At 69.5% G+C, this 113,345-nt stretch carries 103 protein-coding genes and 1 tRNA gene (2 of these 104 running past the window's edge); 54 read left to right on the top strand and 50 right to left on the bottom strand.

Annotation, left to right across the window (positions count from 1 at the left end):
- Together E9232_RS27565 and E9232_RS27560 are read right to left on the bottom strand one after the other, a co-directional pair.
- Positions 1–1,071, bottom strand: partial view of a bifunctional 2-C-methyl-D-erythritol 4-phosphate cytidylyltransferase/2-C-methyl-D-erythritol 2,4-cyclodiphosphate synthase gene (locus tag E9232_RS27565; RefSeq protein ID WP_309799602.1) — the 5' portion only. The gene continues 75 nt to the left of window position 1, outside the view; 1,071 of the gene's 1,146 nt are visible here — the first part of the coding sequence; it begins with the start codon at positions 1,069–1,071; its stop codon lies off the left edge, out of view.
- A 115-nt stretch (positions 1,072–1,186) separates the two neighbouring features.
- Positions 1,187–2,182, bottom strand: coding sequence for an OmpA family protein (locus tag E9232_RS27560; protein ID WP_309799600.1), 996 nt, complete (start codon positions 2,180–2,182; stop codon positions 1,187–1,189).
- A gap of 245 nt (positions 2,183–2,427) precedes the next feature.
- Here E9232_RS27560 and E9232_RS27555 point away from each other — a divergent pair, with 245 nt between their 5' ends.
- The 9 genes from E9232_RS27555 to E9232_RS27515 all read left to right on the top strand — a co-directional run bounded on the left by E9232_RS27555 (position 2,428) and on the right by E9232_RS27515 (position 12,573).
- Positions 2,428–3,561, top strand: a complete 1,134-nt coding sequence (locus E9232_RS27555; RefSeq protein WP_309799598.1) for a two-component system sensor histidine kinase NtrB — start codon at positions 2,428–2,430, stop codon at positions 3,559–3,561.
- Positions 3,561–5,015, top strand: a complete 1,455-nt coding sequence (gene ntrC / locus E9232_RS27550) for a nitrogen regulation protein NR(I) (RefSeq protein ID WP_309799596.1) — start codon at positions 3,561–3,563, stop codon at positions 5,013–5,015. The genes E9232_RS27555 and ntrC overlap by 1 nt, the downstream gene beginning before the upstream one ends.
- Before the next feature lie 37 nt (positions 5,016–5,052).
- Positions 5,053–7,380 carry a sensor histidine kinase NtrY-like gene (locus tag E9232_RS27545; protein WP_309799594.1) on the top strand — a complete coding sequence of 776 codons (2,328 nt, stop codon included), beginning with the start codon at positions 5,053–5,055 and terminating at the stop codon, positions 7,378–7,380.
- On the top strand, positions 7,370–8,779 hold the full coding sequence (gene ntrX / locus E9232_RS27540; RefSeq protein ID WP_309799592.1) for a nitrogen assimilation response regulator NtrX: 1,410 nt from the start codon (positions 7,370–7,372) through the stop codon (positions 8,777–8,779). Before E9232_RS27545 ends, ntrX begins: the two co-directional genes overlap by 11 nt.
- A 31-nt stretch (positions 8,780–8,810) precedes the next feature.
- On the top strand, positions 8,811–9,665 hold the full coding sequence (locus E9232_RS27535; RefSeq protein ID WP_309799590.1) for a D-amino-acid transaminase: 855 nt from the start codon (positions 8,811–8,813) through the stop codon (positions 9,663–9,665).
- Positions 9,666–9,782: 117 nt separating this feature from the next.
- Positions 9,783–10,025: an RNA chaperone Hfq gene (gene hfq / locus E9232_RS27530; protein WP_026870608.1), complete on the top strand. Its 243-nt coding sequence runs from the start codon at positions 9,783–9,785 to the stop codon at positions 10,023–10,025.
- A 65-nt stretch (positions 10,026–10,090) separates the two neighbouring features.
- The gene (gene hflX / locus E9232_RS27525; RefSeq protein WP_309799583.1) at positions 10,091–11,347 is read left to right on the top strand and encodes a GTPase HflX; all 1,257 of its coding nucleotides are present in this window, start codon (positions 10,091–10,093) and stop codon (positions 11,345–11,347) included.
- A 13-nt stretch (positions 11,348–11,360) separates the two neighbouring features.
- Positions 11,361–12,176 (top strand): inositol monophosphatase family protein, encoded by an 816-nt coding sequence (locus E9232_RS27520; RefSeq protein WP_309799581.1) that lies wholly within the window; start codon positions 11,361–11,363, stop codon positions 12,174–12,176.
- 40 nt (positions 12,177–12,216) lie between these two features.
- Positions 12,217–12,573, top strand: a complete 357-nt coding sequence (locus tag E9232_RS27515; RefSeq protein WP_309799580.1) for an FKBP-type peptidyl-prolyl cis-trans isomerase — start codon at positions 12,217–12,219, stop codon at positions 12,571–12,573.
- Between the two features lie 46 nt (positions 12,574–12,619).
- Here E9232_RS27515 and E9232_RS27510 read toward each other — a convergent pair whose 3' ends face one another.
- Together E9232_RS27510 and mazG are read right to left on the bottom strand one after the other, a co-directional pair.
- Complete coding sequence (locus E9232_RS27510) at positions 12,620–13,111, bottom strand: hypothetical protein (protein WP_309799577.1); 492 nt, start codon at positions 13,109–13,111, stop codon at positions 12,620–12,622.
- A gap of 2 nt (positions 13,112–13,113) precedes the next feature.
- On the bottom strand, positions 13,114–13,947 hold the full coding sequence (mazG, locus tag E9232_RS27505) for a nucleoside triphosphate pyrophosphohydrolase (RefSeq protein ID WP_309799575.1): 834 nt from the start codon (positions 13,945–13,947) through the stop codon (positions 13,114–13,116).
- Between the two features lie 145 nt (positions 13,948–14,092).
- Here mazG and E9232_RS27500 point away from each other — a divergent pair, with 145 nt between their 5' ends.
- The gene (locus tag E9232_RS27500; protein ID WP_309799574.1) at positions 14,093–14,950 is read left to right on the top strand and encodes a hypothetical protein; all 858 of its coding nucleotides are present in this window, start codon (positions 14,093–14,095) and stop codon (positions 14,948–14,950) included.
- A gap of 49 nt (positions 14,951–14,999) precedes the next feature.
- On the opposite strand, the gene E9232_RS27495 is transcribed toward E9232_RS27500, so the two are convergent.
- Positions 15,000–15,941, bottom strand: coding sequence for a DMT family transporter (locus E9232_RS27495; RefSeq protein ID WP_309799572.1), 942 nt, complete (start codon positions 15,939–15,941; stop codon positions 15,000–15,002).
- A 71-nt stretch (positions 15,942–16,012) separates the two neighbouring features.
- On the opposite strand from E9232_RS27495, the gene E9232_RS27490 reads away from it, so the two are divergent.
- A complete protein-coding gene (locus tag E9232_RS27490) occupies positions 16,013–16,822 on the top strand; it encodes an AraC family transcriptional regulator (protein WP_309799571.1) in 810 nt (269 codons plus the stop codon).
- A 60-nt stretch (positions 16,823–16,882) separates the two neighbouring features.
- Here E9232_RS27490 and E9232_RS27485 read toward each other — a convergent pair whose 3' ends face one another.
- The 5 genes from E9232_RS27485 to E9232_RS27465 all read right to left on the bottom strand — a co-directional run bounded on the left by E9232_RS27485 (position 16,883) and on the right by E9232_RS27465 (position 23,095).
- On the bottom strand, positions 16,883–17,293 hold the full coding sequence (locus E9232_RS27485; protein WP_309799570.1) for a hypothetical protein: 411 nt from the start codon (positions 17,291–17,293) through the stop codon (positions 16,883–16,885).
- 8 nt (positions 17,294–17,301) lie between these two features.
- Positions 17,302–18,168 (bottom strand): alpha/beta fold hydrolase, encoded by an 867-nt coding sequence (locus E9232_RS27480; protein ID WP_309799568.1) that lies wholly within the window; start codon positions 18,166–18,168, stop codon positions 17,302–17,304.
- Between the two features lie 216 nt (positions 18,169–18,384).
- Positions 18,385–20,055 (bottom strand): ABC transporter substrate-binding protein, encoded by a 1,671-nt coding sequence (locus E9232_RS27475; protein ID WP_309799566.1) that lies wholly within the window; start codon positions 20,053–20,055, stop codon positions 18,385–18,387.
- Between the two features lie 59 nt (positions 20,056–20,114).
- Entirely contained in the window at positions 20,115–21,053 is a 939-nt protein-coding gene (locus E9232_RS27470; protein WP_309799564.1) for an ornithine cyclodeaminase family protein, read from the bottom strand.
- A 2-nt stretch (positions 21,054–21,055) separates the two neighbouring features.
- A complete protein-coding gene (locus tag E9232_RS27465) occupies positions 21,056–23,095 on the bottom strand; it encodes an oxidoreductase (protein ID WP_309799562.1) in 2,040 nt (679 codons plus the stop codon).
- A 91-nt stretch (positions 23,096–23,186) separates the two neighbouring features.
- On the opposite strand from E9232_RS27465, the gene E9232_RS27460 reads away from it, so the two are divergent.
- The 4 genes from E9232_RS27460 (at position 23,187) to E9232_RS27445 (ending at position 27,080) form a co-directional block, all read left to right on the top strand.
- Positions 23,187–24,119: a LysR substrate-binding domain-containing protein gene (locus E9232_RS27460; RefSeq protein WP_309799560.1), complete on the top strand. Its 933-nt coding sequence runs from the start codon at positions 23,187–23,189 to the stop codon at positions 24,117–24,119.
- A 52-nt stretch (positions 24,120–24,171) separates the two neighbouring features.
- Positions 24,172–25,665, top strand: coding sequence for an AlkA N-terminal domain-containing protein (locus tag E9232_RS27455; RefSeq protein ID WP_309799558.1), 1,494 nt, complete (start codon positions 24,172–24,174; stop codon positions 25,663–25,665).
- Entirely contained in the window at positions 25,658–26,197 is a 540-nt protein-coding gene (locus E9232_RS27450; RefSeq protein WP_309799555.1) for a methylated-DNA--[protein]-cysteine S-methyltransferase, read from the top strand. Before E9232_RS27455 ends, E9232_RS27450 begins: the two co-directional genes overlap by 8 nt.
- 64 nt (positions 26,198–26,261) lie before the next feature.
- Positions 26,262–27,080 (top strand): isocitrate lyase/PEP mutase family protein, encoded by an 819-nt coding sequence (locus tag E9232_RS27445; protein ID WP_309799553.1) that lies wholly within the window; start codon positions 26,262–26,264, stop codon positions 27,078–27,080.
- 123 nt (positions 27,081–27,203) lie between these two features.
- On the opposite strand, the gene E9232_RS27440 is transcribed toward E9232_RS27445, so the two are convergent.
- From E9232_RS27440 to E9232_RS27420, 5 genes are all read right to left on the bottom strand, one after another.
- Positions 27,204–27,569 (bottom strand): DUF4180 domain-containing protein, encoded by a 366-nt coding sequence (locus E9232_RS27440; protein WP_309799551.1) that lies wholly within the window; start codon positions 27,567–27,569, stop codon positions 27,204–27,206.
- Positions 27,570–27,593: 24 nt separating this feature from the next.
- Complete coding sequence (locus E9232_RS27435; RefSeq protein ID WP_309799550.1) at positions 27,594–28,661, bottom strand: hypothetical protein; 1,068 nt, start codon at positions 28,659–28,661, stop codon at positions 27,594–27,596.
- Positions 28,662–28,802: 141 nt separating this feature from the next.
- Positions 28,803–29,885, bottom strand: coding sequence for a type I restriction endonuclease (locus tag E9232_RS27430; RefSeq protein ID WP_309799548.1), 1,083 nt, complete (start codon positions 29,883–29,885; stop codon positions 28,803–28,805).
- Positions 29,886–30,216: 331 nt separating this feature from the next.
- Positions 30,217–30,306 (bottom strand) — tRNA-Ser (locus E9232_RS27425).
- A 108-nt stretch (positions 30,307–30,414) separates the two neighbouring features.
- Positions 30,415–31,368, bottom strand: coding sequence for a D-2-hydroxyacid dehydrogenase family protein (locus E9232_RS27420; RefSeq protein ID WP_309799547.1), 954 nt, complete (start codon positions 31,366–31,368; stop codon positions 30,415–30,417).
- A gap of 550 nt (positions 31,369–31,918) precedes the next feature.
- Between E9232_RS27420 and E9232_RS27415 the strand changes: the two genes are divergently transcribed.
- The gene (locus tag E9232_RS27415; RefSeq protein ID WP_309799545.1) at positions 31,919–32,380 is read left to right on the top strand and encodes a DUF4126 domain-containing protein; all 462 of its coding nucleotides are present in this window, start codon (positions 31,919–31,921) and stop codon (positions 32,378–32,380) included.
- A gap of 392 nt (positions 32,381–32,772) precedes the next feature.
- On the opposite strand, the gene E9232_RS27410 is transcribed toward E9232_RS27415, so the two are convergent.
- The 10 genes from E9232_RS27410 to E9232_RS27365 form a co-directional block, all read right to left on the bottom strand.
- Entirely contained in the window at positions 32,773–33,132 is a 360-nt protein-coding gene (locus tag E9232_RS27410) for a hypothetical protein (RefSeq protein ID WP_309799544.1), read from the bottom strand.
- Between the two features lie 223 nt (positions 33,133–33,355).
- Positions 33,356–34,852 carry a sugar ABC transporter ATP-binding protein gene (locus E9232_RS27405; protein WP_309799542.1) on the bottom strand — a complete coding sequence of 499 codons (1,497 nt, stop codon included), beginning with the start codon at positions 34,850–34,852 and terminating at the stop codon, positions 33,356–33,358.
- Between the two features lies 1 nt (position 34,853).
- A complete protein-coding gene (locus E9232_RS27400) occupies positions 34,854–35,918 on the bottom strand; it encodes an SMP-30/gluconolactonase/LRE family protein (RefSeq protein ID WP_309799539.1) in 1,065 nt (354 codons plus the stop codon).
- Positions 35,915–38,038, bottom strand: coding sequence for an ABC transporter permease (locus E9232_RS27395; protein WP_309799538.1), 2,124 nt, complete (start codon positions 38,036–38,038; stop codon positions 35,915–35,917). The genes E9232_RS27400 and E9232_RS27395 overlap by 4 nt, the downstream gene beginning before the upstream one ends.
- Positions 38,039–38,125: 87 nt before the next feature.
- Positions 38,126–39,160 (bottom strand): sugar ABC transporter substrate-binding protein, encoded by a 1,035-nt coding sequence (locus E9232_RS27390; protein WP_309799536.1) that lies wholly within the window; start codon positions 39,158–39,160, stop codon positions 38,126–38,128.
- A gap of 49 nt (positions 39,161–39,209) precedes the next feature.
- On the bottom strand, positions 39,210–40,208 hold the full coding sequence (locus E9232_RS27385; RefSeq protein ID WP_309799534.1) for an ABC transporter permease: 999 nt from the start codon (positions 40,206–40,208) through the stop codon (positions 39,210–39,212).
- 296 nt (positions 40,209–40,504) lie between these two features.
- Entirely contained in the window at positions 40,505–40,711 is a 207-nt protein-coding gene (locus E9232_RS27380; RefSeq protein WP_309799532.1) for a hypothetical protein, read from the bottom strand.
- Positions 40,708–41,463, bottom strand: a complete 756-nt coding sequence (locus E9232_RS27375) for a COG4280 domain-containing protein (protein ID WP_309799530.1) — start codon at positions 41,461–41,463, stop codon at positions 40,708–40,710. The genes E9232_RS27380 and E9232_RS27375 overlap by 4 nt, the downstream gene beginning before the upstream one ends.
- Positions 41,460–42,359 (bottom strand): MurR/RpiR family transcriptional regulator, encoded by a 900-nt coding sequence (locus tag E9232_RS27370; protein WP_309799529.1) that lies wholly within the window; start codon positions 42,357–42,359, stop codon positions 41,460–41,462. The genes E9232_RS27375 and E9232_RS27370 overlap by 4 nt, the downstream gene beginning before the upstream one ends.
- 120 nt (positions 42,360–42,479) lie before the next feature.
- Positions 42,480–43,502, bottom strand: coding sequence for a GntR family transcriptional regulator (locus E9232_RS27365; RefSeq protein ID WP_309799527.1), 1,023 nt, complete (start codon positions 43,500–43,502; stop codon positions 42,480–42,482).
- Between the two features lie 381 nt (positions 43,503–43,883).
- On the opposite strand from E9232_RS27365, the gene E9232_RS27360 reads away from it, so the two are divergent.
- From E9232_RS27360 to E9232_RS27310, 11 genes are all read left to right on the top strand, one after another.
- Complete coding sequence (locus E9232_RS27360) at positions 43,884–44,957, top strand: ABC transporter ATP-binding protein (RefSeq protein ID WP_309799525.1); 1,074 nt, start codon at positions 43,884–43,886, stop codon at positions 44,955–44,957.
- A gap of 11 nt (positions 44,958–44,968) precedes the next feature.
- Positions 44,969–45,877, top strand: coding sequence for an ABC transporter permease (locus tag E9232_RS27355; protein ID WP_309799523.1), 909 nt, complete (start codon positions 44,969–44,971; stop codon positions 45,875–45,877).
- A gap of 3 nt (positions 45,878–45,880) precedes the next feature.
- Complete coding sequence (locus E9232_RS27350) at positions 45,881–46,732, top strand: ABC transporter permease (protein ID WP_309799522.1); 852 nt, start codon at positions 45,881–45,883, stop codon at positions 46,730–46,732.
- The gene (locus E9232_RS27345) at positions 46,729–47,475 is read left to right on the top strand and encodes an SDR family NAD(P)-dependent oxidoreductase (protein ID WP_309799521.1); all 747 of its coding nucleotides are present in this window, start codon (positions 46,729–46,731) and stop codon (positions 47,473–47,475) included. The genes E9232_RS27350 and E9232_RS27345 overlap by 4 nt, the downstream gene beginning before the upstream one ends.
- Positions 47,476–47,491: 16 nt before the next feature.
- Entirely contained in the window at positions 47,492–48,250 is a 759-nt protein-coding gene (locus E9232_RS27340) for an SDR family NAD(P)-dependent oxidoreductase (RefSeq protein ID WP_309799518.1), read from the top strand.
- A 69-nt stretch (positions 48,251–48,319) separates the two neighbouring features.
- Positions 48,320–49,555, top strand: a complete 1,236-nt coding sequence (locus E9232_RS27335; RefSeq protein WP_309799516.1) for an ABC transporter substrate-binding protein — start codon at positions 48,320–48,322, stop codon at positions 49,553–49,555.
- Between the two features lie 178 nt (positions 49,556–49,733).
- Positions 49,734–50,831 carry an ABC transporter ATP-binding protein gene (locus E9232_RS27330; protein WP_309799513.1) on the top strand — a complete coding sequence of 366 codons (1,098 nt, stop codon included), beginning with the start codon at positions 49,734–49,736 and terminating at the stop codon, positions 50,829–50,831.
- A gap of 31 nt (positions 50,832–50,862) precedes the next feature.
- Complete coding sequence (locus tag E9232_RS27325) at positions 50,863–51,744, top strand: polysaccharide deacetylase family protein (protein ID WP_309799511.1); 882 nt, start codon at positions 50,863–50,865, stop codon at positions 51,742–51,744.
- Between the two features lie 155 nt (positions 51,745–51,899).
- Entirely contained in the window at positions 51,900–52,220 is a 321-nt protein-coding gene (locus tag E9232_RS27320) for a hypothetical protein (protein WP_309799509.1), read from the top strand.
- The gene (locus E9232_RS27315) at positions 52,217–53,263 is read left to right on the top strand and encodes a CobW family GTP-binding protein (protein WP_309799508.1); all 1,047 of its coding nucleotides are present in this window, start codon (positions 52,217–52,219) and stop codon (positions 53,261–53,263) included. Before E9232_RS27320 ends, E9232_RS27315 begins: the two co-directional genes overlap by 4 nt.
- A gap of 89 nt (positions 53,264–53,352) precedes the next feature.
- Positions 53,353–54,576 carry an ABC transporter substrate-binding protein gene (locus E9232_RS27310; RefSeq protein ID WP_309799506.1) on the top strand — a complete coding sequence of 408 codons (1,224 nt, stop codon included), beginning with the start codon at positions 53,353–53,355 and terminating at the stop codon, positions 54,574–54,576.
- A gap of 18 nt (positions 54,577–54,594) precedes the next feature.
- On the opposite strand, the gene E9232_RS27305 is transcribed toward E9232_RS27310, so the two are convergent.
- A complete protein-coding gene (locus tag E9232_RS27305) occupies positions 54,595–55,512 on the bottom strand; it encodes a LysR family transcriptional regulator (protein WP_309799504.1) in 918 nt (305 codons plus the stop codon).
- Between the two features lie 265 nt (positions 55,513–55,777).
- Between E9232_RS27305 and E9232_RS27300 the strand changes: the two genes are divergently transcribed.
- The 5 genes from E9232_RS27300 (at position 55,778) to E9232_RS27280 (ending at position 60,172) form a co-directional block, all read left to right on the top strand.
- On the top strand, positions 55,778–56,506 hold the full coding sequence (locus E9232_RS27300) for a LamB/YcsF family protein (RefSeq protein WP_309799502.1): 729 nt from the start codon (positions 55,778–55,780) through the stop codon (positions 56,504–56,506).
- A 27-nt stretch (positions 56,507–56,533) separates the two neighbouring features.
- Positions 56,534–57,892 (top strand): acetyl-CoA carboxylase biotin carboxylase subunit, encoded by a 1,359-nt coding sequence (locus E9232_RS27295; protein WP_309799500.1) that lies wholly within the window; start codon positions 56,534–56,536, stop codon positions 57,890–57,892.
- Positions 57,893–57,917: 25 nt separating this feature from the next.
- Positions 57,918–58,787, top strand: coding sequence for a 5-oxoprolinase subunit B family protein (locus E9232_RS27290; RefSeq protein WP_309799498.1), 870 nt, complete (start codon positions 57,918–57,920; stop codon positions 58,785–58,787).
- Positions 58,788–58,797: 10 nt separating this feature from the next.
- Complete coding sequence (locus E9232_RS27285) at positions 58,798–59,772, top strand: 5-oxoprolinase subunit C family protein (RefSeq protein ID WP_309799496.1); 975 nt, start codon at positions 58,798–58,800, stop codon at positions 59,770–59,772.
- Between the two features lie 181 nt (positions 59,773–59,953).
- On the top strand, positions 59,954–60,172 hold the full coding sequence (locus E9232_RS27280; RefSeq protein ID WP_309799494.1) for an acyl-CoA carboxylase biotin carboxyl carrier protein subunit: 219 nt from the start codon (positions 59,954–59,956) through the stop codon (positions 60,170–60,172).
- Positions 60,173–60,224: 52 nt separating this feature from the next.
- On the opposite strand, the gene E9232_RS27275 is transcribed toward E9232_RS27280, so the two are convergent.
- The 5 genes from E9232_RS27275 to E9232_RS27255 form a co-directional block, all read right to left on the bottom strand.
- Positions 60,225–60,911 (bottom strand): DUF3313 domain-containing protein, encoded by a 687-nt coding sequence (locus E9232_RS27275; protein WP_309799492.1) that lies wholly within the window; start codon positions 60,909–60,911, stop codon positions 60,225–60,227.
- Between the two features lie 35 nt (positions 60,912–60,946).
- Complete coding sequence (locus tag E9232_RS27270; protein ID WP_309799490.1) at positions 60,947–64,111, bottom strand: efflux RND transporter permease subunit; 3,165 nt, start codon at positions 64,109–64,111, stop codon at positions 60,947–60,949.
- 39 nt (positions 64,112–64,150) lie between these two features.
- Positions 64,151–65,350 carry an efflux RND transporter periplasmic adaptor subunit gene (locus E9232_RS27265; protein WP_309799489.1) on the bottom strand — a complete coding sequence of 400 codons (1,200 nt, stop codon included), beginning with the start codon at positions 65,348–65,350 and terminating at the stop codon, positions 64,151–64,153.
- An 88-nt stretch (positions 65,351–65,438) separates the two neighbouring features.
- Positions 65,439–67,784 carry a hypothetical protein gene (locus E9232_RS27260; RefSeq protein ID WP_309799487.1) on the bottom strand — a complete coding sequence of 782 codons (2,346 nt, stop codon included), beginning with the start codon at positions 67,782–67,784 and terminating at the stop codon, positions 65,439–65,441.
- Between the two features lie 43 nt (positions 67,785–67,827).
- A complete protein-coding gene (locus tag E9232_RS27255) occupies positions 67,828–74,499 on the bottom strand; it encodes an autotransporter outer membrane beta-barrel domain-containing protein (RefSeq protein ID WP_309799485.1) in 6,672 nt (2,223 codons plus the stop codon).
- 240 nt (positions 74,500–74,739) lie between these two features.
- Here E9232_RS27255 and E9232_RS27250 point away from each other — a divergent pair, with 240 nt between their 5' ends.
- Complete coding sequence (locus E9232_RS27250) at positions 74,740–75,849, top strand: sensor histidine kinase (protein WP_309799483.1); 1,110 nt, start codon at positions 74,740–74,742, stop codon at positions 75,847–75,849.
- Complete coding sequence (locus tag E9232_RS27245; protein WP_309799481.1) at positions 75,837–76,613, top strand: LytR/AlgR family response regulator transcription factor; 777 nt, start codon at positions 75,837–75,839, stop codon at positions 76,611–76,613. Before E9232_RS27250 ends, E9232_RS27245 begins: the two co-directional genes overlap by 13 nt.
- A gap of 23 nt (positions 76,614–76,636) precedes the next feature.
- Here the strand turns inward: E9232_RS27245 and E9232_RS27240 are convergent, their stop codons facing one another.
- The gene (locus E9232_RS27240; RefSeq protein ID WP_309799479.1) at positions 76,637–76,990 is read right to left on the bottom strand and encodes an aldo-keto reductase family protein; all 354 of its coding nucleotides are present in this window, start codon (positions 76,988–76,990) and stop codon (positions 76,637–76,639) included.
- Positions 76,991–77,095: 105 nt separating this feature from the next.
- Between E9232_RS27240 and E9232_RS27235 the strand changes: the two genes are divergently transcribed.
- The 3 genes from E9232_RS27235 to E9232_RS27225 all read left to right on the top strand — a co-directional run bounded on the left by E9232_RS27235 (position 77,096) and on the right by E9232_RS27225 (position 80,165).
- A complete protein-coding gene (locus tag E9232_RS27235) occupies positions 77,096–78,169 on the top strand; it encodes a sugar ABC transporter substrate-binding protein (protein ID WP_309799478.1) in 1,074 nt (357 codons plus the stop codon).
- Positions 78,170–78,252: 83 nt separating this feature from the next.
- Positions 78,253–79,329, top strand: coding sequence for an ABC transporter permease (locus tag E9232_RS27230; protein WP_309799477.1), 1,077 nt, complete (start codon positions 78,253–78,255; stop codon positions 79,327–79,329).
- Positions 79,326–80,165: an ATP-binding cassette domain-containing protein gene (locus E9232_RS27225; RefSeq protein ID WP_309799474.1), complete on the top strand. Its 840-nt coding sequence runs from the start codon at positions 79,326–79,328 to the stop codon at positions 80,163–80,165. Before E9232_RS27230 ends, E9232_RS27225 begins: the two co-directional genes overlap by 4 nt.
- 27 nt (positions 80,166–80,192) lie before the next feature.
- Here the strand turns inward: E9232_RS27225 and E9232_RS27220 are convergent, their stop codons facing one another.
- The 5 genes from E9232_RS27220 to E9232_RS27200 all read right to left on the bottom strand — a co-directional run bounded on the left by E9232_RS27220 (position 80,193) and on the right by E9232_RS27200 (position 85,910).
- The gene (locus E9232_RS27220) at positions 80,193–81,083 is read right to left on the bottom strand and encodes an ABC transporter ATP-binding protein (RefSeq protein WP_309799473.1); all 891 of its coding nucleotides are present in this window, start codon (positions 81,081–81,083) and stop codon (positions 80,193–80,195) included.
- Positions 81,080–82,069 carry an ABC transporter ATP-binding protein gene (locus E9232_RS27215; protein WP_309799471.1) on the bottom strand — a complete coding sequence of 330 codons (990 nt, stop codon included), beginning with the start codon at positions 82,067–82,069 and terminating at the stop codon, positions 81,080–81,082. The genes E9232_RS27220 and E9232_RS27215 overlap by 4 nt, the downstream gene beginning before the upstream one ends.
- Before the next feature lie 2 nt (positions 82,070–82,071).
- Positions 82,072–82,929: an ABC transporter permease gene (locus E9232_RS27210; protein WP_309799470.1), complete on the bottom strand. Its 858-nt coding sequence runs from the start codon at positions 82,927–82,929 to the stop codon at positions 82,072–82,074.
- A gap of 4 nt (positions 82,930–82,933) precedes the next feature.
- Positions 82,934–83,938 (bottom strand): ABC transporter permease, encoded by a 1,005-nt coding sequence (locus tag E9232_RS27205; RefSeq protein ID WP_309799469.1) that lies wholly within the window; start codon positions 83,936–83,938, stop codon positions 82,934–82,936.
- A gap of 73 nt (positions 83,939–84,011) precedes the next feature.
- Complete coding sequence (locus E9232_RS27200; protein WP_309799467.1) at positions 84,012–85,910, bottom strand: ABC transporter substrate-binding protein; 1,899 nt, start codon at positions 85,908–85,910, stop codon at positions 84,012–84,014.
- A gap of 319 nt (positions 85,911–86,229) precedes the next feature.
- Between E9232_RS27200 and E9232_RS27195 the strand changes: the two genes are divergently transcribed.
- On the top strand, positions 86,230–87,831 hold the full coding sequence (locus E9232_RS27195) for a GH39 family glycosyl hydrolase (RefSeq protein ID WP_309799465.1): 1,602 nt from the start codon (positions 86,230–86,232) through the stop codon (positions 87,829–87,831).
- 33 nt (positions 87,832–87,864) lie between these two features.
- Here the strand turns inward: E9232_RS27195 and E9232_RS27190 are convergent, their stop codons facing one another.
- The 8 genes from E9232_RS27190 to E9232_RS27155 form a co-directional block, all read right to left on the bottom strand.
- Positions 87,865–88,530 (bottom strand): GntR family transcriptional regulator, encoded by a 666-nt coding sequence (locus E9232_RS27190; protein ID WP_309799462.1) that lies wholly within the window; start codon positions 88,528–88,530, stop codon positions 87,865–87,867.
- 91 nt (positions 88,531–88,621) lie between these two features.
- Complete coding sequence (locus E9232_RS27185; protein ID WP_309799461.1) at positions 88,622–88,918, bottom strand: DUF2934 domain-containing protein; 297 nt, start codon at positions 88,916–88,918, stop codon at positions 88,622–88,624.
- Between the two features lie 57 nt (positions 88,919–88,975).
- Complete coding sequence (locus E9232_RS27180; RefSeq protein ID WP_309799459.1) at positions 88,976–89,182, bottom strand: hypothetical protein; 207 nt, start codon at positions 89,180–89,182, stop codon at positions 88,976–88,978.
- 69 nt (positions 89,183–89,251) lie between these two features.
- Positions 89,252–91,084, bottom strand: a complete 1,833-nt coding sequence (locus tag E9232_RS27175) for an AI-2E family transporter (protein WP_309799458.1) — start codon at positions 91,082–91,084, stop codon at positions 89,252–89,254.
- Between the two features lie 106 nt (positions 91,085–91,190).
- Complete coding sequence (locus E9232_RS27170; protein WP_309799456.1) at positions 91,191–91,460, bottom strand: hypothetical protein; 270 nt, start codon at positions 91,458–91,460, stop codon at positions 91,191–91,193.
- Between the two features lie 92 nt (positions 91,461–91,552).
- Positions 91,553–93,775 carry a cation:proton antiporter domain-containing protein gene (locus E9232_RS27165; RefSeq protein ID WP_309799455.1) on the bottom strand — a complete coding sequence of 741 codons (2,223 nt, stop codon included), beginning with the start codon at positions 93,773–93,775 and terminating at the stop codon, positions 91,553–91,555.
- A 146-nt stretch (positions 93,776–93,921) separates the two neighbouring features.
- Positions 93,922–94,287, bottom strand: coding sequence for a response regulator (locus E9232_RS27160; RefSeq protein WP_309799453.1), 366 nt, complete (start codon positions 94,285–94,287; stop codon positions 93,922–93,924).
- Positions 94,288–94,405: 118 nt separating this feature from the next.
- Entirely contained in the window at positions 94,406–95,803 is a 1,398-nt protein-coding gene (locus E9232_RS27155) for a PAS domain S-box protein (RefSeq protein WP_309799451.1), read from the bottom strand.
- Positions 95,804–96,243: 440 nt separating this feature from the next.
- On the opposite strand from E9232_RS27155, the gene E9232_RS27150 reads away from it, so the two are divergent.
- On the top strand, positions 96,244–97,239 hold the full coding sequence (locus E9232_RS27150; RefSeq protein ID WP_309799449.1) for an ABC transporter transmembrane domain-containing protein: 996 nt from the start codon (positions 96,244–96,246) through the stop codon (positions 97,237–97,239).
- On the opposite strand, the gene E9232_RS27145 is transcribed toward E9232_RS27150, so the two are convergent.
- Positions 97,236–97,541: a hypothetical protein gene (locus tag E9232_RS27145; RefSeq protein WP_309799447.1), complete on the bottom strand. Its 306-nt coding sequence runs from the start codon at positions 97,539–97,541 to the stop codon at positions 97,236–97,238. The genes E9232_RS27150 and E9232_RS27145 overlap by 4 nt on opposite strands.
- 324 nt (positions 97,542–97,865) lie before the next feature.
- Between E9232_RS27145 and E9232_RS27140 the strand changes: the two genes are divergently transcribed.
- The 10 genes from E9232_RS27140 to E9232_RS27095 all read left to right on the top strand — a co-directional run bounded on the left by E9232_RS27140 (position 97,866) and on the right by E9232_RS27095 (position 105,642).
- Entirely contained in the window at positions 97,866–98,075 is a 210-nt protein-coding gene (locus E9232_RS27140) for a cold-shock protein (protein ID WP_309799445.1), read from the top strand.
- 102 nt (positions 98,076–98,177) lie between these two features.
- Positions 98,178–98,357 (top strand): hypothetical protein, encoded by a 180-nt coding sequence (locus E9232_RS27135; protein WP_309799443.1) that lies wholly within the window; start codon positions 98,178–98,180, stop codon positions 98,355–98,357.
- Positions 98,358–98,382: 25 nt separating this feature from the next.
- The gene (locus tag E9232_RS27130) at positions 98,383–98,610 is read left to right on the top strand and encodes a hypothetical protein (protein ID WP_309799441.1); all 228 of its coding nucleotides are present in this window, start codon (positions 98,383–98,385) and stop codon (positions 98,608–98,610) included.
- 348 nt (positions 98,611–98,958) lie between these two features.
- Positions 98,959–101,109 carry an FAD-dependent oxidoreductase gene (locus tag E9232_RS27125; RefSeq protein WP_309799439.1) on the top strand — a complete coding sequence of 717 codons (2,151 nt, stop codon included), beginning with the start codon at positions 98,959–98,961 and terminating at the stop codon, positions 101,107–101,109.
- A 173-nt stretch (positions 101,110–101,282) separates the two neighbouring features.
- Positions 101,283–101,576, top strand: a complete 294-nt coding sequence (locus E9232_RS27120; protein ID WP_309799437.1) for a BufA1 family periplasmic bufferin-type metallophore — start codon at positions 101,283–101,285, stop codon at positions 101,574–101,576.
- Between the two features lie 32 nt (positions 101,577–101,608).
- Positions 101,609–102,487: an MNIO family bufferin maturase gene (gene bufB, locus E9232_RS27115; protein WP_309799435.1), complete on the top strand. Its 879-nt coding sequence runs from the start codon at positions 101,609–101,611 to the stop codon at positions 102,485–102,487.
- Positions 102,477–103,220 (top strand): HvfC/BufC family peptide modification chaperone, encoded by a 744-nt coding sequence (locus E9232_RS27110; RefSeq protein ID WP_309799434.1) that lies wholly within the window; start codon positions 102,477–102,479, stop codon positions 103,218–103,220. Before bufB ends, E9232_RS27110 begins: the two co-directional genes overlap by 11 nt.
- Positions 103,221–103,231: 11 nt before the next feature.
- Positions 103,232–103,729 carry a DoxX family protein gene (locus tag E9232_RS27105; RefSeq protein ID WP_309799432.1) on the top strand — a complete coding sequence of 166 codons (498 nt, stop codon included), beginning with the start codon at positions 103,232–103,234 and terminating at the stop codon, positions 103,727–103,729.
- A 32-nt stretch (positions 103,730–103,761) separates the two neighbouring features.
- Entirely contained in the window at positions 103,762–104,643 is an 882-nt protein-coding gene (locus E9232_RS27100) for a LysR family transcriptional regulator (RefSeq protein WP_309799430.1), read from the top strand.
- Between the two features lie 81 nt (positions 104,644–104,724).
- Complete coding sequence (locus E9232_RS27095) at positions 104,725–105,642, top strand: LysR family transcriptional regulator (RefSeq protein ID WP_309799429.1); 918 nt, start codon at positions 104,725–104,727, stop codon at positions 105,640–105,642.
- A gap of 4 nt (positions 105,643–105,646) precedes the next feature.
- On the opposite strand, the gene E9232_RS27090 is transcribed toward E9232_RS27095, so the two are convergent.
- The 3 genes from E9232_RS27090 to E9232_RS27080 form a co-directional block, all read right to left on the bottom strand.
- The gene (locus E9232_RS27090; RefSeq protein WP_309799426.1) at positions 105,647–106,381 is read right to left on the bottom strand and encodes a response regulator; all 735 of its coding nucleotides are present in this window, start codon (positions 106,379–106,381) and stop codon (positions 105,647–105,649) included.
- 228 nt (positions 106,382–106,609) lie between these two features.
- Positions 106,610–107,203, bottom strand: coding sequence for a DUF4865 family protein (locus E9232_RS27085; RefSeq protein WP_309799425.1), 594 nt, complete (start codon positions 107,201–107,203; stop codon positions 106,610–106,612).
- Positions 107,204–107,223: 20 nt separating this feature from the next.
- Positions 107,224–107,565: a cupin domain-containing protein gene (locus E9232_RS27080; protein WP_309799422.1), complete on the bottom strand. Its 342-nt coding sequence runs from the start codon at positions 107,563–107,565 to the stop codon at positions 107,224–107,226.
- A 159-nt stretch (positions 107,566–107,724) separates the two neighbouring features.
- On the opposite strand from E9232_RS27080, the gene E9232_RS27075 reads away from it, so the two are divergent.
- Positions 107,725–108,633 carry a LysR substrate-binding domain-containing protein gene (locus tag E9232_RS27075; protein ID WP_309799421.1) on the top strand — a complete coding sequence of 303 codons (909 nt, stop codon included), beginning with the start codon at positions 107,725–107,727 and terminating at the stop codon, positions 108,631–108,633.
- Between the two features lie 3 nt (positions 108,634–108,636).
- Here E9232_RS27075 and E9232_RS27070 read toward each other — a convergent pair whose 3' ends face one another.
- Positions 108,637–109,413 carry an SDR family oxidoreductase gene (locus E9232_RS27070; RefSeq protein WP_309799419.1) on the bottom strand — a complete coding sequence of 259 codons (777 nt, stop codon included), beginning with the start codon at positions 109,411–109,413 and terminating at the stop codon, positions 108,637–108,639.
- Between the two features lie 197 nt (positions 109,414–109,610).
- On the opposite strand from E9232_RS27070, the gene E9232_RS27065 reads away from it, so the two are divergent.
- From E9232_RS27065 to E9232_RS27050, 4 genes are all read left to right on the top strand, one after another.
- A complete protein-coding gene (locus E9232_RS27065; RefSeq protein ID WP_309799417.1) occupies positions 109,611–110,555 on the top strand; it encodes a 3-hydroxyacyl-CoA dehydrogenase in 945 nt (314 codons plus the stop codon).
- A gap of 17 nt (positions 110,556–110,572) precedes the next feature.
- On the top strand, positions 110,573–111,505 hold the full coding sequence (gene kce / locus E9232_RS27060) for a 3,5-dioxohexanoate:acetyl-CoA acetone transferase (RefSeq protein ID WP_309799416.1): 933 nt from the start codon (positions 110,573–110,575) through the stop codon (positions 111,503–111,505).
- Between the two features lie 72 nt (positions 111,506–111,577).
- Positions 111,578–111,976 carry a VOC family protein gene (locus E9232_RS27055; protein WP_309799414.1) on the top strand — a complete coding sequence of 133 codons (399 nt, stop codon included), beginning with the start codon at positions 111,578–111,580 and terminating at the stop codon, positions 111,974–111,976.
- A 597-nt stretch (positions 111,977–112,573) separates the two neighbouring features.
- Positions 112,574–113,345, top strand: the beginning of a protein-coding gene (locus tag E9232_RS27050) for an ABC transporter ATP-binding protein/permease (protein WP_374710652.1). Its footprint extends 980 nt past the window's final position; the window shows 772 of its 1,752 coding nt (coding positions 1–772); its start codon is at positions 112,574–112,576; its stop codon lies off the right edge, out of view.

The raw sequence follows: 113,345 nt of genomic DNA, 5'->3' as shown, positions 1-113,345 counted from the left end.
GGTGGTGGTGGCCTTGACGCTGACCCGCTCGGGGTCAAGCTGCAGGATCTCGGCGACCCGCGCCACCATCGCTGCCCGGTTCGGCCCGATCTTGGGCCGTTCGCACATCAGGGTGACGTCGACGTTGAGGATGGTGCCGCGGGCCCGCACCAGGCTGGCGGCATGAGCCAGGAAGGCGGCGGAATCGGCGCCGCGCCAGCGCTCGTCCGAGGGCGGGAAATGCTGGCCGATGTCGCCGGCGCCGATGGCCCCCAGCAGCGCGTCGGTCAAAGCGTGCAGCCCGACATCGGCATCGGAATGCCCGTCCAGCTTGAACGGGTGGGGGATGTGCACCCCGCACAGGATGACGCCGTCGCCCGGGACCAGGCGATGCACGTCGAAGCCCGTGCCGGTGCGGATGTCGGCGCCGCCGAGCAGTCGTTCCGCGCGGGTCAGGTCCGCCTCCGTGGTGATCTTGAAGTTGTCGACATGGCCTTCGACGATGCGCACGGCGATGCCCTGGCGCTCCGCCACCGCGGCGTCGTCGGTCAGGCTTTCGCCGGCAGCGGCGCGATGCGCGGCCAGCAGGGTCGCGAAGCGGAAGCCCTGCGGCGTCTGCGCCTGCCACAGGCCGCTGCGGTCGACCGTGCCGGACGCGATGCCGCCCTCGGCCCGCTTGATGGTGTCGACCACCGGCACCGCGGCGATCGCCGCCTCGGCCGTCTCCAGGGCGTCGAGCACCCGGGCGATGGTGTCCTGGTCGACCAGGGGGCGGGCCGCGTCATGCACCAGAACGCCGTCCGGCGCGTGGGACGCCAGCCATTCCAGAGCCGCCCGCACGCTGTCCTGCCGGGTGGCGCCGCCGATCACCGGGTCGGGCAGGCCCAGGTCGGATGCGGTGGCGTCGTACAGCGCCCGGTGCTCGTCGCGGATCACCACGACGATGTCGCCGAAGCGGCCGCTGGCGCGGAACGCCTCGACCGACCGGCGCAGCACCGAGCTGCCGGCCAGCGGGCGGTACTGCTTGGGCAAGGACCCGCCGAACCGCTCGCCGGTTCCGGCGGCGACGATGACGGCGGCGTGGCGTGGCATGATCCGCTGTGGCTCCCTCGGCAAAAAAGCGCCGCACGATAGGGCGGCGCCGGGGGAGAGACAAGCGCGACGGGGCCGGCCGGGCAGGCGGAGGGCCTGCCCGGCCGGCCCCAGGTCACTGCGGGATCAGTTCGACCCGGCGGTTCTTCGCCCGGCCGTCGTCGGTGGCGTTCGGCGCCACCGGCGCCAGCGGCCCGACGCCGGCCGCGTTCAGCCGGCTGGCCGGCACGCCGTACTGCTTGACCAGCGCGGCCACCACAGCTGTCGCCCGGGCCCGTGACAGGGCCATGTTGGAGTCCATGCCGCCGACATTGTCGGTGTGGCCGACGACATGGATCTTCATCGTCGGGTCGTCCTTGAGGAACTGGGCCACCTGGTCCAGCGCCGGCTGAGAGTCCGGCTTCAGGTCGGTCTTGGCCGTGTCAAAATAGATGCCGTAGATGGCGATGTGGCCCTGCGCCGCCAGGCCCTTCTCGATGTCGGCGGCCGAGACCGTGACCATCTTGTCCTGCAGCGCGCCGGATTCGACGACGTCGAGCTGGACGATGACCTGGCCCTTCTCGACCTCGACGCGCGGCGTGTAGCCATCCTCGTATTCGGTGACATAGAGGGCGATGTCGACCGTGGCGCCGTCCTTCGTCAACTCGGCGATCAGGAAATGCCCGGCCTCGGTGCTGTACTCGAACAGCTGGGTCTCGATCCCGGCGAAGATGTCGCCCTGGTTCGGACCGATCGCCGCGCCGTCGGCCTTGAACAGCACCTGATAGCCCTTGGCCGCCAGCTCGTTCTGGTAGTTCTCGAACACATCGGCGGAGGAGACGCCGGCCGGCGCGGTGTAGCTGAGGCGGGTCAGCGCGCCGCTGACCTCCTTCGCGGAGGCGAAGGTCGCCTTGCCGCCCGCGTCGACCCCGGTGGCGGGGCCCAGCGCCAGAGTGTAGTGCGTGAACTTCTGGGTGCTGTAGGACACGATCGACGCGCCTTCGAAGCGCTTGATCCCGGGATAGTCCTTGGCGCCCTTGATATCGGCCGCGAGGGCCGGCACCATCGCCGCGGCCAGCAGGCCGAGGGCCAGGGCGGCGACGCGGCCGATCTGCCCGATCATCGATGTCATAATGGGACTCTGCTCCATCCTTATCACCGTCCTGGGACGGCGATCTCATGATACCATCGGCCGCGGCTGGGTCCGCCGCTGGGGCGCTCCGATGGCCGCAGCTGATATAGACCCGGCCGCCGGCCAGTTCTTCCCCCGCGAAATAGGGGGTCGAACGGCGTTTCTGCTCATTGGTTAGGCAAAACTTTCATTGGACAAATTTTAGGCGATGGGCTGATCTGACGGTCCGCAGCCACCATGCCGCCATGCCCAGCCTGAAACAGATTCCGTCAATCGCCCCGCCGCCACCGGATCCCTTCGCCCTGCTGGCATCGCTGCCGGTGGCGGTGCTGGCGGTCGGCCGCGACCGGGTGATCCGCTATGTCAACCTGGCCGCCCAGCAGCTGCTCGACGCCAGCGAATCCGCCCTGGTGGGCCAGGATCTGACCGGCATCGTGCCGGCCGACAGCCCGCTGTTCACCCTGATCGACCAGGCCATCCAGCAGGACCGCAGCGTCGCCGATTACGGCATGCTGCTGGAAAGCCCGCGCATCGGCCGCCGCACGGTCACGGTGACCGTCGGAGCCCTGGTCGATCCGCCCGACCTCGCCGTGGTCAGCCTGTTCGAGGAATCGGTCGCCCGGCGCATCGACACCCAGCTGAACCGCCGCCACGCCGCCCGGTCGATGACCGCGATGGCCGCGATGCTGGCGCATGAGATCAAGAACCCGCTGTCGGGCATCCGCGGCGCCGCCCAGCTGCTGGAGCAGACCGTCGGCGACGAGGACCGGGCCCTGACCCGGCTGATCTGCGAGGAGACCGACCGCATCGTCCGGCTGGTCGACCGCATGGACGCCTTCTCCGACCCCAGCCCGCTGAACCGCGACGCCGTCAACATCCACGAGGTGCTGGAGCGGGCGCGCCAGGTCGCCCAGACCGGCTTCGGCCGCCATGTCCGCTTCGTCGAGCGCTACGACCCGTCGCTGCCCCCGGTGTCCGGGCAGTTCGACCAGCTGGTCCAGGTCTTCCTGAACCTGATCAAGAACGCGGTCGAGGCGGTGCCGGAGGATGGCGAAATCATCATCACCACCGCCTATCAGCGCGGCGTCGTCATCGCCGTGCCGGGCACCAGCCAGCGGCTGAACCTGCCGCTGGTGGTGGCGATCCAGGACAATGGCGACGGCATCCCCGATGACCTCAAGGAGCACCTGTTCGATCCCTTCGTGACCACCAAGGCGGAGGGCTCCGGCCTCGGCCTGGCGCTGGTCGCCAAGATCATCGGCGACCATGGCGGCCTGATCGGCTTCGAGAGCGAGCCGCGCCGCACGGTGTTCCGGATTTCCTTGCCGATCCATGCCGAACCGGCGGTGAACGGCGACAGCGACCACGGAAGCAAGTGATGACGACCGGAACCATCCTCATCGCGGATGACGATCGCGCCATCCGCATGGTGCTGACCCAGGCGCTGTCGCGGCTGGGCCTCGAGGTGCGCAGCACCGGCACCGCCTCGACCCTCTACAAATGGATCCAGGACGGCGTCGGCGACCTCGTCATCACCGATGTGATGATGCCGGACGAGAACGGGCTGGACCTGCTGCCGCGCATCAAGAAGCTGCGGCCGGAGCTGCGCGTCATCGTCATGAGCGCGCAGAACACGCTGCTGACTGCGGTCAAGGCGACCGAGCGGGGCGCGTTCGAGTATCTGCCCAAGCCGTTCGACCTGAAGGAGCTGGTCAGCGTGGTCGAACGCGGCCTGACCCTGCCGCGCCAGGATGCGGTGCCGGGGCCTGGCGCCGAGGACGGCGAGGAGGCGATGCCGCTGATCGGCCGGTCGCCCGCGATGCAGGAGATCTACCGGGTCATGGCCCGGCTGATGGCGACCGACCTGACCGTGATGATCGCCGGCGAGAGCGGCACCGGCAAGGAGCTGGTGGCCCGGGCGCTGCACGATTACGGCCGCCGCCGGTCCGGCCCCTTCGTCGCCATCAACATGGCGGCGATCCCCCGCGACCTGATCGAATCCGAGCTGTTCGGCCATGAGAAGGGCGCCTTCACCGGGGCGCTGTCGCGCTCCACCGGCCGCTTCGAACAGGCCCAGGGCGGCACCCTGTTCCTCGACGAGATCGGCGACATGCCGATGGAGGCCCAGACCCGGCTGCTGCGCGTGCTGCAGGAGGGCGAATACACCACGGTCGGCGGCCGCACGCCGATCCGCGCCGATGTCCGCATCGTCGCCGCCACCCATCGCGACCTGCGCACCATGGTGCGGCAGGGGCTGTTCCGCGAGGATCTGTTCTACCGCCTCAACGTCGTGCCGATCCGGCTGCCGCCGCTGCGCGAGCGGTCGGAGGACATCCCGGCCCTGGTCAGCCACTTCATGCGCCGCGCCGCCGCCGAGGGCATGAGCGAGAAGTCGCTGGACAAGCGGGCGATGGAGCGGCTGACGCGGCACCGCTGGCCCGGCAATGTCCGCGAACTGGAGAACCTGGCCCGGCGGCTCTGCGCCCTCTATTCGCAGGAGACCATCGGGGTCGACGTGATCGAGGCGGAGCTGAGCGACGCACTGCCGCAGCAGGGCCTGGTCGAGCCCGGCGCCGAACCGGCCGGCGAGGGGCTGTCCGCCGCGGTCGAGCGGCATCTGCGCGACTATTTCGCCGCCCATGCCGGCAGCCTGCCGTCCAGCGGACTCTACGACCGCGTGCTGCGCGAGGTCGAGCGGCCGCTGATCACGCTGAGCCTGGGGGCGACCCGCGGCAACCAGATCCGCGCGGCCGAGCTGCTCGGCCTCAACCGCAACACCTTGCGCAAGAAGATCCGCGAGTTAGACATCCCGGTGGTCCGTGGCCTAAGCTAGCCGCTTGACCTTTCCGTCGCCGGCAGACCCATCCCCTATGACGACCAACGCCGCGGGCACACCGACTCTCTGGCGGCAGCTCTACCAATGGGCAGCCCGCGTCGGGCTGGAGAACAAGCTGGCGGTGGTGCTGATCATCGCGGCTGTCGGCTCCGGCATCGCCACCTACACCGCGCTCAGCAGCAATTCGCTGTTCGGAAAGGATGCCGACCGGGTGTCGCTGCTGCTGGTGCTCGACCTCAGCATCCTCCTGATGCTCGGCGCGATCGTGGCGCGGAGGCTGGTCCGGATCTGGGCGGCGCGCCGCCGGGGCTCGGCCGGGTCGCGCCTGCATGTGCGGCTGGTGGCGCTGTTCGCCGTGGTCGCGGTGGCGCCGGCGATCCTGGTCGCGGTGTTCTCCGCCGTGATCTTCAACATCGGGGTGCAGACCTGGTTCTCCGAGCGGGTCTCGACCGCGATCAACGAATCGCTCTCGGTCGCCCAGGTCTATCTCGAGGAGAACCAGAACAGCATCCGCTACGCCGCGCAGAGCATCGCGTCGACGATCGAGCGGGCCTATTCGCAGTATCCGGAGCTGATCGACGGCAACAAATATGCCCTGGTCAGCATCCTCAGCAACATGACGCAGACCTATTCGCTGCCGGACATCCGGATCATCGACCGGCGTGGGCAGGTGATCGCGGAATCGGCCTTCGCCAAGGGGCTCAAGCTGGACATGGTCGACCAGGACCAGTACCGGCGGGCCTCGTCCGGCGATGCCGGGTACGGGCCGGTCGAACTGATCGTCGACAGCCAGACCGACCGGGTGCGCGCGCTGGTGCGGCTGAACGGCTTTCCCTTCGAGGCGTTCCTGCTGATCGCCAAGCAGGTCGACCCGGAGGCGCTGGCGTATGTCGAGCAGACCAAGGGCGCCGTGGCCGACTACCGCGCGCTGGAGGGCAGGCGGTCGCAGCTGCAGCTGATCTTCACCGCGATCTACGTCACGGTGGCGGTGCTTTTGCTGATGGCCGCGGTGTGGATCGGCCTGGTCTTCGCCGACACTTTGGTGCGGCCGCTGCGCGAGCTGATCATGGCGTCCGAGCGGGTGCGCGCCGGCGACCTGTCGATCCGGGTCCAGGGCAGCGACAGCACCGACGAGCTGGGCAGCCTGGCCCGGTCGTTCAACCGCATGACCAACCAGCTGGAAAGCCAGCGCCGCGAGCTGATCGAGGCCAACCGCCAGCTCGACCAGCGCCGGCAGTTCACCGAGACCGTGCTGTCCGGCGTCTCGGCCGGCGTCCTCGGCCTCGACCAGGACGGCCGGGTCAACCTGCCGAACCGGTCGGCCACCGAGCTGCTGGGCCGGTCGCTCGACGAGCTGGTGGGCGAGCCGCTTGAGACTGCGGTGCCTGAGATGGCCGAGCTGCTGGCCAGCGCCCGCAACCGCCAGGGGCGGGTGGTCGAGGGCCAGGTGAAGATCCGCCGCGACAGCGAGAACCGGGTGCTGCTGGCCCGCATCGCCGCCGAGCGGCTGGACGGCGAGGTCCGCGGCTTCGTCGTCACCTTCGACGACGTGACCGAGCTGCTGTCGGCCCAGCGCAAGGCGGCCTGGGCCGATGTCGCCCGGCGGATCGCGCATGAGATCAAGAATCCTCTGACCCCGATCCAGCTGTCGGCGGAACGCCTGAAGCGCAAATATCTCAAGCAGATCACGGACGACCCTCAGACCTTCATCACCTGCACCGAGACAATTGTGCGCCAGGTCGGCGACATCGGCCGGATGGTCGACGAGTTCTCGGCCTTCGCCCGCATGCCGACGCCGGTGATGAAGGCGATCGACCTGTCGGAGACCTGCCAGCAGGCGATGTTCCTGCAGCGCAATGCCCATGCGAAGATCGGCTTCGCCTTCAGCCAGCCCGACCAGCGCCCCCAGGTGCCCTGCGATTCCCGGCAGCTGTCGCAGGCCGTGACCAACCTGCTGCAGAATGCCGCGGACGCGATCGACGGCCGCATCGCCGAGGGCCGTGACCTGCCCAAGGGTGCGGTCCGCCTGATCCTGGACTATTTCGACGGCGAGGCCTGGATCACGGTGGAGGACAACGGCAAGGGACTGCCGACCGCCGACCGCGACCGGCTGACCGAACCCTATGTCACCACCCGCACCAAGGGCACCGGATTGGGCCTCGCCATCGTCAAGAAAATCATGGAGGATCACGGCGGCCGCCTGGTCCTGGAAGATCGTCTCGGCGGCGGTGCGAGGGTCAGCCTCGTATTTCCGCTGGAACAGGCGGGCATGCCGGTTGTTCCAACCGGTGACGAGCCAAGCGAATCGACCGAGCAGGTGACGACTGCGGGCTCCAAGGACGCGGTGGGCCATGGCGCATGACATTCTCGTCGTAGACGACGAGGCGGATATCCGAATGCTCATCTCGGGCATTCTCGACGACGAAGGCTATACGACGCGGGAAGCCGGCGACACGACGCAGGCGCAGCAGGAGCTTGCCGCGCGCCAGCCCAGCCTGGTGGTGCTCGACGTCTGGCTGCAGGGCAGCCCGATCGACGGGCTGGAGCTGCTGGACATCATCCGCCGCGACCATCCCGGCGTGCCGGTGCTGATGATCAGCGGCCACGGCAACATCGAGACCGCGGTCACCGCGATCAAGCACGGCGCCTACGACTTCATCGAGAAGCCGTTCAAGTCCGACCGGCTGCTGCTGATGGTGGACCGCGCCATCGAGGCGGCGCGGCTGCGGCGCGAGAACGCCGAGCTGCGGCTGCGCGCCGGCACCGAGGTTGAGCTGATCGGCCAGTCCGCGGTGATCGGCCAGCTAGCCCAGCAGATTGAACGCGCGGCGCCGACCGGCAGCCGGGTGCTGATCACCGGCCCGGCCGGGGTCGGCAAGGAGGTGGTGGCCCGCCAGATCCACGTCCTGTCCAAGCGCGCCGACGGCCCGTTCATCGCCCTGAACTGCGCCGCGATGCATCCCGACCGGCTGGAGGAGGAGCTGTTCGGGGTCGAGACCACAATCGACGGCGTCACCAGCACCCGCAAGGTCGGCACCTTCGAACAGGCCCATGGCGGCACCCTGCTGCTGGACGAGGTGGCGGACATGCCGCTGGTCACCCAGGGCAAGATCGTCCGGGTGCTGCAGGAGCAGACCTTCGTCCGGGTCGGCGGCGCCACCCGGGTCGAGGTCGATGTCCGCGTCATCGCCTCCTCGAACCGCGACCTGCCGGGCGAGATCGCCGAAGGGCGGTTCCGCGAGGACCTGTACTACCGCCTCAACGTCGTGCCGATCGCGGTGCCGCCGATGGCCGCCCGGCGCGAGGACATCCCGCTGCTGGCCCGCCACTTCATGCAGCGCGCCGCCGACACCCAGGGGCTGATGCCGCGCCAGATCGGCGAGGACGCCATGGCGGCGCTGCAGGCCTACAGCTGGCCCGGCAATGTCCGCCAGCTGCGCAACGTCGTGGAATGGCTGCTGATCATGGCGGCCGGCGACAATTCGATGCCGATCCATGCCGACATGCTGCCGCCCGAGATCGGCGCCATCGCCCCGGCGGTGCTGCGCGGCGACCGCGGCAGCGAGATCATGGGCCTGCCGCTGCGCGACGCGCGCGAGCTGTTCGAGCGGGAGTACCTGATCGCCCAGGTCACCCGCTTCGGCGGCAACATCAGCCGGACGGCGGAGTTCATCGGCATGGAGCGGTCGGCCCTGCATCGCAAGATGAAGAGCCTGGGCGTGCACGGCGCCGGCGACCGGCCCGGCAAGCTCGTCGACTGACACCCATCGGAAGAGCGGGAGACACCAGGGAATGGCGCGCGACGCCTATGTGAACGGGCGATATGTGCCGCATGCCCAGGCGGCGGTGCATGTCGAGGACCGGGGCTTCCAGTTCGCCGATGGCGTCTACGAGGTCGTGTGCATCCGCAATGGCCGGCTGATCGACGAGGACGGCCATCTCGACCGGCTCGACCGTTGTCTGGGCGAGCTGCGCATCGCCTGGCCCTGCGAGCGCCGGGTGATGCGGCTGATCATGCGCCGGCTGATCGGGCGCAACGGCGTGCGCAACGGGCTGATCTACCTGCAGGTGACGCGGGGCACGGCGGCGCGCGACTTCCGCTTCCCCGCGGCGGCGCGGCCGACCCTGGTGATGACCACGCGGCGCGCGGCCCTGGCGGCCAACGCCCGAGCCGGGGTCCGGGTGATCACCATCCCCGACATCCGCTGGAAGCGCTGCGACCTCAAGACCGTCGGCCTGCTGGCCCAGGTGCTGGGCAAGCAGGAGGCGGCGGAGCGCGGTGCCTTCGAGGCCTGGCAGGTGGACGAGGACGGCTTCGTCACCGAGGGCACGTCGTCCAACGCCTGGATCCTGACCGCGGATGGGGCCCTGGTCACCCGACCGGCCAGCCACGACATCCTCAACGGCATCACCCGCCAGTCGATCCTGAGGATCGCGGCGGCGGAGGGCGTGCGTTTCGAGGAGCGACCGTTCGACCTCGACGAGGCCTATGCGGCGCGCGAGGCCTTCGTCAGCAGCGCCACCAGCTTCGTCACCCCGGTGGTGCGGATCGACGACCGCGCCGTCGGGGACGGCACGCCCGGCGCCCTGGGCCGCCGGTTGCTGGAGGCGTATGTCGCCCATGCCGAAGGTGCCGGCGCATCGTGATCATGTCGATGTGTCTCTTTTCTCCGGCCTATCGCTTCCCATATTGTCCAACGGTGCCACATCGTGTGGCTCGGGCCCGACGGGGCTCCAATAAAATCAAGCAGCAGGATCCGAACTATGTCTGAAAAGGCACAAAACGTTCAGGACGTGTTTCTCAACAACGTCCGCAAGAACAAGATCCCGGTGACGATCTTCCTCGTCAACGGGGTGAAGCTCCAGGGAATCATCACTTGGTTCGACAACTTCTCGGTCCTGCTACGCCGTGACGCGCATTCGCAGTTGGTCTACAAACATGCCATCTCGACCGTGATGCCGGCGCATCCGATCCAGCTGTTCGAGCCGCAGAAGGAAGAGGCCTGATCCCTTTGGGACAGAATCTCGGTGTGGATGGCGCGTCCTCTGGGCGCGCCATCGTCATTCACCCCGTGCTCCCCAGCGCCCGCCACGACACCGGCCGCACCCCCGAAGCCTCACTCGAGGAGGCGGTCGGCCTGTCACGCGCGATCTCCCTCGAGGTCGCCGAGGCGCGCTGCGTCCGTGTCGCCCAGCCGCGCCCCGCCACCCTGATCGGCGAGGGCGCGCTGGAGGAGCTGTCGACCGTGGTCGCCGCGACCGAAGCCGGGCTCGTCGTGGTCGACGCGACGCTGAGCCCGGTGCAGCAGCGCAACCTCGAGCGGCGCTGGAAGGTCAAGGTCATCGACCGCACCGGCCTGATCCTCGAGATCTTCGGCGAACGGGCCCGCACCCGCGAGGGCCAGCTGCAGGTCGAGCTGGCGCATCTCAGCTACCAGCGCTCGCGCCTGGTGCGGTCCTGGACCCATCTGGAGCGGCAGCGCGGCGGTGCCGGCTTCCTCGGCGGCCCCGGCGAAACCCAGATCGAGTTGGATCGCCGCCAGATCGACGACCGCATCATCCAGATCAAGCGGCAGCTGGACGACGTCCGCCGCACCCGGTCGCTGCACCGCGACGCCCGGGCGCGGGTGCCGTATCCGGTGGTGGCGCTGGTCGGCTACACCAACGCCGGCAAGTCGACCCTGTTCAACCGGCTGACCCGGGCCACGGTGCTGGCCAAGGACATGCTGTTCGCCACCCTTGACCCGACCATGCGGGCGATCGAGGCGGGGCAGGGGCGCAAGATCATCCTGTCCGACACCGTCGGCTTCATCTCCGACCTGCCGACCCATCTGGTCGCCGCCTTCCGGGCGACGCTGGAGGAGGTGCAGGCCGCGGATGTGATCCTGCATGTCCGCGACATCGCTCATCCCGACACCGAATCCCAGCGCGAGGACGTCGAAGGCGTGCTGCGCGACCTGGACATCGACATCGACGCCGACGGGCGGGTGATCGAGGTGCTGAACAAGGCCGACCTGCTGCCGGAGCATGAGCGCGAGACGCTGGCGGCCGCGGGCCGCCGTCGCGGCCACGACACGGCGGTGATCTCGGCCCTGACCGGCGAGGGCTGCGACGCGCTGCTGGCGCTGGTCGCGACCCGGATCAACGCCGACCGCGAGACCCTGACGGTGAAGCTGGATATCGCCGACGGCCGCACCATGGCCTGGCTGCACAGCCATGGCGAGGTGCTGGAGGCGCGCGACGACGGCGCCCATGTTTTCGTCCGCGTCCGGCTGCACCCGAACGACGCCGCGCGGCTGCACCGCCAGCTCGGCACCACCCGCCACTGAGGATGCCGACCTGATGCGCCTGCCCGAGATCGACCAGGTCGCCGCCCTGATCGCCGAAACGGCGCGGGAGCTGATCCTGCCGCGCTTCGGCCGGCTGGAGGCGGGGGCGGTGATGGAGAAGGCGCCCGGCGACCTCGTCACCATCGCCGACCAGGAGAGCGAGATCCGGCTGGCCGAGCGGCTGCCCGCGCTGCTGCCCGGATCGCGCGTGCTGGGGGAGGAGGCCTACGCCAAGGACCCCGCCGTGCTCGACCTGCTGGACGGCGACGACCCGGTCTGGATCGTCGACCCGGTCGACGGCACCGCCAATTTCGTCGCCGGCCGGCCGCGCTTCGCCACCATCGTCGCCCTGGCGCGCAAGGGCGAGACGCTGATGGGCTGGATCCACCTGCCGGTCGAGGACCGCACCGCCTGGACCATCCGCGGCGAGGGCGCCTGGCTCGACGGCAGGCGCCTGACCCTGGCCAGGCCGGGTCCGCTGGCGGCGCTGCGCGGCGGCTTCAACCTGGCCAAGCGGCCGCTTGGCTATGCCGAGGGGCTGGTCCGGCTGCGCGATGCGCTGGCATCGCAGGTCCATGTCAACTGCGCCGGCGCCGACTACATCGACGCCGTCGAGGGGCGGATCGACATCCTGGCCTATCGCAAGCTGTTCCCCTGGGACCATGCGGCCGGGACGCTGATGCACGCCGAGGCCGGCGGCTGGGCCGCGGTGATGGACGGCACCCGCTACCGTCCGACCCTGCGCCAGGGCCCCATCCTGGTGGCGCCCGACGAGCCCAGCTGGCACGCCGCCCGCGCCGCCATGGGCGATATCGCCGCCGCGGCCTGACACCCGACAGAACCCGAGACAAGAAGCGAAAGGAATCTCCATGTCCCGCACCGTCACCGCCTCCGGGCTGGAGATCGACGACGTCGAAATCGGCACCGGCGCCGAGGCCAAGGCCGGCGTCACCGTGACCGTGCACTACACCGGCTGGCTGCAGAACGCCGACGGCAGCGCCGGCACGAAGTTCGATTCCAGCAAGGACCGCAACGAGCCGTTCCGCTTCCCGCTGGGCGGCGGCCGGGTGATCAAGGGCTGGGACGAGGGCGTCGCCGGCATGAAGGTCGGCGGCAAGCGCCGGCTGACCATCCCGGCCGCCCTGGGCTATGGCGCGCGCGGCGCCGGCGGCGTCATCCCGCCGAACGCCACCCTGATCTTCGACGTCGAACTGCTGGGCGTCTGATCGTTCGCCGAACGCCGGGTCGGCTCACCGACCCGGCGTTCGGCGGTCAGTCCGGCAGCCGTCGAAACGTGGAGACGACCACCTGCTCCTGCGGATACGACACATCCGGCTTGGCCTGTCCGCCGGACTTTTTCAGCTCCTCCGCCGAGAGCGCCACCGTCAGCGTGAGTTGCCGCTCCTCGACCTCAACGGACAAGGTCCGCCTGGCGCCGTTGCCAGCCGGGATCGGAGCCTTGATGGTTGTCGACGCGATTCGATCGGGTCCCAGCCATCGATAGGTGCCGTGTGATCCCTTGTGCGAACTGGCGAAGATCCGCCACGTTCCATCGGTGCTGAAGTCGATGATCGAGCGGCCCTTGTCCGAGACGGGCCGATCCGTATCGCCCTTTCCATCGACGACCCGTCGCTGGGAGACCAGTTCCCATCGGCCGATCAGCAGCTCTGCAGGTGTCTGAGCAAAGGCCGCAGTGCAAGCCAGGAATGCGACCGTCATCGCGGTGACGGCGGGGAGGCGGCCCCTGCCTGACAGCATTGCCATCCTCACGCTACCCTTTCCGCCTGCTTGGCGGCGACCCACAGCGCCTCCATCTCGTCCAGGCTGGCGCCGGCGGGGTCGCGGCCCACGGCCTTCAGCGCGGCCTCCAGGTGGCGGAAGCGGCGCTCGAACTTGGCGTTGGTGCGGCGCAGGGCGGCATCGGGGTCGACCTCGTAACGGCGGGCGAGGTTGACGGCGCAGAACAGCAGGTCGCCGATCTCGTCCTCGATCCGCTCCTTCGGCGCCTTGCCGTCGATCTCCGCCCGGATCTCCGCGACCTCCTCGTCGATCTTGTCGAGGATGTCGGCCGGGTCGGTCCAGTCGAAGCCGACGCGGGCGGCGCGCTTCTGCAGCTTCAGCGCCCGGGTCAGGCTGGGCAGCCCGGCGGCGATGCCGTCCAGCGCCCCGGCGGCCCGGCCCTCGGACGCCGCCTTGGCCGCTCGCTCCTCCGCCTTCTGCCGCTCCCACTGCGCCGGCATGCCGTCGGCATCGACCGGCTGGTCGCCGAAGACATGGGGGTGGCGGCGGATCATCTTGTCGACGATGCCGGCGGCGACACCGGCGAAATCGAACGCCCCGCGCTCCTCGGCCATCCGCGAATGGAACGCGACCTGGAACAGCAGGTCTCCCAGCTCGTCCTTCAGCTCGTCCATCGCGTCGCGCTCGATCGCGTCGGCCACCTCATAGGCCTCTTCGATGGTGTAGGGCGCGATGGTGCGGAAGTTCTGCTCGATGTCCCAGGGGCAGCCGGCCTGCGGGTCGCGCAGCCGCGCCATCACCTCGATCAGGCGGCGCGTGGCGTCGCCGGCGTCGGGGGACTCATCGGGACGGTCGGTCATGTCGGTCTCCGGAACGAACGATGCCCATCTGGTATCGCATCCCGGCGATCCCCGCAAATTGGGGACCTGCGGCGGCCGACGATCCTTCCTATACTCCGGCCCGGGCATCGCGCCCTGATCTGGAGGGGACTACCTGATGAACCTGTTGCGATCTCTCAAAACCCTGGCGCTGGTCGGCGGCCTCGCCGCCGCGGTGACCCTGTCGGCCTGTGCCGACCAGAACGCGCCGGCGCCGGCCCCGGTGGCCCCGACCGGCCCGACCCTGCTGTTCTCCTACGAGGCGCTGACCTTCAAGTCGCTCGGCCTCGACGAGAACAAGGCGCAGTACCCCGAGCGCGCCGCCTTCACCGAGCAGGTGCGGGACACCGAGCTGCCGAAGATCCTGGAGCTGCTGAAGCTTCCGGCCGACCAGGTGCAGACCGAGGTCACGCCGGGCGGCTACGAGCTGCACACCAATGCCTCGCTGCAATCCGCCTTCGAGACCGACCCCGATACGGCGACCAGGCTCGCCGCCGCGCTAGGCTACACCTTCCGGCAGTGGAGCGTGCTGGTCACCGACTTCACGCCCGAGGGCCAGGGCAACACCGCCTTCGCCGTGGTCACCTTCAAGGACCATGCGCCGACCGGGCCGGAGGCGCAGGCCTTCTACGAGCATGCGGCGTCGGTGAACAAGGGCCTCGGCGGCGGCTACACCGCCTTCGGCCACGACCTATTCTTCCTGAACATCGCCGACTCCACGGGCAAGGCCTATAGCGGCCTCGACGACGCCACCTTCGTCGCCGAGCTGACCAAGGCGGCCGGCAGCTTCACCCAGACGCCGGTGTCGGTCACCCGCTCCGGCCGGGTCGATGCCCGCTTCGTGGAGAACGACTGGGCCAAGGCCAAGACCGGCCAGGACTACGCCAAGATCCTCGGGCGGGACCTGACGCGGAAGCTGACCCAACTGCGCCGCGAGCATGACAAGGCGCTGCGCGCCTTCGGCGCCGAGCACGGCTGGAAGTAGGACGCGGACGGACGGGCGCCGCATCCCCTAGGGGACGCGGCGCCGCGTCTTACTCCGCGGCCTCGGCCTGCGCCGTGTCGGGCACCGGGCGTGGCGCCGGCCGGCGGCTGAAGCGCTGGGCCAGCAGGACCCCCAGCAACACCAGCCCGCCGCCGGTCAGATGGTACAGGTGCACGGTCTCGCCCAGCACCGCCACTGCGATCGCCGCGGTCATGACAGGCGCCAGGTTGATGAAGATGCTGGTGCGGCTGGCCCCGAGCAGTCGGATCGCCTGCATCCACAGATACGGCGCCAGGATCGAGGTCGGGATCCCGGCATAGAGCACCAGCCCGATCGCGGTCGCGCTGTGCGGCGCCGATGGCGCCAGGGCCCAGCCCGGCAGCAGGAACAGCGTGGCGAAGGCGATCTGCATGTACAGCGACGGCCAGGCCGGCAGCGGCATCGCCCAGCGCCGCAGCAGCACGCTGTAGCCGGCATAGGCGACGCAGGCGACCAGCATCATGCCGTCGCCCGGCGACAGGCCGCCGGTGAACACCGACGCGGGGTCGCCCTGGCCCATCAGCAGCGCCAGCCCGAACAGCGACAGCACTCCGCCGGCCACCATGCCCAGGCTGGGCGCCTCGGCCAGCAGCAGGCTGGACAGCGCCATGGTCAGCAGCGGCACCAGCGACACCACGAAGCCCATCTTGGTGGCCGAAGTGGTCTCGGCCGCGTAATAGGCCAGGCCCTGATAGGTCGCCATGCCGAGCAGTCCCAGCACCGCCAGCTTCGGCAGCTGCCGCAGGATCTCGCGCCGCAGCCGCCACACCTGGTGCAGCAGGAAGGGCGACAGCAGCAGCAGCGCCAGCAGCCAGCGCTCGAAGGCGATGACGCTGGGGTGGATCGCGGTGGCCGCCAGCTTGGTGACGACGACGTTGCCGGACCAGATCGCGATGGTCACGACCGGCAGCGCGAGGTACCGCAAGGGCAGGGTGGGGCTCTGGTTTGGCATGCCGCAACCCTAGCGTCTGGCGGCTTAGAGATATATAATGAGTTTCGGACAGGCGATGGGGAGGACTGGACATGACTGACGCCGGATCCCCCGACCGCAGGCCCGATCTCTACGGCGATCAGCCCGACCCGCTGTCCTTCCGAACCGAGGACTATCCCGCCGGCATGGTCTGGCCCGTGGTGACACTGCCCTGGGGCAAGCTGAACTATGCCGTCCGCGGCTTGATGCAGACGACGATCGGCGGCGTGCACTACCTGTCGCCGCCGCATTACGCGATCTGGAACCCGCCGGACATGCCACATGCCTGCCAGAACCGCGATGCGGTGCGCTATGTCTCGATCTATGTGGTGCGCGAACTCTGCGCCGACCTGCCGGCCGAGCCCTGCACCCTGAACCTCAGCCCGCTGATCAAGGCGATTCTGGCCGATTTCGACGCCCGGAAGATCCGCGTGCCGAAAAGCGACGCCGATCTGCGGCTGGCCCAGGTGCTGGTCGACCAGATCCGGCTGGCGCCACGCCACGCCTCCTACCTGCCGGTGTCGGACGACCCGGTGCTGCGCCTCGTGCTGGAGGCGCTGCAGCGTGATCCGGGGGACCGCCGATCGCTGGCCGAATGGGCGCGGATCACCGGCACCACCGAGCGCACGCTGTCGCGCCACTGCCAGCGCGACCTCGGCATGTCCTTCGCCGAATGGCGCCAGCGGATGAAGCTGGTGGCCGCCCTGTCCCGGCTGGAGGAGGGCCAGCCGGTGCGGCAGGTGGCGCTGTCGCTGGGCTACGGCAACGCCTCGGCCTTCATCGCCATGTTCCACCGCCTGACCGGGACGACGCCGGACCAGATGCGCAAGGACGGCACCCGCCGGGACAACGCCGCGGCGTGACGGAGGGCGTCCGGGTCCCGGCATCGTCTCCGCGGAGAGAGAACCGTCAGCCGGTCTGCACTAGAAGAATTCGCTGAGGAACGCGGCCGCCTCGTCCGACAGGCCGACGATCTTGTTCGTCGCCTGACGATAGAATTTGAAGTTGAGCTCGGTCCCGGGTCGGCCGTCATTCCACTCGGTGAACAGCTTGAGCGCACGCCGCCCCAGCGGCCGCTTCGCCAGTGCGGTGCGCCGGATGGTGAGGCTCACCCGCGGCGTCTGCCGGGCGATGCCGGGCAGCTTCGCGATCGCTTCGGCCGAGGTGACGATGCCGCGCGCGATCAGGCCTTGCCCGCCCTCGGTCTCGCTCGCGAACACGAAGACCGTGTCGCCTTCGGCGATATGCTTGCCGCCATACATCGTCTTCTGCGCGGCGAACGCGAACGTCTCCGCCCTCGGATCGACAATCCCGGCTTTGATCGCGAACGCCATGTTTCTCTCTACTCGAACATCCCCTTCGGCGTCTCGCCCTTCAGGAACGGCTCGATGATGGCCGCCAGCAGCTCGGTCTGGCCGATGACGGCGGTGTGCGACGTCGCGGGCAGGACGGCGAGGCGCGAGGCGGGCAGCGGCTTGCCCATGTCGCCCATGCCGCCGCCGCCGAGCAGCCGGAACAGCGCGACCGAATGCTCGAGGGTCGCCACGTCGGCGTCACCGGTGATGATCAGCACCGGAGTCCTCAGCGCCTTGACGTCGGCGCCCCAGGCCATCGGCTCGTGCTCCAGCGCGATCAGCTTGCGGACCAGCTCCGGAAAGCCGTCGGGGTTGGCGGCGAGCTTGCGATAGGCCTCGGCGAACACCGGCATGCCGACGAACATCTCCACCGTCATCTGCGGGATGAAGGCCGTGAACTCCGGCTGCCAGCCCTGGGCGTCGTAGGCGGCGGAGGCCATCACCAGCTTGTTCACCTTCTCCGGGTGGCGGATGGCCAGCTGCAGCCCGACGGCGGCGCCCATGGAATAGCCGAACACGTCGGCCTGCTTCAGGCCGACCTTGTCCATGAAGGCGGCCACATCGTCCGCCAGGGCGGGATAGGTGATCGGGCGGTCGATGTCGGTGGTGCGGCCGTGGCCCTGGAATTCGATCGCATAGACCTTGTGGGTCTCGGCGAGCCTGGGGATGATCGCGCCCATGGACGGGATGTTCATGTAGGCGCCGTGCAGCACGACCAGCGGAGCGCCGGTGCCGGACACCTCGTAATACATCTGCATGCCGTTGACCTCGACGCGGTCGCCGGCCGGCTGGGCCTCGGCCAGGGCAGGGGCGGCGACCAGCAGGGCTGCGGCCATCAGGGCTGTGCGGATCATGGGGCTCTTCCTCTCCATCTCGTGCGTTTTCGCCAACGCCGGCTGTAAGACGAAGGGCCGTTCCATGATCCGACATGTCCCGACCGAAATATTTTCCATTGTCATTGCGAGGAGGCGAAGCCGACGAATCCATCCATGGCGCCGCCTGGCATGGATGGATTCGCTACGCTCGCAATGACGAAGAGGGGGCAGGCGAGGCCGCTCTTTTCCGCCAACTCACCCCGCCAGCCAGACCTTGTTCAGGTGCATCTCGCGGGCGAAGTGGTATTCGAAGCCCTGCAGCTTGTCGCTGCTGGCGGTGAAGATCTTCAGCCAGAACGGGATGATGGCGATCGCGTCCTCCTGCATGATCTGCTCCAGCCGGTGCACCAGCACCTTGCGCTTCTCGATGTCGAGCGTGGCCTGGGCCTGGTCCAGCACCCGGTCGAATTCCGGGTTGGAATAGCCGGTCTCGTTCCAGGCCACGCCGGTGCGGTAGGCCAGGGCCAGCACCTGCACCGCCAGCGGCCGGGTCAGCCACTGGGTCACCGAGAACGGCCATTTGGTCCAGCGGTCCCAGAAGGTGGCGCCGGGCAGCACGTTGACCTTGAGGTCGATGCCCGCGGGCTTGACCATCTCGGACAGCACCGTGGCGGTGTCGATCTCGTGCTTCAGCGCGTCCTGGCAGTTGATCTCGATCGACAGCCCGTCGGGATAGCCCGCCTCGGCCAGCAGCCTCTTCGCCTTGTCGATGTCCGGCGGCGGCAGGGGCAGGGGCGTGTATTCCGGATGGATCGGCGAGACATGGACATCCTCGCCCGGCGTGCCGAAGCCCTGATAGGCCAGCTGGGTCAGGCGGGCATGGTCGACGCAGGCCTGGATCGCCTGGCGCACCGCCTTCTGGTCGAACGGCTTCTCGCTGATGCGGAAGCGGGCGACGCCGGTCTCCGCCGTCAGCTTGTCATAGAGCTTCAGCCCCGGGATGCCCTGGACCGCGGGCAGCAGGTTGACCGGCACCTGGCTCACCAGGTCGACCTGGCCGGAGCCCAGCGCCGCCAGCCAGGCCGAGGGGTCGCTGCCGAGATCGACATATTCGACGCCGTCGAGATAGACCTCGTCGCCCCAATACTCCGCCGCCGGCCGCTTCTCGAACACCGCGCGCGACCCCACCGCCACCTCCTTCAGGCGGAACGGGCCGGTGCCGATCGGATTCTTCATCAGGTTGGCGCCGTCCTTGGCGAAGTCGCGATGGGTGATCAGCGCGGGATAGTCGCCCAGGCTCTCCGGGAACTGCAGCATCGGGGTCTGCAGGTGGAAGCGCACGGTGTGGTCGTCGACCTTCTCCAGCGCGCCCGGCGCCAGCTTGACCGTGTCGCCGTCCTTCACCGTCAGGCCGCTGAAGCGGCCCTGGTTCGAGGAGCCGGTCTTGCTGTCCAGCCAGCGGGTGAAGGTGGCGATCACGTCGTCGGCGCCGAAATCGTCGCCGTTGTTCCACTTCACCCCCTGGCGGAGATGAAAGGTCCATTGGCTGACATCGTCATTGGCCTCCCAGCGCTCGGCCAGCCAGGGGCGGGAGATGTCGTCGGTGCCGATCGACACCAGCGGCTCGACGATCAGCCGGGCGACATTGCCCTTCTCCGACCAGTCGAAGATCGCGGGGTCGGCGCAGTCCATCACCGGCATGCCGATGCGCAGGATCCCGCCCTTGCGCGGCGTGTCCTGGGCCATCGCCTGCGGGATCGCGGCATCGCCGGTGATCCGCCCGGCCATGGCATAGGCCGCCGGGGCCGCCATGCCGAGCAGGGCGGCGGTGCGGATGAAGTCGCGCCGGCCGATCCGGCCGGCCTTCAGCTGTTCGGCCATCGGCGGAATCGCCGGATGTAGCTTGCCCAAGGTCTCGTCGTCCATGATGCACCCCTGTGAGTTGTCGTCCGGCCCTTGCCCGGGCCGGTTTCGTTGCGATCGGTTCAGCCGGGCCGGGCGAAGGCGAGGAAGGCGCGGGCCGCCATCAGGTCGAGATGCCCGCCGCCGGCGTTCTTGAACAAGGTGATCTCGTCGGCCGAGCGGCGGCCCGCGGCGCCGGCGCAGAGTTCGGCCAGCTCGGCCACGACATCAGCTGCCGCGATGGCGCCGGCGGCGATCGCCTGGGTGAACTCGCCGCAGCCCTCGAGCGTGAAACGCCGGGTGTCGACGAACAGCCGAGATCGCCGCATCGTCTCGTCATCGGCCTCGCGCATCTCCGGCGTGAAGGAGCCGACCAGGTCGACATGGGTCCCAGGCTTCAGCCAGTGGCCATGCAGCACCGGCGTGGCGGAGGCGGTGACGCAGGAGACGATGTCGGCGGCGCGCACCGCCGCCTCGGCATCCTCGATCGCGGCGATCTCGACGCCGGAGATGGCGAGGCCGGCAGCCAGCGACCGGGCCTTGTCGCCGCTGCGGTTCCAGATCGCGACGCGCCGCAGCGACGGCCGCACCGCCAGGAGGTAGCGGATCTGGGTCTCAGCCTGGGCGCCGGCCCCCAGCACCGCCAGGGTCTCGGCATCCGGCCGGGCCAGCAGGCTGGCGCCGAGGGCGGAATCGGCGGCGGTCTTGGCGCGGGTGAAGCTCTCGCCGGTGATCACCGCCTCCGGCCTTCCATCCTGCCCGTCGAACAGCACCACGACCGATCGGATGTTGGGCCCGGCGTCGCGGCCTTCATTGCCGGGGAACACCGCCGCCAGCTTCGCCCCCAGCGCCTCGCCGGGCCGCCACGCCACCCAGGTCAGCAGGCTGTTGGCGGAATCCGGCTCCGTCATCAGCAGCCGCTCGACCTCGCCGATGCCCTTGAGATGCCCGAGCCGCAGCTGCTCGACCAGCCACAGCGGGTCGACCGCCAGCGCATCGGCATCGATGGCGAGGATGGCCACGCTCACACGTCCTTCAGCAGCCGCAGCGCGTCATAGACCGCGGCATGGATGTTGCGGGACGAGACCGCATCGCCGATCCGCCACAGGGTGAAACGGCCGTCGGGGTTGCGCGCCACCGCCTGCGCCCGGCCGGCGATCATCGCCGCGTAGTCGACGGCGCCGAGGTTCGACGACAGCGGCTTCAGCGCGAAATACAGCTCGTCCAGCGGCAGGGTGCCGTGCTCGACCACCACCTGGTCGGCCCGCTTCTCGACCTGGCGGCGGCCGTATTCGTCGCGGAAGCTGGCGACCAGCCGGTTGCCGTCGCGGCGCACGCTCTCCAGCCGCAGGTTGATGGTGATCTCGACGCCATGCTCGGAGAAGGCGCGGAAATAGGCGGGGTAGCTGGTGCCGCCGACATCCGGGGCCAGCATCCGCTCCGGCGTCACCAGCTCCAGCCTGCTGCCGGCGCCGGCGATGAACTCCGCCGCGGTCAGGCCGGGATGGGCGCCGTTGTCGTCGTATAGCAGCACGCTCTCGGCCGGCTTCACGGCGCCGCTCAGGATGTCCCAGCTGGTGGTCACCAGTTCCTCGCCGGCATCGAGGAAGCCGGTGTTCGGCAGGCCGCCGGTCGCCGCCACCACCACGTCCGGCTGCTCAGCCAGCACGTCCTCGGCCTCGGCATAGGTGTTGAAGCGCATCGCCACGCCGTGCCGCTCGCACTGGGCCATGCGCCAGTCGACGATGCCCATGATCTCGCGCCGGCGCGGCAGGCCGGCGGTGATGCGGATCTGGCCGCCGGGCTCCGCCGCGGCCTCGAACAGGGTCACGGCATGGCCGCGCTCGCCGGCGACGCGCGCCGCCTCCAGCCCGGCCGGGCCGGCGCCGACCACCACCACCTTGCGGCGCGGGCCGGTGGTCCGGGCGACGACATGCGGCATCGTCGCCTCGCGCCCGGTGGCGGCGTTGTGGATGCAGGCGGCCTGGCCGCCATAGATGCTGTCGATGCAGTAGCCCATGCCGACGCAGGGCCGGATCTCGTCCTCGCGCCCCGCCATCACCTTGCGGACGATGTGCGGGTCGGCCATGTGCGGCCGGGTCATCCCGACCATGTCGAGCTTGCCGGCCTCGATCGCGTGGCGCGCGGTGGCGACGTCCTGGATGCGGGCGGCGTGGAAGGTCGGCACCCTGGTCGCCGCCCGCACCTCGCCGGCGAAGTCGAGATGGGGGGAGGAGCGGGCGCCCATGCCGGGGATGACATGCGACAGCGCCTCGTCGGTGTCGATGTGGCCCTTGATGACGTTGACGAAGTCGATCAGGCCGCTGGCGACCAGCCGGTTGGCGATCTCCAGCCCCTCGGCCTTCGACAGGCCGCGGTCCCAATCCTCGTCGCACACCATGCGGGTGCCGACGATGAAGTCCGGCCCGACCCGGTCGCGGATGGCGCGCAGCACCCGGAAGGCGAAGCGCAGCCGGTTGTCCAGCCCGCCGCCGTATTCGTCGTCGCGCCGGTTGGTGGCCGGCGACCAGAACTGGTCGATCAGGTGGCCGTAGCATTCGAGCTCCAGCCCGTCGAGGCCGCCGGCCTGCACCCGCTCGGCGCCGTCGGCATAGGCGGCGACGATGCGCTCGATGTCCCAGTCCTCCATCGCCTTGGGGAAGGCGCGGTGCGCCGGCTCACGGATCGGGGAGGGGGCGACGACCGGCAGCCAGTCGGCCTTCGACCAGCTGGTGCGGCGGCCGAGATGGGTGACCTGGATCATCACGGCGGCGCCGTGCGAATGCACGTCGTCCGACAGCTCCTTCAGCCAGCGCACCACCTCGTCCTGGTAAAGCAGGATGTTGCCGAAGGCCTGCGGGCTGTCCGGCGCCACCACAGAGGATCCGCCGATCATGGTCAGGGCGATGCCGCCCTTGGCCTTCTCGGAATGGTACAGGCGGTACCGCTCCTTCGGCATGCCGTCCTCAGTGTAGGCGGGCTCGTGCGCCGTCGACATGAAGCGGTTGCGCAGGGTCAGGTGGCGCAGGCGGTAGGGCTGCAGCAGGGGATCGGCGTTCGACATGTCCGGTGTGGATCGTTGCTTTGTCTTCACTCTTTCGAGCGGCCGGCCGATGGTAAACCGAATTTCCTTCACGGCGGCATGAGCCCAGTCGATGCAAACCCTCCGCGGCAGCCTGCCCTCGCTCAACGCCCTGGCGGTGTTCGAGGCCTCGGCGCGGCGGCTCAGCTTCTCCAAGGCGGCGGAGGACCTGGCGATCACCCAGTCCGCGGTCAGCCACGGCATCCGCCAGCTCGAGGCCTCGCTCGGGCTCGAGCTGTTCGTCCGCCACCACCGCCGGCTGGAGCTGTCGCCGGAGGGCGAGCGGCTCTACGCCGCGGTCGCCACCAGCCTGTCGGCGATCGCCCAGAGCATCGACGACATCACCGGCCGGCCGGCGGCGCGGCGCGAGATCGTGGTCGCGGTCTCGACCGCGATGGCGGCGCATTGGCTGCTGCCGCGCTTCGCCGCCTTCCGCGACGCCTTTCCCGCCATCCCGCTGCGCATCCAGACGGTGGACCGCGACCTCGACCCCGGGATGGACGGCATCGACCTCGGCATCCGGCTGGGCGACGGCAAATGGCCGGACCACGACACCGTGCCGCTGTGGCATGAGAGCGTGCATGCCGTGGCCAGCCCGGCCTATCTCGCGGCGCACGGCCCGCTGCGCGACGCCGCCGGCCTGCACCGCTGCCAGCTGATCCATTACGAGGACGCGCTGCGCCGCCGGGCGACCTGGGCGGAATGGTTCGCGGCTCTGGACATGCCGGCGCCCGGCCTGGCGCGGTCGCTGCGCGTCACCGACCACATGGTGGCGCTGCAGGCGGCGATGGACGGGCAGGGGGTGACGCTGGGCTGGCGCCCGATCATCGACGACCTGATCCGCGCCGGCCGCCTCGCCGATGCCTATCCCCGGCATTTCGTGACCGGGCGGCGCTTCTACCTGATCACCACCAGGGGCGCCGCGCTGCGCAAGCCGCTGTCGCTGGTCTGCGACTGGCTGGTGGCCCAGGCCGAGGCGATGTCCGGTCCCATCGGGCCGGAATGACCATGTCCGAAAACCGCGAGCACCGGTCTCGCGGGTGTGACATGGTCGCGCCATGGACCTGCTCGACCGCGAAGCCTGCTACCGCGCCCTGGTGACCCGCGATCCGCGCTTCGACGGGCGCATCTTCGTCGGTGTGACCTCGACCGGCATCTATTGCCGCCCGGTCTGCCCGGCCCGCACCGCGAAGTTCGAGAACTGCCGCTTCTTCGCCTCCGCCGCCGCGGCGCAGGAGGCCGGGTTCCGTCCCTGCCTGCGCTGCCGGCCGGAGACGGCGCCCGACCTCGCCTCCTGGCGCGGCACCTCCAACACCGTGTCGCGCGCCCTGGCGCTGATCGCCGATGGCGGCATGGACGGCGACGAGGCGGGGGTCGAGGCGCTGGCCGACCGGCTGGGCGTCGGCGACCGCCAGCTGCGCCGGCTGTTCAAGCAGCATCTCGGCGCCTCGCCGGTGGTGGTGGCCCAGACCCGGCGGGTGCTGTTCGCCAAGCAGCTGATCCAGGAGACGCGGATGCCGATGGCGGAGGTGGCGCTGGCCGCCGGCTTCGGCAGCATCCGCCGCTTCAACGAGACCTTCCACGACCTGTTCCGCCGCCCGCCCAGCGCGCTGCGCCGCCGGGCCGACCTGCCGGCCGATTCCCTCGCCGCGTCAGGGGTGACGCTGCGGCTGCGCTACCGGCCGCCCTATGACTGGCCGGCGATGCTGGCCTATCTCAGGGCCCGCACCATCGCCGGCATCGAGGAGGTGGTGGGCGAGACCTACCGGCGCAGCGTCGCCGATGGCGACGACCTCGGCACCGTCGAGATCCGGCACGAACCGGCGCGCAGCAACCTGGTGGTGCTGGTCCGCTTCCCCTCGGTGCGCGCGCTGCCGGGGATCCTGGCCCGGGTGCGGCGGGTGTTCGATGTCGGCGCCGACATCGAGGCGATCGGCGCCCATCTCTCGCAGGATCCGTTCCTGGCGCCGCTGGTGGCGCAGCGGCCGGGGCTGCGCGCCCCGGGCGGCTGGGACGGGTTCGAGCTGGCGGTGCGCGCCGTGCTGGGCCAGCAGGTCACCGTGGTCGCGGCGCGCCAGCTGGCCGGCCGGCTGGTGGCGCTGTGCGGCGCGACGCTGCCGGAAGCCGACCGCCTGCACCCGGCGCTGTCCCGCGCCTTCCCGTCGCCCGAGCGCGTGGCCGCCGCCGATCTCAGCACCCTTGGCATGCCGGGATCGCGCCGGGCGACGCTGACGGCGCTGGCCGAGGCGGCGATCGCCGACCCGCAGCTGTTCCACCCCTTCGGCACCATCGAGGAGGCGATCGCCCGGCTGCGCAGCATCCGCGGTATCGGCGACTGGACGGCGCAGTACATCGCCCTGCGCGCGCTGCGCGAGCCGGACGCCTTCCCGGCCAGCGACATCGGGCTGCTGCGCAGCGCCGCCGACGATGCCGGCATCCGCCCCAGCCCGGCCGACCTGCTGCAGCGGGCCGAGCCCTGGCGGCCGTGGCGGGCCTATGCCGCCCAGCACCTCTGGGCCCGGGATGCGGGACAGGGAGTGGTGAATGGCTGAACCCTTGCGCCTGGTCTTCGACCGCATCCCGAGCCCGGTCGGCGAGCTGCTGATCGCGGCCGACGAGGCCGGGCGCCTGCGCGCCATCGACTGGGGGGAGGAGCAGGGGCTGCGTGAGCGGCTGGCCCGTTCCGCCGGGCCCGGCGGCTTCACCCTGGCGCCGCAGCGCGATCCCGCCGGGCTGACCGCGGCGATCCAGGCCTATTTCGCCGGCGACCTCGCGGCGATCGACACGCTGCCGGTCGAGGCCGGCGGCACCCCGTTCCAGCGCGCGGTGTGGGCCGCGCTGCGCGGCATCGCCTGCGGCACCACCGTGTCCTATGGCGAGATCGCGCGGCGGATCGGCCAACCCGGGGCGATGCGCGCCGTCGGCCTGGCCAACAACGCCAACCCGATCCCGATCGTCGTGCCCTGCCACCGCGTGATCGGCGCCGACGGGTCGATGACCGGCTTCGGCGGCGGCATCGCCCGCAAGCGCTGGCTGCTGGACCATGAGGGCGCCGGCAGCCCGCAGCTGTCGCTGGCCATCTGACGCCGCCTTCGCTTCACTGTCCTGAACGATTCCTGCCTGAACCAATCCTGGGAGAGAACCGCACATGACCGCTTCCCGTCAGGCCGCCGCCCTGCAGCAGTTCCGCCAGCTGCACCGGGATGGGCTGCTGCTGCTCGCCAATGCCTGGGACGCCGGCAGCGCCCGGGTGATCGAAAGCCTCGGCGCCAAGGCCGTCGCCACCACCAGCGCCGGCGTGGCCTGGGCCCATGGCTATCCCGACGGCGACGCGCTGCCGCTGGACCTGCTGGTCGCGTCCACCGCCGGCATCGCCCGCATCATCCGGGTGCCGCTGACCGTCGACGCCGAGGGCGGCTATGCCGCAGACCCGGCCGGGGTGGGCGAGGCGGTCGCCCGGCTGATCGGCGCCGGCGCGGCCGGCATCAACATCGAGGACGGAGCCGGCAGCCCCGACCTGCTCTGCGCCAAGATCGAGCAGATCAAGCGCGTGGCGGCCCGCAGCGGCGCTGATGTCTTCGTCAACGCCCGCACCGACGTCTACCTCCGCGGCCTCGCCCCCAAGGGCGGTGAGGTGGCCGAGGTGCTGGGCCGGGCCGAGCGCTACCGCGCCGCCGGCGCCGACGGCCTCTTCGCGCCGGGCGTGACCCAGGCGGAGGAGATCAAGGCGATCGCCGCCGGCACGCCGCTGCCGCTGAACGTGATGTCCCGGCCCGGCCTGCCCGGCGCGGCGGAGCTGGCGGGGCTCGGCGTGCGGCGGCTCAGCGCCGGCTCCGGCCTGTCGCAGACCGTCTATGCCCGGATCGCCGCGCTGGCCAAGCCGTTCCTGCAGGACGGCGTCTCCGGCCCGCTGGTCGCGGAGGCGATGCCGTATCCGGAGCTGAACGCGCTGATGGCGGAGAGGTAACACCCACTGTAACTGTCATTGCCCGGCTTGACCGGGCAATCCAGGGGCTTTCAAGAGCCGCTCTGGCCGCCCCCTGGATGCCACGGTCAAGCCGTGGCATGACAAAGTGAGGGGGCAGCGCAATCAGACTCCGCCGAGCCGAGCCGCCAGGCTTTCCAGGCTGGCCTCGAACCACACGCTGCTGCGCCGGTTGGATTCCCGCACCCAGTCGCGCAGCGCGGTGCTGGCCTCGAGGTATCGCGAGATGTCGCCGATCACCGCGACCTTGAGGTGGTAGTTGACCGCCTTCTGGGCGAGCTCGCCGGCGATGCCGGTGCGCAGGTCGAAGAAGGCCGGGCCCAGGCGGCGGGCGGGCAGGGCGATCACCGAGGCGCGCTGGCCCAGCGCCTCGCCGACCAGGTCCAGGGCGCTCCGGGCGCTGTCGATCGCCGGCCCGTCCGCATCGCAGGACAGGACGCTCTCATCGCCCCATTCGAACATCTCGGCCATCGGTCGCTCCATCCAGCCGGCGGCTCAGGGCAGCGGCGGCATGGTTTCCGCCCACAGCGTGTGGTCGCTGTCCAGGACATGGACATGCTCGGCGTCGATGGCCTGGAACGAGGTTGTGCCGGCCTGCACCAGGACATCGGTGTCGACCAGCTGGCGCGACTTGGCGGTGGCCCCCTGGCGCCACAGCCGGCCGGAGGTGTCGAGGACATAGACGATGGTCGCGTCGACCGGCTGGAACGCGGCGACGGCGACATCGACCTTCTGCGGCTCGCCTTCGCCGGTCCTCCGCCACAGCGCGGCGTCGGCGCCGGTCACGGCATAGATGGCGTCGCCCACGATGCGGAAATCGGTGACGGCGGACGCGACCTCCTTGCGGTCGGCGGCAGTGCCGGTCTCGCGCCACAGCATGCCGTCCTTGCCGCGGACATAGACCACGGTGGCATCGATCGCCTGGAACGCGGCGACGCCGCCATCGACCAGCACCCGGTCGGTCATGTCGCCGGTGCCGCGCCACAGCCGGTCGTCGCGGCCCAGCACATAGACCGTGCCGTCCGCCGCCGGCTGGAAGGCGGCCACGCCGGTGTCGACCGCCTGCCGCGCGGCGACGTCGCCGGTCTCCCGCCACAGCCTGCCGTCGGGGTCGAGCGCGTAGAAGACGGTGTCATCCAACGCCTGGAACGCGGCGACGGCCGGGTCCAGCAGCTTGGCGTCCTGGGCGCCGATGGTCTGGCGCCACAGCCCGTGGTCGGTCGCCAGCACATAGGCGGTCTTGCCGCCGACGATCTGGAACTTCGCGGCGACGCCGGCCACCACGGTGCGGCTGTCGCGGCCGAAGCCGGCGGGCGGTGGCGGCGTCGGCCCTGGTGCGGCCCGGCCGGCGCGCGGGCCGAGGGTGTTCTGGCGCAGCGCCGAGACCGGGTCCTGCGACAGGCAGCGCCGGAACTGGGCGATGCCGCCCGGGCTGGTGAAATCGCCCGACAGCTGAGCGCAGAGCATCCGCAGCTGCTTGGTCCGCGCGCTGTCCTCGGCCGAGGCGAGGGCAGGGGCGAGCAGGGCGGCGACCAAAGCCAACCCGACGATCCACCGCTTCATGATCCCCGTCCTAGCCTATCGCAGCCGTGCCAAACACCTCGGGCATAGTCTTGGGCGATGGCTGTGGCCATCGCATGGCATGCCGACGTCGCCCGAGGTACGGAAGGCCCGTTCAGGCCGTGACGATGGAGCGAAAGGCCGCTATTCCGCAGCCGGCGGCGATATGCTTGGATCCAACTCCCTGAGGCGGGCCTCGATCTGCCCCATATACTGATAGATCTCGGTCAGATCAGAGAGCAGATGTCTGGTCTCCTCCTTGCCCTCGAACAGGCCGAGATGCTTGGTCGTCACACCGTTGAAGTGCAGTCGTGCGACGGTCTTGCGGTTGTTGTCGTCGAGCAGCACCGCGCAGTAGGATTTGGCATCCCGAAGGATGATGCGCTTCGGGCTGGTGATCCTGGATGCGATCGCCTGGATGATGTGGAAGCCCGAAATCTCTTCTGACGTCGTCATGACGCCTTCGTCACCCAGATCCGTGTCCTCGACGGCTTCCTCGGGCACCGTAGGATCGGAGGCGTTCAGGGCGGAGGACAAGCGCTCATTCACCAGATCGCGAACCAGATTGGCGATCGCCCCGGAGAGCAGCTTGCCGAAACTCTCTTTGATCGCCGGAGTTAGCCTTCCGCTGTAAACGCGGGGAGCGAGCATGCGGACAAACTCTTCAGACGGCTCGGCAAATTCCTTCTCCAATTCTATGCGAAGCTGTGACTGAAGTTTAAGGTTTCCAGCCTCCTGTACAATCTGATCCATATCGAACGATGACTTGGAGAACTTCTCAATCGTCTTTAAATCGCCTGGCTTTATAGCTTCGATTGAAAATGTGTAAAACGGCTTTTCATCCATCTTGTTCGCATGATCTACGTCGGAGTAGAATTGATAGACAACTCCATTGGTCAGAATGGCTAACCTAGCGTCCGTGACGCTGAAGTAGCGAAAGAGCTGTCCCGCGTGGCTGATGTTTAGGGTGGCGCTGGATGGTTTGCATTCAACAAGGATAGTAATTTTTCCGTCCCTGCAGATCGCGTAGTCGACCTTCTCACCCTTCTTGATGCCGACATCGGCAGTGAATTCCGGTATGACTTCACCCGGATTGAATACATCATATCCGAGCGCCTGTAGAAATGGCATGACAAGCGCGGTCTTTGCGGCTTCTTCAGTGAGTAGTATTTCCCTATGAGCGATCGCTCTTTTTTGTATCTCTAAAATACGCATTCCTAGTTCCATATTTATACCTCCATTATATTGATAGAACTTTCGGATTCCGTAATGCACCCAAACTAACTATTCAAAATATCAACGCCCGACAGCCCGTCATCCTTGAGTAGGCAAATATCCCACTTGATGACGAATTCTGGCATGGCCACATTCCGATTGTAGCGAATTATCGCAAAGAGACCAGAGCTAGCGATATGTGGAGGGTCGTTGTCGGAAAGCGGCAGCGCAGTCCACTCGACCCCTGGGCACAGATGCCAAGCCGCCAAGAACCAGTCAGCTTGCGCCCTGATCTATGCTCGGTCTGGAAAATCCCATGGGCCGGCGATTGCCATGCAAGGAATGGCGGAAGGGGTGGGATTCGAACCCACGGTGACGTTGCCGCCACGCCGGTTTTCAAGACCGGAGCCTTAAACCGCTCGGCCACCCTTCCGGACGGCGCCTAACATACGGCCGGATTGGCGCGGCGCAAGGGCATCTTGATCCGAAACGCCACCGGCGACGCCCGCGCGGTGAGGCGGGCGTCGCCGGCGGCGCAATCTCAGGCCTGCTGGTCCACCCAGGCGGCGATGGCGCGGGCGGCGTCGCCGTAGAAGGTGCGGTAGAGCTCACGCGAGACGTAGCCGATATGCGGCGTCGCCAGCACGGTCTCCAGCGACCGGAACGGATGGTCCGGGGGCAGGGGCTCGACATCGAAGACGTCGATGGCGGCGCCGGCGATGCGGCGGTCGCGCAGCGCCGCGATCAGGGCGGCCTCGTCGACGATCGGCCCGCGCGAGGTGTTGACCAGCCGGGCGGTGGGCTTCATCGCCGCGAGTTCGGCCGCGCCGACCAGGCCGCGGGTGCGCTGGCCGAGCACGAGGTGGATGGTCAGCACGTCGGCCTTGGCGAACAAATCGTCCTTGGACACCAGGCGCACGCCCTGGGCCGCGGCCTTTTCCGGCGTCAGGTTCTGGCTCCAGGCGATGGCGTCCATGCCGAAGGCCTTGCCGATCCGCGCGACCTCCGAGCCGATGCGGCCGAGGCCGAGGATGCCGAGGGTCTTGTCGCGCAGGCCGTCGCCGACGGTGTGCTGCCAGCCGCCGGAGCGCAGCGCGGCGTTCTCGGCGGCGATGTGGCGGGCGCTGGCCAGGATCAGGGCCCAGGTCAGCTCGATGGTCGGGCTGGAATCATAGCCGGTGTTGACCACGGTGATGCCGCGCTCGGCGGCGGCCGCGGCGTCGATCGAGGCGTTGCGGGCGCCGGTCGAGGCGATCAGCTTCAGCCGGGGCAGGCGGTCGATCACCGCCTTGGGCAGCGGCGTGCGCTCGCGCATCACGCAGACGGCGTCGAAGGGCTGCAGCCGCGCCACGACCTGGTCTGGGTCGGCGAGATGGTCGTTGAAGACGGTGACGCTGGCGCGGCCGTCGAGGGGCGACCAGTCGGCCAACTCCAGCGCCACGGACTGGTAGTCGTCAAGGATGGCGACGCTCAAGGGTGTCTTGATCGCGGTCATGTTGGTCTTTCGCCGTCGGCGTTTGATGAAGCGCGCCCCGCGGACCGTGTGATCCGGTCTTCAGCGGGGCGTGCGACATTATGGACGCCGCCGGGCGCGGCCCCGACGAGCCAGATCGTCGCAAGGCGCGAAGTTGGGCCGGGAGGAGTGGGAAACCGAGCCCGGAGCGATCTCCGCCACTGCATCTGTTGTGTCCACCGGATTGGATTGTCAGGGTGGTCTGCCAAGTAGAACTGTCAGTGAAGGGGCAGGGCGGGTAGCGGAGCCGCAGGCGAAGCAGACCGACATGCCCCTTCACTCGACCGCGAACCTGCATCATGGCGAAACCACTTGTCCGATCCGTAATTATCCCTCGCGGCGGTCGAAGGCTACGGTCCGATCCGGACAAGGATCGCACCGCCATGCACCGGCCTCTCATCAGCATCGTCCTGTGGGCGCCGACCGCCGGCCAGATCGTGCTGATCGCCCCCCGATCCGTCCTGTCCTCTGACACAGGCAACGACTTGACGGTGCCCTCCTGGGCGCTGCTGGATCTATTCGGAGACGCACCATGATATTTTTGCTTGCTCTTCTCCTTGGCGTGGTGGCCGGCTTGCGCGCCATGCTGGCGCCGGCCGCCGTCAGTTGGGCGGCCCAGCTCGGCGCACTCAACCTGTCGGGCACCTGGCTGGCGTTCCTCGGCTACCATTGGACGCCGTGGGTGCTGAGCGCTGCCGCAATTGCCGAATTGGTGACGGATCAGCTTCCTTCCACACCCAGCCGCAAGGTGCCGCCGCAATTCGTAGCAAGGATCGTGATGGGCGGCCTGAGCGGCGCCGCGATAGCGGCACCTTCTGGTGCCTGGATTGGCGGTGCCGTGGCTGGAATCGTCGGCGCAGTCGCCGGCACCTTGGGTGGAGCGGCGGTACGGGCCCGGCTGGCGGCCGCCTTCGGCAAGGACCGTCCAGCGGCAATCGTTGAGGATGCAGTGGCGCTTCTCGGCGCCATCGCGATTCTGGTCTTGGCGCGGTAACTCAGAATGACCGAGGTGCGGAGGGACCGTAAGGCAACGTTGGTGCGCTTTCCCCTGAGAGACAGGTCGGCGTGGATGAGGCAGGGGGCGCTGTCTGCGGCAGGCCGTCGACCAGGATGGCTTCACATCCCAACTTTGCGCCGGCATCTGTAAGTCGGATAATATATATTATGGAAAATAAGATTGTGCCCGCGACATCGTCGCGAGGATGATCTGAAATCGGCGGCTCGCCTCGGCCCAACATTCCAGCGTGCCGATTGGTGCCGAGGGTTTGCTGGTGTCGACCTGACCCTCGTCTCCCGCTTGCGGTCCGCAACGCCCCGACGATCTCGGTCTTCAATTCGGATGGCGAGGCGGCCCTGCAACGGCCACCCCGCCATCCCGCCGAGCCGTCAGGCTGTGAACACGGTGAGCATCACGAAATAGCCGGAGACGACCCCGGGCAGAACGCCGGCGTCGCCGCACCACACGGCGGCATTGGGCAGCTTGTTCCCGAAGGTTGTGTACGCACTGCCGTGGCCATTCTCGGCCAGTGCGAGCGAGGTGACGTAGTTGCCACGCCCCAGCGCCGCGTCCAGGGCCGATTCGAGGGCATCTGCGAAGCTGTCCAGCGAGCTCGTCTGGGTCGCCGCGTTGCACAGTATCCCGTACAGATCGAGGCCCGAGCTCATCTCCCCCGGCGTCTTGGCGGCCAAGGATGCCGCCTGGGGCGGTTGAGCGGCGAGCTTATTTACGCCACGAAGAAGCGCCATGAAAATCCTCCATAGAAATGCGGGATAGCCTCAAAACATTAAGTCGATATTGCCGGGTCGGCAAGTTGAAGGTGTCAATGTATCTCAGAATATTATTGAGGAAAATGCAATATAATATGATTTCTGATAATGTTTAGTCATTGTTCCGGGCTGCTGGCGGTGTATTGCTTTTGGCGGCAGGCAGCACGGCGTAGCACTGCCGCGGCCCAAGCCTCGGAATCCCTCAGTGCACGGCGGCGAACATGATGTCTTCCTCGGTCGCCTCGCCGGCCCGGAACTCCTCCACCACGCGGCCCTGGCGGCAGACCAGGATGCGGTCCGAGAGGTTCATGATCTCCGGCAGATAGGATGAGATCACCACGACGGCGAGACCCTCATCCGCCAGCCGGTTGATGATCTGGTGGATCTCCGCGATCGCGCCGACATCCACGCCGCGGGTCGGCTCGTCGAAGATGATCAGGCGCGGCTGCTGCACCAGGCCCTTGCCGATGACCACCTTCTGCTGGTTGCCGCCGGACAGCTCGACCACCCGGGCGTTGCTGTTGATGGCCTTGATGTTCAGGTCCTTGGTCCAGCGGGCGGATAGTTCCTGAACCTCCTTGAGGCCGACGATCCAGCCCTTTTCGCGATCGGCGGCCAGCAGCCCGGAGAACAGGTTCTCGGCGATCGACATGTTGTCGAAGAAGCCTTCGCTCTTGCGGTCCTCGGTGACGTAGACGATGCCGTCCTTCACCGCCTCGCGCGGCACGGCGTAGCGCACCGGCCGGTCGTCGAGCTCGATGGTGCCGCCCTGGCGGAAATCGCGCTTGAAGATGCCCGAGACGATCTTGAAGGTCTCGGTGCGGCCGGAGCCGATCAGCCCGAACACCCCGGTGATCTGCCCCGCGAAGATCGAGAACGAGGTGTTGCGCACCATCTTGCCCATCGACACATCCTGCACCGACAGCACCCTGCGGCCCGGCGGCCGCAGCCGCCCCTGGTCGCGGCTGCGGTACAGCGCGGTCGACAGCGTGCGCCCGACCATGGCGGAGACGATGCTGGCGCGGTCGAACCCGGCGGTCTCGCCGGTGGCGACCAGCTCGCCATCGCGCAGGATGGTGATGCGGTCGGCCAGCAGCAGCGCCTCCTCCAGCGCGTGCGAGATGAAGACGATGGAGACGCCGCGCGCCTTGAGGCGACGCAGCAGCGCGAAGAAATGGCGCTTTTCCTCCGGCGTCAGCGCGGCGGTCGGCTCGTCGAAGATGATGATCCCGGCATTGTGGTGCACGGCCCGGGCGATCTCGACCATCTGCCGCTTGGCCGCGCCCAGGGTCTCGACCACCGCGGCCGGGTCGACCGGGAAGTTCAGCGACTGCAGGAACTGCTGGGCCGAGATGTAGACGCCGCGCAGCCGGTTCAGCAGCTTCTCCGAGCCGAGATAGATGTTCTGCGCCACGGTCATCGACGGCACCAGGCTGGTCTCCTGGAACACCATGGCGATGCCGGCCTCCAGCGCCTGGTGCGGCGAGCGGTAGCGGACCTCGCGCCCGTTGTGGATCATCCGGCCCGAGGTCGCCTCGACCACCCCGGCCATGATCTTGGTCAGCGTCGACTTGCCGGCACCGTTCTCGCCCAGCAGCGCGTGGATCTCGCCGCGGCGCAGCTCGAAATCGACATTGGTGACGGCCGGGACCCCGCGATAGGTCTTGGTCACCTGTTCCAGCCTGACGATGGCTTCCATGTCAGTGCCCTGCCCCCATCCCCGTCCCTGTCCCGATGTCGATGGCGACCAGGCAGTTCCCGCCCTTGGCGGCGACGATCAGCCGGCCGTCATGCTCGACCGCGCTGCGGGTGCCGTGCCGCTGCCCGCCGGCCCGGCTGTGCAGGCTGGAGACCGGACGATGGTCCGCGTCCAGCCGCACGACCATGCCGTAGGACCGGCTCGGCGCCCAGGGCTTGTGCAGCCCCATGGTCCGGATGCCGCCGCATTGCAGCGGCTCGAGGAAGCTGCGGCCGGAGGACAGGCTGGGCGCGATCCAGTAGGCCGGCGGCACCTGCTGCATCATCTCGCGCCGGTAATCCGTCTCCTGCAGCACGAATTCGACCAGCCGGTTGCGCGGCGCGAACAGGCAGAGCCAAGCCCCGCCCCCCGCGGCCGGCGCTATCGTGGCGGGATAGCCGGGCAGCTGGTCGACCACCGTCGAGCGCGCGCCCGTCCGCCCATCGACCCGGACCAGGCGATGACGCCAGCTCTCGCTGACCAGCACGCCGTCGCCATCGGCCACCAGCCCGCAGGGGAAGGCGAGATCTCCGGCGACCTGGCGGAAGGTGCCTGCCTCGCGCTTCCAAAGGGATCCCGACGCCCCCTGCCCCATCAGGTCGGCGGCCCATTCCGACGGGCTGTGGACGGCCGAGCCATTGGCCAGCCACAGGGTTCCGTCCGGCCCGAAGGCCAGCGCGGTGATGCAGCGGATGGCGTCCGGCAGGCGTTCCTCCCGGCCGCCGATCACCAGCCGGCCCGTCTCCAGGCCCACGACGAGATCGCCCGCGGGATCCGCGGCGACCGCGGTGACGGGCGCCGGGAACGTCTCCCGCACGGCCACGCCGCCATCGGCCGCGACCGTGAACAACGCGTTGCCGCTGCCGGCCACCAGCGTGCCGTGGATCGAGGCCAGGGTGTCCGGCTCCGGCAGCGCGGCGAGCAGCGGCGCCTCGTCGAGCCGGGTGTCCGGGCGGAAGGCGCCGTCCATCGGCGGGATGGTCACCGCCCTGCCCCGGAACAGGTCGAGGATCGGGTCCAGGATCATGACGGCCGCCCCCAATAGGAGTCCGGGCCGGTCCAATCAGGGTCGGCGCCGGGCAGCGTGAAGCGGCCGATGCGGTTGTTCAGGATGCCGCCGACGAACAGCTGGCCCTTGTGCTCGCGCATCGAAGTGACCATCGGGTGGGACACGCCGGTCAGGTCGCCGAAGGTGTCGACGATGCGGCCGGCCTCGTCGAACTTCACCACGCCGCCGGTGTTGATGTTGGGGAACAGCCATTCGTCCTGCGGCAGGCGCCGGGTCATGCGCTTGCGCATGCCGGGGTGGCGCAGCGACAGGTCGAAGCTGGGCGTGCGCATGCCCAGCCACGCCATCCAGTAGCCGCCGTCGGAGGCGCGGTTGATGTTGTCGGGATAGCCCGGCATGTCGCGGATCACGCATTCGACCGTGCCCGCCTTCGGCCCCTCGAGCCAGTAGCGGTGCACCCGGCAGGCCCAGCTTTCGGCGAAGAACAGCGACCTGCCGTCATGGGCGATGCAGACGCCGTTGGTGTAGCGGTAGCCGCTCAGCAGCGTGCGGGTCGACCCGTCCTTGGGGTCGAACACCAGCAGCCGGCCGGTGGGGCGGTTCTCGATCGAATCCAGCGCCCAGTCATGCGCGTCGTAGCGTGTGGTGGAATCGGTGAAGTAGATGCGGCCGTCGGGCGCGATGTCGCAATCATTGGGGTCGCGCAGCCGGGCGTCGTCGATGATCGAGGTGCGCGACCGGGCGGTCTCGGCCGACAGCCGCGTCACGGTGCGGTCGGGCGCGATCGAATACAGGCCCATGGCGCCGACGCAGGTGACCAGGTTCCCGGCGCGGTCGAAGGCCAGGCCGAGCGGGAAGCCGCCGACATGGGCGAACACCTCCGACCGCTCGTAGCCGGGCGCGAAGAAGCGGACGATCTCGCCGTGGCGCGTGCCGCAGTAGAGATGGTCGTCGCGGTCCAGGATGACGTCCTCGGGGCCTTCGAGCTCGCCGAGGCCGATCGGCCCGGCCTGCGACAGCCGGTTGTCGAGTTCATAGCTGGTGCCGGAGCCGGGCACCGCCGACTGGCTCTCGCCCATCTCGAAATAGACCGGCGCGACGTACAGCTCGTTCAGCACCTTGTGGCGGTTCTTCAGCCAGCGGACATCGATGATGACGGCCGCCGCCAGCATGATGCCGAGCACCATCTGGTTGGTCCCGGTGCCATAGCCCAGCCGGATCAGGCCGTTGGTCATCAGCAGCACCACCACCGCGCCCATCAGCGCCTTGGGGATCGAGCCACGCCCGCCGCCCAGGCTATTGCCGCCGACCACGGCCGCGGTCAGCGCCAGGATCTCCAGGTTGACCCCGGTGCCCGGCCCTGCCCCGCTCAGCCGGCAGGCCACCAGGAAGCCGCCGATCGAGGCGCAGAAGCCGGAGAAGACATAGGTCAGGAACACCGTGCGCCGGACGCGGATGCCGGCGTTGTGGGCCGACCGCCGCGACCCGCCGACGGCCAGCACGTGCCATCCCGGGCGCGACCGCGTCAGCGCGACATGGGTGACCGCGGCCAGCACGGCCGCCAGGATCACCGAGACGGAAAAGCCGTGGAACGCCCCGTCGCCGATATAGTCCCAGACGTCGGAGCTGGCCTGGGACAGCTGGACCTTGGCGGCATAGGAGGTCACCAGGATGTCGAACAGCGCGCGCCCCAGGATGAAGGTCACCAGCGTTGTGATGAAGGCCCGCAGCCTGAGGTATCCCACGAGGTAGCCGTTCACCGCGCCGCACAAGAGCCCGGTGGCGATCGCCGCCGCCAGCGCCAGCCACACCGGCTGCTCCAGGATGAAGAACACGAACACGGCGGCGAAGGTCGAGAGCGCGAAGATCGAGCCGACCGAAAGATCGATGCCGCCGCCGAGCATGACGACGGTCATGCCGAACACCACGATCGAGAACTCACCCAGCTGGCGGGCCGTCTCCTGCAGCGCCGACGGCCGGAAGAACCCGGCGATGGCGGTGCCGAACACCGCGACCGTCGCCACCAGCGCCAGGAAGGGTATGGCGTTGTCGGCCCAGCGCTTGGTGAGGATCTCGCCGATGACATGGTTGGGGACCAAGCCGTGGCGCCAGGCCTGCCAGCGGTTGCGAAGGGGCATCGGGGATCGCCTTGGGCTCGGGCATCGGAAGGTCCGGCGGCCGGGTTGCCCCGGCCGCCGTCGTCGTAGTCGTAGTCGTAGTCGGGGTTACTGCGCGGCGCTGGCCTGCAGCGCCTTCAGGTCCCAGCAGCTGTCGGGCTTGAGGTCGGCCTTCGTCGTCGCCTTCTCCAGCGTGTAGATGTAGGTGTGCGACGTCCCCGCCGGCTGGCCGCTCTGCAGCAGGAACTTGATGATCGCGTTCATGTCGGCGGATTGGCGCGCCAGGTCGGTCATCACCACGGCGCCATAGGTGCCGTCCTCAAGCTTGTCGCAATCGGCCGACTTCTCGCCGCCGCCGGTGGTGACCAAGAACACCTTGTCCCGCAGGCCGGCGTCCCGGATCGCGGCGGACGCGCCGGTCGCATCCCCGTCCCAGAAGTCGATGATCGCGCAGATGTCCGGGTGCTGCTGCAGCATGGTCGCGGTGACGTTGCGCGAGGTGGTGGCGTCCCAGTTGGAATCCGGCTTGGCCACGACCTGGAAGTCCGGATGCTGGGCCAGCACCTTCATGATCCCGGCATATTGGTAGAGGCTCGAGGAATTGGCCTGGTCGCCCTGGACCAGCCCGATCTTCTTGGACGAGCCCGGGCCGCAGGCCTTGACCGCCGCCTCCGCCTCGAGCTGGCCGAGGCGGTCCCAGTCGCTGCCCACGAAGGCATCGGCCGGGAAGTTGGCGGGATTGTCGACCAGGATGACATAGGTGCCGGCCTGCTGCGCCCGCTTCATCAGCTTGGAGTAGGAGTTGAGGTCCGGCGCATGGATGATCAGCACGTCCGGCCGGGTGTCGGAGGCGATCGCGTCGGTGATGGCCTGGGCGCCGGCATCCACCACCCAGTTCGGGTCGCGGGTCTCCAGCACCCCGCCCCAGGCGTCGATCTCCTTCTTGAGATAGGCCGTCCAGCCCTGGGCCAGGTCGAAGCCCATCGCCAGCGGCACCAGCATCACGCGCTTGCCCTTGAGGGCCTGGGCATAGGCGGCAGGACCCGGGTCCTGGGCCAGGTCCTCGGCATGGCTGGCCGTCACCTGGGCCGAAATCGTCAGGGCCGCCGCGGCGGCCAGAACCGTCTTCAGGTACTTCATCATGCTTACCTCTCTGCCGTTTCGTTGGGCCATGGATCGGGCCTGCGATGCTTCAGATGTCGCCCTGCTGCGCCGTCTGCTCGTCGCGCGGGTTGAGGATGCCGTCGACGATGATGGCGGCCAGCAGGATCCCCGCCTTGATCAGGTTCTGGTACAAGAGCGGGATGTCGATGATGGTCATGGTGTTGAGCAGGATGCCGGCCAGCGCCGCCCCGATCAGCACATTGCGCACGCCGCCCTTGCCGCCCGACAGCCCGATGCCGCCGATCACCGCCACCAGCACGATGTCGTAGAGCAGCGACGAGTTGACGATGCGGGTGTTGATCGAATGCAGGCTGGCCGCCGTCAGCAGCCCGGCGACGAAGGCGATCAGCGCCGAGATCACGTAGCGCAGCACCAGCATCGGCCGGACCGGGACGCCGATGTTGCGCGCGCCCGCCGGATTGTCGCCGGCGAAGTAGACGTAGCGGCCCCATTTGGTGCGGCGCAGGAACAGCGACACCGCGAGGGCGAGGATCGCGAAGATGAAGACTTCGACCGGGATGTCGGCGATGCGCAGGCCGCCGAGCCGCTCGATCCAGTGGCCTGATGGAACCGGCACCGCATCCTGGGTGATCACCTGCGAGCGGACATAGCCGAACACGAAGGACGCCGTCGCCAGCGTGACGAAGATCGGCTGCACCTCGGCATAGGCGACCAGCACGCCGTTCAGCAGGCCGATGAACAGCACGGCCGCCAGGGTGTAGGCCAGGGCCAGGCCGTCGCTGGTGCCGCCGTTGAGCAGCTGCAGGAACCAGGCCACCGACATCGCCATCACCGCGACGGCCGACAGGTCGATGCCCCGGCCGATGATGACGAGGCCCATGCCCAGCGCCAGGATGCCCAGCACCGAGACCGAGCGGACAATGGCGATGAGGTTGTCGGGGGCCAGGAATCCCGGCAGCCCGACCGCGGCGGCGGCGAAGATCAGCACGGCGATCGCCAGGACGATGCGTTCCTGGCTCAGCGCCACCCGGTAGGCCTGCGGTCGTCGGCCCGAGCGTTCATCCATGTCCACTGTCCACGTCTCGGTCCACATGACGCCGAACGGCCGGGGGCGACGTCGGGCCGGCAACCGCCCTCCCCGCCGATCCTCCATGATGACTTCGGCTCAGATTGCGTCAATTGCCGTCGAGTTGCAGATCAACGTGACAGTGGCAAAGCCAGCCTGTTTTCCCCGCAGCAGGGCCATGTTGCAGGTAAATTGCAATCTCGCCTGCATCGGTGGCATCCGCCGGGGTTCCAATCCGCCGCGCGATCGGGCGGCCTTCTGCGACGGGAATCGAAAGCGCCGAAGGGCCGGCGAGATCACTTCCGGGCAAATCGGTGCAGGCTTTCGGCGAGGATCCCGAGGCAGCCGACCAGCAGAAGGATGCCGCCGCCAAGGGGAGGAAGGCCTGCCCAATGCACGGCAGCCGCGATGGCGGCGATCAGCCCGAGCGCCGCCAGCGCCAAGGCCCCGTCGTCGATGAACAAGCCGATGAACTCGGCGATCAGGGTCCGGATGACACTCATGGGATGGCCGCCCCCGTCTGTGAATTGTGGACCGAGCGCAGCAGCCGCGTGGCCATGAGCGAGGCGATCGCGACCACCGCCAGGATGCCGAGAAGACTGAGATCCGCACCCGGCCAGCCGGCCCCGAGCCCCTCGCCGGTCCAGAAGATGCCGAAGGAGGTCAGCAGGAGGCCGACGGCGAATTTCAACGTGTTCTCCGGCACCCGCGACAGCGGCTTGTGCACGATCAGCCCGATGGCGAGCACCAGGAGGCAGGCGGCGGCGGCGCCGAGGCTGGCATAGCCTGTCATCCCGCGGCCGGCGCCGACCGCGATCACGATGAAGACCACCTCGACGCCTTCCAGCAGCACCGCCTTGAAGGCAGCGGCGCCCGCCAGGACATCGGCCCGGCGTTCGGCGCTGCGACGCTTCAGCAGATCCGCCTCCGCCGCAAAGGCCCGTTCCTCGTCGCGCAATGCGATGAAGCCCGAGGCCCGCAGGATCGCCTTCCGAAGCCAGCGCAGGCCGAAGAGGATCAGCAGGGTCCCGATCACGAACTGCAGCAGTCCGATCGGGACCAGCTCGAGCAGCGGCCCGAGGACGAGGATCAGCGCCCCGAGCACGATGAGAGCCAACGCCGTGCCGGCGAAGGCCGGCCGCCATCCTCGCGACAGGCCGACCGCGAGGATGATGGTGAAGGCTTCGACGACCTCGACGAAGGATCCGAGGAAGGCCGCGGTCACCGTCGAGATGATGGCAGTGATGTCCGTCATGGCGTTTTCTTCGCCCCTCGCTTCAGCCAGAGTTTGTCGATCTTGCCGCGCTGGGCGCCGAGCATTTCCAGGCTGGCGAGGGCGGCGTCGCGATCGCGCGCGGCCAGGGCGATGATCATCGCCTCGATCAGGACCAGGGTGCCCGCATGCATCGAGAGGTGCCCGGCCCGCCCGCGGGGAACGGGAAGCACTTCGGCGACGCGGCCGTGGACGAAGGGGCCGAGACTGTCGCTGACCAGCAGCACCGGGACGCGGCCCTGGTCTGCGACGTCGAGCGTCACCGCCACCTCGCGGTAGATCGGCGCGTAGGCGATCATCAGGATCGCATCGCCGGCGCCGACGTCGAGCAGCTGGTCGGCGAGGCCGATGCCGGTGGCGGAGAGCACACCGGTCGCCAGTCCGATCCGGTTGAACTGCAGCGCGGCGTATTCGGCCAGGCTGCCGGACGGGCCGATGCCGAAGACATAGCGGCGCCGGGCCGAGAACAAGGCGTCGACGACCCGCCCGAAGCATTCCTGGACCTCGGGAGCCGCCAGCACCTCCAACGCCTCGCGATGCGTGGTGAGGACGTGGCGGAGGGCCGCGCCGGCATCGTCGCCCGTCTCTTCCAGAGTGCGGCGCAGCCGACCGCCAGGCGTCGAGCCGGTCAGATGGGACAAGAGCGTTTCGCGCAGATGCGAAAGGCTTTCGAAGCCGAGCGACCGCGCGGTGCGGACCACGGTCGCATCGCTGGTTCCCGCCTCCGCCGCGATCTGCGCGGCGGAGGCGAGCAGCACCGCCTCCTTCTGCTCGACGAAAAAGCGCGCCATCCGCTGCTCGGCGGGCGTCAGGCCCGGCAGTGCCGTGTCGACCAGCTCGTCAAAGCTGGATGGGGTCGGTCTGGCTGTCGCTGTCATGTCTGCGGAACAGGCTGTGTTGTGTTTGCTACATCAGCATATATGAGAAGCATACGCTACGCAGCAATGACGTCATGCCGTTTTTCACGACAACCGCAACAAACCGATCGGCCGAAGCCCTCACGCGTGATCGGAGGTCTTGGTGAGGTAAGGCGCGAGGTTGGTCGGGCCCGGGATCACCGCCAGGGTCTTGAGCCGGGCGATGGCGCGGCGCTCGGCCGCCAGCAGGTGCGTCTCCAGCACCGCGGCGGCGGCCGGCCAGGCCTCCTGCGCCAGCAGCTCGAGCGCCATCCGGTGCTCGGCCAGGATCGGCTGGTCGTCGGCGATGCCCAGCGACCGGGTGAAGGCGTGGGTGGCCAGCAGCGGCAGCTGGTTGTGGCGCAGCGCGTCGGCCAGCCGCGCATTCGGCGTCGCCAGCACGCAGCGGACGTGCAGATCCTCCTCGATCGCGTCCATGGTCTCCGGCTTCGGCCCGGCGGCCTCGGCCTGGCGCAGCCGCTCCAGCATGCCCGCGATCACCTCCCGCGGCAGCGTCGGCGCCGCGCTGACCAGGGCCGGCGGTTCGAGCAGGCGGCGCATCTCGTACAGCTCCCGGATCGCCCGGGCCGTCAGCGGCCCTGCGATCCAGTGCGAGCTGGGGTTCTTCTCGATCAGCCCGCGCTCCTGCAGCCGGCCCAGCACGTCGCGCACCACGGTGCGGCTGACGCCGAAATGGTCGGCCATCTCGGCTTCGACGATGCGGTAGCGGCCGAACACCAGGCAGGAGGCGACCTGGCGCTCGGCGACGGCGTAGATCCGTTCCCACGACGCGCGGGACTGCAGCGCCTCGTCGATTTCCTCCGGCGCGTCCAGGCCGAAGCCGCGGATGTCGGCCCGCAGCGGCGCCGGGCCGGCCGCCTCCGGCCCGACCAGGAAGCCCCGGCCCTCGAAGCGATGGATCAGCCCTTCGGCTTCCAGCCGGGCCAGGGCCCGCTGCACCGGGGCGCGGCTGGTCTGGAAGATCTCGGCGATCGGGCCTTCCAGCAGCACCAGCCCCTCGGGCAGGCGCCCCTCCCCGATCGCCGCGCGCAGTGCGCGGTCGACGATCTCATAGAGCCGTGGAGGGGACGCGTTGGTCGCCGTGTCCGTCGCCATATCCGTCATGGAATGCCGCAGCGTCTCGATGTCGGTCGTCCCGGTGGTCGCGTCCCGATCTCTCTGATGGCGCCATGCGCGGCCGGGCGCAAGAGGCGGCCGCCCATCGGGCAGGCAGGCACCGGCAGAAAATGACTATCGCATACCCAATTCGCCTCAGGACGCATCACGGCCCGCCCGAATCCTGAGCATCCCCATATTCCAGTGCGATTTTGACCCGGAACCGGCCATTCGGCAAATCTCCGCTCGCCTCAAAAAGACTATTGCATACCGAAATCATTTTTGACTACCGTCTGGTCAGGCCGAGACGTCGACCATCCCGCAGCGGCATCGCCGAACGACGCGGATGGGGCGCCGGGGCCTGGGACAGGCTTGGGAGACTCGGGACGCATGACACTGCTCCTGGAACTGAGCGGCATTGCCAAATCCTATGGCGGCGCGGCGGCGCTGGCCGATCTGTCGCTGGCGGTCGGCGCCGGCGAATACATCTCCATCCTCGGCCCCAGCGGCTCGGGCAAATCCACCATGCTGCGGGTGATCGCCGGCTTCGAGACGCCGGATGCCGGCGACGTGCGGCTGGACGGCCGCTCGATCCTGGCGATGCCGGCGCATGAGCGCGGCATCGGCTTCGTGTTCCAGGGCTTCGCCCTGTTCCCGCATATGAGCGTCGCCGACAATGTCGGCTTCGGCCTGCGCAATCGCAGCCGCAGCCCGGTGACCGACGAGGCCGAGATCCGGCGCCGGGTCGCGGAGGCGCTGGAGCTGCTCGGCCTGACCGGCCTCGGCGCCCGCGCCGTCAGCCAGGTCTCGGGCGGGCAGAAGCAGCGCGTCGCCCTGGCCCGCACCCTTGTGGCCGACCCCAAGATCGTGCTGCTGGACGAACCGCTCGGCGCACTCGACGCCAATCTGCGCGAGCGCATGATGATCGAGCTGAAGCGCATCCAGTCCCAGCTCGGCGGAACCTTCCTGCATGTCACCGGCAACGAGCAGGAGGCGCTGGCGATGGGCGGCCGGGTCGCCGTGCTGGACCAGGGCCGGATCGCCCAGATCAGCCCGCCGCAGACCCTGTACAACCAACCCGGCTCGGTCCGGGTCGCGCGCTTCCTCAACTGCTACAACATCTTCCAGGGCATTGTCGGCGACGGCGCCTTCCGCTTCACCGATGCCGCCCTGCCCCTGCCCGGCGCGGCCGCCACGGGGGCCGCCGCCTATTGCATCCGGGCCGACAAGGTCACGGTCGCGGAGGGCGAGGCGCCGGCCGGGCCGGGCGAGACCGGCATCGCCGGCCGCTTCATTGCCGGCGAGTATTCCGGCGCCCGGGTGACCTACCTGTTCGACGTCGCCGGCAGCCGGCCGGTCGAGGTCGAATACCATCTCAGCCACCGCCGGCCGAGGAGCTTCGAGGCCGGGCGCCGCTACGCGCTGCGCTGGCCGGCGGCCGACGCCCTCGTGTTCCCGGGCTGAGGGGGCGCGCGATGACGATCGAAGCGGAGATGACCATGACCAAGGCGGCGCCGGCCCGGACCGCCCGGGGCCGCACCGGATGGCGGGTCGCGGCCCTGCTGGCGGCCCCCGGCGCCCTGTGGATGACGGCCTTCCTCGTGATCCCGATCGCGATGATGGTCTATGTCAGCTTCTGGACCCAGAAGACCTTCACCATCGAGCCGGTGCTGACCCTGCAGAACTGGGCCAGCTTCTTCGGCACCTCGACCTATCTGTCGGCGCTGTGGACCACGGTCCGGATCTGGCTGATCGTGCTGGCGACCACGCTGGCGCTGGGCTATCCGGTCGCGCTCTACATCGGCCTGTTCGTGCGCAACAAGACCGTCCAGACCATCCTGCTGGTGGTCTGCGTGGTGCCGTTCTGGACCTCGTTCCTGATCCGCATCCTGGCCTGGCGGCCGATGCTGGGCACCGAGGGCGCGGTCAACATCCTGCTGATGAAGCTGGGGGTGATCGCGGAGCCGATCGGCGGCCTCCTGTTCACCGAGCTCAGCGTCGTCATCGGCATGACCCAGATCTATGTCGTGTTCATGGTCGGGCCGATCGCCTTCATGCTGTCGCGCATCGAGCCGAGCCTGATCGAGGCCGCGCGGGACCTGGGCGCCGGCACCGGCCGCATCTTCCGCACCGTGATCCTGCCCTTGAGCCTGCCCGGCGTGATCGTCGGCGCGATCTTCGTCTCGGTCATGGTGCTGGGCGAGTTCGCCACCGCGGCCGCCCTGTCCGGCCGCAAGGTCAACATGCTCGGCAACATCATCGTCACCCAGGTCGGGTCGCTGAAATGGGCCTTCGCCGCGGTGGTCGGGGTGATCCTGACGGTGGTGATGGGCGTGGTGATCGCAGGCCTGCTGCGCCTGGTCGACCTGCGGAAGGAGCTCTAGGCCATGCAGGGGCAGCCGCTTCTCCGCATCGCGCTGATGGGGTTCACGGCGCTGTTCATCGTCTTCCTCTACGGCCCGCTGGCGGTGCTGGCGACGCTGAGCTTCCAGTCCGGGCCCGAGGGCGGGCCGCAATTCCCGATCATCGAATGGTCGACCTACTGGTACCAGCACCTGTTCGGCTGGGCGCCGCCGTCGCGGGTGGCGCCGCTGCAGCTCGGCAACGCCCTGGTCCGCTCGCTCTCCCTCGCCTTCATGACCATGGTCGCGGCGACCGTGCTGGGCACCCTGTCGGCCCAGGCCTTCCGCTCACGCTTCCGCGGGTCGGGCGTGGTGTTCTACCTGATCGTGCTGGGCATGATGGTGCCGGGCGTGCTGGTCGGGCTGGGCGTGGCGCTGGTCGCCAACAGCCTGGGCATCCCGCGCACCTGGTGGGGCACGTCCTTCGTCACCCATGTGGTCTACACTTTCCCCTTCGCCTTCCTGGTGATGCTGGCGATCTTCAACCGCTTCGACCGGTCGATCGAGGAGGCGTCCTGGAGCCTCGGCGTCAGCCCGATCCGCACCTTCCGCAAGATCACCTTCCCGCTGATCTTCCCGGGCGTGCTGAGCGCGATGCTGTTCGCCTTCACCCTGAGCTACGACGAGTTCCCGCGCACCCTGTTCACGGCGGGCGGCGACCAGACCCTGCCGCTGACGATCTACGGCACCTTCTCGGTCGAGATCCATCCCAACATCTTCGCCTTCGGGGTGCTGACCACGCTGTTCTCCTTCGCCCTGCTCGCCGTCTACGGGATCCTGATGGCGCTGTCGGTCCGCCGGGCCAAGCGCGTCGCGATCCAGGAGGAGCTGCGATGACGGCGCTGGGCGACCACATCGCCGTCGTCACCGGCGCCGCCAGCGGCATCGGCAAGGCGATCGCGGAGCGGCTGGCGGCCGCGGGCGCGGCGGTGCTGGTCAACGACCTGCGCGCCGACCGGGCCGAAGCTGTGGCCGCGGCGCTGCGGGCCGCCGGCGGCCGGGCCGAGGCGGTCGGGGCCGACGTCTCGGACGCCGACGCGGTGGAGCGGATCTTCGCCGCCGCCCGCGAGGCCTTCGGCGACTGCACCCTGCTGGTCAACAACGCCGGCCATGTCCACCAGTCGCCCTTCGAAGCGCTTGATGTGGCCGACTGGGACCGGATGATCGCGGTGCATCTGCGCGGCACCTTCCTGTGTTGCCGCGCCGCGATCCCGGCGATGCTGGCGGCCGGCGACGGCGCCATCGTCAACATCGCCTCGCAGCTGGGCCAGATCGGCGGCGTCGACCTGGTCCATTACAGCGCCGCCAAGGCCGGGATCATCGGCCTGACCAAGGCGCTGGCGCGCGAGGTCAGCGGCCGCGGCGTGCGGGTCAACGCGGTGGCGCCGGGGCCGATAGAGACCGAGCTGGTGCGGAACCTGTCTGAGGAGTGGCGGGCGGCGAAGCGGGCGCAGCTGCCGCTCGGACGCTTCGGCGCGCCGGAGGACGTGGCCGAGACCGTGGCCTTCCTCGCCTCCCCCGCCGCCCGGATCTATGTCGGCCAGACGCTGGGACCCAATTCCGGCGACGTGATGCTGTAGGAGGCCAGGAGAAATCATGACCCGCAAGGTTGCCCTGATCACCGGGGCCGGCATCGGCATCGGGCGCGCCACGGCGCTGGCCTTCGCCGCCGCCGGCCACCACGTGGTCGTCACCGACATCCTCGAGGCCGAGGGCCGCGCCACCGCCAAGGCGATCGGCGACGCCGGCGGCAGCGGCGAGTTCCTGGCCCTCGACGTCACCGACACCGACCGGGTCAACGCCGTGGTCGCCGATGTCGAGGCCCGCCACGGCGCGCTGGAGGCGCTGGTCGCCAATGCCGGCATCGCCCATCGGGTGCCGCTGTCGCAGATGACCGATGCCAAATGGGACCAGACCTTCGACATCGACCTGAAGGGCATCTTCCGCGTGGTCCGCGCCGCCCTGCCCGGCATGCGCACCCGCGGCCAGGGGTCGATCGTCGCCTTGTCCTCGATCATGGGCGTGGCCTATGGCTGGGACGAGCACGTGCACTATTCCGCCGCCAAATCCGGTGTGGTCGGGCTGGTCCGCGGCCTGGCGGTGGAGCTGGCGCGCAGCGGCATCCGGGTCAACGGCATCGCCCCCGGCTACATCCGCACCGCCCAGGCCCTGTCGCGCGAGCATTCGCTGGGCCCCGACGGGCTGGAGAGGGCGGCGTCCTTCATCCCCATGGGCCGGGTCGGCGAGCCGGACGACATCGCCGACGTGGCGCTGTTCCTGGCCTCGCCGGCGGCCCGCTACATCACCGGCCAGACCATCGTCGTCGACGGCGGGCTCTTGGTCGGACGCTACTGAACACGACGTGTTGACGGCCCCGCAGAAGGGCCGGCTTCGGGTGGTTTCATCAGAACGGGAGAGCATCACATGGCACAGATCCCCGCATTGAGCCGCAGGCAGGTCCTGCAGGGCACGGTCGGCGCCGCGGCGCTGGCGATGGGCGGCGGCACGCCGTTCCTGGACTCGCGCAGCGCCTATGCCCAGGCCGCTGCCCTGGCGAAGGAGCAGCTGCGCACCATCGGCCTGTCGGTCACGGTGCAGGACCGCATCCTGGCCGATTTCAAGACCGCCTCCGGCGTCGGCAGCACCCAGGGCACGGCGGCGACCTTCCCCGACGCCCAGACCAAGATCCTGTCCGGCGCCACCGACTACGACTGTTGGGAGGTGATCGGCGAGCGGCTGCCGTCGGTGGTGCAGACCAACAACGTCACCGCCATCCCAGCCTCGGGCCTGAAGAACTGGGCCAATATCCGCGACACCTTCACCAAGCCGGACCCGAAATGGGCCCGCGGCGCCCAGATCGTCGGCCAGATCTGGAAGGACGAGGCGCAGACCGAGCTGTGGATGGTGCCGGCGGTCTACAACTACGATTCGATCGGCTACAACCCGTCGGTGCTGTCCGACGAAGAAGCCAACACCTGGACCGCGATCTTCGACCCGAAGTTCAAGGGCCGGTCCGGCCTGAACACCGATCCGCTGATCGCGCTGGGCCAGGCCATCATGGCGATGAACACGCTGGGGCTGTCGCAGGTCGTCAACCCCGGCAACCCGAGCCAGGCCGAGATCGACGAGGCCATGAAGTTCCTGGTGTCCAAGAAGAAGGACGGCCAGTTCCGCGCGCTGTGGGGCGATTTCGGCGAGCTGGTCAACCTGATGGCCTCGGGCGAGATGGTGGTGTGCGACGCCTGGCAGCCGGCGGTGATGGCGGTGAAGGCGCAGGGCAAGCCCTGCCGCTACGCCGTGCCGAAGGAAGGCTACCGCGCCTGGGCGATCGGCGTGTCGCTGATCGCCAGCTCGCCCAACCAGGCGGCGGTGACGGCCTATGCCGACTACTGGCTGTCCGGCCCGCCGGCGATCGCGGTGTCCGAGCAGGGCTACTACTCGCCCACCACCAACATCAAATCGGTGATGGCGCCGGAGAAGTACGGCTTCTGGTACGAGGGCAAGCCCTGGGTCGGCGCCCCCGACCGCGGCATCAAGGAGGGCGACCTGCGCGATGGCGGGTCGCTGGAGACCCGGGCCGGCCATGTCGCCTATTGGCACCAGTGGCCGGACCAGTACGACTACGTCATCCAGAAATGGGACGAGTTCCTGAGCGCCTGATCCGACGAGCCAATGATGAGATGGCTTCTTCACAACCCTCTCTTCTCACATCGTCATTCCCGCGAAAGCGGGAATCTCCATCCGGCCATAGCGCGACGAGATCCCCGCTTTCGCGGGGATGACGATCATTTCATAGGCTCGACGGCATGAGACGGGCAGCAGACCGAGGGGACGCAAGGTGACCTACGATCTCGAACTGGTTCGCGTCGGCAAGACCTATGCGGACGGCACGCCGGCCGTGATCGACTTCGACCTGCGCGCGACGAAGGGGGAATTCATCTCCTTCGTCGGCCCCTCCGGTTGCGGCAAGACCACGACGCTGCGGATGATCGCCGGCTTCGAGGGCATCAGCGCCGGCGACGTGCTGGTGCGCGGGCGGCGGATCAACGACCTGCCGCCCGAGCGGCGCCCGACCTCGACCATCTTCCAGAACTTCGCCCTGTTCCCGCACATGACCGTGCGCGACAACATCGAATACGGTCTCAGGGTGAAGGGGCTGCCGGCGGCGGAGCGCCGGGCCAAGGCCGACCGCATGATGCAGGTGCTGGACCTGGCCGACATCGCCGAGCGCCGCAGCGCCGGCCTGTCCGGCGGCCAGCGCCAGCGCACCGCCCTGGCCCGCGGCCTGGTGGTCGAGCCCGACATCCTGCTGCTGGACGAGCCGCTGGGCGCGCTGGACGCCAATCTGCGCAAGTCGATCCAGGCCGAATTGAAGCTGCTCCAGCGGAACATCGGCATCACCTTCGTCTTCGTCACCCATGCCCAGTCCGAGGCGCTGGCGCTGTCGGACCGCATCGTGGTGATGAACCGCGGCCGGGTGGAGCAGATCAGCCCGCCCGAGGAGCTGTACCGGCGGCCGCAGACCGAATTCGTCGCCCGCTTCATCGGCCGCAACACCGTGCTGCCGGGGCGGCTGGAGGCGCGGGACGGCGCCGTGGCCCGGGTCGGGACCGGCTTCGGCCCGCTGCACGGCACCCTGAACGACCCGACGCTCGCGGTCGGCGACGCCGCCGCGGTGGTGGTGCCGTCCGAGGCGATCGACGTGGCCGGCGCCGGCGATGCCGCCGCCCTGGCCGGGCACGGCGACACCCTGCCCGGCCGGCTGATCGGCCAGGCCGTCACCGGCCACGCGCTGCACCTGACCATCGGTCTCGCCGACGGGCGCGAGATCGGGGTCGAGAGCCATGTCGACAAATACGCCGCCGGCTGGTCCAGCGCCGAGGTCGTGCTCGGCTGGCGACCCGCCGAGGCGACGGTGATCCGGGCCGCCGCGTGACGGCGCAGCCCAGCAAGAGGAGGAGACCCTGATGGCGAAAGAGATCCTGTGCGGCTTCGGCGTGGACGTCGACGCCGTGGCCGGCTGGCTCGGCTCCTATGGCGGCGAGGATTCGCCGGACGACATCTCGCGCGGCCTGTTCGCCGGCGAGGTCGGCAGCCCGCGCCTGCTGAAGCTGTTCGAGCGCTTCGGCATCAAGACCACCTGGTTCATCCCCGGCCATTCGATCGAGACCTTCCCGGAGCAGATGGCGGCGGTGGCCGCGGCCGGGCACGAGATCGGCATCCATGGCTACAGCCATGAGAACCCGATCGCCATGACCCCGGCGCAGGAGGAGGAGGTCCTCGACAAGTGCATCGAGCTGGTGACCCAGCTGTCCGGCCGCCGGCCGACCGGCTATGTCGCGCCGTGGTGGGAGTTCAGCCCGGTCAGCAACGAGCTGCTGCTGAAGAAGGGCATCAAGTACGACCACTCGCTGATGCACAAGGATTTCGAGCCCTACTACGTCCGCGTCGGCGACAAATGGACCAAGATCGACTTCGCCAAGAAGCCGAGCGACTGGATGGTGCCGCTGCAGCGCGGCGTCGAGACCGACCTGATCGAGATCCCGGCCAGCTGGTACCTCGACGACCTGCCGCCGATGATGTTCATCAAGAAGTCGCCGAACAGCCACGGCTTCGTGAACCCGCGGCAGATCGAGGAGATGTGGCGCGACCAGTTCGACTGGGTCTACCGCGAATACGATTACGCCGTGTTCCCGATCACCATCCACCCCGACGTCGCCGGCCGGCCCCAGGTGCTGATGATGCTGGAGCGGCTGTACGCCCACATGATCAAGCACCCCGGTGTGCGCTTCGTGACCATGGACGAGATGGCCGATGATTTCGCGCGGCGGAACCCGCGGAAGAAGTGACCCTGAGACGCCTTCTCCCATACTGTCATTGCCCGGCTTGACCGGGCAATCCAGGGGCCACGAAGAGCCGCTCTGGCCGCCCCTGGATGCCACGGTCAAGCCGTGGCATGACAGTTGGGTTGGCCTTGCCGTCGATTGAGAAGGAAGGGTTCACCATGTGCGGCGTCTGCGGCGTGTTGGGCGGCGAGGAGCATTGGACGGCGGAATCGGCGCGGCCCGAGGTGTTCGGTGCCGCCCGCACCCGGCGGGCCGAGCGGCTGCACCGCGCCGCCGCGGCCAACCGCATCCTCGGCCTGTACGGGCTGCGCCTCGACGACTGGCAGGGCAGCGCCTTCGTGCTGAGCGGCGCCACCGGCCGGCGCGAGATCGTCGACGCGCTGCCGGCGGTGTGGGCGGCGGCGGCGCAGATGCTGGGCCGGCCGATCGACCCGCTCGACCCTGCCCTCCTGGCCCGGATCGGGGAAGGCCCGCGATGACCGGGCCCATTCCCGTCAACGTCCTGACCGGCTTCCTCGGCAGCGGCAAGACCACGCTGTTGCGCCACATCCTGGCCGACCCGGCCTTCGCCGGCTGCGCCGTGCTGATCAACGAGTTCGGCGAGGTCGGGCTGGACCACCACCTGCTGCAGATGGTGGACGAGGACGTGGTGCTGATGCAGAGCGGCTGCATCTGCTGCACCATCCGCGGCGACCTCGGCCGCGCCATCCGCGGCCTGTACGACCGGCGCGAGGCCGGCGCCATTCCCGCCTTCGGCCGGCTGATCGTCGAGACCACCGGCCTGGCCGACCCGATCCCGATCCTGGCGACGGTGATGAGCGAGCCGGTGATCCGGCACCATTTCCGGCTGGGCAACGTCATCGCCACGGTCGACGCCGTGAACGGCGCGATGCAGCTGGACCGCCAGCCGGAAGCCGCGAAGCAGGCGGCGGTGGCCGACCGCATCCTGCTGACCAAGACCGACCTGGCCGCGCCGCAGGCGGTGGCGGCGCTGGAGGCGCGGCTGACCGCCCTGAACCCGGCGGCGCCGCTGTGGCGGTCGGCCAACGCGCCGCCGGCGGCGGAGATCCTGATCGGCAGCGACGCCTTCGACCCGGCGACCAAGCCGGCCGAGATCCGCCGCTGGTTCGACATGGCACGCTGGACCGGCAGCGCCGCCTGGCACCGCCACGAGCACGACGTCAACCGGCACGACCGCACCATCGCGGCCTTCGTCCTGGAGGTCGAGGACCGGGTCGACTGGACCGTGTTCGGCATCTGGCTGACCCTGCTGCTGCACAGCCGCGGCGACGACGTGCTGCGGGTGAAGGGCCTGCTGAACGTCGCCGGCGTCGCCACCCCGGTGGTGGTCCAATGCGCCCAGCACATCGTGCATGCGCCGTCGCATCTCGACGCCTGGCCGGACGGGGACCGGCGGTCGCGGCTGGTGTTCATCACCCGCGGCATCTCGAGGGCCGAGATCGAACAGTCCTTCGCCGCCTTCCAGGCCGCCTTCGCCACGGTCGCGCCGGTCCTGGCGTGACCGCGTGACTGGCAACGGCAGCCGCTGCGCCGCGCTGGTCAGGCGCCAGCAAATCCGCTTCTATACCGGTTTCGCCCGAGGGAAAGACCATGGCCGCGGACGCAGCCGACACCGTTCTGAGCACGCCGGCGGTCCACACCGAGGGCCGGCCGCATCTGCGCGTCCTGGGCACCGAGATCACCCTGCTGGATAGCATCCGCGAGCGGGCCGAGGCCGATCTCGGCATCACCATCCGCTATGAGACCCTCGACTTCCTCAGGGCCCAGCAGAAGGCGGCGACCCAGCCCGGCGCCTTCGACATCTACGACCAGTGCTTCCACAACCTCGACATCGTCTGGTTCTGGAAGGCGATCCAACCGATCGACACCGCCCGCATCCAGCATTGGGGCGAGGTCAACGACCTGACCAAGACCGGCCGGCTGGGCGCCGACGCCATGATCGGCCATGGCGACGCGCCGGTGAAGAAGCTGTACGTCCAGCCCGACCGGTCGCTGGGGCCGCAGCCGTCGCGCCACATCAGCATGCTGCCGGCGGTGCACAACGTCGACGCCTTCGCCTACGACCCGACGGTGGTGCCGCCCGGCCTGCCCTACGAGACCGAGAGCTGGGGCTGGCTGCTGGACGAGCGCTGGCACGGCCGGGTCGCTTTGGTCGACGAGCCGGCGATCGGCGTGTTCGACGCGGCGCTGGCGGCGCAGGCCCGTGGCGAGGCCAGCTTCGCCGACATCGGCAACATGACGCTGCCGGAGATCGACCGGCTGATCGACCTGCTGGTCGCGCGCAAGCAGCAGGGCCATTTCTGCGGCTTCTGGCAGACCATGGCCGACGCCAAGCGCCTGATGGTGGACCACCGGGCGGCGATCCAGAGCAGCTGGGCCCCGGCCGCGGTCGCCCTGGCCGGCCTGGGCGTGCCGGTGCGCGAGGCGGCGCCGCGCGAGGGCTATCGCGCCTGGCATGGCGGCCTGTGCATCGCCGCCCCGCTGTCCGGCCGGGCGCTTGATGTGGCCTATGCCTATCTGAACTGGTGGCTGGCCGGCTGGCCCGGGGCGGTGATGGCCCGGCAGGGCTATTACATGTCGATCCCCAAGCGGGTGCGCCCGTTCCTGGACCCGGCGGAATGGGACTACTGGTACGAGGGCAAGCCGGCGGCCAAGGATCTGGAGGGCACCGACGGGCGGGTGGCGGTGAAGGCTGGCGCCGTGCGCTCCGGCGGCTCCTACTGGCGGCGCGCCAGCCGCATCGCGGTGTGGAACACCGTGATGGACGAGCACAACTACCTCGCCCGCCGCTGGTCGGAGCTGACGGCCGGGTGAGACGGGGCTCCGCCCTGCTCAAGGAGCGGCGGCAGCGATCGGGGTGCGGAACGCCAGGCCGAGATGGTCGCGGAAGGCGCGCACCGCCGGGCTGGCCACCAGGTCGCGCTTCCAGGCCAGGCCGGCATCCATGGTCGGCACCTCCTCCGCCAGCGCCCGCTTGTCGATGCGCTGCCCGTCCAGCGACCACGGCCGGTAGACCATGTCGGACAGGATGGTCACCCCCATCCCGGCCGCGACCATCGACCGGACCGCCTCGACCGACGAGGTCTGGAAGATCACGTTGGGCTGGTGCGGCGTGCGGTCCCAATAGCGCTTGGCGGTGAAGGCCGCCTCGTCGACCGTCAGCATGATGTAGGGCTCGCGCGCCACATCGGCCAGCGAAACCCGCTCCGCCTTCTGCAGGGGATGGTCGACCGGCAGCCAGAGGCGGCGGGCGGAGCGGAACAGGGTCTCGCAGCGCAGCTGGTCGGTGTTCTCGAGGTTGGAGGTCAGCATCACCGCGAGGTCGAGCTCGTCGCGCACCAGCCCGTCCTCGATCGCGGTGCGGTGGGTCTCGCGCAGCTCGACCGTCACTCCGGGATAGGCGCGGCGGAACCGGGCGAGGTAGGGCGGCAGGAAATAGCCGGCGATGGTGTAGGAGACGCCGACGCGCACCCGCCCCTCGACCGTCGCCGCCTCGCCCGAAACCCGCATCGCCTCGGCCACCGCGGCGGCGATGGCCCGGGCCTGGGGCAGGAAGCGCGCGCCCTCCAGGGTCAGCGACACGCCGCTGGCGTGGCGGACCAGCAGCCGGGTGCCGAGCAGGTCCTCCAGCTGCTTGATCGCCGCCGTGACCGCGGATTGCGAGACGTTGAGCTCGACCGCCGCGTGGCTGACCTGGCCCAGCTCCGCCGCGGCGATGAAGTAGCGTACCTGGCGAAACGAGAAGCCCATGCCATCCCCTGCGGCCCGACGCCGACCGATATCTGAAAATCAGATATCGCTCAGAAGAAGATACTATTTCACAGGGCCGCCGCGCCGGGCAATGCTGGTGGCCACAACCGGTCCAGGCGTTCCCAATGACGGGCCCCCGAGGCTCGCAGCCGGCCGGATCCAGACAGAGAGGCCTTTATGCGTGCGCCGCGCCCGGGCACCGCCGTGCCCTGCCCGCCCCCTGCCCCGCGCCCCACCCCCTGACCCAGGCGAGGACCGACCCGGCATGACCGAGATCAACTGCGACATGGGCGAGGGCTTCGGCCTGTACCGCATGGGCGACGACGACGCGCTGATGCCGCTGATCTCGGTCGCCAATGTCGCCTGCGGCTTCCATGCCTCCGACTTCAACCACATGCGCCACACGGTGCAGCTGGCCGGCCGGCACGGCGTCAGGGTCGGCGCCCATCCGTCGCTGCCCGACCTGCAGGGCTTCGGCCGGCGCGAGATGAAGATCGGCCGCGAGGAGCTGGCCAACTGCATCATCTACCAGATCGGTGCGCTGAAGGGCTTCCTGGAGGCCGAGGGCATGCGGCTGAACCACATCAAGCCGCATGGCGCCCTGTACGGCATGGCGGCGCAGCAGGAGCATGTGGCGCACGCCATCTGCGACGCGGCCGACGTGTTCCGGGTGCCGCTGCTGGGCATGGTCGGGACGCTGCACGAGACGGTGTATCAGAGCCGCGGCCATCGCCTGGTGTCGGAGTTCTATGCCGACCTCGACTATGGCGACGATGGCTACCTGGTGATCGTGCGGTCGCGCGGCATCGTCGACCCCCAGCGCGCGGCGGATCGGTCGCTGCGCGCCCTGGCCGAGGGCAAGGTGACCTCGCTGGGCGGCCAGGACATCGCGGTGCGGCCGGAATCGATCTGCATCCATTCCGACACGCCGAACGCGGTCGAGGTGGCGCGCGCGGTGCGCGACGCCATCGGCCCGTATCTGCGCGCGGCGTGAGGCGCCGCCAGCCATGAACAACCGGCCATGAACAAGCTCCTGATCGCCAATCGCGGCGAGATCGCCTGCCGCATCATCCGCGCCGCCCGGGCGCTGGGGCTGGCGACCGTCGCGGTCCATTCCGACGCCGACGCCGGCGCGATGCACACCGCCCTGGCCGACGAGGCGGTGCGCATCGGACCGTCCAAGCCGGCCGAGAGCTACCTCAAGATCGACGCCCTCCTGGCCGCGGCGCGCGCCACCGGCGCCGATGCCGTCCATCCCGGCTACGGCTTCCTGGCCGAGAACGAGGGCTTCGCACGGGCCGTGGTGGAGGCCGGGCTGACCTGGGTCGGGCCGACGCCGGAGTCGATCGAGGCGATGGGCGACAAGGCCCGCGCCCGCGCCCTGGCCGAGGCCGCCGGCGTGCCGGTGCTGCCCGGCAGCCGGCGCTTCCCCGAGGGCGACCTGGAGGGCATCGAGGCGGCCGGCGACACGGTCGGCTTCCCGCTGCTGGTCAAGGCCTCGGGCGGCGGCGGCGGCATCGGCATGCGCGTGGTCGACGCCCCGGCCGATCTGCGCAAGGTGGCGGAGGCGACCCAGGGCATGGCGGCGCGCAGCTTCGGCGACGGCACGGTGTTCCTGGAGCGCTATGTCCGCAACGCCCGGCATGTCGAGGTCCAGGTCTTCGGCTTCGGCGACGGCCGCGCGGTGCACCTGTTCGAGCGCGAATGCTCGATCCAGCGCCGGTTCCAGAAGATCGTCGAGGAAAGCCCCTCGCCCGGCATCTCCGCCGCCACCCGCGCCCGGATGACGGCGGCGGCGGTGGCCCTGGCCGAGGCGGTGCGCTATCGCGGCGCCGGCACCATCGAATTCGTGGTCGATGACGACAGCCAGGGCTTCTTCTTCCTGGAGATGAACACCCGGATCCAGGTCGAACACCCCGTCACCGAGGCGGTGACCGGCCTGGACCTGGTGGGGCTGCAGCTGCGGCTGGCCGCCGGCGAGGCCCTGGCGCTGCGCCAGGAGGACATCCGCCAGTCCGGCCACGCCATCGAATGCCGGCTCTATGCCGAGAACCCGGCCAGGATGTTCCTGCCCCAGCCCGGCACGCTGGCCCGGCTGGTGCTGCCGGAGGGCATGGCGGGCATCCGGGTCGACACCGGCGTGCGCCAGGGCGATGCGGTGACGCCGTTCTACGATCCGATGATCGCCAAGATCATCGCCCATGGCGCGGACCGCGACGCCGCCATCGCCCGGATGCTGGCGGCGCTGGCGCGGGTGGAGGTCGAGGGGCTGGTGGCCAACGCGCCGTTCCTGGCGCGCACCATCGGCCACCCCGCCTTCCGCGCGGGGCGCACCACCACCAGCTTCGTCGACACCCACAAGGCTGAATTGATCGGCTGATGCGAGAACCGGCAGGGAGACAGGGATGATCTACGACAGACCAGAGTTCCGGCCGGGCGGCGACCGCTACCTGCTGATCGAGTTCGGCAACGAGATGAATCTCGAGCTGAACTTCATGGCCCAGGGCCTGGCCACCGCCATCGCCGAGCAGAAGACCAAGGGGGTGATCGAGACCGCGCCCTGCTTCGCCTCGATGCTGATCCATTACGAGCCGGACGAGATCTCCTACGCCGACCTGTCGCGCGAGCTGGAGCGGCTGATCGCCGCCCTCGGCTCGTCCGACGACATCGAGCTGGAAAGCAGGATCTTCTACTTCCCGACCGTCTATCTCGACCCCTGGACCCGGGAGTGCGTGCAGGACTACATCGCCAAGATCGCGCCGAAGCAGACCGACCCCGAATTCGTGGCCGAGCTGAACGGGCTGTCGGACGTGGAGCAGTTCGTCCGGGTGCATTCCGGTACCGAATACTGGGTGGCGGCGCTGGGCTTCTGGCCCGGCCTGCCCTTCATGATGGCGCTGGACCCGCGCTGCAAGCTGACCGCGCCGAAATACAACCCGCCGCGGACCTGGACGCCCAAGGGCACGGTCGGGATGGGCGGCGCCTCGACCGCGATCTACCCCGAGCATCTGCCCGGCGGCTACCAGATCTTCGGCCGCATCCCGGTGCCGATCTGGGACCCGGAGAAGCGCTTCGACGTGTTCGAGCACTCGATCTGCCTGTTCCGCCCCGGCGACCGGGTGAAGTTCGTGCCCTGCACGGTCGAGGAGTTCGAAGAGGCCGAGCGCCGCGTCGCCGACGGCAGCTACGTCTACAACGTGGTCGAATACCAGAAGTTCTCCGTCCGCCAGTACAAGCGCTGGGTCGGGGCGCTCGACCTCACCCGCCGGTTCTGAGGAGGCCCGCATGCTCGAAGTGATCAAGCCGGGGCTCGAGACCTCGGTGCAGGACTGGCCGGGCCGCATCGGCTTCTGGAACCAGGGCTTCCCGCCCTCGGGCCCGATGGATTCCTGGTCCTTCCGCCTGGCCAATGTGCTGGTCGGCAACGATCCCGGCGCCGCCGGGCTGGAATGCCAGTTCCTGGGCCCGACGCTGAAGTTCCAGCGCGACGGCGTGGTCGCCGTGACCGGCGCCGAGATGCAGGCCACGCTGGACGGCGCGCCGTTCCCGCTGTGGCAGTCGGTGGCGGTCAGGGCCGGCCAGACTCTGGCGATGGCCTTCGCCCGCACCGGCGCCCGCGGCTACATCGCCGTCGCCGGCGGCATCAGCACCGAGCCCTGGCTGGGCGCCCGCGCCACCTTCCACAAGGCCGGCGTCGGCGGCATGGGCGGCCGGGCGCTGAAGGAGGGCCAGGTGGTGCCGGTGGCCGAGGCCGCGGGGAAGCCGGGCCGCCGGGTGAAGGAATCGGCACGGCCGGCCTTCGCTGTGGGCAAGCGCTGGACCATCGAGGTGGTGGCCGGGCCGAACGACGACTGGATCGACGCCGCCGGGCATGAACGCTTCCTGTCCGCCGACTGGAAGCTGTCATCGAAATCCGACCGCACCGGCTTCCGCCTGGACGGGCCGGAATGGAGCTTCGCCGCCAGGGCGACGGACAAGGCGCCGGAGCACGGGTCGCTGCCGTCCAACATCATCGACCAGGGCTATCCCCTCGGCGCCATCAACCTGGCCGGGCAGACGCCGATCATCCTGGTCAGCGACGGCCCGTCGATGGGCGGCTTCATCAACCCCTACACCGTGCCGCAGGCGGTGTTCTGGAAGCTGGGCCAGTCGCGGCCGGGCGAGATCTACAATTTCAAGGCGGTCTCGGTCGACGAGGCCCAGGCCATGGCGCGCCGGCTGCGCGACCTGTGCACGGAGACGTCGATCGAGGTCGGGTGACGGCGACTAGGAATTCAACCTTCAGTGTCATGCCACGGCTCGACCGTGGCATCCAGGGGCGGCGAGAGCGGCTCTCGACGGCCCCTGGATTGCCCGGTCAAGCCGGGCAATGACAGGTAAGGGTGGGAACAGGGCGGGCCGGGGACGACCGGACCATCGCCATCAGCAGGGAAGCAGGACCATGGCGACCGACGTGAAGACCCAGACCGCCGGCAACATGTGGAAGGTGCTGGTCAAGCCCGGCGATGCGGTGGCCGCCGGCGACACCCTGTTCATCATGGAGGTGATGAAGATGGAGGTGCCGCACGAGGCGCCGGTCGCCGGCACCGTCGCCTCGGTCCATGTCGCCGAGGGCGCCGAGGGGCTGGACGCCGACCAGACCGTGGTCGTGATCGACTGACCGGAACCGCGGGGCCGGGACGGAGCTGTCGCTCCACCCCTGGACCAGGCCGTTAGCGCCGCTTCCCGACCACGTCGTCGATCGCGGTGGCCAGCCCGGACGCCATATGGGTCAAGGCGAGCCGCGCCGTCTCCACCGTGCCGGCGGAGGACCGCAGGTCATAGGCCGGCGGGCTCTGCCGGGTGACGAAGCCGCCCAGGATCTGGCCGGTCTGGGAATCGGTGAACTTGCCCGCGACGGTCACGGCGCCGACGAAGGCCGCGGGCATGTCCCCGACGGATTTGATGGCGGTGATCCCCAGCCCGATCGGCGTGATCCTGGTGAGCGACAGGATCGGCCGGGTCTTGGAGACCCCGGCGAGAGTCAGCTGCAGGGTGACGATGCCCGGCCCGGGGCGGGAGACGACGTTGCGATTGCGCGACAGTGCGCGCCCGACATCCTGGGTCAGGGCGAGGCCGAGCAGCTGCTGGTCCTGGGGCGAGACCTCGCCGAAATCGGCATCCGGGCCGCGATAGACATCGGCGGCCGGGATGTAGACCCCATGATACTTGGAAAGGTCGAGCTTCGGCGACCGGTAGACGAGGGTGTTGTCGCCGAGGTTGCCGGCGGCGGTGCTGCCCTCGGCCGGCGCGCTGAGCGGCATTTCCCCGGACAGGCCGGCGGTGGTCTCCGGCTTGTTCGAGCCGCAGGCGGCCAGGGCGATCGCCGCGGCCACCACTGATATCTGCAACAGTCTCATCTGGGTTCTCCTGGGTCGGATCGGATGGTCTGGGATCAGTGGTTTCCGCCCGGCGCATCGGTCGCGGGGGCCGCATGCGGCGCCTTCGCGCCTTTGCGTTCCGACAGCCGCTGCAGCACGGTGAAGAAGGACGGCACGAACAGCACCGCGAGGCAGGTCGAGGCCAGCATGCCGCTGACCACGGCGATGCCGATCGAGATGCGCGAATTGGCCCCTGCCCCGGTGGCGAAGACCAGCGGCAGGACGCCGAGGATGAAGGCGAAGGACGTCATCAGGATCGGCCGGAACCTGGCCCGCGCCGCCTCCACCGCCGCGTCGGCGATGTCCACGCCCTCGGCCCGCTTCTCCCGCGCCACCTCGACGATCAGGATGGCGTTCTTGGCCGCCAGCGAGATCAGCAGGATGACGCCGATCTGGGTGTACAGGTTGTTGGCGACGCCGAGCAGGTTGAGCGCCGCGACCGTGCCCAGCAGGGCCAGCGGCACGGCCAGGATGACCGACAGCGGCTGGGTCCAGCTTTCGTACTGGCCGGCCAGCACGAAGTAGACCAGGACCAGGGCCAGACCGAAGATCAGGTAGATCTGGTTGCCGACGATCCTCTCCTGGTAGGACATCGCGGTCCAGTCCGAGCCATAGCCGGGCGGCAGGGTCTGCGCCGCGATCTGGTCCATCAGCCCCATCGCCTGGCCCGAGCTGAAGCCCGGCGCCGGACCACCCGCGAGGGTGACCGACGGGTAGAGGTTGTAGAGGCTGATCAGCGGCGGCCCCTGCACCGTCTGCACGGTCAGGAGGCTGCCCAGCGGCACCATCTGTCCGTCCGGGGTCCGGAGCTTCAGCTTCAGGATGTCGTCGGGGACCAGCCGGTGCTGCGCCTCGGCCTGGGCGTAGACCTGGAAGACGTTGTTGAACTTGTTGAACTGGGTGACGTAGGTCGAGCCGAGATAGGCCTCGAGCGTCGAGAACACCTGGCCGACGGTCACCCCCAGCGTCTCGGCCTTGATCCGGTCCACCGCCAGGAACAGCTGCGGCGTGCCGGCGCTGAAGGTGGTGTTCACGCGCTGCAGCGCCGACTGCGTCGCCGCCTTGGCCACCACCTCGCGCGCAGTGCCCTGCAGCTGGGCGAAATCGGCGCTGCCGTCCTTGACCAGCAACTGCATGGTGAAGCCGCCGGAATTGCCGATACCCTGGATCGGCGGCGGCACCAGCACGAAGGCCGCCCCGTCCTGCAGGTCGGCCAGCGATGCCGTCAGCTTGCGGTAGATCGCCGGCAGGCTTTCGTCGCGGCCGCGCTCCGACCAGTCCTTGAAGATCACATAGGCCATGCCGGCGTTGAACAGCGTGGCGTTGTTGTCGAGCACCGAGATGCCGCTGACGCCGACGACATTGGCGACGCCGGGGGTGGCCAGCGCGATCTTCGTCACCTCCGCCACGGTGCGGTCGGTGCGCTGCAGCGACGCGCCCTCGGGCAGCTGCACGCTGATGATGGCGTAGCCCTGGTCCTCGATCGGCAGGAACGCCGTCGGCACCCGCGACATGCCCCAGAACGCCAGGCCGATCAGGCCGAAGGCCACCAGCACCATCAGGATGCTGTGGTTGACCATGCGCCGGACCAGCCGTTCGTACCAATGCTCCAGCGCGCCATAGCCCCGGTTGAAGCCGCGATAGATCAGGTTGCGCTGCTCCGGCGGGGTCGGCGGCTTCAGCCATAGCGCGCATTGCGTCGGCTTCAGCGTGGCGGCGTTGATCGCGCTGATGATGGCGGTGGCGGCGATCACCAGGGCGAATTGCTGGTACATCTGGCCGGTCAGCCCGGGCAGGAAGGCGGCCGGCACGAACACCGACATCAGCACCAGGGTAATGCCGATGATCGGGCCGAACAGCTCGCCCATCGCCTTCACCGCGGCCTCCCGGCCGCTCAGCCCCGCCTCCATGTGGCGCGACACGCCCTCGACGATGACGATGGCGTCGTCGACGACGATGCCGATGGCCAGGACGATGGCGAAGAGGGTCGCGGTGTTGACGCTGAAGCCGAGCATCGCCATCGCCGCGAAGGCGCCGATGATGGTGACCGGCACCGTCGTCGCCGGCACCAGCATGGCGCGCCAATCCTGCAGGAACAGCAGGATGACGACCAGCACCAGGACCGCCGCCTCGATCAGGGTCTTGTAGACCTCGTCGATCGAGGCGCTGACGAATTTGGTGGTGTCGAACGGGATGTCGTAGGTCAGGCCCTGGGGGAACGCCTTGGCCAGCTCCGCCATCTTCGTCCGCACCTCCCCCGCCACCGCCAGGGCGTTGGCGTCGGGCAGCTGGAAGATACCGATCGCCGCCGTGGGATGGCCGTTCAGGGTCGCGGTGTGGCTGTAGCTCTGCGACCCCAACTCGACCCGCCCGATGTCGCGGACCCTGACCAGGCGGCCGCCGTTCTGGTTGTCGGCCTTGACCACGATCGTCTCGAAATCGGCGGCGGCGTCCAGCCGGCCGGCGACGTTCACGGTGTACTGGAAGTTCTGGCCGTTCGGGGCCGGGGGCATCCCGACCATGCCGGCCGTGACCTCCTGGCTTTCCTGCTGGATGGCGCCGACGACGTCGGCCGGCACCAGGCCGTAGCTTTGCAGCTTGTCCGGGTCCATCCACACCCGCATGGCGTAGGGGCCGGCGCCGAACACGGTGACGTTGCCGATCCCGGGCAGCCGGGCCAGCTCCTTCTGCAGGTTGATCACGGCGTAGTTGGACAGGAACAGCCCGTCATACCGGTCGTCGGCGGAGGACAGCGTGATGAACTGCAGCACCGCGGTCGACTTCTTCTGCACGTTCACGCCCTGCACCTGCACCGCCTGCGGCAGGGACGACAGCGCGATCGCGACCCGGTTCTGCACCAGCACCTGGGCCAGGTCTGGGTCGGTGCCGATGTCGAAGGTGACGGTCAGGGTGTAGGTGCCGTCGCTGGCGCTGGTCGACTGCATGTAGATCATGCCTTCGACGCCGTTGACCTGCAGTTCGACCGGCAGGGCGACCGTGTCCATGATCGTCCGGGCGCTGGCGCCGGGATAGACCGTGGTCACCTGCACCGTCGGCGGCACGACATTGGGGTATTGCGAGATCGGCAGGCGCAGCAGCGATATCGCCCCGATCAGCACGATGACCAGGGCCAGCACGTTGGAGAGAACCGGCCGCTCGATGAAGAAGCGCGAGAACATGGGACCCCTCTGGGGACTGGAGGTGACGCGCGACGGCGGCTAGGGCTTGGCGGCGGCGGATGGTCCGGCGGCCTGGCCGGCCATGGCGGCCTTGTCGGGTGCGACCTTGCTGCCGGGGATGGCCTTCTGGATCCCCCCGATCACCACCCAGTCATCCGGCCCGATGCCGTCACGGACCACGCGCAGCGCCCCGTCGGCCGGTCCGAGGGTCACCCGGCGCTGCTCGACCACATCGTCCTTGCCGAGCACCAGGAGGTAGCTGCCGAGCTGGCTGGTGCCGATCGCCGTGTCGTCGACCAGCAGCCCGGCCTGCTTCGGGCCGACCGGGACGCGGACCCGGGCGAACAGGCCCGGCAGCAGCGCCAGATCCTTGTTCTCGAACAGGCCGCGCACGGTCAGGGTGCCGGTCCTGGGGTCGATCTGCGGGGCGATGTAGTCGATCGTGCCCCGGTGCGGATAGCCGGTTTCGGTCTGCAGGCCGATCTCGACCGGCACCGCGTGCAGGTCCGCCACCTTGCGGCCCTGGGCGGCCAGCCCCTGCTTCACCTGCAGCACCTGCTGCTCGCTGACGGTGAAGGTGACATGGATCGGGTCGGTCTGGACGATGCTGGCCAGCTTGGTCGGGCCGCCATAGCCGACCAGGGCGCCGACATCGGCGAGATGCGCGGTGACGACGCCGTCGAATGGGGCCGTGATCTCGGTGTAGCCCAGGGTGATGGTGGCGAGGTCGACATTGGCCTGCGCCTGCATCACCGCGGCCGTCTTCTGGTCGAGAAGGGTCTTGGCGTCCTCGACATGGGCTTCGGAGGCGAACTGGTTCTTCCCCAGCGATGCCTGGCGATTGTATTCGGACTGGGCGTTGGCCTGCCCGGCCTGCTGCAGGATCAGCTCCGCCTTCGCCTGCTGCAGCTGCGCCTCATAGGTGTCGCGCTGGATCCGGAACAGCGTGGTGCCCTGCTTCACCAGCGCGCCGTCCTGGTAGTCGATGGCGACGAGGTCGCCCTGCACCCGGGCCTCGAGGTCGACGGCGTTGAAGGCCTCGGTCGAACCGGTCAGCTCGAGATAGGCGGTGACCGGCTGCTGCACCGGCTGTGCCACCGTCACCTTGGGCGGCGGCGGCGGCACGTAGGCGTTCTGCTCGTTGCAGGCGGCCAGGCCGGCGCCCAATCCGCCAATCAGCACCAGCCGCGCCGTCCATCCCCCCGGACCGCCGATCGTTCGGGACCACATCGTTGCCATGACTTCACCCTCTGCAGCGTCCGGCCTGCCGGCCCTGCCGCCTGTCTTCAAGATCGCTTGTCGTGCTCCGGCGCGGCGGCCGCTCCGGTCAGCGCCGGAACCGGCGGCCGTCGCCGAAACTGTTCAGCCGCTGCTGGCCGACGCCACGGGCTTGGCGCTGGCCGTCGAGGTCGCCCAGCGTGCGGTCGTCGCGCTGCGCCGGCTGCCAGCCGCCGGAATCCCGCTTCTGCCAGCCGTCATCGGTGTGCTGGTAGACATTGCCGTCATGGCCGGCATAGACGTTGCCGTCGTTCCAGACAGCGCCTGTCCCCGTGCGGCGATTGACGACCGCGCCCTGCCGGTCGACCGAGCGGTCGCCATCCTGGACGTTGCCGGTGACGGTGGTCCGGGCGGCGCCGGCGCGGCCGGTCTGCTGGTTGACCCCGGCGATCTCGCGGCCGGCCTGGTAGTCGCCGCTGTCGACGTTGCCGGTGATGCCGGCGCGCCCGGCCACGGCCACGCCGGTGCTGGGATTGGCGAACGAACCCTGGCGGCCCGCGGCATAGCCGCCGGTGTTCCAATCGAAGGCCCCTGCCCGGCCGGCCTGGCCATGGGCGCCGGTGTAGGGATTGAAGCCGGAGACATGGCTGCCGCTCCAGCCCGTCCCGGTCCAGCCGTTCCAGCCGCTGGCATGGGTGACCGTGCCGCGGCCCCAGCGGCCGTAGACGTTGACCTGGTTGACGTCGACATGGCCCCAGTTCACATAGCCGCCGTCATAGCCCCAATACGGGCCCCAATAGGGGGAGGCGGCGCCCCACAACGCCCCGGCCGCGAAGCCGAAGGCGAAGCCCTCCGCCGCGCCCAGCCCGAAGCCGGCGCCGTAGCCGTAGGTCGCGGGGTATCCGTACCAGACGTCGCCCGAGACATAGGCCGGATAGCTGTAGCCGGTGCCATAGACCACCGTGCCATCAGGCCCGACCACGACGCCGAGATAGCCCGGGGTGTAGCCGACCACGATGGTCTGCGGCGTCACCGCATAGATCCGGACATAGGTGACGTAGTGCAGCGGCGACGATGCCGGGATGGCGTAGACCACCGCCGGCACCGCGTCGGCGATGCGCCACGGCCCGGTCGCCGACGCGGCCATGAACCAGACGCCCTTGGACACCGCGAGGTAATGCGTCGGGTCGATCCGGATCACCGGCACCGGCGTGTTCACGGCATAGGACAGGGCCGTGCCGTCGATCGGCTGGAACTCCGGCGCGCCGCCGGCATAGGACACGCGCAGGCTGGCCTTGCTGCGCGACACCGTGGCGGTCTGCGGGATCGCGGCGGCGATCGCCGCTTCCTTGGCCTGCGGCGTGCCGGCGACCGAGACCAGCACATCCGCCTTGGGATCTTCCGGCGGGATCTTCGCGAAATCGGCCGGCAGCGCGTCCGCCGCGACGAAGCCCCACGGCCCGTCCAGCCCGGTCGAACGGAACCAGCGGCCGGAGACCAGCAGGTAGTAGGCGTTGTTGCCGGGGTCGACGAAGACGGCGTGGTCGGCATTGGTCATGGTCAGCAGCCCGACCCCGGCGACCGGCGCGATCTGCGGCGGCCCGTCGGTCACCACCAGCTCGGTCGGCTGCGTCGCCACCAGCAGCGCGGGCGGGGTCGCCGGCGCCTTGCCGCCTTCCGGCAGCAGCGGATCGGGCACGGCCGATTTGGCGGCCGCCGTCGCCACCGCCCGCAGCGCCGCCGAGGGCGCCGTGGTCACCACCCAGGTGCCGTCGAGGGCAGAGGCTTCGTACCAGGACCCGGCGGCCTGGATATGGAAGGTCCCGCCCCCATCCTGCAGCACCAGGGCGCGGGCGTTCACCACCCGCTGGTAGCCGGCGGCTCCGTCGACCGGGTGCAGCACCGGGTCGCCGTCGATCGGCACCAGCACGGTCGGCGCCGCGGCGAAGACGATGTGCGGCGGGTCGTTCCGCACCGGCACGCCGACCTGGGCGTCGAGCTGCTGCTGCGCGGCATAGCTGGTCTGAAGATGGTCGAGCGCGACGGTCATCCCTGCGGCCGGCAGCTGGGCCTGCAGCGTGGCCTGCAGCCCCGCCGCCTGGTCGGGCGCGGTCGGCGCGTCGACCTTGTCGATGGTGATCCCGTGCAGCCGGACCAGGCCGGCGGTCTTGTCGATGTCCGCATCGGCGCTGAATTCGGCGATGGCGTAGGTCGGGCTGCTGCCCTCCTTGGTGCCGACGGCGATGGCGGCGCGCCCGGCGATGTGGTCGCCGGTCCAGCTTTCGACCTGCGGCTGGTAGATCTCGATCCGCTGGTCGCCATGGTCGAAATCCCGCGGCCAGGACAGTGAGGGCGCAGCCGCCGGCGCCCCTTGGGCCAGGGCGGCGACAGGCGCCGCCCCCAGGGCTGCCGCACCGATCAACAGGGTGCCGATGAGACGAGCTGTGCTGCGCATGATGTCCTCGATGAAAGATCGAAGCATGGAAGGCCGATGCGGATCAGAACGGCATGATGGCGCGCAGCGAGCCGCTGTTGCTGGAGACGCGGTCGGAGAACTCGCCGTCATACTGCAGCCGGATGTCGAAGCCGGCGGCGGTCGAGACCTGGACGCCGGCGCCGATGCGCGCCACCACGTCGTCGATCGGCAACGAGGTGTCGAAGCTGCCGGTGCCGGACGGCGCGCCGGCGAACCGGGCCTTCGCCGTCCAGTCGTCGTCGCTGAGGATCGAGACGCCGGCATAGGCGTAGGGCCGCAGCTGGGCGCCGTCGAGGTCGACCCGGCCGCCGACTTCCAGCGACGGCGAGAAGGCGAAGGTGAACTGGTCGCTGTCCTCGACCTTCAGCCCGAGGTCGCCGCCGCCGTTCTCGCTGTATCCCGGCATCCGCGAATAGATCGCGTCGAGGTCGACATAGGGCTTCAGGTACATCTCGGAGAACGCGAAGGTCCGCGCCACCCGCAGCCGCGCCGACCCGGCGAAGACATCAGGGTCGCTGGAGGCGGTGTCCTCGAAGCCGGGCACCGCGATCCGGCGGTCGAGGCTGAAGCTGCCATAGCTGCCGCTGATCGCCCCGGCCACCATCCACGGCCCGATCTCGCGCTTCACGGTCAGGCCGACATAGCCGCTGTCGCCGTTGCCGTCGACCCGGTCGTCATAGGCGTCGAGCCAGCTGTTCTGATAGGCGGCCGACATCCCGACGAACCAGCCCGGCGCCACCTCGTGCTGGCCCCCGACCTGATAGGTGATGCTGTCGTTGGAGAAGCCGGAGGTGCCGGCATCGGCGGTCTGCTGGGTCGACCGGCCGGTGACCTGGGCCCAGGCGCAGTCGGTCTCGCCGGTCAGGGCGTCGGTGCCGCTGAACACCGGGCAGCTCATCAGCCCGCTGGCGAAGCGCGCCATGCCGGCCTGCAGCTGCTGCGCCGGGGCCAGGGCGATGCCCGGCGACAGGTCCTTCAGCAGGTTGCCGTAGCTGCTGCTGCCCTGGTCCGCGGCGGCGCCGAGGGTGGCGAACAGCTTGCCGAAGCTGTCGGTGCCGCCGGCATCCCAGATGTCCTGCAGGCCGCGGGCGACCTTGGACTGGTTGCCCTCCAGCTTCATCGCATCCGCGTCGAAATCGGCCGAGGCGACCGACAGGCGATAGTCATGGCCCGACGGCGTCAGGGCGAAGCCGTAGATCGGCGACGTCTCCGGCGTGATCGCACCGGTGGCGGCGCCGTCGACCGTCAGCACGGTCAGCGCCCGGCCAGGCCGCAGGCTGGTGGCCTGCAGGTCCAGCGTCCCGCCCAGCTGTGCGTCGCCGCGCACCAGCAGACGGTCCGCCGTGCTGCTGTTGAAGTCGGTGTCGACCACCAGGGAGCCGGCCGCCCCTTGGGTGAAGTTGCCGGTGATCTCGGTGCTGTCGGTCGTACCGGAATGCCCGACCACCATCCGGCCCTGGTTCATCACGTCCGCCTGGTACAGCGAGGCGTCGATCAGCGTGTGATCGGAGTAGTTGTTCACCGTGCCGGCGTTTGGCCCGTCGGTGTTGTTCAGCAGGATGTTGCCGGAGACGGTGCCGTAGTTGTTGACCGTCAGCAGGCTGCCAGAAGCCGTCGTGTAGTCGCCGTCGTAACGGATGGCGGTGCCCGAGGCGGCCGACACGCTGCCGCCGGCATTCACCGTCAGCACATTGTCGTGGCCGGCTGCGATCCAGACGCCGGAGCCACCCCCCGAACCGCCGGTGACCGCGCCGTTGACGGTCACGGTAACGGTGTTGTTGTCCTCCGGGCCCTGGCTCTGGGCGAAGATGCCGGTCGAGTTTGCGCCCGTGGTGATGATCGACCCGTTTTGCGTCACGGCCACGGTTCCACCGTCGCCGGCCGCCGTCGCGTCCGTACTGCCGGCGAAGGCGCCGGACTGGTCCCCACCAAAGCCGCCGCCACCGCCGATCGACTGCGCCAGGATGCCGAAGGCGTTGGCGCCGCTGGTGGCGATGCTGCCATCGACCGTGACCGCAACGGCGCCGCCGGTGCCGCCGCCGCTGCCGCCCGCCCCGTTACGTCCGGTCGGGTTCAGCGCGAACAGGCCCACCGACGCATCGCCGCCGATGCCGCCGCCGCCGCCGATCGACTGCGCCACGATGGCATGCGCCCCGGCGCCGCGGGTGGTGATGCGGCTGCTGGTGGTGATATCCAGCGTCACCGCCCCGCCGCCGCCGCCGGCCCCACCCTGGCCGCCGAGCGCCAGGCCGGCCAGGTTGTTGGCCGCCCCGGCGCCGCCGATGCCGCCACCGCCGCCGATCGACTGCGCGACGATGCCGTAGGCCCGGGCGCCAGAGGTGGACAGGCCGAGTCCGGTGGTCAGGGTGACGGCCTCGCCACTGCCGGAGACGCCGCCCTTGCCGCCGACCACGACCGCGACCGCACTGCCGCCGACGTTCTTGGCCGCGGTGCTGTTGCCGGCGCCGCCGGTGCCGCCGCCGCCGCCGATCGACTGGGCCAGGATGTCGATGGCGTCGTCGCCGCCGGTCTGGGCGTTCAGCCAGCTGCCGCGGCCATCGGTGAGCGGATTGATCTGGACGGTGCCGCCATTGCCGCCGCCGCCACCCGTGCCGCCGCCGTCGCCGCCGACGGTCAGGTTGCCGGCCGCCTGGTCGGACCCGTCGCCGCCCTGGCCGCCGCCGCCGCCGATCGACTGCAGCACCACCGCATTTGCGGCATAGCCCGTCGTGATGATCTGGTTGTTGTGGCTGTCGTCGAAGATCGCGGCAACGCTGCCGCCAGTGGCGGCGGAGCCGCCCTTGCCGCCCACGCCGACCGTGATGTTGGCCTGGACCTTGCTGCCGGACGCCGTCGACGACCCGCCGGCGCCGCCGCCGCCGCCGATCGACTGCGCCACGATGCCGTCGGCCCAGTCGCCGGCGGTGGCGATCCGCCCGGAATGGGTCAGCGCGACCGCGCCGCCATTGCCGCCACCGCCGCCCGTGCCGCCAACATCGACCGTCAGGGTATAGGTGTTGCCTTCGTCGGACAGCCGGTCCTTGTTGTCCTTGAACTCGCCGATGCGGTCGAGGATCGGGTGGGACGAGGCATCGGCACCGATCGACCCGCCCAGCCCGCCGCCGCCGCCGATCGACTGCAGCATCACGCCGTCGGCATCGCCGCCCACCGTCGTGATGGCGCCGTCCGTGTTGGCGGTGACGGCGCCGCCGTCGCCCCCGCTGCCGCCGGTCCGGCCGACCCCGACGGACAGCCGGCCCTCGTAGCCTTCCGCGCCGGCGGCCAGGAACAGCGTGCCGCCCTGCGAATTGCCGCCGCCGCCGCCGATCGACTGGGCGACGATGCCGCGCGAGCCGGAGCCGAGGGTCTGGATGGTCTGGTTCTGGTACTGGGTCATATTGACCGCGCCGCCATTGCCGCCGCTGCCGCCGGTGCCGCCGACCCCCACCGTGGCCTTGATACTGACCACGCCGCCCTGGGAATAGGCGTTGCTGCTGCCGATGCCGCCATTGCCGCCGCCGCCGCCGATCGACTGCGCCAGCACGCCATCGGCGTAGTTGCCATAGGTGACGATGGTCGAGGCCGGGGTCGGCTGGGTCGGCGGCAGCTGCAGCGCCGGCGGGCTGCCGACCACGGCGCCGCTGGAATCGCCGAGCGTAACCGTGACCGTGCCTCCGGTGGAGCCGCTGGTGCCGCCGCCGCCGAGGCTCATGCCGGCCGTCACCTCGACCGAATTCTTGTCGCCAAGCGTGGTGGACAGGACCGAGGCGTCGCCGCCATTGCCGCCGCCGCCGCCGACCGACTGCGCCACGATGGCATGCGAGCCGTCACCCACCGTGGTGACCGAGCTGCCGCCGTTCAGGGTCACGCTGGCCGCCCCGCCGGCACCGCCGCTGCCGCCCGTGCCGCCGACCGCCCCCTGGAAGTTGAAGGCGAGGGATACGCCTTCGCCGGTCGGCACCGCCACGACGAGATCGGCGGCGCTGGAGCTGCCGCCATTGCCGCCGCCGCCGCCGACCGACTGGGCGACGATGCCGAAGGCATCGTCCGGCGCGTAGGTTTCGGGGTCGACATCGGGGCCGGGGACGCCGGTCATGATCCGGGAGTTGTTGAGATTGACGGCCGCGGCCCCGCCGCCGCCGCCACTGCCGCCGCTGCCGCCGACCACGAGCGAGGCGTTGAAGCCGACGGTGACGTTGTAGTAGGAGGCATCGCCGCCATTGCCGCCACCGCCGCCGACCGATTGCGCCAGCACGCCGATGGCATGGGCGCCGCCGGTGGTCACGGCCAGGTCGTTCTGCTGCACGGTCACGCCGTTGCCGGCGCCGCCGGCGCCGCCCTTGCCGCCGATCTGCAGCGCCACGAAGGACAGGGCGCTGTAGTTCTGGACGCTGCCGCCATTGCCGCCGCCGCCGCCGATCGATTGCGCCATCAGGCCGACCGCGTAGTTGCCGGCGGTGGTGAGGGTCGCCGCCTGGCCGGCCGGGCCGCCGCCGTCGCTGCAGATGGCGCCGGTGTTGTCGACGCAGACCGTGCCGCCGTCGCCGCCATTGGCCGCATTGCCGCCGATGCCGATCGACGCGATGGTCGAGACGGTCAGGACGTCGCCGCCATTGCCGCCGCCGCCGCCGACCGATTGCGCCAGCACGCCCAGGCCGAAATCTCCGGTCGTCTGGATCCGGCCGAGATTGATCAGATCGATCTCGCCGCCGCTGCCGCCGGCCGACCCGGAGCCGCCGACGCCGGCGATGCCCTTGCTGTCGCCGCCGCTGCCGCCGCCGCCGCCCACCGACTGGGCGATCAGGCCGACCGCGGCCTTGCCGGCGGTCGTGACCGTGCCGGTGTTGTTGATCAGGACCTTGCCGCCATCCGAGTCCGTGGTGCCCGCGGCGTCGCCGCCGACGCTCACCAGGCCGGTGGCGGACCCCGCCGCGCCGCCGCCGCCGCCGACCGACTGGGCGATGATGCCGTGCGAGGAGTAGCCGCCCGTGGTGATGCCGCCGCTGTTGCGGACGATCGCCTCGCCGGCCGTGCCGCCGCCGGCGCCGTCGCCGCCCAGGGCGACGAACTCACCGGTCGCGAGCCCGCCGGTGCCGCCGCTGCCCGCGATCGATTGCGAGAGCACGCCATAGGCATGGTCGCCCGAGGTCGAGATCGTCCCGGCGGTGGTGACGGTCACGGTGCCGCCATTGCCGCCGTTGCCGCCGTTGCCGCCCTGGCCGCCCAGCACGCTCTGGAAATCGCTGCCGGTGCCGCCGCCGCCGCCGATCGAATGCGCGGCGATGCCGGCGGCATAGGTGCCGGTGGTGGTGATGGTGGTCTGGGCATCGGTGGTGACCGTCACAGCGCCGGCGTTGCCGCCGAACCCGCCGCCGCCGCCGGTGCCCGCCAGGGCGGTGCCGTCGCTGGCGTCACCACCCTGGCCGCCCAGGCTTTCCGCCAGGATGCCGTAAAGCGAATCGCCATGGGTGGTCAGCGTGCCGGCGCCGGTCAGGTTCGCGACCGCGCTGCCGCCCATGCCGCCATTGCCGCCATACTGGTCCTTGTCCGGACCTTTGCCGCCGTCGCCGCCACGGCTCTCCGCCGCCATGGCGGCGCCCACCAGGCTGCCGCCATTGGTGACGTCGACCAGGATCTGCCCATTGTTGTTGACCGTCGCGGTGCTGGCGCTTCCGCCGTTGCCGCCATTGTCGCTGTCATCGGTCGATTCGATGCCGTTGCCGCCGGCGCTGAGGGCGCCGATGCCGAGCAGCCGGTCGCCGCCGGCGGCGGCGTTCCAATAGATCTGGACCGTGCCGCTGTTGGTGGCGGTGGCCGACCCGCCCGATCCGGCATTGCCGTTGTAGTTCCCGCCGGACCCGCCGAGCGAACTCGCGACCACGCCGCCGCCATTCGCGATGCCCTGCAGGCGATTGGAGCTGTTGCCGAACAGGATGGAGCTGTTGTTGGTGGTCGTGACGCTGCCGCCGGCGCCCCCCGTGCCGCCCCTCTGGTCGTCGATGACGGCGCTGTTCTGTTCGCCGCCCCTACCGCCTTCGCTCAGCGCGAAGATGCCGTACATGCCGTCGAAGACCGTACCGGTCACGCTCAGCTGGCTGTTGTTGGTGGCCGTGACCGTGCCGCCGGCGCCGCCCGTGCCGCCGTTGGAGTTGTCGTTCTTGTTGTCCTGGTCGCCCTCACCGCCGACGGATATCGCCTCGATCAGGTAAAACAGCGGATAGCTGGAGGTCGACAGCGTCGCCGTCATCGTGCCGTTGTTGGTGAAGGATACCGCGCCGCCGGCGCCGCCGCCGCCCTCGTCCTGGCCGACACCGCCCTCCGTCGCCGCGGTGATGCCGGCCCGGATGATGAAGGGGGAGATCTCACTGCCGAGATTGAAGGTCCCGCTGTTGGTGACGCTGAGATTGTCCGAGGCGCCGCCGGTCTTGACGTCGTCATCGCCGGCCGCGCCGGTGAGGAACACGTATTCGCGCTGGTTGTAGGAGCCGCCGGCGATATTGCAGGTGGCCGGATTGCTGCCGGAGCAGCCGATCTCGCCCGAATGTCCCGGCACCGCCGCCAGCAGGCCGGCGGCGGAGACGGAGGACAAGAGCGCCAGGCGGGGCCACAGCAGGCCGGGCCGGGATGCCGCCGGGACGGTTCCGGCCGTTGCCGCGCGTACGATGCCCCGGGATCCGTCGATCTTTGCCCGCATGATGCAATGCCCCCTTGCTCGACCGACGAGGCTTCGCCACCCTTCGGCCGGCTCCCAAGCCGGCAGTCAGGTTTTTTGGCGGACCTCCCGGTGGACACGAAATAGCGTTCCAATGGGATAGGATGCTTATATTGTTGCCGGCTTGAGACACGCGTTATTCGATGAATCGGCTGATCGGGTCGATGAAACGTCATGGTGACGGATGGCGCACCGGCATTGCGGGACAAGAGGCGGCACTCGATGAGCGCGGTCGCAGGATACGGATCGCCCGGCGATGAGGGCCGCTTCGCCGCGGAGAGGGCGCCCGCCCCGGCCGCCCCGGCGGGATCGTTCTGGCGGGTGCATGTCGCCACCTGGGTCTTCATCGCGCTGTTCGGCCTGGTCTCGCGCGTCGCCGCCTTCGACGACATCCCGCTGACCCTGACGGTGACGCTGATCCTGGAACCGATCGGCTTCGGGCTGACCGCCCTGGCGCACAAGGCCCTGATGGCCTGGCCGCAGCGTCGGCCGGCCGTGATCGTCCTGCTGGTGGTGGTGTTTTCGATCCTGGGCGGGCTGCTGCAGATGGCGATCGTCAACGCCGTCAAGGACGCCTTCTTTGCCGGGCTCGATCACACCAGCATGGCGCGTGCCGACGCGATCCCGGCGATCTACTACACCGCGATCTTCCTGGGGTGGTCGCTGGCGTATTTCTGGATCCAGGCCGATGTCGAGGCGCGGTCGGAGCGGGTGCGGCGCAGCGAGGCGGAGGCGGCGGCGACCCGGGCCGAGCTGCGGCAGCTGCGGCAGCAGCTGGACCCGCACTTCCTGTTCAACGCTCTGAACACCGTGGCGTCCGAAATCCCCGACCATCCCGACGCGGCGCTGGAGATGACCCACCGCATCGCCGCCTATCTCCGCTATTCCCTCGACCAGCAGAGCCGGCCGGTCTGCGCCCTGCCGGACGAGATCGAGGCCGTCCGGGCCTATGTCCGCATCCAGGAGCTGCGCTTCGAGGGCCGGCTGCGCTGCGTCGTCGAGATGGACCCCGCCGCCCGCTCCGTCGCCGTGCCGCATCTGATCGTGCAGGGGCTGGTCGAGAATGCGGTGAAGCACGGCCTGCGATCCTCCGCCGAGACCCTGGAAATCCGGGTGACCGCGCGGCGGACGGGCGACGACACCACCGTGATCGAGGTCACCAACCCCGGACGGCTGGTGGCGCGCAGCGGCGACCGTCCCGCCGTCGGCCTGGCCAACACCAGGCGCCGGCTGGAGCTGCACTATCCCCAGCGCCACGAATTGACCCTGACCGAGGACGGCGACACCGTCCTGGCCCGGCTGATGCTGAGAGGCCCCGCATGCTTCGCGTGATGCTCGTGGACGACGAGCCCCCTGCCCGCCGCGGCCTGCGGCGCCTGCTGCAGGCGCATGCGGATATCGAGATCGTGGCCGAAGCCGGCAGCGTGGCCGAGGCGCGGGCGCAAGCTTCGGCCCAGCGTCCCGACGCGATCTTCCTGGATGTCGAACTGACCGACGGCCGGGGCTTCGACCTGATCGACCAGCTGCCACGGCCGCCGGCGATCGTCTTCGTCACCGCCCACGATCTCTACGCCGTCAGGGCCTTCGACGTGTCCGCCCTGGATTTCCTGCTGAAGCCGGTCGACCCGCAGCGCCTGGCGGCCACCATCGACCGGCTGCGCCGGCACGGCCAGGACGCGGCCCGGGCCGCGGTGGCTGCCGAACGGGAGGAGCGGCAGGACGATGTCGAGCTGGATGACGGCACGCACCAGCGCATCCATCTCCGCATCGACGGCCGGTCGGTGATCGCGCCGCTGGGCACCGTGGCCATGCTGGCGGCGGAGGCGGATTTCACCCGCGTCTTCCTGAAGGGGGCGCGCGACTATCTGGTGTGCCGGCTGCTGCGGTACTTCGAGGAGCAGCTGCCGAAGCCGCCCTTCGTCCGCATCAGCCGCTCCCTGATCGTCAACCTGGACCAGTTGGAGCGCGTCGAGTGGCTGGACGCCGGGCGCTGCAGCCTGTCGCTGGGAGAGGGCATCGGACCGGTCTCCCTCGGCCGCATCGCCGCCCGGCGGTTGCGGCAGAGCATCGAGACCAACCGCATGGTCAGCGCCTGACGGGATTGCTGCCCTCCCTCGGATCAGACCTCTCGCGGCACCGGTGACGCGGCCTCGATCAGGCCTTCGGCCTTGAGGTCGGCCCACAGCGCCGCAGGGATCTTCTGCTGCAGGGACCCCAGGTTCTGCTGGAACTCCCCGACCGACCGGCCCCCCCGGGATGACGCCGACCACTGACGGATGTCCAAGGGGGAACTGCAGGGCCGCAGCCGGCAGCGCCACGCCATGCCGGCACACACCGCCTCGATCCGACGGACCCGCTGCAGCACCGGCTTCGGCGCCAGCCGGGTGTTGAAGGTCGCGCCCTGGACGGCGCCGGTGGCCAGGATGCCGGAATTATAGGGGCCGCCGATCACGATCCTGGTGCCGCTTGACACATAATTTGTCATACAACAATGTAACCGGAGGACTGGATGACTCCTGGCTCGTGTTGCAGCGGCAGGTCAGCCCCGTCCCCATAAGCCAAGTGAGGGAGGTTCGACGTGGACGACGACACCCGAAACCAGAGGAACGCGCCGGCGCTGATCGGCAGCGCGGTCGGCCGGCGCAGCATGTTCAGGACCGCGGCCACGCTGGGGCTCGGCGCCGCGGGCCTGGCCGGCGGCATGGGCACGGCGCTGGCCGAGGACGCCTCCAGCGGCCTGCCGAAGAAGCCCTACAAGTTCTTCTTCGTCTGCCATGTGACGCTGGACCAGTTCTTCACCCCGACGATCTACGGCATTCAGGACGCCTGCGCGGCCTTCGGCTGCAGCTACCAGTGGACCGGGTCGCAGAAGAACGTCGTGTCCGAGATGGTCAGCGCGGTGCAGACCGCGATCGCCCAGAAGGCCGACGGCATCGCGGTCTGCCTGGTCGACCCGAAGGCATTCGACGCTGCGGTGGCCGCCGCCAGCGCCGCCGGCATTCCGGTCGTCGCCTTCAACGCCGACGTGCCGACCGGCAGCCCGAACAAGCGCCTGTCCTATGTCGGCCAGCCGCTGTACCAGTCGGGCTACAACTCCGCCCTGAAATGGATCCCGATGGTGCCCAAGGGCGGGCATGTCATGCTGTCGATCGGCGTTCCCGGCTCGCTCAACACCCAGCCCCGCCTCGACGGCTACATCCAGGCGATCAAGGATCACGGCGAGGGCATGACCTACGACGTGGTCAACACCGGGCCGGACCCGGCCACCGAAATCTCGCGGGTCGAGAGCTACTACCTCAGCCACAAGACCGTCGGCGGCCTGTTCGGCACCGGCGGGTCCGACACCTATGCCTGCGGCTTCGTGTCGAACAAATACGGGCTGGCCAAGACGGGCGTGGTCGCCGCCGGCTTCGATCTGTTCCCGCAGACGCTGGGCTACATCAAGTCCGGCGACGTCGCCTTCACCACCGACCAGCAGGCCTATCTCCAGGGCTTCCTGCCGGTGCAGCAGATGTACCTCTACAAGCTCTCCGGCGGCCTGGTCGGCCCGGCCAACAGCGACACCAGCCAGGCCTATGTGACCAAGGACAACGTCGACGCCTATGTCGGCGAGACGCGCTTCGAAGGCCGCAGCACGGCCGAACCGGCCTGATACCTGCATCCGGCTTCGCCGCCCTCCCGCGCGGCGAAGCCGGATGAGATCCCTTCCGGAATTCGGAGCCAGAGAAAGCGCAGATGGTGCCAATCAACGACAGCGGCGGGGCGAAGGCGCGCAAGGTGGGCGTCAAGGTGCCGGACACGATCCTGGAGAGGGCGCTGGTCCTGCTCTCCCGCTACCGCGAGGTCAGCATCGCGGTCGTCGCGGTCGTCCTGGTCATCTACTTCCAGTTCGGCAGCGACGGCGGATTCCTGACCGCCCAGTTCCAGAGCATCGTGCTGCGCGACACCGGCCGGCTCGGCCTGATCGCCGTGGCCGAGGTCCTGCTGATGATCACCGGCGAGATCGACCTGTCGCTCAGCGGCACCTTCTCGCTGGCGCCCTACATCATGGTGCTGCTGTCGATCACCTGGGGCGTGCCCCTGGCCGTCGGGGCGGTGATCAGCGTGGCGGTCGGCGTGCTGGTCGGCGCGATCAACGGCCTGATCACGGTGCGCTTCCGGGTGCCGTCGCTGATCACCACGGTCGGCACCCTGTTCTTCCTGCAGGGGATCGTGGTCTCGATCTACAACAGCCAGCCGATCATCGCCCCGGTCGAGGAGCCGTTCAACGCGATCTTCGGCGAGAACCTGTCCGACCCCGCGGGATCGGTCTTCTCCCTGCTCGGCATCACCGCCTTCACCCCGTTCCTGTGGACCCTCCTGGTGGTCGGCGCGATCGCGCTGGTGCTGAACCGGACCAGCTTCGGCCTGCACACCATCGCCACCGGCAGCAACATCGTCGGGGCGCGCGAGATCGGCATCCGGACCGACCGGATCAAGGTCTACAACTTCATGATCGCCGGCGGCTGCGCGGCCTTCGCCGGCATCATCAACACCGCCCAGTTCGCCTCGGCCGATCCCCAGGGCGGCAGCCCCTTCCTGACCCTGCAGGCGATCGCGGCGGCGGTGATCGGCGGCACCTCTTTGCTCGGCGGGTCCGGGACGCCGATCGGCGCGCTGATCGGCGCCTTCGTGGTCGCCTCGCTGAACAACGGCCTGGTCATGGTCGGGGCCCAGGCGACGGTGTCCGACGTCTATCTCGGGGCCGCGATCGTCGCGGCGATGATCCTGAACGTCCAGGTCGACAGGCTGCGCACGCGGAGGCGCGTATGAATCCGGAAACTGGCCCGCAGGCCATCGCGCCGCTGGGCCCCGACGCCCCCGTCATCCTCGAGATGTCGCACATCAGCAAGGGCTTCGGCGCCGTGACCGCGCTGGTGGATGTCAGCATCAAGCTGCGCCAGGGCGAGGTGCTGGCGCTGGTCGGCGACAACGGCGCGGGCAAGTCGACCCTGATCAAGATCCTGTCCGGCTTCCACCAGCCGGACACCGGCACCATCACCTCGAAGGGCAAGGAGGTGAGCTTCGCCTCGCCGCGCGACGCCCGAAGCCACGGCATCGAGACGGTCTACCAGGACCTCGCCTTGGTGGGCGACCTCAGCGTCTTCCACAACATGTTCCTGGGCCGGGAGTACAAGAAGCGCGTGCTGGGTCTGAACCTGCTCGACAACCAGAAGATGCGCGAGCTGTCGCGGCAGTACCTGGACAATCTCGGCATCTCGATCCCGAGCGTGAACAGCACCGTCGACCTGCTGTCGGGCGGCCAGCGCCAATGCGTGGCGGTGGCCCGGTCGATCTACGCCTCGCCGAGTATCCTGATCCTCGACGAGCCCTTGGCGGCGCTGGGCGTCCGCGAAAGCGCCCATGTCCTCGGCTTGATCCAGAAGCTGCGCCGCGAGCGCAACGTCTCGGTCATCCTGATCGTCCACAACTACAACCAGATCTTCGAGGTCTGCGACCGTATCAACTTCCTGCACGCCGGCGAGATCGTGTTCGACGCCTCGACCTCGGAGACCAGCGAGGAGGAGCTGATCCGGATCGTCAAATCGGGGCTGGGCCGAAAGGCGATCGCCGCTGCAGCGGCCGAGGCGGGACCGCTACCGGCGTAGGCGCGACCCTCCCCTCGCCCGCTGGCCTCAGGGACCCACGAGAACCGGTTCCAATGGCCGCTCCGCATCCGGCGTGGCGGCCGGAAGCGGTTCGCCGCGGATCGCGGCGGCGGCCTGGGTCGGATCGGGCGGCAGCACCGCGGCTTTCAGCGCGATCGAATAGGGATGGGTCGGGGCGTCGAACACGGTGCGGGTGTCGCCGCTCTCCACCACCTCGCCCTTCTGCATGATGATGACGCGGTCGCTGATGTAGTAGGTCGTCGCCAGGTCGTGGGTGATGTAGACGATCGAGACCTTGAGGTCGTCCCGCAGCGCCCGGAACAGGTTGACGATCGACATCCGCAGCGACGCGTCGACCATAGACACCGGCTCGTCCGCCACGATCAGCCGGGGCGCCGGGATCAGGGCGCGGGCGATGGCCGCGCGCTGCAGCTGGCCGCCCGACAGCTCATGCGAGAAGCGCTGCTTCACCTCGGCCAGCGACAGGCCGACCCGCTGCAGCGCCTCGTCGGCCAGCCTCTCCGCCTCCGCCCGCGACGCCGCCCCGCGGAACCGCCGCGCCGTGGTCGTGAGGTAGTCGTCGACCCGGGTCAGCGGATTGAAGGCCTCGAACGGATTCTGGAACACCGGCTGGACCCTGGCCATGAAGGCCTCGCGCCCGGCCCGCGTCCTGATCGTCGCCAGGTCGGTGCCGTCGAAGCGCAGCGTGCCGGCGCTGGGCTTTTCGCTGCCCAGGATCATCTTGGCGAGGGTCGACTTGCCGCTGCCGGATTCGCCGACGATGGCGAAGATCTCCGGCCGGTCGCTGGCCAAAGTGAACGTCACATCCCGCACCGCGGTCATGTGCCGCCGCGAGAAGAAGCCGCCGGCCGGGAAGCGCTTCACCACCCGGTCGAGCTGGAGCAGGGCCCCGGTCATGGCGCCGAGACCTCGCCGGCGCGGAAGCAGGCGACGCGGCCGCCGGTGGCGCTGGGCAGCAGGTCCGGCACCTCGCGGCCGCAGCGTTCGATCGCCAGCGGGCAGCGCGGGTGGAAGCGGCACCCCATCGGCGGCGCCGACAGGTTGGGCGGCCGGCCCTGCAGGCTGCGGCGCGGCCGGGTGTCGCCGATGCGCGGCAGGCTGGCGATCAGATGGGCGGTGTAGGGATGCTGCGGCCGGCTGAACAGCGCCGCCGTCGCCCCCTCCTCCACCAGCCGCCCCGCATACATGATGCCCAGCCGGTCGGAGATCGCGGCGTGCACCGACATGTCGTGGGTGACGAAGACGATCGAGGAGCCGAGGCGGGTCTGCACCTCCTTCAGCAGGCGCAGCACGTCGAGCTGCACCAGCACGTCCAGCGCGGTGGTCGGTTCGTCGGCGATGATGAATTCGGGCTCGCACACGGTGGCCAGGGCGATGCAGACGCGCTGGCGCATGCCGCCGGACAGCTGGTGCGGAAAGGCCTCCAGCACCGAAGGCGCCAGGTGCAGCCGGTCGAGATGCGCCTCCACCCGCCGGCGGAAGGCCGACGGGTCGAGCCTGATGTGGCGGGCGGCGAAGTCCTTAAAGGCGTGCTTCACCCGTCGCACCGGATTCAGCACGTTCATCGACCCCTGCATGATGTAGGACAGGTGGCGCCAGCGCGCCGGGCGCATCGCCTCCGGCTGGCGGTAGACGTCGATGGTGCGGCCGCCGAAATCGAACACCACGGACCCGCCCATCACCCGCATCGGCGGCCGGATCGCACCGGCCAGGGTCTTGATCAGCGAGGTCTTGCCGCTCGAGGATTCCCCGGCGATGCCGTAGACCTCGTTGCGCCGGACGCTGAGGCTGATGCCGTCGACGGCACGGACCTCGCGCCGGACGCCGAACAGGTCGTTGACGTAATAGGCCCGGAGGTCGCTGATCGTCAGCACGTCCTGCATCACTAGGCCCCCATGCGGTTCAGCCGGCTGCGCGGATCGATGTACTCGTTGACCGACATCGCCAGCATGAACAGCCCCAGGAAGAGGATGGCGACGAACAGCATCGGGAAGGCCACCCACCACCACACACCGGCGACCATGGCGGAGTGGGAGTTGGCCCAGTAGATCATGCCGCCCACGGTCGGCCGGTTGATGTCGGAGAAGCCGAGGACCGACAGCGTCACCTCCAGGCCGATGGCCCAGATCAGGTTGTTCATGGTGGTGAAGAACACGATCGGCATGACATAGGGCAGATGCTCGCGCAGCAGGATCTGTGGCGTCCGCATGCCGGAGAACACGGCGTGCCGGGTGAACTCCCGCGTCTTCAGGCTCAGCGCGACCGACCGGATCAGCCGGGAATCGTAGGTCCAGCCCAGCAGCGCGGCCACCAGGGCCAGCAGCCACCACGACATCTGGTCGCGCATGACGAAGTAGATCAGCAGCAGGATCGGGATGTTGGGCAGCGCCCCCAGCGTGTCGTTCACCGCCATCATGGCCTGGTCGACGCGGCCGCCGGCATAGCCGGAGACCAGCCCGACCACCAGGGCGATGACCCGGCTGACCGCGGCGACGATGGCGCCGAAATACAGCGTGTTCCGCAGCGACGCGGTGATCTGCCAGAACACGTCCTGGCCGCGCGAGGTGGTCCCCAGCCAGTAGTCCCAGGACGGCGGCATGTCGGGCGGCACCGCATACATCGCCATCTCGTCATAGGGCGAGACGTAGGACAGGATCACCAGCACCAGGACGATGCCCGTCAGGACGACCCCGGCCAGGAACTCCAGATTGTAGCGCAGCAGGTCGCGCAGAATCTTGAACATCGGGTCAGCCCAGTTTCACGCGGGGATCGATCAGCGGGTACAGGATGTCGATCAGGAACACGGCCAGGGCGACCGCCACGATCGAGATGGTGGTGACGCCGAGGACCAGGCTGTAGTCGCCGGCATAGATCCCGGCGATCAGCAGCCGGCCCATGCCGGGATAGGCGAACAGGAATTCGACGATCACGGCGCCGCCGAAGACATGGCCGAGATTGAGGGCCAGGCCGGTGATTTGCGGCAGCATGGCGTTGCGCGCGACATAGCGGCTGAAGATGGCGCGCGACGGCACCCCGCCGAGTTCGGCGTAGACCACATGGTCGTCGGTGACGATGTTCGAGACCAGCGACCGCATCGAGATGAACCAGCCGCCGAGGCCGACCAGCACCAGGGTCAGGGCCGGCAGCGTGCCGTGCAGGATCACGCTGCCGATGAAGGCCCCGTTGAACCCCGGCGTCAGGTTCATCTGCGCCCCGTCACTGATCGGGAAGACCGGCCAGACATAGCCGAGCAGCAGCACCAGGGTCAGGCCGACGATATAGGTCGGGATCGGCTGCATCGCCATGATGACGATGCCGGACAGCTTCAGCAGCCGGCTGTTGCGGTAGTAGCCGGCCAGCGCGCCCAGGATGTTGCCGACGATCCAGGAGAAGATGGTCGACAGCGTCAGCAGGCCGACGGTCCAAGGCATCGCCCGCAGGATCACCGTCATCACCGGCGTCGGGAAGGCCGACAGCGACGGGCCGAAATCGCCGGTGACGACGCGGCCCCAGAACGCCAGGTACTGGTGGAACAGCGAGCCGTTGACGCCGTACAGCTCGGTCAAAGCCTGGCGCAGAACCGCGACCGAGCGCGGATCGGTCGACCCGAACGAGGTCAGCAGCGACAGCGTCTGCTCGATCGGGTCGACCGGCGACAGATGGGCGATGACGAAGGCCAGCGTGACGCCGGTGAACACCACGAAGACGAACTGGGCGAAGCGCTTGGCCAGATAGACGAAGAAGTCGCTCATCGGCGTCCCGTTCTCGGTTGCCGGGGAAAGCGTGGCGGGCGGCGCCGGGGCCGCCCGCCCGATGGCGCGGGGATCAGGATTTCGGCGCGGCCGGGTTCGGCTTCAGCCGCGCGATCATGTAGCGCAGGTTGGACCAGTTGGGCCCGGACGCCGAATAGGGGTCGTCGACGCTGGGGTAGCCGGTCCAGTAGGTCGTGTCGAAGGGCGCGAACTTGTTGTAGGCCATCAGCGGGATCATCGGCATCTGCTCGACCGCCAGCTTGAGGAAGTCGCGGCCGAGTTCGAGCACCTTCGGGCTGTCGAAGGCGACCGAGCGGTTGGCCTCGATCAGGCGGTCCAGCTCCGGCGATTCCCAGCGCTGCAGGTTGCGCGGCGGCTGCATCTCGCCCAGCGGCTTGATGAACTGGGAGTGGTAGCTGTCGAGGAAGAAGCTGAGGTCGGGATGGCCGCCCCAGGTCTCGATCGACCAATAGATCGCGGTGTCGAAGTCGCCGGCGGTCAGGCGCTGGCCGTTGGTCGGCCCCGCCACCTCGACCTTGGCGTCGACGCCGAACTGCGACCATTGCTGCGCGATGGTGGTGCCGGCGCGGGCCAGCGTCGGGATGGCGTCGCCCTCGACCTGCAGGCGGAAGCGGAAGGGCGTGCCGTCCGGCTTCATCCAGCGGTTGCCCTGCTTGGTGAAGCCGGCCTTCTGCAGCAGCTCGGTGGCCGCCCGCAGATCCTGCTTCCACCAGCCGAAGCCGAAGGCCTTTTGCTGCTCCGCCGGGTCGGTCGGGATCTGGTCGCCCCAGGTCGGCCGCACCATGTTGGCGATCTGGCCGGAGATGGCGGGGTCGTAGGGCTTGATCTTGCGGCTGCCGGTGTCGAGCTCGAAATCGGTCAGCCATTGCTGCAACGGGCGGAAATAGTCGTCCGGAGCCGATCCGGTCGGCGGCACGGCCAGGGCCGACAGGGTCGCGGCGCCGCGGTAGGAGCCGAGCGCGACGGCGCGGATGTCGATCGCCAGCGTCAGCGCCCAGCGGACATCCTTGCTGTCGAACGGCTTCTCCTTGGTGTTGAACAGCACCGACGGCAGGGTCGGGTCGGGATGGGCGAACGGGAAGGTCTTGCGCCAGGCGGTCGACGACGTCGCGGCGTCGCGCATGATGGTGAACATGCCCTCGGGCGTGATGTCGTTGATCACGTCGAGGTTGTGGTTGCGCTGTTCGATCACGCGCGCGTCCGGGTTGCCGGCGGCGCGGTAGACCACGTACTTCACCGCGGGCTGGCCCCAATCCATGCCGATGCTGGTGCGCTGCCAGTCGTCGCGCAGCCGCCAGATCGCCCAGTTGCCCGATTTGTCGTAGCTGTTCAGCACATAGGCGCTGAGCGAGACCGGCGGGTTGTTGGGGAAGGCCAGGGGATCGCCGGCCTTCTCGAACACATGCTTGGGCATGATCCAGGCGGCGTTCCAGCGCGAGGTGAACAGCGTGTGGAAGCGTGAATTCGGCGCCTTCAGGTGGAACACGACGGTGTCGCGATCCGGCTTGTCCATGCTGGCGACGTTGAGCGCGAACGGGGCGCTCCAGCCCATGCCGGGATGGTCGATCTGGGTCTGCACGGTGTAGACGAGGTCGTCGGCGGTGAACTCGACCCCGTCGCTCCAGTAGATGCCCTCGCGCAGCTTCACCGTCATCTGGGTGAAGTCGTCGTTGTAGATCGGCCGCTCCGACGCCAGCGCGTTCTGCCAGGCGTCGGCCCCGCCTTCGGGGTTGATGAACCACAGCGTGTCGGTGGTCAGCTGCTGCAGGCCGTTGACGTTGGAGCCGCCGCCGGGGGCCCAGACGTTGAACCAGTCGGCGTTCTGGGCCGGCGTGCCCTGGATGATCAGGGCCTCGTTGCGTGGAATGCCGGCGATGAAATCCTGCGCCAGCGCCGGCAGCGCCAGCAGGGACATCGCCACGACCAGCGCCACGTTTCGCAAGACCTTCATGGGGCTCCTCCTCGAAAACTCGTGCATCGCGAGCTCTTCTCTTTCGGATCCCGCCGTGACGGCGTCGGCCGGCGCGCCTCCCGAAGCGCGCTCGTCATTTATCGACAATATTTCGAGTACGGCAACCCACGAAGTTTAAAAAATTCGCATTTATCAGCCAGTTCCTTGCAAACCGTGGGTCGAGCGGGAGCGCGCCGCAAATCGGATTATTGACAAAATACCTCCATCGCCTAGCCTCGTCCGATTGAAGCGGCCGCAGCGGCGGCCCTTCCGGCGCCGCTGCGGCCGGCAGTCCCGGACGGATCGAGAAGGACAACCGATGGTCAGTTCATTCGCTGTGGGAATAGATGTCCGGTCCGACCGCCCGACCGGGCCCTACCGGCCGCTGTGGAACTGGTTCGGCTATGACGAGCCGAACTTCACCTACACCGACAACGGGCGGAAGCTGCTGCGCGAGCTGGCGGAGCTGAGCCCCGAGCCGATCCGGGTCCGCACCCACAACCTGCTGACCACGGGCGACGGCACGCCGGCCCTGAAATGGGGCTCGACCAACGCCTACACCGAAGGCCCGGACGGCAAGCCCGTCTATGACTGGACCATCATGGACCGGATCTTCGACGCCTATGTCGAGGCCGGTGCCATCCCGCTGGTGCAGATCGGATTTACCCCGCAGGCCCTGTCCAGCGACCCCGGCCCCTACCAGCACAGCTGGGTGCCGGAGGACCGCTACGCCAGCATCACCACCGGCTGGGCGTCGCCGCCGAACGATCTGAAGAAATGGGGCGACCTGGTCGAGGCCTGGGCGCGGCACCTGGCCGACCGCTATGGCGAGGACGTGGTCTCGGGCTGGCCCTGGGAGGTCTGGAACGAGCCCGACGGGCACTACTGGACCGGCACCATCCCCGAATTCTGCGCCATGTACGACGTCAGCGCCCGGGCGGTGAAGCGGGCGCTGCCGAACGCCCGGGTCGGCGGGCCGCACACCTGCGGCGCCTTCGGCAACGAGAAGGCCATCACCTTCCTGCGCGGCTTCCTGAAGCATGTCGTCGAAAACGACTCGCCGATCGACTTCATCGCCTTCCACGCCAAGGGCAACCCGGTGATCTACCGGGACCATGTCCGGATGGGCGCCCACAAGCACCTGCGCGACATTGACACCAACCTGTCGATCATCAACGAGTTCCCGTCGCTGAAGGGCCTGCCGGTCGTGATCGGCGAATCCGACCCCGAGGGCTGCGCCGCCTGTTCGGCCCGGGTGCACCCGCAGAACGGCTACCGCAACGGCCCGCTCTACAGCGTCTATGTGGTCGAGACCATGTTGCGGACCTATGAGCTGTCGCAGCGCGCCGGCATCCCGATCGAGGGCGCCGTCACCTGGGCGTTCCTGTTCGAGGACCAGCCCTATTTCGACGGTTTCCGCGACCTCGCCACCAACGGCATCGACAAGGCGGTGATGAACGCCTTCCGCATGCTGGGCATGCTCGGCGGCGACTGGCTCGCCACCACCAGCACCCATGCGGTCGGCATCGAGCACGTGATGGCGCATGGCGTCCGCGAGACGCCCCATGTCAACGCCGTGGCCACCCGCGATGAGGGCGGCGTCAGCGTCCTGGTCTGGCACTATCACGACGACGACGAGGCCGGTCCGACGGCCGAGGTCACTCTCTCCGTCGTCGGTGTCCCGTCGGGCGCGGCGATCCGGCATTACCGCATGGATGCCGACCATTCCAACGCCTTCGGCGTGTGGCAGGCGATGGGCGCGCCGCAGACCCTGACCGGCGCGGAGTACGAGCGGCTGGAGGCGGCGGGCCGGCTGCAGCGGGTCGACGAGGCGGTCGCGGCGGACCGGTCCGGCGACGGGCTGACCCTGCGCCTGGCCCTGCCGCGCCAGGGCGTGTCGCTGATCCGCATCGAGGCCTAAGGGCCCGCATCCCGGCGGCTTCGGGCCGCCGGGTCAGCCGGGCTGGATCAGGGACAGGTAGTGCCGCTTGCTCGGCTGCAGATGGTCGACGCACAGCTGGGCCAGCACCCAGCTGTCGCGCCCCTTCAGCATTTCGATCATCAGCCGGTGATGCTCGTGCGACACCTTCAGGGCCTCGGAATCGGCCATGGAATGGGCGCGCACCGGCAGGCTCAGCCGCATGTAGTGCTCGATCGTCTGCACCAGCTGGGCGTTGCCGCAGGCGGCGAACATGGTCAGGTGGAACCGGTCGTTGGCCTCGTGCACCCCGCGCAGGTTGCGCTGGGCGATGCAGCGGCCATGGTCGAGATGGATCGCCGACAGCCGCTCGATCAGCTCGGCCGGGGCCGGCAACGGGATCCACAGCGCCGCCTGCCGCTGCAGCAGCTCGCGGACATCGTAGATCTCACGCACCTGTTGTGGGCTTAGCGAGCGCACCGTCGCGCCCTTGTTCCGTTCGCGGATGACGATGCCCATCGTCTCCAGCTGCGCCAGCGCCTGGCGGGCGCCGTGGCGGGTGACGGCAAAGCGGGCCAGCAAGCTGTCCTCGGTCAGCCGGCTTCCCGGCGCCAGGCGCCCGAAGATGATGTCCTCCTCCAGGGCACGGGCGATGGCGAGATCGTCATGCCCGTCCCGGGATAATCCATCTGCAACGTCCAAGGCGCCCCTCTCCGGCTGCTCGTCCGCCACAGGCTACCACTGATTCAAGCCGGGACGGGCCGGCCAGCCCTTGGTCGCGGCGATGGCGGCGTCAGCCGGCCTGCTTGCGCCTGCGCTTCGGATAGGCCGGGCGTTCGCCCTGGTCGGTGATGCCCGGCACGTCGCCGAGGGACTCCACCGCCTCGATCGGCTCGACCGGCTCGGAGTTCAGGGCCGTCTCGCCCTCGGTCGCCACCGGGTTGGGCCGGGTCGCGTCTCGCTGGTTGTCCTCGATCGCCACCAACTCTCGCGCCATCTCCCAATGCGCCTCTTCCCGACCTTCGGGGCGGCCCTCCTCGATCCAGATCCGATGGGCATGCGCGCGGATGCGCTGGTCCAGGTCGTCCACGACGGCCTCTCCTCTTCAGGCGAACAGATTTGGGCTTTTAAGGCGACCGGCAGGCCGTCAGCGGCGCGCGGGGGCCTTCGGCACCGGCTTTGCCGACCGGCGGTCCTCCCCGGTCCCGGCGGTGCCGGGATTGAACGACGGCGGATCGCTGGCATCCATGCTGTCGGCCGACGCTTCGTCGACCTTGCGGCTGGCCTTGGCCGCCTTGTGCTCGGGGGATTTCGGCTGCTGTTCGGGGGTGGTGTGGCTTCGCGACGTCGTCATTCCTGCCTCCCATGCGGGTCTCACCCCTGGGGAACGGGACCGTCGCGGCCTTGGTTCCGGCCAGGGAGGTCAGGCCGCCGCGATGTCCGGGGGCAGGCCTTCGACGGCGGCGGCCGGCTCGTCCGGCGCCGCCGGCCGCGGCAGTTGCTGCGACACCACCGTCGTCACCGCGGCGAACCCCCGCGTGACGATGGTCCTGGGTTCCGTCGGCTCCAGCACCCGGGCCTCGACGTCGTCGGGCTCGAACAGGGCGATCAGCAGCACGGCCTGCGAACCGATGCGCCGGCGGATCCGGCGGATCTGCCGGCCCAGCTGGTGCTCGGTTGCCGGCCCGGCATTGGTCACCACGACCACCGCCGCCTCCGGCGCCCCCGGCAGCGCGCCGGCGCCCTCGGCGCAGCGGCAGGCGATGCCGGCATCCGTCAGCAGCTGGGCGACCATATGCGCCGCGGCCTGGTCCAGGTCGTCCCGCGCGCCGAGGCACAGCACCGCCGCCGGCCCGTCGGGCGCGTCGTCCTCGAGATCCACCACGGCGGCGAGGATGCCGGACCACACCGCCGACCGCCGCGGCCCGTCCAGGGCGCCGCGGCGCCGGTCGGCCTGGGCCATGTGGATCGCCGGCAGCAGCATGGTCTCGAACAGCGCCTGGCGCGACTGCTGCAGCATGTGGCGCTCCGCCAGCTCCGACGCCTCCAGCGGATCGCCGGCCAGGATGCGCTGGTAGAAATGCGCCTCCGGCGCCAGGGCCGGGGTGCTGCCGAGCATGACGTCGAGGAAGCCGAACTGCGGCACGTGGCGGCCGAGCACGGCCAGGCAGACGGTCAGCGGCGTCGCCAGCAGCAGGCCGGGAATGCCCCACAAGGTGAGCCAGAAGATCGTCGCGAACAGCACGGCGAAGGGTGACAGGCCGGTGCTGGAGCCGTAGAGCAGCGGCTCCACGGCATTGACGACGATGATGTCGAGCAGCACGAACAGCCCGATGGTCTCGATCGGCATCAGCCAGCCGGGGTCGATGGCGAAGGCCAGGATTGTCGGCAGGATCGCCGCGGCCAGGCCGCCGACCAGCGGGATGAAGCGCAGAACGGCGGCCAGCAGGCCCCACAGCACCGGGTTCGGCACCCCAATGATCAGGAGGCCGAGGCCGAAGGCGGTGCCGTAGCCGAGATTGAGCAGGGCCTGGGCCAGCAGGAAGCGGCTCAGCCGCTGGGCCGCGTCGTCCATCGCCGCGGTGGCGCGGGTCAGATCCTGCGGCCCGAGCAGCCAGATCAGCCGGTTGCGCAGGTCCTCCCGCTCCAGCAGCATGAAGACGGAGAAGACCAGGACGATGCCGGCGATGGCAAAGGGCTCGATCAGCGGTCGCCCGACCTCCCAGGCCAGCTCGAAGGGTGACAGCGCATTGGGCAGCACCTGGACCTGGACCGGGCGGCTCTGGTCGTCGCCCGCGCCCATCGGCGCCGCGGTGGCCTGGGCCGAGGCCTCCTTGGTCAGCTTCACCACCATGCCCGACAGCCGGTCGATCAGCCCGCCGCCCGGCGCGACCTCCTTCACCGACTGGATCTTGGCTTCGAGATTGGTCTGGTAGCGCGGCAGGTTGCCAGCGAGATCGATGGTCTGGCTGGCCAGCACCACGATGAAGCTGGCGACGGCGAGGGACAGGCAGGCGACGATGATCAGGACCGAGGGCATCCGCGGCACGCCCAGCCTGCGCAGCTGCTGCACCACCGGCGCCATGGCGAAGCTGATCAGGATCGCCAGGGCGAAGGGGATCAGGATGTCGCGGCCGAAATACAGCGCCGCGATGGCGGCCAGGATCAGCAGGACCCCGCTGGGCGACAGGGCGGCGATCTTGTCGGCCGACAGGGCCGGCAGGCTGCCCGGGGATCGACCGTTGTCTGGCTGCATCACATCCGGCCTGGCGCTGGGAGAGGGCGTGGACAGGGAACAGGACGACCGTGCCGCCGGTTCCCCTGGCTCCGCTCAGCTGTCCCCGACGTCGCCGGCCGGCTGGCTAGTAATGCATCGTCGCTGCGGCGGCGCCGGCCGCGGCGCCCAGGCCGGCCGCGGCGCTGCGGGTGCCGACGATGCTGGCGGGCACAATGCCGCCGAGCGCATGCCCGTCCGCGCCGACCAGGGCGACGGCATCGATTTCGGCCGCATCGGGCGAGGCAAAACCCTGAATCGCGGTATCGCTTTGAGCCCGATGCACGCTGGCCACCGGAGAGGCGACGAGCGCCGTACCTGCGGCTATTACAAGGACCGTTGACTTGATCATGATCATCGCCGGACTCCGTTGCGAGCGGATGGCGGAAGGCCCATCTGGGTAACATAAGGCCCGGGAACCCAAAAGGTTCCCGGCCTGCCTTGCGATTCCTACCCCTCCTGCGACACGAACAGGATGGAGCGGTCGGCGCTCTCCAGCACCGCGTCCGCCACCTCGCCGAAGGACAGGCCGTCGCCCGCCCGCTGGCGGACGCCCATCACGATCAGCGTATGCCGGCCGCGCCGGGCCTGACGGAGGATCGCGTCGGCCGGTGCCACATCGACCCGGATCGAGGATTTCATCGTCACGCCATAGTGCTCGGCGATCGGCACCAGCTGCTTCAGCCCCGCCTCCCCCGGCACCGGCCCCAGCAGCCGATTCCGGGCCGCGCCCTCCTGCCCGGTGGCGACGTAGAGGGCGTGCAGCGAGCCGTTGCCGGCGCGGGCCAGGGCGAAGGCGACCTCGGCCGCCCGGCGCGAGACCTCCGTGCCGTTGACCGGCACCAGGATGTCGAGCGGGCCGCCCAGCGGGTCGTCCTGGTGCACGCCGCGGGCCACCGCGATGGCGACGGGGCCGTGAAAGCCGGTGGCCAGCTCGGTGACCCGCGGGTCGAAGCCGCCGCCGCGCGCGGCGGTGGGTTCGACGCCGATCATCAGCAGGTCGTAGCCCTTCCCCGCCTCCGCCGCCACGCTGTCGCCGCTCAGCGCTTCGGTCTCGATCGAGACGACGTCGACCGCCCCGCCCTCGCCTTCCATCTCGCCTTCCGCCACCCGGGCGGCGCCGGCCTCGGCCTGGGCCGCCACGATCGCGTCCGGCCGCTCGGCCCTGGCCGATTCCTTCCCGCCCTCCTCCGGCCGCAGCATCAGGGCGGTGACGGCGATGCGGTGGCTGCCGGCCAGCAGCCCGGCCAGCCGCGCCGCGAACCGGCCCTTGGGCCCGTCATCGGCGGCCAGCAGCAACCGCTCCAGATTGGGGGCGAAGGCCTGGGCCTCGAACGCCTCGCGGTCCAGGCGCTGCTTCTCCTCCGCCTCCACCGGCAGGCGCCGCAGCGACCAGCGCAGGGTCGGGGGCATGATCAGGGTGGTGATCACCGCCATGGCCACGATCATGCTGAACAGGTCCTGGCTCAGCGCGCCGATCGACAGGCCGATCGAGGCGACGATGACCTCGGTCGACCCGCGGGCGTTCATGCCGAAGCCCAGCGCCAGGGCCTCGCGCCCGGACAGGCCGCCGAACCAGCCGCCCAGCAGGGCGCCGCCGAACTTGCCGATGCTGGCGATGGCGACGATGCCGAGGCCGATGGCCAGGAGGCGCGGGTCGCCGAGGATGGTGAGGTCGGCCTCCAGCCCGGACAGGCCGAAGAACACCGGCATGAACAGCGCCGTGGTCAGGCCGCGGATCTGTTCGTCGATCTGGCGCGTCAGGATCGGGGATTCGCCGACCAGGATGCCGGCCATGAAGGCGCCGAGCACGTCGTGCACCCCGATCGCGTCGGTGATCAGCGCCATGCCGCCCATGATCACCAGCACCGCGGTGACCACCGGCAGCTCGCTGCGGAAGCGGTCGTTGACCCAGCGGATGATCCAGAACACCAGGCGCCGGCCGATGGTCAGGCTGGCGACGATGAACAGCAGCGTCAGCACGACGGTGCGGCCGACGGCGAACAGGTCCAGGCTGCCGCTGCCGGCCAGGCCGAAGGTGATGGCGATGATGATCCAGCCCAGGGTGTCGTCGATCACGGCCGAGGCGAGGATGATCTGCCCGACATTGCGCCGGACGAAGCCCATCTCGCGCACCACCATGGCGACGATCTTGACCGAGGAGATCGACAGCGCGGTGCCCAGGAACAGCGCCGTGATCAGTCGCGACCCGCCGTCCGGCTGCAGCCCTTCGGGCAGGAACCAGCCCAGGGCGAAGCCGCAGGCGAAGGGGATGGCGATGCCGGTGAGCGACACGCTGGCCGCCGCGCGCCGCACCCGGCGCACCAGGCCGAGATCGGCCTCCATCCCGGCGAGCAGCAGCAGCATCAGCACGCCGAACTGCGCCACGCCGCCGATCATCGCCTTCTGCGCCGGATCGGACGGGAACAGCATCCGCTGGCCGTCGGGCCACAACGCGCCGAGGGCCGAGGGGCCCAACAGGATGCCGCCGACGATCGCCCCCATCACCGCCGGCTGCCCGATCCGCTGCATGCCCTCGCCGAACAGGCGGCCGACCAGCATCAGCAGGACGATCTGCGCCACGAACAGGGCGGTGGACGGCGCGCCGCCGCGGCCTTCTGCCGCCAGAGCCGCGATCGGCAGCAGCAGGACGGCCGCCAGGGCGACGCCCACCCACAATGTGCGGGGGCCTGAGGTCGGTGCGGCAGGGCCCGGCCCGGGCGATGGATGGATCGGCACGAAGCCCCCCTCGAGATTTGCCGCGGCAATCCAGCCCGGCGGCCCAGCTTAGCGGCGGTGGCGTGCCGTGTGCCGCCCGGTCAGTGGGAGAGGCCTTCGCCGGCGATCGCCGCCACCAGCTCGATGGATGTGTAGGGCTTCGGCAGCAGGCAGGATTCGGGCACGGCGAAGCGCTCGTAATCCTCTGGCCCGGCCTGGCCGCTGGTGTAGATGACGCGGATATCGGGATGGATCCGCCTCACCTCCCGGGCCACGGCCCAGCCGTCGGGGCCGGGCGGCATGTGGATGTCGGTGAACAGCACCTCCAGCGACTCCGCGGCCCTGGCCTGGGCGATCGCGGCATCGCCATCGGCGACGGCCAGCGGCTCCAGGCCGAGATCCCGGGCGGCCGCTTCCACGACCATCCTGGAAAAGGGTTCGTCTTCCGCGATGAGGATCGCCGCCATCGGATGCTCCACGAATGGTTGTCCCGCCGAAGCGGACCGGGGGCAGGCCGGCTGGCATTGACTTCAACGGGAGCAGGCCGGTCGGGTTCCGTCGACCAACCTATGCGTGCATCATCGCCTACCCCGCCAGGCGGTCCAGGGGCATCGACATTTCGATGGTCAGGCCATCGGTATCCCAGCGACGGGAGATCTGGCCCTGCAGCTGGCGCTTGATCGTGCTGTCGACAAGCCAGGTCCCGAAGCCCTCGGCACCGACGCCGTCCCCGGCCGACGGCCCTCCCCGCTCCGCCCAGGTCAACGACAGCGTCCCGTTCTCGACCGCCCATTCGACCGCCAGGCTGCCGGCCGGCGTGGACAGGGCCCCGTATTTCGCGGCGTTGGTCGCGAGTTCGTGCAGCAGCAGGGCAAGGCTGGTCACCGCATGCCCGGTGATGGTCACCTCCGGCCCGACGGTGGTGACGCGGTCGCGGCCCTGCTCCTCGTAGGGCGAGACGACGGTCCGCAGCAGGGCCTGCAGCGTGGTCGGCGTCACCGCCTGCTCGTGTTTCAGGTCCGGCAGCGTCAGATCATGGGCGCGGGCCAGGGAGCCCAGCCGGTTCCGGACCTGCTCCGCCAGGTCCTCGGGCGATTTGGCGGATCGGGTGCTGAGGGTGATGACGGCGCCCGAGAGGGCGAACAGGTTCTTCACCCGATGGCTCATCTCGCGCAGCAGCATCGCCTGGCGTTCCTCGGCGCGCCGCCGCTCGGTGATGTCGCGGGCGATCTTCGATGCGCCGACGACACGGCCATTGCCGTCCTTGACCGGCGAGACCGTCAACGAGATCTCGATCAGGCTGCCGTCCTTGCGGCGGCGGATCGTCTCGTAGTGCTCGATCCGCTCCCCCCGCCGGATGCGCGCCAGGATCGCCGGCTCCTCATCCAGCCGCTCCAGCGGGATCAGAATGGTGACCGGCCTGCCGATCGTTTCCTCAGCGGTGTAGCCGAACAGCCGCTCGGCACCCTGGTTCCAATCGGTGATGATGCCGTCGAGGTCCTTGGCCAGGATCGCGTCTTCGGAGGATTCGACGATCGCGGCCAGCCGGCGCGCCGACTGCTCGGCCGCCTTCCGGGACTGGTCGTCCCGATCGCGGCCGGTGATGTCGATCAGCATGTTCACCCCGCCGACGAGCTCACCCGAGGCATCGAACAGCGGCGTCGGATAGGGGATGAACGAGACGCGCGACCCGTCCGGGCGCTCGGCGATGGCTTCCATGCCCCGGATCGCGCGCTTTTCCCTCAGCGCCAGCGCCATCGGGCATTCGTCATGCCGCATCGGGGTGCCGTCGGGCCAATAGAGCTTCCAGGAGCCGCAGAATTCGGCTTGGCCCAGCTCGGGGCGGACGCCCCAGAGCGCGACCGCCGCATCGTTGTAGAAGGTGATCCGCCCTGTCGCATCGGTGGTGTAGACCGCTGCCGGCAACGCCTGCAGCAGGTCCTCTCCCGCCGGGATCCCCGGCTTGGTTCGTTCGGGCTTCAAGGGCGTCGCTGCACCGGCAGTGCTAGTCATCGAGTAACCTTTTGGAGAAAAGGCCGCCTCCGCCAAGGCGCAAGGCCCAGTTGCCGCTGCATTCAGCCGACCATCCGTTGCGATCCGGCCGATCGACCGCAACCTCCCAACATACAAGCGAATTGTGGCCGAAAGATCAAAGCTTTGATTGCAAACCACCCATCCAATTCTCGACAGTCATCAGTCACGTGGCAAAAGTTAACTTTTGACATCTTCATCCGTGTCGCCGCCTGCCGATCGCATTCGGCCCATCATTGCACGAATGTGCGGGGTTGCATGCATGGTCGTGGAACCTGGGGAAACCAAGGCCTATTGCCACCGCGTCCGCAAGCGATGATCGGCCAAGGCTGCGCCAATGCAAATCCGGCTAGCTGTCGTCCCCTTTCCCGTCGGATCGGCGCCGCACCATCATGAATGACGTCGCCGCCCCGCGGGCCGCCGCCGGCAAGACATCGACCATGCCCCGCAGCCTCTATCGTTACATCTGGCAGGTCAGCGGGCGGGACCAGATCTTCCTGTCACTGCTGGCCGTGGCGGTGTTCCTGCTCGACCTGGCGCCGCTGGAGCTGCAGCGCCGCATCGTCAACGGCGCCCTGGCCAAGCACGAGCTGCGCGACCTCATCGTGCTCGGCCTGCTCTATGTCGCGGCCGTGCTGGTCCAGGGCGGGCTGAAGTACGGGCTCAACGTCTATCGCGGCGCGGTCAGCGAGGCCGCCAACCGCCGCCTGCGCCTGCAGCTCAGCCCAGAGACGACCAAGAAGACCGAGGGAGAGGAGACGGCGCGCCAGGAGGGCGTCGACATCTCGATCATCGTGTCCGAGGTCGAGGCGGTCGGCGGCTTCATCGGCGCCAGCATCTCCGACGCCATCCTCAATGGCGGCCTGCTGCTGGCGGTGTTCGGCTACATGCTGGTGCTGCAGCCCTGGATGGCCCTGGTTGCGGTGGTGCTGTTCTTCCCGCAGTTCCTGTTCATCCCGTTCCTGCAGAAGGCGATCAACCGGCGCACGGAATCGCGGATCAAGGTGCTGCGCGCGCTCAGCGTCGAGATCGTCGACGAGGCCGCCGACCGGCGCGGGCCGCGGAAGGCGGGCACCTATCGCCGGCGGGTCGGCGAGATCTACAAGCTGAACATGCAGATCTTCCGCCGCAAGTTCGGCATGAACTTCCTGATGAACCTGCTGCACCAGCTCGGCGTCATCGGCATCCTGTTCGTCGGCGGCTGGTTCGTGATCCAGGGGCGCACCGAGGTCGGCACCGTGGTGGCCTTCATCTCGGGCCTGACCCGGGTCAACGACCCCTGGGGCGACCTGGTCAACTACTTCCGCGACATGACCAACGCCCGGGTCAAGTACCGGCTGATCGCGAAGGCGCTCGGGCGGCACGCCCCCGAAACTCGCACCTCCTAGTCCGGGTAGGTCTCGCGATAGCGGGCGATCAGGCCGACCAGCGCCTCGCGCAGATCGGCGCTCAGGGTCTCGGGCTCGGCCTCCATCTCCTCGACCAGCCGGAACAGCAGGGCCTCGATCTCGGCGAGGTCCGCCGGCCGGTTGTCCCCGGCCTCCCGCTGGTCCTGGGATCCGGCGGCATGGAGGTTGTCGTAAAGGCCCTCCAGCCACGCCGCGGCTTCGAGCGCCGAGGCGATGGTCGCGGTGATGCCGTTCCGTCGCAGGAACAGGATGGGGGGTTCGATCCGCGGACTGCGTTCCATGGTCACGGCTCTGCGCTTCGCCTCGCTGGAGCATCCGCCACGCCGGCCGCCACGGCAAACCCAAACATGGGTCTCCAGCGGTCGATCGACGTGCGATCGCCCCGCGGATGGCAGGTGGTTTGCCGCGCTGAAACCGGCCTGGAACAGGTCGGCAACCTTTCAACCTTGCCATTCCGGCGCAACCCGCCCATCTTTGGCGGGTCATTCTGGTTCGGACGGCCGGCCTGCCACACGCGATTGCGGCCTCGGATCGTTGCCTTTCCCGGTTACCGTCTGATGCGTTGCGCGATCCCGTGCGGCGCCATTTTTTCTGGGAGAACAGCGATGCCGACCGGCACCGTCAAGTGGTTCAACAGCACCAAGGGTTTTGGTTTCATTCAGCCGGAGAACGGCGGCGCGGACGTGTTCGTCCACATCTCGGCCGTCGAGCGCGCCGGTCTGCGCAGCCTGAATGAAGGCCAGAAGGTCTCGTACGAAGAGCAGCGCGACCCGAAGCGCAACAAGACCTCTGCCGAGAACCTGAAGGCCGTCTAAGCCTTCAGTTTGAAGCCGTGAAGAAGCGCCCGATCGCTCGGGCGCTTCTTTTCCTTGGGCAAAACCGGGGCGCCACGGCGTCACGGGGGATCGGAGGCGGCGATGCCGTTCAAGCCGAACTACAATCAGCAGCGCAGCGAGCGTAACCGCGCCAAGGAAGCGAAGAAGCTGGAGAAGCAGCAGCGCCGGGAAGAAGAAGCCGCGCGCCGCAAGACGCCGGACGGCGAAGCCCCGCAGGACGGCGACGCCCCGCAAGAGGACGGCGAGACCGAGCCGTCCTGACACGAACCGTGATCGGAGACCGGCCATGGCCCGGAAGAAGCAAACGAACGACAGCCCCTTCGTGCTGTTCAACATCATCTACCAGGACGGGTCGCTGAGCTCGAACCGCAAGGTTCCGCGCGCCGATGCCGACGGCCTGGACGGCGAGGCCCCGGCCCGCGCCTTCATCGAGGCCCAGGACCGCAAGATCGCCGAGATGTCCGGCAATCCCCGCGGCCCGATCAAGACCATGAGCCGGCTGCCCGGCCAATAGCAGGCCGCCGGCCCGGCGCACCGCCCGGGCCACGGCATCCGCGGATCGTGGGCGAGACTTTGCCACGATCCGCCCGGGTTCGGCTTCGGCACGCTGACGTGCCGGCCCACCCAGCAGAGCACTCCCCCTTGTCATCGAGACCGGCGCCAGGCCCCACCTCGCGGCGTCGATGGGCTCGATCCGCCTGCCGCCAACCATAGACGCCGGGTATCGAATCCGAAGGCAGCCGGTATTTCTCCGGCCCGTCCGGGCGGTGGTAGCCATGCGGGCACGGCCTTCGCAGCCGCACCCTGTCGCGGACAGACTCCACCAGGCGCGGGCCGGCAGACCTCGACATGGGAGTGGATCATGACCGTCGACCGGCCAGCACCGGCCGATCCCCGCACCGGTGCGCTTTGGCGCAGCCGGGCAACCATCCCCGTCGCCCGGGCGCTCGCCGCCTGGCGCGACCTGGTCCGGATCGGCGAGGCCGGGGCCTTCCCGGTGCTGGACCTCGCGATCCGCCTGGGGCTGGCCCAGGCCTTCTGGGTGTCGGGCATCGTCAAGGCGTCGGACTGGAACGCCGCCCTGTTCCTCGCCGCGCACGAATACCCGGTGTCCTGGATGAACCCGGTGCTGGCGGCGTGGCTCGGCGTCACGGTCGAACTGGCCGGGCCGGTGCTGCTGGTGCTGGGCCTGGCGACGCGGTTCGCCGCGGTCCCGATGCTGGCCCTGGCGCTGGTGGTGCAATACGCCTACCTGCCGCTCGACACCAACCTGCTGCAGGCGGCGCTGTTCGGGTGGCATGCGGTGATGGGGGCCGGGCCGATCTCGCTCGACCGCCGCATCGGCCGCGGCGTCGCGGCGACGGCCGTCCCGCTGGCCCGGCCGGTGGCGCGTGGCTTCGCCGCCGTCACCCGCTTCGCCGGACCGCCCTATCTGCTGGTCCTTCGCCTGTGGATCGCGTCGGCCGTCTTCGTCGCGGGCCTGGCCATGACGGACGCCACGCCCCTCGGCGCGGCGGCGGCGTTCGTCGGTTCCGTTCTGGTCGGGCTCGGCCTCGCCGCGCGGCCGGTGGCCCTGGCGCTGGTCGTCCTGGTGCCCATGATCGGGATGACCACGCCGCACCCTGCCGATGCTCTCGCCTGGATGGCTCTGCTCGGCCTGGTCGCACTGCGCGGGCCCGGCGCCCTGTCGCTCGACACGGTGATCGGCCGCAGCCTGCTGCGGCGATTCCCGGCGATGCGGGACATGCCCTTCTCCGCCCTTGCCGACCGGCCGCATGTCGTCATCGTCGGTGCCGGCTTCGGCGGCCTGGCGGCGGCCCGGGCGTTGCGCCATGCGCCTTGCCGCATCACCCTGATCGATCGCCACAACCACCACCTGTTCCAGCCGCTGCTGTACCAGGTGGCGACGGCCAGCCTGTCGCCGGCCGACATCGCCACCCCGATCCGCGGCCTGTTCCGCGACCAGGCCAACGCCCGCATCCTGCTCGGCCGGGTCACCGGCGTGGACACGGTGAACCGGACCGTGCTGATCGGGGAGCAGCCCGTCGGCTACGACCACCTGGTGCTCGCGACCGGTGCGCGCCACGGCTATTTCGGCCATGACGAGTGGGAACCGGTGGCCCCCGGGCTGAAGCAGATCGAGGACGCCACCGGCATCCGCCGCCGCCTGCTGCTGGCCTTCGAGCACGCCGAGGGCACCGCCGATGCGGCGCAGCGGCTGGAGCTGATGACCTTCGTCGTGGTCGGCGGCGGCCCCACAGGGGTCGAACTCGCCGGATCCATCGCCGAGCTCGCCCGCCACGGCATGGCGCGTGAGTTCCGGACGATCGAGCCGGCCTTCGCCCATGTCCTGCTGGTCCAGTCCGGCCCGCGCCTGCTGCCGACCTTCCCCGAAACCCTGTCCGCCGCGGCGGCCCGCGCGCTGGAGGCGCTGGGCGTCGAGCTGCTGCTGGACCGCACGGTCGAGGCGATCGACGAGGCCGGCGTCGTCGTCGGCGGCAAGCGGATCGCGGCCCGCACCGTGTTCTGGGCCGCGGGCGTGGTCGCCTCGCCCGCGGCGAAATGGCTGCAGGCCGAGGCCGACCGGGCCGGACGGCTGAAGGTCGGACCGGACCTGTCGGTGCCCGGGCTGCCCGAAATCTTCGCCATCGGCGACACCGCCTGGTCGGAGGCCTGGGACGGCAAGCCGGTGCCAGGCCTCGCCCCCGCGGCGAAGCAGGGCGGCGCCTATGTCGCACGGGTGATCCGGTCTCGGCTCGATGGCCGGCCCGCGCCGGCCCCGTTCCGCTATCGCCATCTCGGCAGCCTCGCCACCATCGGCCGGCGCGAGGCGGTCGCGGATTTCGGCTGGCTGCGCCTGAGCGGGCCGGCGGCCTGGTGGCTGTGGGGCGCGGTGCACATCGCCTTCCTGGCCGGCACCCGCAACCGCATCGCCGTCGCCTTCGACTGGTTCTGGGCCTATCTGACATTCCGGCGGAGCACCCGGCTGATCACCGGCGGGGATCAGGGCTGACCCCGGGGACCAGGGCTGACCCGGCCCTTCGGTTCGCGGCCGGACGGCCTGGGGTTTCATAGCCACTGGCTATCGAACTCATAACGACACGGCATTTTGTCCTGTAACATCAGCGGATTAGCGTCTGCCTGTCCCGGCGCCAAGGACGGCGCCCCTTCTTCAGGAGACGACAGATGACCAGCAAGACAGCCGCCTTGAACATTGCCTCCGCCCTGTTCGGAGCGGTGGCCCTGGCCGCGATCGTGGCGCCGCCGGCCGCCAATGCCGCCGACCTGGCGAAGTGCTACGGCATCTCGCTCGCCGGCCAGAACAGCTGCGCCAACCAGGCCGGGACCCATTCCTGCGCCGGCCAGTCAAAGGTCAACTACGACGGCAGCGAGTGGCGCGCGGTCGGCAGCGCTGCGATCTGCACCGAACTCGGCGGCCAGGCCCAGGCCTTCAAGGGCGTGAACCCGAAGAAGGCCTGATCGAGCCCCCGAGACAGCCGAGGTCGATCCGCATGAGTGCCTCCCCCGGTGCGAATGCGGCGGCGGCGCCGATACCTGCGCGAGCGGGTATCGGCCTCCGTCACCGCCATGTGGTGGATTTCCTGCGCCAGCCGCCGGCCATCGGCTGGATCGAGATCCACAGCGAGAACTATCTCTCGGCCGGCGGGCCGCGCCTCGCCGCGCTGGAACGGATCCGGCAGGACTTCCCGCTCAGCTGCCACGGCGTCGGCCTGTCGCTCGGCTCGGCCGAGGGGCTGGACCGGCCGCACCTCGCGGCCCTGCGCGGCCTGTTCGACCGGTTCGAGCCGGGCCTCGTCTCCGAGCATGTGGCCTGGAGCGTCACCGGCGGCGTCTTCCTGAACGACCTGCTGCCGGTGCCCTTCACCGACGAGGCCCTGGCCGTGCTGTGCCGCAATGTCGACCAGGCGCAGCAGGCCTTCGGCCGGCAGGTGCTGATCGAGAACCCGTCGAGCTACCTGGCCTTCGCCGAGACCACGATGCTGGAATGGGACTTCCTGCGGGCGATCGTCGACCGTACCGGCTGCGGCCTGCTGCTCGACGTCAACAACATCCATGTCTCCGGCTTCAACACCGGCTTCGACCCGGACCGCTATCTCGAGGGCGTGCCCTGGGATGCGGTGCAGGAGATCCATGTCGCCGGGCACGCGGTGGCGCAGTTCGGCGCCGAACCGATGCTGATCGACGACCACGGCTCGGCGGTCGCCGACGCCGTGTGGCGGCTGCTGCAATCGGCGCTGGGGCGCACCGGCCCCCTGCCGGTCCTGGTGGAATGGGACACGGCGATCCCGGAGCTGCCGGTACTGCTGGCCGAGGCCGCCAAGGCCGATCGGCTGCTGGAGGCCGTACGGGCGGCGCGCCATGCTGCATGATCTCCAGGCCGCCTTCCGCAGCGCGGTCCTGCTGGGCGACGCCGCGGCCGCCTGCAGCGGGCTGGTCAGCGACCGCGTGGCCGCGGACCGCCGCCTGGCCATCCATCGGCACAATGTGCTGGTCTCGTTGACGGAGGCCCTGCGCGCCACCTTCCCGGTCGCCGCGGACCGGCTCGGCGAGCGCTTCCCGGCGCTGGCCCAGGCCTTCGTCGAGGCGGCACCGCCACGGCGGCCGCAGTTGCTGGCCTATGGCGACGGCTTCCCGGCGTTCCTGGCGATCGCCTTGTCGGACTCAGACAATGCCGCGCTGCCGGACCTCGCCCGGCTGGAATGGGCGCGCGTCGAGGCCTGCTTCGCCGCCGACGCCGAGCCGCTGCGGCCAGACCGCCTGGCCGCCGTACCGCCGGATCGTGGTTCGGACATCTGCTTTCGGCTGCATCCGACCGTTCGCATGGTCGCCTCGCCCCACCCATTGCTGACGCTGTGGGCCGGCACCGCGCCGGACACGGCCGCGACCGGCGCCGTGCTGGTGCTGCGCAGCGGCGGCGCGCTGGAGATGGCGGCGCTCAGCACCGGCGAGTTCGCCTTCCTGCGCATGGTCCGCGCCGGCACGACGCTCGATGTCGCAGCCGCCACCGCCGCAGCCGCCGATCCCGGCTTCGCGCTGCAGGCCGTGCTCGCCGCCCAGTTCGCGCGCGGCACCTTCTGCGGCTTCTCGCTGCATCCGGCCTGAGGGAGACAGACATGGCCATCACCGTCCCGGCGCCCCGTCGGGCCACTCTTCTCGTCGCCTGCGCGGCGGCGATCTACCGGCGTGTCACGGACGCGCTTGAATTCTGGGCCGCGCCCTTGCTCCAGCTCGCCATCCGGCTGTGGATCGCGCGCGTCTTCTTCCTGTCGGGCCTGACCAAGATCGCGGATTGGAACGCGACGCTCTTCCTGTTCCAGGAAGAGTACAAGGTGCCGCTGCTGCCGGTCCCGGTCGCGGCGCTGCTGGGCACCACCTTCGAGTTGGGCATGCCGGTGCTGCTGGTGGCCGGGCTGATGACCCGCTGCGCCGCGCTGCCCCTGCTGGGGATGAGCCTGGTGATCCAGTTCGTGCTCGGAGCCAGCAACCCGGACTACGACAACACCGAGCACTTCTACTGGATGTTCCTCCTGCTGATGATCGTGATCCGGGGGGCCGGGCCGATCTCGCTCGACCACCTGCTGTCGCGCTGGATCAAGCCGCTGCGCCCCTGAGCCGGCGTGCTGCCGTTCAGGGGCGCATGGTCATGGAGATGCACCAGCTCCGCTATTTCCTGGCGATGTGCCGGACGCTGAACTTCACGCGGGCGGCGGCGGCCTGCAACGTCGCCCAGCCCTCGCTGACGCGGGCGATCCGGAAGCTGGAGGTGGAGCTCGGCGCCCCCCTGTTCCACCGCGAGCGCCAGCGCACCCACCTGACCGATCTGGGTCGGCTGATGCGGCCGCATTTCGAGATGGCCGTGGCCCAGGCCAGAGCCGCGAAGGCGCGGGCCCGGAGCTATGTCGCGCTCGAACGCGCCGTGCTCCATCTCGGGGTGATGTGCACGATCGGGCCGACCCGGCTGGTCGGCCTGCTGCGGCGGCTGCACCAGGACCAGCCGGCGATCGACCTGCGGCTGACCGAGGCGGCGCCGGGCGAGCTGTCGGGGCTGCTGCTGGCCGGGCACCTCGACCTCGCGATCCTGGCCGAGCCGACGGACTGCCCTGGCCGGCTGCGCACCTTGCCGCTCTACCGGGAACGGTTCCGGGTCGCGTTTCCGCCCGGCCATCGCTTCGCCGCGCTCGACCGGGTCGCCCTGGCCGAGGTCGACGGCGAGCCTTATCTGTCCCGGCTCAACTGCGAGTTCATCGCCGTGTTCGACGACATGCTGGCGGAACGCGGCGTCGCCGTGCGGGAACGCTACGAGAGCCCGCGGGAAGACTGGGTCCAGGGCCTGGTCATGGCGGGGCTGGGGATCTCGTTCATCCCGGAGCGCCTGCTGATGCTGTCGGGGCTGCCCTCGCGCCCCCTGGTCGATCCCGAGGTGACGCGCCGGATCGTGATCGCGACGGTGGCCGGACGGCCGCATTCGCCGGCGGTGTCGACGGTCATCCGCATGGCCCGGCACTTCGACTGGGATGCCGCCTGACGGCATCCTGTGCGGCACGGCGTACCCATCCCGGACCTGCCACCGAACAGAGCACCGAAGCCGAGTCTCCGGGAAGCCGCCATGGAAATGCACCAGATCCGCTACTTCCTCGCCGTCTGCGACCAGCTGAACTTCACGCGGGCGGCTGAGATCTGCCATGTGGCGCAGCCGTCGCTGACCCGGGCGATCAAGCTGCTGGAGGAGGAACTGGGCGGCCCGCTGTTCCACCGCGAGCGGGCGAACACCCATCTGTCCGAGCTCGGCCGCATGCTGCTGCCCTATCTGCAGCAGGTCTACGACCAGACCCAGGCTGCGAAGAAGACCGCGCTGGAGCTGACCACCGGCAAGCGGCTGCAGCTGAGGCTCGGCATCATGTGCACGATCGCCCCGGCCATCGTGCTCGACCTGATCGAGGTCGTGCGCAAGCGCTACCCGGCGCTCGAGCTGATGATGGTCGATGCCAGCGCGCGGGCGCTGGAGGAACAGCTGCTGGCCGGCGAGCTGGAGGCGGCGATCTACTGCATTCCCGGTGAGCGGGCGAACGAACGGCTGCATTACATCGACCTGTTCCGGGAGTTCTTCATGATCGCCATTCCGGCGGGCCACGACCTGGCCGAGCGCAGCGAGATCCGCGTCCGTGACCTCGACGGCGAGAGCTACGTCAACCGCCGCAATTGCGAGATCTACGAATGCGCCAGTGCCGTGTTCGCCGCCCAGAATGTCCGCTGCCCGATGATCTACAGCAGCGAGCGCGACGACTGGGTCCTGGCGATGATCGCTGCCGGCCTCGGCTTCGGCTTCATCCCGAAGTATTCGATCACCCACCCCGGCGTGGTCGCACGCGCCTGCGTCGAACCGGAATTCTGGCGCGACGTCTCGCTGGTGACCGTCCGTGGCCGCCCGCATTCGCCCGCGCTCGGCATGCTGGTGCGGGAGTCGATGCGGATGGAGTGGCTGGGCAAGGAGCCGCTGGCGCTGCAGGCCGCGGGGCCGCCGTGAGCGGTCACAGCACCTCGACCGGCAGGGCGAAGACGTAGCCGACGCCGCGCTCGGTCTGGATGATCTGCGGTGCGCCGGCCTCGGTCTCCAGCTTGCGCCGCAGCCGCAGCACCTGGACGTCGATGGTGCGGTCGTAGACATCCTCATGGATGCGGGTCGCCTGCAGCAGCTGCTCGCGCGACAGCGGCCGCTGGGGGGCCTCGATGAAGGCGACGAGCAGGGCGTATTCGCCCTTCGAGAGGGTGACCACCGTGCCGTTGGCGTCGGTCAGGCGCCGGGCGCGCCGGTCGAGCAGCCAGCCGCCGAACCGGTAGCGTCCCCGCTCCGGCCCGCGCTGCACCGCCGCGCGGCCGAGTTCGCGCCGCCGCAGCACCGCCCGGATGCGGGCCAGAAGCTCCCGCAGCCCGAACGGCTTGGTCAGGTAGTCGTCGGCGCCGAGCTCCAGCCCGACGACGCGGTCGATCTCCTCGCGGCGATGCCCGGTGCCGATGATCACTGGCGTGTCGAAATCCGAGCGGATGTCGCGCAGCAGGTCGAGCCCGTCCTCCTGGCCGAGATGCAGGTCCAGGACCACGAGGTCCGGCTTGCTGTCGGCGAAGTGGCGGACCATGTCCTGCCGCCCGGAAGCGGAGATCGCCTGGATGCCCTGGTCCTCGAGATAGTTGACGACCATGTCCCGGATGGCCGGATCGTCATCGACGATGAGGACCCGGATCGACGGTCTGCTGATGGTGTTCATGTCCTGATCGTGCCGGTTGCGGTCGCATGCCTGCCTCGGCCCATGGGGCAGAGTGGCATCCGACTGGATGACCGGCGGCGAACCCAACTCCCAACCTGGTCGCAGATTCGCCGCCGACGCTGTACCGGAGGGACCATCGCACCGCGTCGCGGTTCCGGAGGTGACCTGGGTCACCTGCCCGCGCGACGTTTCAACAGATTTGCCGCGAATCAAATGTATCGTTCAGCGTCAGAGGCCCGACACCCCGCCACCGGTGATCGCTTCGAGATGCGGCGTGGACAGGTGCAGCAGCTGGTAGCGGATCCCGTCCTCCGCCGCGGCAGGGTCGTCCCACAGGGTGAAGCGCACCAGCCCCCAGGATCTCGGATCCACGGCCAAGGCCACCGTGTGCACGCCGGCCAAGCGGGCACGCCGGCCGAGGTCGGCGACCGCCGTGGCGATCACCGCGGTCAGGTCGGCCGCGGCCGGGATCGGCTCGGTGTGGCGGGTGGCGGCGCGCGGGGCCGCGTTCCGTGCCGGCCCGGCGAGGCAGGCGATGCCGGTCCAGTGCTGCACGGCGGGCCGGCCGAAGGAGTCGACGATGCCGCCGAAGCCGCCGCCGCCCCACAGGAAGGCGCCCATGCCGTCGGCCGAGTCCCACAGGTAGAACGGGGCGTACTGGTTGACCGGCGACCCGTCGACGCCGCGCTCGCGGATGAGATAGGCCTTGAGGCCGAGCCCGGGCAGATTGTCGAGCGCCGGCGCCTTGGTCGTGACGCGATGGCGGATGACCGCCATGTCGTAGTCGGCCGGCAGGGTGATCTCGTACTGCATGGCGTACATGGCGAATGCTCCTCGTGTGATCAGACCGGCTCCAGCCAATGCACCGCCGTCCCGTCCCGGAAAGCCTGGATGCTGACATAGGCGAAGGCGCTGTCCGGCGACGCGCCGTGCCAGTGCCGCTCGTCCGGGGCGAACCAGGCGCAGTCCCCTGCCCTGACCTCCGCCACCGGGCCGCCGTCACGCTGGGCGAGGCCGACGCCGGAGAGGACGTAGAGCAGCTGCCCCAGGGGATGGCTGTGCCAATGCGTGCGCACCCCGGGATCCAGGGTCGCGCGCATCGCGGTCATTTCACCGTCCCGGCTGCCGTCGAGCAGCCGCTCGACCCAGAACGGCCCGCTGGCGATGCCGTCCGGCGCACGCACGATTCCGGTTCCAGCCCGACGGATGGTCATTTCCTCGGGATTGCACATCATAGAGCTCCTGGATCTGGTGGTCTTGACGCCTCTGACATTGGGGTCGCAAATTCATCCTGAAAATCAGGAAGATCCGCACGATCGATTCCAGAAAACAGGATGATTTCCATGCGACGGATCACCTTCGACCTCGACGTTCTGCGCAGCTTCGTCACCGGCATGGAGCTGGGCAGCTTCAGCCGGGCGGCTGACCGCCTGGGCCGCTCGACCTCGGCGGTCAGCGCCCAGCTGCGCAAGCTGGAGGACCATGCGGGGACGCCGATCTTCCACAAGGCCGGGCGCGGCCTGGCCCTGACCGGGGCGGGCGAGACCATGCTGGCCTATGCCCGCCGGCTGATCGCCCTCAACGACGAGGCGGCGGCGGCGGTCCGCGGCATCGATCTGGAGGGCTGGGTCCGGCTCGGCCTGTCCGAGGATTTCGGCGAGGCGCTGCTGCCGGCGGTGCTGGGCCGCTTCGCCCGCACCCATCCCCGGGTGCGGATCGAGGCCCGGATCGCCCGCACCGGCGACCTGCTCGACCGGGTCACGTCGGGCCAGATCGACCTGGCGCTGGCCTGGGGCGACGCGGCCGGGGCGCCCCACGCCGAACGGGTGGCCGAGCTGCCGATGCGCTGGGTCGGTTCGGCCGGCGGCGACACCTGGGATCCGGAGCTGCTGTATGGCCGCCCCGGCGAACCACTGCCGCTCGCGGCGCTGGAGGCCCCGTGCCTGCTGCGCAAGGCGGCAACCGATGCGCTGGACCGTGCCGGCATCCCCTGGCGGCTGGCCTTCGTCAGCCCCAGCCTCGGCGGGTTGTGGGCGGCGGTGGCGGCCGGGCTCGGCGTCACCGTCCGCACCGAGTTCGGCCTGCCCGCCGGGGTGCGGGTGCTGGACCCCGCCGAAGCGCCGCCCCTGCCCTCGCTGGCCGTGGCCTTGCATTGGGCCGAGGCCGAGCCCGGCCCGGTCACGCGCCGCCTGGCCGCCATCCTGGTGCAGGCGGTCCGCGACGCGCTGCCGGGCCTGGCCGAAGCCGCGTAAGGCTCAGGACAGCGACTGCAGGTCGCCGCAGATGCTGATGGCCTGGCCGGAGATGGTGCGGCCGCGCGGCGACGCCAGCAGCAGGATGGTGTCGGCCAGCTGACGCGGCTGGATCAGCTCCTGGATCGAGGCCTGCGCCATGGCCTGGGCCTGCATCTCCTCCACCGAGATGCCATGCTGCTCGGCCTTGGCAGCGAACACCCGGCGGATGCGGTCGCCCTCGACGATGCCGGGCTGGATCGCATTGACCCGGATGCCGAGCGGCCCGAGCTCGATCGACAGCGACTTGGTGAAGCCGACCACCGCCCATTTCGACGCGGCATAGGGCGTGCGCAGCGGAAAGCCGAGCCGCCCGGCCGAGGACGACAGGTTGATGATGCTGGGATTGCCGCTCTTGGCCAGATGCGCCACGGCCAGCCGGGTGCAGTTGAACTGACCGGTGACGTTGACCGTCAGGGTCTGGTCCCACGCCTCGGGGTCGATCTGGTCGACGCGGCCGGTGGGGCCGGCGATGCCGACATTGTTGACCAGGCAGTCCAGCCCGCCCAGCGCCGCCAGCGCCTCGTCGAACAGCCGCGCCACCGCCGCCCGGTCGGACACGTCGCACAGGGTGCCGGTGATAGCAGGGCTGCTCGCGGTCAGCGCGGCGAGCGCCTTGGAGTCGACGTCGCAGACATGCACCCGCGCCCCCTCCTCGACGAAGGCGTTGACGATCTCGCGGCCGATGCCGGACGCGCCGGCGGTGACCAAAACCCGCAATCCCCTGATGCCGAGATCCATGGCGTTGTCCTCCTGGGTTGGCGCTCGTCCGCCTCGTGCCGGGCGCGATCGATGACGCAATGCCCAACCATCGCCGCGTCCGGCGGAGAATCGCAAGCCGCCGAAAACGCAGCCCGGCCTCGCCGATCGCGATCTGGACCTGGCCGGCGCTTTGTCCGACCGTGGCAGGGCGCACAGGCCAAGGGAGGATGCAGGGCATGCCCACCGTCGCGATCATCGGTGCCGGGCTGATCGGCCGATCCTGGGCGATCGTCTTCGCCCGCGCCGGATGGCAGGTCCGGCTGACCGATGCCAGCGCCGCGGCGCTGGCCGCAGCACCAGCCCTGATCGCCGAGGGCCTCGCCGATCTCGTCGGCCACGGCCTGGCCGAGGATCCGGCCGGTGCCGCCGCGCGGGTCGCGACCGCGACGTCCCTGGCCGAGGCGGTGACCGGCGTCGAGCTGGTGCAGGAGAACCTGCCCGAGGCGGTCGAGGTCAAGCGCGCGGTGTTCGCCGAGCTCGATCGGTTGGCGCCGCGCGACGCCATCCTCGCCTCCTCGACCTCCGCCATCGTCGCCTCGCGCTTCACTGAGGAGCTGGCCGGCCGCGACCGCTGCCTGGTTGCCCATCCGGTCAACCCGCCGCATCTGGTGCCGGTGGTCGAGCTGTGCGGCGCGCCCTGGACCGCGCCCGAGACCATCGAGCGGGCCTGGCGGATCTATCGCGCCGTCGGGCAGGAGCCGGTCACGGTCAACCGCGAGATCGACGGCTTCGTGCTGAACCGCCTGCAGGGCGCGCTGCTGGCCGAGGCCTTCCGGCTGGTCGGCGAGGGCGTGGTCAGCCCGCAGGATCTCGACACCACGGTGAAGGACGGGCTGGGCCTGCGCTGGTCCTTCCTCGGCCCCTTCGGCACCATCGAGCTGAACGCGCCGGGCGGCATCGCCGACTACTGCGCCCGCTACACCGGGTTCTACCGCCGCCTCGCCGCCGACCCGGCCCCGCCGGAGGTGTGGGACGACTCCACCGTCGCCCGCCTGCTGGCCGGCTGGGGCCAGGCCCCCGACGCCGCGCAGCTGGCCGCCCGCGGCGCCTGGCGCGACCGCCGGCTGGCGGCGCTGCGGGCCCACAAGGCGGCGCAGCCCGACGCCCCCTCCGATTCCTGAGCTGAAGGACCGCAGCCATGGCCCAATCCCGCAAGATCGTCATCACCTGCGCCGTCACCGGGGCGATCCACACCCCGTCGATGTCGCCGCATTTGCCGGTGACGGCGGCGGAGATCGCCGAGGCGGCGATCGGCGCCGCGGAGGCCGGGGCCACCATCGTCCACCTGCACGCCCGCGACCCGGAGAGCGGCAAGCCCGACCAGACGCCGCAGGCCTTCGAGCCCTTCCTCAAGGTGATCAAGCAGCGCTCGGACTGCGTCATCAACCTGACCACCGGCGGCGCACCCTGGATGCGGGTCGAGGAGCGCATCCTGCCGGCCCAGACCTTCAAGCCGGAGGTCGCGTCGCTGAACATGGGGTCGATGAATTTCGGCCTGTTCCCGATGCTCAACCGCTTCAAGGAGTTCAAGCATTCCTGGGAGCCGGAGGCGCTGGAGGCGTCGCGCGACCTGGTGTTCCGCAACAGCTTCAAGGACATCGAATTCGTGCTGCGGACGCTGGGCGACGACGGCATCCGGTTCGAGTTCGAATGCTACGACACCGCGCATCTCTACAACCTGCACCACTTCCTCGAACGCGGGCTGGTGAAGCCGCCGCTGTTCGTCCAGACCGTGTTCGGCATCCTCGGCGGCATCGGCGGCCATCCCGAGGATGTGATGCACATGAAGCGCACCGCCGACCGCTTGTTCGGCGACCAGTACCGCTGGTCGGTGCTGGGGGCCGGCCGCAACCAGCTGCCGATCGCGGCGATGTCGGCGGCGATGGGCGGCCATGTCCGCGTCGGGCTGGAGGATTCGCTGTGGGCCGGTCCGGGCCGGCTGGCGGAATCGAACGCCCAGCAGGTCCGCCTTGCCCGCCAGATAATCGAGGGCCTGGGCCTGGAGATCGCCTCGCCGGACGAAGCCCGCGAGATCCTGGAGCTGAAGGGCGGCGACCGCGTCGCCTTCTAGGGCTGTAACGCCGGTCACATCGCGCGGTCGTGGGTTATGCTGGAATCATCGTTGTTCACGAGGATTCCGGCTATGCTCGATCACGTTTCCATCACTGTCTCCGATGTCGGTCGCGTTGCCCCGTTCTGGGATGCGGTGATGACGGCGCTGGGCGTGCCCTGCGTGGTGCGCAGCGAGCGGCAGCTGGGCTACGGCACCCGCAACCGGCCCTGGGACGACAGCCATACCTATCTCTCGATCGGACAGAGCTCCGGTCCTTCCCTGGTGCCGGACAATCGGCACTGGTGCTTCCGGGCGCCGGACCGCGCGGCGGTGGACGCCTTCCACGCGGCCGGTCTGGCGGCGGGCGGGCAGGATGACGGCCCGCCGGGCCTGCGCGACTACCACCCGGCCTATTACGCGGCCTTCCTGCTCGACCCCGACGGCAACCGGATCGAAGCGGTGTGCCACCGTCCGCCAAATGATCTCTAGGGCTTTACCATCCGGATGTGGCCGAAATCCCACTACCGCCAGGAATGTCGCCGCTTGCCTTCGTTTTGCCGGCTTCCAACGGCATGCTTTGATCTGCTATCGGGAATTGAGTGTTACGATTGTCGTCAAGAATCGACTTACAACACTGAATAAAGGCGTGACTGTTCAGGGACCCGTCATTTTGTTTCTACGGCACGAAGATGTCGGAAGCGAAGTGATTGTCAATGCGGACGTGTGAGAGATGGATTCTATTACCGCTTCGGTACGATCGGATCAGTGTTTGCTGTCCGCGAGCCTCGGCGCTCGGTTTGATCGAGTCTGTCGCGCAGGCGCCCTCGATGAAGAGGGATCCGTGTCGTGAAGGGCGCGCAAAGCCGCACAAATCCTCAACTATTGATTCGATGCACGACCGACATCACCTGCACCGGTATGATGGGGGCAAGCATCCCGAAGGGGAGCGCAGGAAGCAGTAGGGAACGGATAGGTTCAATGGCAAAGGCGTCCGAGGCGCCGCCGTCAGGCACGACCACTGGTGATAAGCATTCGATCGCGAGTCAGGGTTTACTCGCTCAGCTGCTGACCTTGTTCCGGACGCTGATGGCGTCGCAGGACCGCAAACGCATCATCGGCCTGTGCGCCGGCATCGTCGTGGTCATCGCGCTGACCGCCGCGACGCAGATCCGGCTGAATGCCTGGAACCAGCCCTTCTACGACGCCCTGGCGCAGAAGAGCGTCAGCGGCTTCGTGCGCCAGCTGTTCGTCTTCGTCGCCATCGCCGGCGTGCTGCTGGTCCTCAACGTCGCCCAGACCTGGTTGAACCAGACCCTGAAGGTCCGCCTGCGGGCGGGGCTGACGCGCGACCTGTTCGGCGAATGGCTGAAGCCCAAGCGCGCCTTCCGCCTGGCCGGGGCCGGCGAGATCGGCGAGAACCCGGACCAGCGCATCCACGAGGACGCCCGCCACCTGACCGAGCTGTCCACCGATCTCGGCATCGGCCTGCTGCAGTCGACCCTGCTGCTGATCAGCTTCGTCGGCGTGCTCTGGATCCTGTCGCAGGGCATCGCCCTCAAGCTCAATGGCGAGGCCTTCTCGATCCCGGGCTACATGGTGTGGTGCGCCCTGCTCTACGCCGCCGCCGCCTCCTGGCTCAGCTGGCGCGTCGGCCGGCCGCTGATCGGCATCAACGCCGAACGCTACGCCCGGGAGGCCGACCTGCGGTCGGCCCTGGTCCGCGTCAACGAGCATGTCGACAGCATCACGCTCGACGGCGGCGAGACCGACGAGCGCCGGCGGCTCGACCTCGATCTCGACCGCGTCATCGCGGTGATGCTGCGCTATGTCCGGGCCGTGACCGGCCTGACCTGGATCA

The sequence above is a fragment of the Inquilinus ginsengisoli genome, assembly GCF_031453975.1.
GTDB classification, from domain to species: domain Bacteria; phylum Pseudomonadota; class Alphaproteobacteria; order DSM-16000; family Inquilinaceae; genus Inquilinus; species Inquilinus ginsengisoli_A.
Note: the sequence above shows the minus strand (reverse complement) of the source record. Positions and strands in the feature narration are given on the sequence as shown.

Excerpts from the sequence above, each read along its gene's own strand:
- E9232_RS27110 (WP_309799434.1), top strand. The coding sequence starts at position 102,477 with ATGCTGCATGATCTCCAGGCCGCCTTCCGCAGCGCGGTCCTGCTGGGC.
- E9232_RS27385 (WP_309799534.1), bottom strand. The coding sequence starts at position 40,208 with ATGGATGAACGCTCGGGCCGACGACCGCAGGCCTACCGGGTGGCGCTG.
- E9232_RS27475 (WP_309799566.1), bottom strand. The coding sequence starts at position 20,055 with ATGGACGACGAGACCTTGGGCAAGCTACATCCGGCGATTCCGCCGATG.
- E9232_RS27340 (WP_309799518.1), top strand. The coding sequence starts at position 47,492 with ATGACCCGCAAGGTTGCCCTGATCACCGGGGCCGGCATCGGCATCGGG.
- E9232_RS27075 (WP_309799421.1), top strand. The coding sequence starts at position 107,725 with ATGCGACGGATCACCTTCGACCTCGACGTTCTGCGCAGCTTCGTCACC.
- E9232_RS27310 (WP_309799506.1), top strand. The coding sequence starts at position 53,353 with ATGGCCGCGGACGCAGCCGACACCGTTCTGAGCACGCCGGCGGTCCAC.
- E9232_RS27285 (WP_309799496.1), top strand. The coding sequence starts at position 58,798 with ATGCTCGAAGTGATCAAGCCGGGGCTCGAGACCTCGGTGCAGGACTGG.
- E9232_RS27360 (WP_309799525.1), top strand. The coding sequence starts at position 43,884 with ATGACACTGCTCCTGGAACTGAGCGGCATTGCCAAATCCTATGGCGGC.
- E9232_RS27070 (WP_309799419.1), bottom strand. The coding sequence starts at position 109,413 with ATGGATCTCGGCATCAGGGGATTGCGGGTTTTGGTCACCGCCGGCGCG.
- E9232_RS27495 (WP_309799572.1), bottom strand. The coding sequence starts at position 15,941 with ATGCCAAACCAGAGCCCCACCCTGCCCTTGCGGTACCTCGCGCTGCCG.
- E9232_RS27175 (WP_309799458.1), bottom strand. The coding sequence starts at position 91,084 with ATGCAGCCAGACAACGGTCGATCCCCGGGCAGCCTGCCGGCCCTGTCG.
- mazG (WP_309799575.1), bottom strand. The coding sequence starts at position 13,947 with ATGACCGACCGTCCCGATGAGTCCCCCGACGCCGGCGACGCCACGCGC.
- E9232_RS27065 (WP_309799417.1), top strand. The coding sequence starts at position 109,611 with ATGCCCACCGTCGCGATCATCGGTGCCGGGCTGATCGGCCGATCCTGG.
- E9232_RS27490 (WP_309799571.1), top strand. The coding sequence starts at position 16,013 with ATGACTGACGCCGGATCCCCCGACCGCAGGCCCGATCTCTACGGCGAT.
- E9232_RS27535 (WP_309799590.1), top strand. The coding sequence starts at position 8,811 with ATGGCGCGCGACGCCTATGTGAACGGGCGATATGTGCCGCATGCCCAG.
- E9232_RS27055 (WP_309799414.1), top strand. The coding sequence starts at position 111,578 with ATGCTCGATCACGTTTCCATCACTGTCTCCGATGTCGGTCGCGTTGCC.
- E9232_RS27290 (WP_309799498.1), top strand. The coding sequence starts at position 57,918 with ATGATCTACGACAGACCAGAGTTCCGGCCGGGCGGCGACCGCTACCTG.
- E9232_RS27305 (WP_309799504.1), bottom strand. The coding sequence starts at position 55,512 with ATGGGCTTCTCGTTTCGCCAGGTACGCTACTTCATCGCCGCGGCGGAG.
- E9232_RS27180 (WP_309799459.1), bottom strand. The coding sequence starts at position 89,182 with ATGACGACGTCGCGAAGCCACACCACCCCCGAACAGCAGCCGAAATCC.
- E9232_RS27150 (WP_309799449.1), top strand. The coding sequence starts at position 96,244 with ATGAATGACGTCGCCGCCCCGCGGGCCGCCGCCGGCAAGACATCGACC.
- E9232_RS27200 (WP_309799467.1), bottom strand. The coding sequence starts at position 85,910 with ATGAAGGTCTTGCGAAACGTGGCGCTGGTCGTGGCGATGTCCCTGCTG.
- E9232_RS27095 (WP_309799429.1), top strand. The coding sequence starts at position 104,725 with ATGGAAATGCACCAGATCCGCTACTTCCTCGCCGTCTGCGACCAGCTG.
- E9232_RS27460 (WP_309799560.1), top strand. The coding sequence starts at position 23,187 with ATGCAAACCCTCCGCGGCAGCCTGCCCTCGCTCAACGCCCTGGCGGTG.
- E9232_RS27335 (WP_309799516.1), top strand. The coding sequence starts at position 48,320 with ATGGCACAGATCCCCGCATTGAGCCGCAGGCAGGTCCTGCAGGGCACG.
- E9232_RS27455 (WP_309799558.1), top strand. The coding sequence starts at position 24,172 with ATGGACCTGCTCGACCGCGAAGCCTGCTACCGCGCCCTGGTGACCCGC.
- E9232_RS27365 (WP_309799527.1), bottom strand. The coding sequence starts at position 43,502 with ATGACGGATATGGCGACGGACACGGCGACCAACGCGTCCCCTCCACGG.
- E9232_RS27395 (WP_309799538.1), bottom strand. The coding sequence starts at position 38,038 with ATGCCCCTTCGCAACCGCTGGCAGGCCTGGCGCCACGGCTTGGTCCCC.
- E9232_RS27160 (WP_309799453.1), bottom strand. The coding sequence starts at position 94,287 with ATGGCGGCGATCCTCATCGCGGAAGACGAACCCTTTTCCAGGATGGTC.
- hfq (WP_026870608.1), top strand. The coding sequence starts at position 9,783 with ATGTCTGAAAAGGCACAAAACGTTCAGGACGTGTTTCTCAACAACGTC.
- E9232_RS27480 (WP_309799568.1), bottom strand. The coding sequence starts at position 18,168 with ATGATCCGCACAGCCCTGATGGCCGCAGCCCTGCTGGTCGCCGCCCCT.
- E9232_RS27325 (WP_309799511.1), top strand. The coding sequence starts at position 50,863 with ATGGCGAAAGAGATCCTGTGCGGCTTCGGCGTGGACGTCGACGCCGTG.
- E9232_RS27205 (WP_309799469.1), bottom strand. The coding sequence starts at position 83,938 with ATGAGCGACTTCTTCGTCTATCTGGCCAAGCGCTTCGCCCAGTTCGTC.
- E9232_RS27215 (WP_309799471.1), bottom strand. The coding sequence starts at position 82,069 with ATGCAGGACGTGCTGACGATCAGCGACCTCCGGGCCTATTACGTCAAC.
- E9232_RS27320 (WP_309799509.1), top strand. The coding sequence starts at position 51,900 with ATGTGCGGCGTCTGCGGCGTGTTGGGCGGCGAGGAGCATTGGACGGCG.
- E9232_RS27140 (WP_309799445.1), top strand. The coding sequence starts at position 97,866 with ATGCCGACCGGCACCGTCAAGTGGTTCAACAGCACCAAGGGTTTTGGT.
- E9232_RS27085 (WP_309799425.1), bottom strand. The coding sequence starts at position 107,203 with ATGTACGCCATGCAGTACGAGATCACCCTGCCGGCCGACTACGACATG.
- E9232_RS27355 (WP_309799523.1), top strand. The coding sequence starts at position 44,969 with ATGACGATCGAAGCGGAGATGACCATGACCAAGGCGGCGCCGGCCCGG.
- E9232_RS27515 (WP_309799580.1), top strand. The coding sequence starts at position 12,217 with ATGTCCCGCACCGTCACCGCCTCCGGGCTGGAGATCGACGACGTCGAA.
- ntrX (WP_309799592.1), top strand. The coding sequence starts at position 7,370 with ATGGCGCATGACATTCTCGTCGTAGACGACGAGGCGGATATCCGAATG.
- E9232_RS27275 (WP_309799492.1), bottom strand. The coding sequence starts at position 60,911 with ATGAGACTGTTGCAGATATCAGTGGTGGCCGCGGCGATCGCCCTGGCC.
- E9232_RS27445 (WP_309799553.1), top strand. The coding sequence starts at position 26,262 with ATGACCGCTTCCCGTCAGGCCGCCGCCCTGCAGCAGTTCCGCCAGCTG.
- E9232_RS27545 (WP_309799594.1), top strand. The coding sequence starts at position 5,053 with ATGACGACCAACGCCGCGGGCACACCGACTCTCTGGCGGCAGCTCTAC.
- E9232_RS27225 (WP_309799474.1), top strand. The coding sequence starts at position 79,326 with ATGAATCCGGAAACTGGCCCGCAGGCCATCGCGCCGCTGGGCCCCGAC.
- E9232_RS27415 (WP_309799545.1), top strand. The coding sequence starts at position 31,919 with ATGATATTTTTGCTTGCTCTTCTCCTTGGCGTGGTGGCCGGCTTGCGC.
- E9232_RS27280 (WP_309799494.1), top strand. The coding sequence starts at position 59,954 with ATGGCGACCGACGTGAAGACCCAGACCGCCGGCAACATGTGGAAGGTG.
- E9232_RS27090 (WP_309799426.1), bottom strand. The coding sequence starts at position 106,381 with ATGAACACCATCAGCAGACCGTCGATCCGGGTCCTCATCGTCGATGAC.
- E9232_RS27485 (WP_309799570.1), bottom strand. The coding sequence starts at position 17,293 with ATGGCGTTCGCGATCAAAGCCGGGATTGTCGATCCGAGGGCGGAGACG.
- E9232_RS27260 (WP_309799487.1), bottom strand. The coding sequence starts at position 67,784 with ATGCGCAGCACAGCTCGTCTCATCGGCACCCTGTTGATCGGTGCGGCA.
- E9232_RS27315 (WP_309799508.1), top strand. The coding sequence starts at position 52,217 with ATGACCGGGCCCATTCCCGTCAACGTCCTGACCGGCTTCCTCGGCAGC.
- E9232_RS27375 (WP_309799530.1), bottom strand. The coding sequence starts at position 41,463 with ATGACGGACATCACTGCCATCATCTCGACGGTGACCGCGGCCTTCCTC.
- E9232_RS27230 (WP_309799477.1), top strand. The coding sequence starts at position 78,253 with ATGGTGCCAATCAACGACAGCGGCGGGGCGAAGGCGCGCAAGGTGGGC.
- E9232_RS27510 (WP_309799577.1), bottom strand. The coding sequence starts at position 13,111 with ATGGCAATGCTGTCAGGCAGGGGCCGCCTCCCCGCCGTCACCGCGATG.
- E9232_RS27100 (WP_309799430.1), top strand. The coding sequence starts at position 103,762 with ATGGAGATGCACCAGCTCCGCTATTTCCTGGCGATGTGCCGGACGCTG.
- E9232_RS27435 (WP_309799550.1), bottom strand. The coding sequence starts at position 28,661 with ATGAAGCGGTGGATCGTCGGGTTGGCTTTGGTCGCCGCCCTGCTCGCC.
- E9232_RS27130 (WP_309799441.1), top strand. The coding sequence starts at position 98,383 with ATGGCCCGGAAGAAGCAAACGAACGACAGCCCCTTCGTGCTGTTCAAC.
- E9232_RS27250 (WP_309799483.1), top strand. The coding sequence starts at position 74,740 with ATGAGCGCGGTCGCAGGATACGGATCGCCCGGCGATGAGGGCCGCTTC.
- E9232_RS27255 (WP_309799485.1), bottom strand. The coding sequence starts at position 74,499 with ATGCGGGCAAAGATCGACGGATCCCGGGGCATCGTACGCGCGGCAACG.
- E9232_RS27555 (WP_309799598.1), top strand. The coding sequence starts at position 2,428 with ATGCCCAGCCTGAAACAGATTCCGTCAATCGCCCCGCCGCCACCGGAT.
- E9232_RS27270 (WP_309799490.1), bottom strand. The coding sequence starts at position 64,111 with ATGTTCTCGCGCTTCTTCATCGAGCGGCCGGTTCTCTCCAACGTGCTG.
- kce (WP_309799416.1), top strand. The coding sequence starts at position 110,573 with ATGGCCCAATCCCGCAAGATCGTCATCACCTGCGCCGTCACCGGGGCG.
- E9232_RS27220 (WP_309799473.1), bottom strand. The coding sequence starts at position 81,083 with ATGACCGGGGCCCTGCTCCAGCTCGACCGGGTGGTGAAGCGCTTCCCG.
- ntrC (WP_309799596.1), top strand. The coding sequence starts at position 3,561 with ATGACGACCGGAACCATCCTCATCGCGGATGACGATCGCGCCATCCGC.
- E9232_RS27420 (WP_309799547.1), bottom strand. The coding sequence starts at position 31,368 with ATGACCGCGATCAAGACACCCTTGAGCGTCGCCATCCTTGACGACTAC.
- E9232_RS27405 (WP_309799542.1), bottom strand. The coding sequence starts at position 34,852 with ATGGAAGCCATCGTCAGGCTGGAACAGGTGACCAAGACCTATCGCGGG.
- E9232_RS27195 (WP_309799465.1), top strand. The coding sequence starts at position 86,230 with ATGGTCAGTTCATTCGCTGTGGGAATAGATGTCCGGTCCGACCGCCCG.
- E9232_RS27350 (WP_309799522.1), top strand. The coding sequence starts at position 45,881 with ATGCAGGGGCAGCCGCTTCTCCGCATCGCGCTGATGGGGTTCACGGCG.
- E9232_RS27560 (WP_309799600.1), bottom strand. The coding sequence starts at position 2,182 with ATGACATCGATGATCGGGCAGATCGGCCGCGTCGCCGCCCTGGCCCTC.
- E9232_RS27120 (WP_309799437.1), top strand. The coding sequence starts at position 101,283 with ATGACCAGCAAGACAGCCGCCTTGAACATTGCCTCCGCCCTGTTCGGA.
- E9232_RS27210 (WP_309799470.1), bottom strand. The coding sequence starts at position 82,929 with ATGTTCAAGATTCTGCGCGACCTGCTGCGCTACAATCTGGAGTTCCTG.
- E9232_RS27430 (WP_309799548.1), bottom strand. The coding sequence starts at position 29,885 with ATGGAACTAGGAATGCGTATTTTAGAGATACAAAAAAGAGCGATCGCT.
- E9232_RS27295 (WP_309799500.1), top strand. The coding sequence starts at position 56,534 with ATGAACAAGCTCCTGATCGCCAATCGCGGCGAGATCGCCTGCCGCATC.
- bufB (WP_309799435.1), top strand. The coding sequence starts at position 101,609 with ATGAGTGCCTCCCCCGGTGCGAATGCGGCGGCGGCGCCGATACCTGCG.
- E9232_RS27465 (WP_309799562.1), bottom strand. The coding sequence starts at position 23,095 with ATGTCGAACGCCGATCCCCTGCTGCAGCCCTACCGCCTGCGCCACCTG.
- E9232_RS27135 (WP_309799443.1), top strand. The coding sequence starts at position 98,178 with ATGCCGTTCAAGCCGAACTACAATCAGCAGCGCAGCGAGCGTAACCGC.
- E9232_RS27410 (WP_309799544.1), bottom strand. The coding sequence starts at position 33,132 with ATGGCGCTTCTTCGTGGCGTAAATAAGCTCGCCGCTCAACCGCCCCAG.
- E9232_RS27400 (WP_309799539.1), bottom strand. The coding sequence starts at position 35,918 with ATGATCCTGGACCCGATCCTCGACCTGTTCCGGGGCAGGGCGGTGACC.
- E9232_RS27370 (WP_309799529.1), bottom strand. The coding sequence starts at position 42,359 with ATGACAGCGACAGCCAGACCGACCCCATCCAGCTTTGACGAGCTGGTC.
- E9232_RS27440 (WP_309799551.1), bottom strand. The coding sequence starts at position 27,569 with ATGGCCGAGATGTTCGAATGGGGCGATGAGAGCGTCCTGTCCTGCGAT.
- E9232_RS27380 (WP_309799532.1), bottom strand. The coding sequence starts at position 40,711 with ATGAGTGTCATCCGGACCCTGATCGCCGAGTTCATCGGCTTGTTCATC.
- E9232_RS27265 (WP_309799489.1), bottom strand. The coding sequence starts at position 65,350 with ATGGCAACGATGTGGTCCCGAACGATCGGCGGTCCGGGGGGATGGACG.
- E9232_RS27105 (WP_309799432.1), top strand. The coding sequence starts at position 103,232 with ATGGCCATCACCGTCCCGGCGCCCCGTCGGGCCACTCTTCTCGTCGCC.
- E9232_RS27390 (WP_309799536.1), bottom strand. The coding sequence starts at position 39,160 with ATGATGAAGTACCTGAAGACGGTTCTGGCCGCCGCGGCGGCCCTGACG.
- E9232_RS27125 (WP_309799439.1), top strand. The coding sequence starts at position 98,959 with ATGACCGTCGACCGGCCAGCACCGGCCGATCCCCGCACCGGTGCGCTT.
- E9232_RS27450 (WP_309799555.1), top strand. The coding sequence starts at position 25,658 with ATGGCTGAACCCTTGCGCCTGGTCTTCGACCGCATCCCGAGCCCGGTC.
- E9232_RS27300 (WP_309799502.1), top strand. The coding sequence starts at position 55,778 with ATGACCGAGATCAACTGCGACATGGGCGAGGGCTTCGGCCTGTACCGC.
- E9232_RS27170 (WP_309799456.1), bottom strand. The coding sequence starts at position 91,460 with ATGATCATGATCAAGTCAACGGTCCTTGTAATAGCCGCAGGTACGGCG.
- E9232_RS27520 (WP_309799581.1), top strand. The coding sequence starts at position 11,361 with ATGCGCCTGCCCGAGATCGACCAGGTCGCCGCCCTGATCGCCGAAACG.
- E9232_RS27145 (WP_309799447.1), bottom strand. The coding sequence starts at position 97,541 with ATGGAACGCAGTCCGCGGATCGAACCCCCCATCCTGTTCCTGCGACGG.
- E9232_RS27345 (WP_309799521.1), top strand. The coding sequence starts at position 46,729 with ATGACGGCGCTGGGCGACCACATCGCCGTCGTCACCGGCGCCGCCAGC.
- E9232_RS27245 (WP_309799481.1), top strand. The coding sequence starts at position 75,837 with ATGCTTCGCGTGATGCTCGTGGACGACGAGCCCCCTGCCCGCCGCGGC.